Origin of the sequence: Paenibacillus sp. NPDC057934, assembly GCF_042887565.1 — a bacterium.
In the GTDB taxonomy this organism is placed as follows: Bacteria; Bacillota; Bacilli; order Paenibacillales; family Paenibacillaceae; genus Paenibacillus_AQ.
Map to the genome: position 1 here is coordinate 57672 of NZ_JBHVPB010000012.1, position 115343 is coordinate 173014.

Sequence of the window (115343 nt, forward strand, 5' to 3'; positions counted from 1 at the left end):
TGAGAAAATTGCAGCTGATGTGGGAATTGAACTGCATGTGCATTGTACCCCTACGTACTTCCAGTATGGACTAGGGTCCAAGACTGTTTAAAGCAGCACATTTCGCCAACAGAAACAGATATAATAATCAATTTGAATTGGCTGATTGTTGACTAAATAAGTAGCTTTAAATTGGAAAACACCTGTTTTTAAAATAGGTGTTTTTAATATTTTCACTAAGGATATCGGCTATCTGTTCAATCAAAAGCGGATAGTCTAAACTCTCTAGCCAGTCGTAATACTTTCACCATGTTCCTTTAGGTCGAAATGAGCGATTATAGAACTGCAAGACGCATCGGTTCTTATTCGGACGGACGTAACGAGGCGGGGATATCCATATATCCCGCAGTGCCGTACATGGTATGTTACGGTATCCTGTACGATCCGGCTCGGTAAGAATTCACCATTTGGGGTTCGATTCCCCAATCGCCTAGGGAGCGATTCTGGTAGAATACTCGACTTTCAATCGAGCAAAAAAATTGAGCAACAGAAAGACCAGTGGATAGAATCCCTAGCGGCTAGTATGAGCGCACTGTAGGCTGGCTTTGTAATCTGTGGATACCGCTGGAACGAACTCCGGGGAATTCGATTGGATGGAGGAGAAGGAAGGACGACTGAAGTGTAGTCAGCCTTCTTCCCAAAACCCTTGGAAATCACTCGCAGATCGTCCAGCTAAAACGAGATTCCGTCAAAACCACAGTGGGATTTAATCCAATGGTCGAAATATTAAGGGGGAAAAGAATATGTTGAAAAAAGTAATCATTCAAGCGGACCAGCGTGGTTTGCTCTTTCATAAAGGAAGTTATGTTAAAAAACTCATGCCGGGAACGTACAACTATTTCTCGTGGTCGCAAAGCACAGTTGTGGTAATGAATATCGCGAAACCGTTCGATGTAGAGAACAAAGACTTGCAGTTATTCCTTCACGATGAGGATCTCGCGCGAGAACTCAATATTGTACGAGTGCAAGACCACGAGTATGTCCTGCGTTACGAGGACGGGCAATTCGTACAACTGCTTAAGCCGGGTATCTATGCTTTTTGGAACATACTTAGAAAACATACCTTTATACATACAGATACCAGACAAGCTGAGCTATCTGCCGAGGTAGATCGTTCCATTTTATCGAAGCTTACAGCCCATGTGCAGGCCTTCGAAATCGGGAGTAACGAATCTGGATTTTTATTCTATGATCACGTTCAGCAACGAGAGATTTCTCCCGGAAAGTATTACTTCTGGAAAGGCCCAGTGTTGGTTATGGTCAAGAAGATTGATCTGAGACAACAGCAAATGGATCTTATCGGCCAGGAAATCATGACAGAGGACAAAGTTACACTACGGTTGAACTTCGTTTGCCAATACAAGATTGTAAACCCGCTGCACGCTTTGGAAATGAAATCGTTTGACGAGCAAATTCATGTCCAGCTTCAGCTCATGCTGCGGGAGTATGTTGGGACGCTTAAATTAGACGACCTTTTGAAAAGGAAAGAGGATGTTGCGTCGTTCATCTTGTCTCGTATGCATGAGAAGGGTGAAGAGTTCGGCGTACAGTTCCTGGGTGCGGGAGTTAAGGATGTTATTTTGCCAGGAGAAATGAAAGAGATCTTAAACACGGTCCTAATGGCGGAAAAGAAGGCCCAGGCCAATCTAATCACACGCCGGGAAGAGACAGCATCTACTCGTAGCCTGCTGAATACCGCGAAGCTAATGGACGAGAACCAGACGTTGTTCCGGTTGAAAGAGCTGGAGTTTTTAGAGAAAATATGCGAAAAGGTCGGTTCCGTCTCTTTAACGGGCGGTGGAGATCTGCTTGAGCGGCTGAGTTCGCTTATTGGGGAGAGAAAGATGGGGAGCAAATAGGGAACAGCAAATTGCTTTACCGTCTCCAAGAGAGGGCACCTTTTTTACAGAGCTTGGACCAGTTCGAGCGGATTGATATACTCATAATAGTTCATCAATTTGAGGTGATTATATATGCTGTTTGTTCAAGTTAGTAGTTTCATCACACCTGGCCTGTAAGGGATGAAGTTAATTCCCTTGGCTCTTTTGCAGGCTGGGCCTTTTACCAAGGGGCGTGATGGAATGAAAAACAAATCTAGTTATCGGAATCGAGCATATTATCGGCATCATCGAAAAAGAGTGATCCAACGAAAGAGTAAGCTCGCTAAGCGGTTCGGATGGCGTGTGAAGTTTGCAGGGGAGTTTGCTAAGGGGAAGATTCATTGTTCTTGTTTTTATTGCAGAGTAAAGACTAAGGAAATGGGGCTGCCTAAGTCTGATCTTGTAAGGTTTGAACGTATGGATGAATTTTAATGTTGAGGGAAAAATGAATTGATTTTTTAGATATGTATCCATGGCCGTAGAAGCAGTGTCTACGGCCGTTTACATTCACAGAAGTAAAAAGAAGATACGGCAACAAACGAGAGTCTTAAGAGTCGCTGTTTTCACTAATGAATAGTATGGTCGAGGGATTAGTAAGTTTTGCGGATTTTATTCAATGTAACGAAAGATACAACATTGGAAGCGATCAGGACTAGAGCAACTAATAATTTGTACATTTGAAATGAATATTGTATAAAAAAGTCGGAGAAGATTAGGAGACTAATAAGTAAGCAAATGATTGAAAACGAAAGCCTTGCTGAGGAGCCCCGTATCATCTCACCGCGTTCATCCATTCCTTCTTCTTTCGAAAATCTTTTTTCATAATAAAGATTATAGACGGTGACAATGAAAGCAACGACCCAAACGGCTACTTCTAACCATTTCATTCTGATTCCTCCTCATATTCCTCAAACTGAAATACTTCTGTGATTTCAACGTCAAATAATTTGGCGATCTTAAATGCAAGGATTAAGGATGGGTTGTATTTATTTGCTTCGATTGAAGCGATAGTTTGTCTGCTGACACCTAAACGATCAGCAAGCTCTTGTTGTGACCATTTTTGGGTGGCTCTTAAGAGGTATACGTTATTTTGAAGCTCTCCATTAATATCCATATTTCCCCTCCTTGCTAGTATTGTAATGTATTTATATCAATATGTAAATTATTTTTATCATAATGTAATATATTTTATCCATTTATATGTTTCGTATTTGTGATATTCAGGTCCGTTCATTCATGGAAGATGTAAGATTTAAGAATCACCATTAAGCAAAATAAGTAAAGAGGGGTCATCGCCCCTCTTTTTGTTAAATCAAATTACGGATTTATTCTGTCAATCGAACCAATTCCGTGAAGTATTTCAATCCCTCATTATCAATATCACTGCGCCCATAGGCATCCAAAAACAAATCTCTATACTGATCGGTCTTCAGATTATAGTTGAGAGTCCATATTCCCCAATATAAGTCGTAGTGTCTGTCGCCAACCCCGCCATATCCCAGATCTATAAACCCCTTGAGCGAAAAGTGATCCATGATGATATTCGGCAAGCAGTAGTCTCCATGAATGATCACATTGTCTGCGGGAGAGTAATTGAACGTATTCAAGAGACTGCATTCGCTCCCCTTAACATACGCCTCATTTAAAATTTCCTTCGTTCTATGGTTGTAAGGACATCCCTCAGTAGGCAGTGAATGCAGCATTCTTAGATATTCCGCGAACACGGTTACTAATCCGCTGGGGTTCTCTAGGTGATGTGCGGCTGCTCCATCCTCACCTTTTACCGCTTCTGTAAGCAGATAATCATAATCTGAATCCGATTCATAGGCTATGGCAGTAGGTGCGACATGATGGTTATGTAAAAAAGAGGTCATTTTATATTCGCGTTCAAGCGAGTCTCGTTCGCTTATTTTCAGAAAAGCACGTTCATTGCCCGAAACAAACAGTGTTTTTGCATTTTCGGAAGAGCTGCTGTCATAAATGGTTGCTCCTTTTAAATATTGCCTGATGGCTGTGGGGACGGTCTCAATATCAAAGGAAATCTCCGTACGTTTCATATTTTAACGCTCCGTTCTAAACTTATACTTTATCAATCCCATAAATCGCTTGCTCAGCGCCGTATCTCATGACTTTACGATCTAATTTCATGCCTACTCTTTCTAAAAGCTTGCAAGAAGAATGGTTAGCCGTTTGAGTCTCAGCAATAACTCTGCTTAAGTTCAATTCATTGAATGCATAAGCGAGGACTTGGTTAACGGCTTCTTTGGTGTACCCATGTCCCCAGGAATGGGGGAGGAGCTCATAGGAGATCTCAGTATCTTGACCGTCAATATGTTGTTCCAAAGAAACTAAACCTATAAACTCATCATTGTGCTTCAGTCGAATGGTCCAATAATGTGACTCTGTTTCAGAACGTTGTAATGTATCTATAAATTTACTTAATGCATGCTCCTCGGGGATTACTCCACCTAAGTATGTTCTGACTTGTTCGTTCCCATAAAGACTTTTAACAGCTTGATAGTCGCTTTGTTGTAATCTCGTTAAGCTACATCTAGGTGTCTCCAAGTAAGGTCCCCCCTTAAAGTAAACGACGAATGTAAGAGATTAAGCCAATGAATCAATCGGCTCATTAATGATTGTTGATTCCTTCCATATTTAAACGTTAAAGTAATGATACCATAAGATAATTGTGGAGTTAGTGATAAAGAATGGTTATAAAATAAAGATTCATAGGTAGAAATTACAATGTGAGGCGTTGCCAATAGATCTTCGGAGGTACAATTCATTGACACCTATTTCTTCACAAGAAATTCCATATGAAGTGATAAAAGAGTCCAAAAAGAGAGTGAAGGGAAACAACAAACTTGGCTGCTAATGGAGCATCTGCAGGGGGGAACGATAGAGTATAACAAGCCGGATTTTTCAGCTATAATCAAAAATTACCGCCCCCTAAGGTGACAGCAGAGTATAATGCGGTTAATGGAAGTTGAAGTGAAAAAGGAATTTAGGAAGTGAAGGTAAATGTTAAATCAAGCTGCAGAAAAAAGCTTAAGCAAGTTAATGACCAAGATTCTCCGTCATGCTCCTGGGGAGTTTGGTGTAATTCTGGATTCTGGAGATGGATCGTGTCCGCTGAGTGTTTTATTGGAGGCAATTCAAGCCCAGTCTAAGTGGTCGGGGGTTACTTTAGCGGATATTGAGCAGGTGGTTCGTCAATCGGACAAACAGCGTTTTGAAATTAAGGATGACCGGATCAGAGCAAGATATGGTCATAGTCACGATAAAATTCAGTATGCCCCCGGTGAGCCTCCGGTGCTGCTCTATCATGGTACGAATCAGAAGGCTCTGCCTGCAATTCTGCAAGAAGGGCTGAGCCCAATGAGCAGGCAGTATGTTCATTTATCGGAAGGGACTCATTTTGCAACATTGGCCGGGAGTCGCAGGGGCGCGTTAGTTATACTTAAAGTGGATACTAAGCGTGCACAGCAGTTAGGTATCAACTTCTATTATGCAGGAAATGAAGTCTGGTTGGCAGAGTACGTGCCGCCTGTGTGCTGCTCGGCCTTAGAATCTGATGAACAAGAGGTGCGACAATCATGAATCAACCTATCATCGATATCGGCGTCAATCTGATGCATCGTTCGTTTCACCAAGATCGTGAGCAAGTGGTGGAGAGAGCAGTCGCTAAGGGCGTTAGTCCGCTTATTATTACCGGAACAAGTCTTAGGAACAGCGGGGAAGCGGCCCGTTATGCTGGTCGTTACCCGGGGAAGCTCTATGCTACAGCGGGTGTGCATCCGCATGATGCCAAGAGCTGCAATGAGGATACGATTGCGAAGTTAAAGGAATTAGCGGCACTTCCGCAAGTGGCAGCGATAGGTGAATGCGGTCTGGATTATAATCGTGATTTCTCCCCGCGGGATGTGCAGCGAAAATGGTTCAGGGAGCAGGTTAATCTGGCTGTTGAACTGGACATGCCGTTGTTCCTTCACGAACGGGAAGCGGCTGCAGATTTTAAGGACATTCTTAAGGAACAGGCAATCCCCAAAGCTGTTGTCCATTGCTTTACCGGAACCCAAGCAGAGCTTATCGCGTATCTGGAGATGGGTCTCTATATTGGTATAACTGGCTGGATTTGTGACGAACGAAGAGGGAAACATTTGAAGGAACTGGTGAAGCTGATTCCGCTGGACCGGTTGATGATCGAGACGGACGCACCATTTTTGACCCCGCGTGATTTAAAAGAAAAGCCGGTGGATGGGCGGAACGAGCCAGCCTACCTGCCTCATATTTTGGAGGCTGCAGCGCGTTGCATTGGTCAATCGGTGGAAGAGGTTGCCAAGGTAACGACAGAGACAGCCAGAGCGTTTTTTAATTTGAAGAGATAGAGGACGGTCTAATATGGTTTATGCAACGCTAGTGATGCAGTCAATCCAACAAGTAAATCTTGTTGGATTTTTTGTTGGACATAATCTTGTAAACCATATAGTAAGGCAACAAATCCTAACGAATTGTTTGATATACGACGGAAGGGCAATGTTGTTGGTTGATAAACAATAATGCAGACTGATATCATGACAAGTGTATTATAAATAACGGTTGTTGTTTAAGGAGGAGCGAAAATGAGTACGAATTATAAACCCTTAGCTCAAGTCCCTAGCGTTTTTCATAAAAAAATCGGTGGTATTGTCGTTACGGTACTATCAGATGGGAATTTGGAATTTCCATTGGACGCTTTCTTTGAACTAGAAAAAGATGAACCCATTCAAATATTGAGAGAACACCTTCAAGCAGTGCCTCCACACATGAATACAAATGGATTTATTATTAATAACAATGGACATATTACTTTAGTGGACACGGGGTTTGGATCAAGTTTTGGGCCAACGGCAGGCCATCTAATCAATAATCTAATAGCTGCTGGCTACTCAACAAATGATGTCGATACCGTACTTCTGACTCATATGCATCCAGATCATGTGAATGGTTTGTTGTTGGCAGATGGAACCAGAGCTTTTCCTAACGCCAAAGTCATTGTACATGAGAAGGAATACGAATTTTGGATGAGTGAAAATGTTGAGGATCGTTTCCAGGACGATTTAGGAAAAATGAGTGTCCAAATGGCTCGATCAGCGCTCGCTCCGTATAAAGGTGATATTGTGACTTTTTCCGATTCAGTTGGTATTCCTGGGATAACCCCAATAGAGGCCCATGGACACACACCTGGTCATACCGCATATCTAATAGATTCTGAAGGAGATAGATTGCTAATTTGGGGGGATATCATTCAGAATGCAACCATCCAGATGTCACAGCCAGAATTGAAGTTCGCTATGGATATTGATGCTGACCAAGCGTCAAGAACTCGTATTAAATTGCTCGACTTTGCATCAGAGGAAAGAATCCGGGTAACAGGCATGCATATGGATTTCCCTGCATTCGGGTACGTCAAAAAAGAAGGTAATCGTTATATTTATGTATCCGAGCAATGGAGAGCTAATGACCTATGAGAAAACCTACGATTTTGAAATAATATTTCCTCGCTGTTATAAATTAAAACACCTGTCAATACTGGGCATTAAGAGTCCGGTATTAACAGGTGTTTTGAGTTGTTGGAACAATCGAGCAGAATTTACAAGTAAATTAAGCCTCGGGGGAAAACGGTCATGCGGGCGATTTAGCTATGTTGAGGTTTAGTTTCAACCCATGCAACCTTGAGATCTCTTTTCTTGAAGAACCAGGCATTATTGATTTTGACGAACTCATCGAAATATCGGATCGTTGCTACCATCAAATTTTTGTTATCTCCATCAACTGTTAAATGATGAGCGAAACAATAGGTTGTCCCAGTTGCAGTATCGCCAGACAAGGTGATCTTACTTTGACCATTAAAATGCATGGTGGAGGTATAGGTGTTCAGATTGTCAAACACAGGGAACAAATCTTGTCTACTATTAATGACTTGATCTGGTTCTGCCTGACGCTCATCCATAAATACTCTAAACAGCGTATCTTCAGTGAATAGAGCCATTTGACCTTCAGCGTCTCTCGTATCTGCACAGAATGCATAAGCATCTACAAGATCGCGGATTGCATCACGGTCAGCAATTTCTTCAAGGGATAGTTTTTTTACAGTTGTCATTTTTTCCACACCTTTTCCTTCATATTTTTGTATCTGTTCGTTCTACATATATTTTGCTTGTTGCATAACTTCTATCCTCATAGTAACCGAGCTGAAGTTTTAAAGCTTTGTCGTACAGGTCATTTTTGTTGTCAATTCGGCTCAATCGAACGAGCATTGGATTGTCTGGATGTCTTTGTGTTATCTTGTACTCAGATAAGGAGTGAGGTGAATGGGGTCAGTAATTAGAAAGGCTGTGAAGATGCCTCAGAGTATAGCTAGCGTTAGCATGCTGAAGTTGAAAGGATTATCGGTCATGGGGGCATGCGGCTATTCAGATATCAAGACCGGAAGGATGTATCTGCAGGACCATGTTTTATTGGTTGTTCTGGAAGGGGTCTACATCGTCCGATACGGTGAGCAGAAATATATGGTAAGGAAAAATGAAATGTTGCTTTTGCATAAAGGCATCGCCGTTGAGTATGAGAAGTATGGGGAAGCGGATTCAAGGCATGTCTTGGATTATGTGATGTTCTTTCTGAAAGATGAATTGCTTCACGAGTTTATGAAAATATCCAGTTTTCCTTCTTCCGAGTCTGTAGCGCCTGCTTCGACTGCTGTTCATTCGGTGAATGAGCGCCTGTTAAGCTATGTTGCATCAATCAAGCCCTATTTTGAAAAGCCTGAGACCATTCAAGACGAATTAATTAAGCTGAAAATGCTGGAGCTTCTATTTGATATATTAGATGCGGACAAAGGATTATTGAACCAAATTCTGCAGCTGAGACAGCAACGCCCTACAAGCATTGTAGAGGTGGTAGAGAAGAATCTGTTTAACCCCGTATCGCTTCAGGATCTGGCCTATTTGTCCGGAAGGAGCTTATCGACCTTCAAACGGGAATTTCGGAAGATCTATAATGAGCCTGCAATTCAATGGATCCGTAACCGTCGGTTAGAGAAGGCCAAGGAACTATTAACTCATTCGGGAATATCCATAACGGAAGTCTGTTACGCGACAGGATTTGAAAATGTCTCGCATTTCTCAAAAGTCTGGAAGAAGAAGTATGGGATACCCCCATCCGCAATGAGGCAGCGTAACTTTGCCGGAATTTCTTTTGTAGAGGGATAATATTAAGGTGCATTCGAATAGAACAATGCTGTTCAATGATCGGTTGAAGGAAGCTCAGGTTGCGCGAACAATACGATGGGTTTCTTAAAGGCACGGAATTGCCCTTCCGTGTCTTTTTGCTTTTCTATAATGGATTCCAACTCAACTTTGCGCTTATTAATTCCTTGCTGCCTAGGTTGGCGTGAATTGAAGGAATAATGGCGTGAAATGCCGTTAAAATCGCATGTGATAAAGAATATAATTCTTAACACAAGGTTAAGTTGAATCTATAGATGTGATCAAGACAAATTGCATCTGTGGAATAATAGGAGGATTAGACATGAATAGGAAAGTAGCGCTAATTACAGGAGCATCTAGTGGAACAGGAAGAGAATTTGCTCGAATTCACGCAGCAAAAGGCGGGGATCTTGTTATCATTGCGAGAAGAGAAGATAAGTTAAATGAACTCAAGCAAGAATTAGAGAAGAGATATAATATTAAGGTAAAAGTTATTGCTAAGGATTTAAATTTGCTTCAAGCACCTGTTGAGATTTATAACGAGGTAAAAAAGGCAGGAATACAGGTGGATTACCTCATAAATAATGCCGGATTTGGAGGACGTGGTTATTTCCACGAGCGTCCAATGGAATCAGATTTACAGATGATTCAAGTTAATATCGTAGCGCTGACTAGTTTAACGAGATTGTTTTTGCCTGACTTTGTAAAAAGAAATAGTGGGAAAATAATGAATGTATCGTCAACAGCATCACTTATGGCTGGGCCATTGCAAGCAGTTTATTATGCATCGAAAGCTTATGTTACGTCCTTTAGCAATGCAATAGCGCAAGAATTACATGGTACAAACATTACAGTGACAGCATTATTACCTGGAGGAATGGAAACAGAATTTGCTCAAGCAGCTGATTTGGTGAATACACCTTTGTTTGCTAAGACAGTAAGTCCATATGTTGTAGCAAAAAAAGGATATGATTCCATGTTAGAGGGGAAATTAAATGTCATCTCAGGGGTTTCAGCTTCTCAAAGAGTTATGATCGGAATGACACCGTTAATTCCTAAAAAGGTAATGTTGAAACAAATATATCAAATGCAGCAAAAAAAATAGTCTTTCATTTAAGCAGGAACGGATAATTAGGGAGGGGTACATGTCTAATAATAGAGTTTTAATGAACAGGAAATTTGCAGACCTAATAGAAAATGCCGGTATATCAATTACAGAGGCACTGAAAAAATCCGACCTGCCTGAAGATTTATTTAATCGTCAAATATCTTCATTAACAGTTATTGAATATATAAGATTTATGGAAGCCCTCAAAGAGCTGTCAATTGATGAGTGCACACCAATAAAGATTGGTACATTAGAAAGTGTGGAAACATTTTCTCCACCTGTTTTTGCAGCTTATTGCAGTAAGAATATGCTAATTTGTATGAAAAGAATAGCAACATATAAAAAACTTATAGGCCCGTTAGTCTTTGTAATTAACGAAAATATGAATGACATAACATTAGAGATGAGTTTTGAAAATGAAGAATATGAAACACCAGAGTTTTTAATTGCGGCAGAAATGGTGTTTTTAGTACAACTGATGAGAAATGCTACAAAAACTCATATTGTACCAAAAGAAGTGATGACACAGCATAAGCTAGATCATGATCATTATGATAGATTCTTTGGAGTAAGACCTACAACAGGATCAAGAAATATGCTGACGATATCCAAGCAAGATGCACTTCGTCCTTTTATAAGCCAAAATGATGCCATATGGGAATATTTCGAGCCAGAATTAAGAAGACGACTTAATGAATTGGATATAGATGACACTTATGCCGCTAGAGTTAGAAGTGCACTCATAGAGCTTTTACCGGCAGGAGAAGGAAATATAGATGATGTGTCATCAAAATTAGGCTGGAGCAAAAGAACACTGCAAAGAAAATTAAAGGAAGAAAACACATCATTTCAGAAACAGTTAAACCATACAAGAGAACTACTTGCAAGGCATTATTTGAAAAATTCGGATATGATCTCTGATGAGATAGCTTACCTCTTAGGGTATCAAGATTTAAATTCATTCGTAAGAGCATTTCATATATGGACGGGCATGACAATAAGCGAATATAAAAGAAAATAAATAAGGCTAGCCTTTTGGCATGACTTCGGATTGAATCGTCTGCTTATTCATTTCCATTACGTGTAACCCCTGCCTCTGGTAAATTAAGCATAAAATCAGTATAATAATTATACATCTGTCATTCCACAAGTTGGATTGGTTGTACAACCATCTTAGGGAGTGTACAGATATTTTCTATATTCTGGGCCAGTTTCACAATCTATGCTGAATTTAGAGCGCTTGAGGAAGGATGAGGTCTATGTATACATTTGATAGTCAATTACCTAAAACAACAACTTATTGGAAAGAAAATGGGATTTTTTATATTAAACATACAAGCTTTCGTGTAACCATTGAAGAAGCATATGCAATTTCGGAATTATTAAAAGCATCTGCTGGAGATCAAGACACAAAGGCAATTGTGATCGACAATCGTGAAGCTAGCGGAGTTTGGACACCAGAAGTTAATAAAGTTTGGGATGATACTACTGTTGGAATTAGTGATGGAAAACCAAAGAAGTTTGTTACATTAACGAATAGTGTCACAGCTGCAATGCAGATTAATCGGATTTCTAGAAGAACTGGTAATGAAAATATGTCTAAAGCGTTTTACAGTGATTTTAATGACGAGGTGAAGGCATTTATAAACGCAGAGTAGAAATCCCCACCTGAAATCTACGCACCCTTACATACACGTGAAAAATAAACGGTCTTCATCCATCGAGGATGAAGACCGTTTTTAAGTGGAGAATTATTTATAAGTTCCTTCGAAAACGACTTCGCTAAGCAATTTTCGGCCACTCGGGACCTCTCTCTCCTGAATCGGAGCAGGTAAACTACTTTTATCTCCTTGATAGCCAATGGCAATGACGGCATGAAGATCGTACTGCTCAGGCAAATTCAAGGCTGCTTTGGCTTGCTGGCGGTCGAATCCGCCAATGGCGTGCGTAGCAAGTCCTTTCAGCGTTGCTTCAAGTGCCAAATAGCCCCAAGCAGTTCCTGCATCAAATGCATGCGCTCCATTAGGATCGCCGTTCTCACGTTTGGTATCGGAAGCTACGAGAACGAGCACTGGCGCTGTGGACGCCCAAAGCTGGTTGAACTCGCCCAAGAACTGATGAAATACAGCCAATTGTTCCTCCGTCTTAGCCACTACAAACCTCCATGGCTGATCATTATATGAGGAAGGTGCCCAATGAGCGGCCGCCAAAACCGCATTTAAATCTTCTTCGGATACTTTGCGATCCTCAAATGCACGCGGCGACCAGCGGTTCAAAAACAATGACGATACACCGTTCTCATTGCTGCGGTAAGGCTGAACCTCTGCAGAAACCTCTTCTAAAATACGAGTTGAGCTCATTTATAACACACCTTTCCAATGGGTTTTGTTTAATTTGTTTTATTGTAACATGTTAAAATTGGCATGGCAAAAGATTTCTATTCATGGTCTAAAGTCATTCTAAGTTCGTCTTATATAGCGAAGGTTTTTTATATCATTTATACTGATAAGACCAATTTACTTCTTAGGAGTTGTTTAACGAATCATGATAAAGAAAGAAGTCGCGCATATACGTAAGCAATTTAAGCTGGATCACGATTTAATGAGTATTTACGATATTCTCAACGTGTATATTATGAAGGAAAGCAACGAAATCTATCATTGGGAGCGCCAACCGTTTGGACTCGTGGATCGAGAGAAGCAGGAGCTATACATGGGCAATTTTAAAAAGCTGCTGACCGGCGAATTGGATCAGAAGTTGTTCGAATTGAAGTTTCAAGCGGAAGCGGAGGAGCCGACGCAGGTAATGCTTCACCAAGCTTTAGTGACAGGTGATCCGGAAGAATGGCAGGACTTGATGCTGCTGCTGGTGGACAGAATGATGGCGGATACCCATTATGAACGGGATACGGTGGTCACTTTCGTTCGTGGACAATATTACCGGCCGACTAAAGATAGAAACGATGAAGCTGAGGAAAGCGAGAAGAACGAAATGTTCGCGCATCCGTTCATTTTATGTAGCGTGAATTCCACGGAGAAGCAACGGAAAGCTCTCTTATTTGATTATGTGGAGAAGGAATATAAATACAATGTCATTGTAGATCCGATCGTCAAATTAAGTACGCCGGAGCAGGGCTTCTTTTATCCGAGCGTGACGGACAATTATTCCGATGTGAACCGCATTCTGTATTGTACGGGAAAATCGAACTTTCCAGATCCGCATTTCATCGAGCAGGTCTTGAATGCCGAAAGATCTGTGACGGCACTGGAGGAGAGAGCTATTTTCGAAGATATCGTGAAGGAAGTGGCAGGGGAACAAATTGACGCAACCACCCTCGCACAGGTGTATGAGGAAATCTATCAGGTCATCGAGACAAATGAAGACCAGGAAGAACCTCCACGGCTCGATTATAAAGATCTGGAACGCGTCCTAACGGTAAGCGGCGTAGAGAATGTGACTTCGGAGAAAGTGGAACGGGCGTTTGAAACGATCGTCGACAATAAGCATTATGAGATGAAGGCGAGCAGCGTGATGCCGAAATTCACTACCAAATCGATTAAGATTGATACAAAGGTAGCCACGATTTCAATCAGTCCACAGGATTTAAAGTATGTGAAGCAGGTGAATTATCAGGGGAGACGCTGTATCTTGATTGAGGTTGATGAAGATGCCGTGATTGAAGGGTTTACGCTCACTACAGAGACGCTTTAGCCTCAGTTAAAAGGGCTGTTACCGGATCTTGAAGATTCGGTAACAGCCCTTCTTTTATTGAATTCATTTAAGATGACAGGTCTTTAAGCCTTCGCATGAGTGCTAAAACCGGAATTAATGTCATCCGTACCACTCACTTCATCCAGTGAAGCGTCCTTCTGTTTATTGAACATTTCGAGGACAGCAGGCGTTGCCGGGAAGATGAAGCTGAACAATACAATGGTAATGCCCGACAGAACCACACCGGAAATGCCCGGCATCATCCAGAGTTCCGTCACTAGACCAAAGAATCCAGTGGATTCGGTAGTCCATCCAGGTATCCCGGTGAAGGAAGTGATGATGTAGTAAAGCAGGCCGACGGTGATGCTCGCCCACACGGCAATGGTGGAGACTCTCCGCCAGAATGGACCTAGAACGAGCGGCCAGAAGACCGTAACGAAGATGATATCCCACGCGAGGTAAGCCAGATTAATGATCTGTTGAAAGTTAATCGCCAGGATGAAGCCGATAACGGCACTAACTGCAATTCCGATCCGCGAGACGCGAAGCAGCTTCTTTGGTTCAGGGTTTGTATTGATGAAATCCAGATAAATGTTCTTGGTGAACACCCCGGAGGAAGCGACGAAGCAAGCGGCTAGCGTCGACATTCCCATGGCAGCCAGCGCAGTCAGGAAGATCGCGGAGACTAGCGGCGGGAAGTAACCTTGTGCGAATGCCAGCATGAGATTCTCCGGATTCTGGCTACCTGGGTAAATAAATTTAAAGGCTTCGCCTAGCATGCCAGGAATCCAGCTAATTAAAATTACAATGACTCCGGAGATGATCATCCCCCGCTGGGCAATCTTCGGGTTCTTGGCTCCAGCTACCCGCTGTCCTAAGTCAGCCGCAGGAATATCGCCGAAGGCTAGGACTAGATACAAGCTCCAGAATGTAGCGCCGCCTTTATTGAATAGTGTACTCACGTTCCACCAATCAGGATGGAAGATGTTGTCGTGGTACGAGTAAATAACTGCGATGGTAATCCCCAGAATTCCCACGATGGAGAGAAGTCCTTGAATGACTTCCGTATAGGCAACTGCCCATAGTCCGCCAATGATGGAATATAGCGCCGTCAGAAGCACGAACAACAGGGCAGCCGGGATGAAAGGAAGATGGAAGATCGCTTGGATGATGTAGGTTCCTCCGACTGTCAGGGCTCCTGCATTAAAGAAGCCGAAAGCGACGGTCATTACAGTTCCTGAGTAAGCCCCCAGCTTCTTACTGGCATAGCGTAGGCCGTAATAGTCGGCAATGGTCCAGCCCTTCAATCTGCGTAGTGGCCGGGTCCAGATGAAGGCGCCAAGTACCATACATGTTCCAAGTCCGGCCATCGTTGCTGTTCCTTCGAAGCCGCCGGTGGTGTAACCAGAGCCGATAGCGGCGAAAAAGAACGGTGCGGCTAGCATGGCAGCGAGGAGACTGCCGGCTACCACGTAGAGCGGCATGCTCCAGCCTGCGACGAGCAGGTCTTCTGCGGTTTTGATTTTTTGGTACCCTTTGAAGCCGATGTAATAAATAAATATCAAGTAAATGAGAAATACAATAATAGCTGTCATGTTGTGCTCCTCCAGTGATTACCATGAGATGACTTGAGAGAATTAGTTCATTACACTGCCGCCATTGGCACCGAGCACTTGCCCTGTGTAGAAATTGGCATCATCGGAAGCAAGGAACAGAACGGATTTGGCGATTTCCTGTGGTTGTGCCAGACGCTTCAGCGGATATTTGGCCGCTTCTTCCTCTTCATAGCCTTCACCGAAGTCAGCGAGGATGTCGGTCAGTGTTCCACCTGGAGCTACGGAGTTCACGTTAATGTGCGGGGCAAGTTCCCGTGCCAAAGCTTTGGTGAAAGAAGTAATACCGCCTTTAGCTGCAGAATAATGCGTGAATTCTTCACAACCGAGACTCGCTAAGTCAGAGGAGATGTTGATGATTTTGCCGGCCTTATTGTCCCACATGCGGCGTGCAGCTTCCCTAGCATTATAGAAAGTTCCATATAAATGTACTTTAATCATCCGGTCCCACTGCTCATCGGTCATGTCACGGACCGTTACGGCCTGGGCAATCCCCGCATTGTTCACGAGTATATCCAGTGTGCCAAACAACTTGTCGAATGCCTCGAACATCTCATGTACTTGGGTGGAATCACTGACATCAGCGTGATGAATCTCGGCTTTAACGCCATAGGACTCGGCTTCTTTTTTCACTTCAAGTGCTTCCTGGTCATCGCCAATATAATTGATCATCACGTTCGTCCCGGCCTTGGCGAATTCGAGTGCCACCGCCTTTCCAATTCCTTTGCTTGCGCCTGTAATCAGCGCGTGCTTTCCTTTTAGTCCTGCATAACTCATCTGTGATCGCTCCTGTCTATTTAAGTTAAACTTTGAATTGTTGAATTAATTCCTGAAGTGACTGCGAAGTAAGGCTTAAAGATTCGGTAGCTTGGGCTACTTCCTGGATGAATTGCAGCTGGAGCTCGGAGGAGCTGGAGACTTGGTCGGAGCTCTTGGCAATCTCACCCGAGACATTTCTAAGCTCTGTCATCGAAGCGGTAACCTCTTCAGAAGAGGCGGAAATTTGCTGAGAAGACGCGGAGATTTCTTGCATTTGCATAGATACATTCTTGGTGGATTCGAGAATCTGATTGAAGGACTGAGATGCTTCTTTCATCAGTTCAAGACCTCTATGCACTTCCTCTTGTCCCTCTTGGGCTATGACCTGTGACTGCGTGGTACTCTGTGTAATACTTCCCAAATGTTCAGCAATTGTATTTGCAGAGCGGCCTGTTCTTTCAGCGAGCTTCCTGATTTCGGTGGCAACGACTGCAAATCCTCTACCATGTTCACCCGCACGCGCAGCTTCAATGGAAGCATTGAGCGACAGCAGGTTCGTCTGTTCTGCCACATCGGTAATCAGATTTGTCATTTCGTTAATCTCAATAATTTGGGAATTGAGTACTTGAATCACATCGGCAATGCGGGTAACGGATTCTGTAATATTATGCATCTGATTCTGCAGCCTATCTAAGGAGTCATATCCGTTCTGAGCACTAGCGGCCATTTGTTCAGATTCCTCTGAAGCGGAAGACGTGGATTCGGCAATACGCTGGATGCCTATCGCAGTCTCCTCCAGTACAGTTACAGTTTCTTCCGTAATTTTAGAATTCATCAGAGTCTTCTCAGCGATTTCTGTCATATCACTGTTCACTTTTACAGAGTAGGATTCAGTTTCTTGGGAACTAGCGGTGAGCTGCTGAGAGGAGGTAGCTACATGCTCTGAAGAGTCCTGGATATTCAAGATCAGAGTGCGCAGGCTATGTTGCATTTTGACAACTGCCGTATTAAGCTGACCTATCTCATCGTTTGAGTCGTAGCTCAGCGGACTGCTGCTTAGGTCTCCTTCGGCGATACGGTTAGACACATTTACAATAGATTTCAACGGCTTGAGTATCTTATTGATAGCGGCATAGATTACAAGAGCTATAATGATCAGACCAATAATTGTAATGAATAGCTGTTGATTTCGAGCCTGGTTGGATAGCTGATTGATGTAGTCAGCAGAATAGTCTATACCGATTACAGCAATAACTTTTCCATCCTGCTTAATGGGAGAGAATACGGTTCTCCATGTGCCGAACGGATCTTTGAATATATCAGTGACTTCGGATTTTCCGGTGGAGTACACCTTCTTAGCAGCATCTAAGTGGATGGGAGCAAGGTCCGCGAACAAAGCACCGGGCTTGTAGATATCATTCAAATTGGAAGTGTACGCTTGAGTGGTCACTTGATCATCCTTCAAGCTCCAAATATAACTCCAACTCATCACACCTTGATCTTTCTGTATTTGGTCAAGCTGTTTCTGTAGACTTGTGAAGTCAGGATTTCCTTCTCCGTTCTTGCTGAGTAGCTGACTAACCTGATCCGGATTAACCTGCATGCCGGTCAAGGTCCCTACACTAAGAAGCTCACTCTTCAAGTCATTCGATAGGTTGGTTTTAAGAATATTCAAGCTGAAATAGGTGACTCCGGCAAAAATTAAGACAACCATGACAATTACAATCATGGATACCTTATACTTTAAAGATAAATTCCTAACTTTTTCCACGATTTCCTCTCCTTTTAAATGATTCTCTCTCTTATGTATCGTTTCTCTTTTAGTTATCGACATTATTCTTCCTAATAATTAGAAAGGAAGGTCTAAACGTTGAAAATATCCCAGTATTCTTCTTGGAAGGAGAAAACAATAAGTATATTTAAATTCTCCCTTACAATAGACGGCAAACCTTTATGAGGGAGGCGATCTATGCCTACGAAGATTAAATATGATACGATAAGATATATTGAAATTCCCCGTGGGGGTAAGAAAAGGGAGCATCATGAGAATCATTATTTCGCCTGCCAAGAAGATGAAGAGGGACACGGATTTCTTGGATTGCCGCCAGATGCCGCAATTTATAAGCGAGTCACAGACTCTTTTGGCCTTATTACAAAAATTGAATTATGAAGAAGCCAAATCACTATGGAAATGCAATGATGCCATCGCCACACTGAATGTGGAGCGGATTCGGGATATGGATGTAACACGGAATCTTACACCGGCTATCTTTTCTTATGAGGGTATCCAGTACCAGTACATGGCACCTGGGGTACTTCAAATGGAGGAGCTTGATTATCTTCAGCAGCATTTACGGATATTGTCCGGGTTCTACGGAATCGTCCAGCCTTTTGATGGGGTTGTACCATACAGGCTGGAGATGCAGGCTAAGCTTAGCGGACCTGGATTCAGCTCAATCTACGACTTCTGGAACAGGAAGCTGGCGGATCAGCTATTTTCGGAGAGTGACATTATTCTGAATCTGGCCTCTAAGGAATACAGCAAGTGCATCTCCCCGTATGTTGGCGGAAACGTTCAAATGGTTAGCTGTGTCTTCGGACAGGAAATCGGTGGTAAGGTGGTTGAGAGAGCGACCCTGGTCAAGATGGCTAGGGGTGAAATGGTCCGCTTCATGGCGGAGCGGCAAATCACCTGTGTGGAGGATATCAAAGGCTTCGACGGGTTTGACTTTAGCTTTGATGATAAGCTGTCGGATGAGAATACGTATGTGTTTATACAAAAAAAGAATGAATAGAGTAAGGAGTACATTATGGGTAATCTTGGAGGCGGCTCTACAACCAGCTTCAGGGTTACCTTTATTTATAAAGGAAATGTATGGAAGAATAGAGAATAAAGTTTGGATGGAATAAGAACAGGTGTATTAGGAGGACTTATGATTTTCAAAAGAGATCCATTGGACAAACCGAGCTTACTTAAAGAATTGGATTCACTAGGCTATTCTGAAAGACTTAAAAAAGTAGCGGAATTAGGCCGTGATCATCTTGGATCTGCCCAGTACTCTCAATTACTGTCCTCATTGCTGGAGGATGGTGTGTATGAAGCGCGTCTAGCGTTAATCGGTGCCATTGCAACACAGGATACCGCTATTGTTCTATCAGGACTGCGTCATCCCATGGCAAGTATCAGAAATACGGCTGCGGGTCTTTTGGCAAAGGTAGCATCTGATGCTGATATTGTACGTGAGCTTCCCCATTTGTCACATGATTGCCGCCGCAAGCTACTGCACAGTATTTCACAGATTAACCGTCAGGAATTGGCGGAACGCTTATTGCCTGTGGTGTACGCCCGGTGGGGCGCGGAGGAGGCAGCAATTGTCCTGCAGGCCTGTAATACGGCAACGGTTAGACAATGGCTTGCTGATATTGGGTATGCCATCAAAGACTGGAAAAGATTATCCAGCAGGCATCTTGGCGTAGTTGCGGAATACTTTGTAACCACTCTAGAGAGTACGCCGCCGAGGGAAAAGGGAGCTGTCTGGTGGAGGTTCTCATCCGCTATGGAGCTCCTATGCAATCGGAAGGCAGATTTGGTATTGGGTTGTGCGATGAAGCATGGACCCGTGGGCAGTATACATCCTGCGTTAAAAGAACAACTTGGCACGCTCGTACGCCAAAATCCTAACGAGGTGTATCAGTTGCTGACTCAGACGGAGTCGCGGAGTGATCTGACTACTTATGGTGTTCCTGAAGGGGTTCTAAAAAGGAAAAAATATTTATCCATTGATCAATGGATTGACATAGCGAAATTACTCGCAGATCACCCTATACATTTAGCGAAGCTGCTTCGTAATATGGCACCTTCTAACCGCAAAGTCATTTTTGATGCCGTATATGAGGAAGATAAACGCCAAGAACGTATTTTTCCGGAAAGCTTACTCTATGTATTACCGCATGCCTTGCGTGACAAGGAAGCCACCCGAATGCTGGGCCTTCGTGAAATCAAGGATGACCCGGATCGAACCATCAGAATTACGGCTTGCCGATCCATTGTTCATTCAAGAGTGGGGCTTGAACAAGCAACACGGGTATCCAGCGCAGATCAACGCGGCACGGCGCTTATGCAGTTGATCAGAAGTACAGTTCTATCGAGACAGGGTATGAATGAGACTTTGGTGTACCTGGGCCGGATTCGAAATGAGCAGGACCCTGTTCGGGGATATGTGTTTAAAGAGCTTTCGGAAAGTCCTGCGTCTGTGTTCACGGATGACCATGTCCAAGAGCTTACTTTGCTAGTTGATAGTGTTATAGATGCCAGAGATACTTCCTATGGTACGAAGTTTTCCGTTCAACAACTGGCCTTTGCTATTCTGCGGCATAATGTGATGCATCCTCACGGTGAGCTGTTTAAGTTCTCTATGAATACGATCCAGAAACTGGCCAAGCAGGATGGGCAGCTTTCACTCCCATCACTCGAGAAGAATTTCCCCCGGGGAGTAGAAGAGATTATCTTCGAAGAAATGTATACATTAGCTGTACAAGCCAACGGGAGAGAAGACTACAATCTGGTGCTTAGCCTGGCTAGCTCATTCGGTAAAAGAGGTTATGGCATCATAAAACTTCAGAATCTGTTAAAGGAAGCAACGAGAGCAAAGGCAGATTCTACAGCTATACAAGCGGCCAGACATTGGCTCGCGCCACATCCAACGCGTGATGCCAGAGTTAAGGAATTATTGGCTTTGGATAAATCGTATATTACGATCCATGAAGTGTTCCAGCATCTGCATCTGAAGCGTCAAGAATGGCTGGATCCTTTTATTTCGGGGGCTGTTATTAAGGGCAAGTTCCTATCAGGTAAAACGATCTACCCTGTGCCGGCTACGGACGGATTCTATAAGTGGCTGCCGCGTCAGCAACAAGCATTAAGCTCCTTATTAGAAAAAATTGCGTTTGATGCCAAGCGCAACCTTTGGGAACGAGCAAGAGTGATTAAGATCATGGCAAGTATGCCTGATCTTGGCCCGGATAGGTTACTTGAGCTTGTACAGGATAAGGAGATAACTGTAGTAGAGGCTGCGCTGCATGCCCTTTCACTCATGGAAGAACCGGAGAAGGCACTTCCCATTCTAATGGAGAATCTGGATGGGGATCGGGCCCGTGTTGCCATGTACTCGATACCTAGATGCATCCGCAGAGTGAATCCGGTACTGCTGGTTTCTATGCTTAGGGAGCTGTTAGATCGGGATAAGCTCAAAATCACAGTAAGAAAAGAGGCCGTCCGGTTACTGGGAGCATATAGAAGCGAGGATAGCATTCCGCTATTGATGAACGAGTTCGAGAAACCAAACGCACACAAGGATGTAATCATAGCGATAGGGCATGCTGCGAAACAGCTTTTAGATGATGAACGTGCTTGGGATATTTTAAGCGCAATGGCTTCTTCATCAGTAAGTGACATCGCAGGAAGCTTATTATCTCAACAGCCTAATGCTCTTCCACTAGACTATAGAGCGCGCTATCTAGGATTAATCATTGAAATTTCAAGGCACCAGGATGCGTTTATTGGCAGATATGCTTTTATTTCTATGATGCGGTGGACCAATGGTAATGAAGGGGTTATTGCAGCTGCCACCGCTCGGGCTATTACGGAGTTAGAAGATAGCACCCGATGGGAATTTGCTATGAACACGCTGGTAGAAACCTGCCGCGATGGTGAGGTCAATGAGGTTGTAATTGATGTTTGTCAGCGACTGGCAGGTATGGCGATAAATAATGAATGGAATGCAACTACCAGAAGAGATTTGCCTCATCGACAGCGTCTCCTAAAATTGGTCGATCAGTTGGTATCTTATCCAAATATCACACGAATGCACTTAATACCTTTGTACACGGGTCTGATTGACTGTCTAGCAGTTGATGAGACTTTACAGCAAGCTGTGATGAAATTGTATATAGCGGCAATAGACTGGAATGAGGTAGAGGAATCTGCTGCTTATCTGAATTCTATGATTAACTGTATCTCAGATCAGCCCCAGCTATTAAGTGATGCCTATAAGCAGGTCGCGTATAATTTAGAAGAGAGTATAGGATACTGGAGTCCGGAGACTTTATTGGCAATTGTAGATGTGCTAGGGTCTGAAGGTAGGTACGAGTCTCAGTATATTGGACTTTCGCTGCTTGAAGTTGCCGGAAGTGCTCTATTATGGAGTCCAGAGTCTGCAGAGCGTTTGAGGTTGTACAGAAATCACCCGAACATCGCGGTTCGTTCACTTGCGCTAAATGTTTGGACAGCGATAGATTGACCATCGAGAATGGAACTATCTTTTTCCAGGAAAATAGTAAGCACCAAAAAAGCTCAGGCTGCAAATTAAGCCTGAGCTTTTTGGTGCTTGTTCAATTAAGCTCCTATCTTTAAGTTCCCATCTTCAATTATGCTTCTATCTTCTGCGCCGTATAGAGCCGGTGATAGAGTCCCTGCTTTGCGATCAGCTCATCGTGTGAGCCGCTTTCTGCAATGCCTTTGCCCGACACATACATAATGCGGTCGCAGTTTTTTACCGTAGAGAGACGGTGCGCGATAATGAACGAGGTACGTCCCTTGAGCAGTTCGTTCAGGCCCTTCTGAAGCAAGCGCTCCGTCTTCGCGTCGATGGATGAAGTAGCTTCATCCAGAATGAGAATACGCGGATCAGCGAGCAGTGTTCTTGCGAACGAAATGAGCTGCCGCTGTCCCTGAGAGAGCTTGGAGCCGCGCTCGTTAACTTCTGTCATATAGCCTTGCTCAAATTCCCGGATGAATTCATCCGCGCAAACGGCCTTTGCCGCGGCGATCACTTCTTCTTCGGTGGCATCCAGTTTACCGTAACGGATATTGTCTAGAATGGTACCGGAGAATATGAAGCTGTCCTGCAGCATGATCCCCATTTGGCTACGAAGGGACTTCAGTGTGATCTGCGAGATATCCTCGCCATCAATAAGAATCTTGCCACCGGAAAGGTTATAAAAGCGCGAGATCAGATTGACGACCGTTGTTTTGCCTGCACCCGTAGGTCCTACTAGAGCGATGCTTTCTCCCGTTTTGACCGAGAAGGAAATATTCTCAAGGATGTTGAGCCCTGGGTCATAGGCGAAGGTCACATTGTCGAAAGTGACATGACCTGCTACAGGCGGTAGTGTCTTCGCATCCGGGATGTCACTGACGGTAACCGGCTCATCCAGCGTTTCGAAGATACGTTCTAAGTAGGCAACGGCGTTGATGAAGTTATTGTACAGGTTGGAGAGATTCAGAATGGGCTGCCAGAAACGGGCAGCGTAGCTGCTCATCGCCAGAATGACACCAAGCGTCATGTCTTGGGGACTAAGTGTCAACAAACCCACAAGGAAAATCAATGATGTAATAATGGTGGATAAGTTATCGACTGCGAATGGAATCAGCATGTTATAACGCAGAGCCTTCATCCATTCCGTACGGAAATTTCCGGCCAGACGCGTGAAGATTCCCTCATTGCGCTGTTCCCTGGAGAACATCTGAGTTACACCAATACCACTGATACTCTCTTGTAGATAGGCGTTCAGATTGGAGCTTTTATTGGACACTGCCTGCCATGCCCGGCGCTGCCGGGTTTTGATCAGCAGCATGATACCAAAGAACACAGGCAATCCTGCCAAGATGACAAACGATAGCCGTACATCGACGGCGAACATGAAGGCAGCGATAAAGAGCAAGTTCACGATTTCCAGAATGAAGTTGATAATACCGTTCGACAACACATCTGAAACCGAATTGACGTAATTCACGACCCGTATGAGGATCTTGCCCTGCGGCCGATCGTCGTAATATTTGAAGGGTAATTCCTGCAGGTGCTTAAACAAATCGGTACGGATATCGAAAATGATATCCTGCCCGACACTTGTCATGATGCGTGATCGGATGGTAGCCAGATAAACGCTGACCACGATGGTCACAAGCGTCAGGGCAGACCAGCCGAGCAGCGCAAGTTTGTTTTTTGCCGGAATGGTCACGTCGACGACATGCTGCATGATCAGCGGAGCCGAGAGTGAGATGCCTGCTGAAAGAGCGCTGAGTACAAATGCTACAATCATAGGTGTTTTCTTCCGTTTGATATATACCATCGCACGCCGGAAGTGTTTTATGTTGAACGGCGATTCCAAATTTTCATCGACGTCGAATTTATTCCGTACCACTTTCGCTCACCTGCCTTCCAATACCCTCGTTCTGCAGTTTAAATACATCGTAATAGTAGCCTCGTTTTGCCAGCAGTTCGGCGTGGGTACCTTCTTCAATCAGCTTTCCACCATCCACAATGAGGATGCGGTCAGCCTGGGAAGTAGTAGACACTCGCTGCGCGATAATAATCTTCGTACAAGGATAATCGAGTTCGCGCAGACTTTTCTGAATGTGTTCCTCCGTCTCCAGATCGACAGCAGAAGTCGTATCATCCAGAATCAGGATTGGACGGCGAACCGCCAAGGCCCGTGCCAGTGCAATGCGCTGCTTTTGCCCCCCGGACAATCCCACTCCGCGTTCCCCAACAACGGTATCATAACCTTCAGGCATCTTGGTAATGAAGTCGTGTGCGGCTGCGAGTTCGGCATAACCTTTTGCATCTTCTTCCGGAAGATCAGGATCGCCATAGGCAATATTTCCGTCGATGGTATCGGAGAACAAAAGTACATCTTGGGTCGCCATTCCGATATTATCGCGGAGTTCATCCAGCTCCAGCTCTCGAACATCGATGTCGTCTACCAGCACACGTCCTTCGAATACATCGTAGAAGCGAGGGATCAAGTTGATGATTGTTGTTTTGCCTGATCCCGTCGAGCCCATGATCGCAATAGTTTCACCTGGTTCAACGGTAAAGCTAATATCGTCCAGCACGAGAGCGCTATCATATTTGAAGCGGACATGATCGAACATAATGCGGCCTTCATAACGGTGTTTCTCTATAGACGTGTGCTCGTTTACAATATTGGGCTTAGCATAATAGACATCGACGATTTTGGACAAGCTTGCGAAAAAGCGCTGAATATCGTTGATAATAATGCCGATGTTGCGCATAGGGTTAGATACGGCCCATATGAGCGAAGAAAAGGCTGTGAATTCTCCAAAGGTGATCCGGCCATCCATAAGGAAGAATCCACCGGCTAGCATAAGGACTACGTTGAAGCCTTGAGCGAAGGATTCCAGATAAGGAAAATAATCAAGCCATACGAGGGCGGCCTTTTTGTTCGCCGTGGAATAATTGACATTCTTCTCCGTGAATTTTTGGATCTCGAACTCCTCGCGGGCAAAAGCTTTGACTACACGGTTGCCTGAAATATTCTCCTGAGTAGTCGTGTTAAGCTGGGACAGTCGCTCGCGCAGGTCGATATACATGGGACGGACGCGTTTGGCGAATATATAAGCCACGATAAAGATTGGCGGTGACAGGATCAGCATCCACAGCGTCAGCTGCGTATCTATTGTGAAAAAATAGATAACAGCAGCAATGAAGATCGTTAACGATTCGATGATCGTCTTGAAAATCCATGCCATGGAGTGTCTGACCATGTCCAGATCGCCAGTCATCTTGGTCATAAGATCGCCTGTGCGGTTATGGTCGTAATATTCCCTGTCTTGCCCCTGGATCTTGTTGTACAGATAAACACGGATGTTGTACATCATATTTTGCGAGGACTTTTCATACTGCATGGTCGTAAAATAAGCGAGCCCTGTACGCAGTAGAGAAAATCCAATCATGCCCAGGCAGAGCATAATCAATAGTTGCCGTTCTTGTGTAAGATTCTGCAGCGCGTTGTCACCAGCTATAAACGTATCGACAATGCGTTGACTGATGTATGGGTTCACGATCATGAGACTTGAGCCCACCACCGAGAGGCAGAGCGCCATAATATAACGCGTCCGGTTTCCCTTTAAGTTCTGCCATAGCCATTTAAGCTCGAACATCTGATCACCTGTTTCTGATTGTTCTCTCACCCTTACCTGAAAAGAGTGGCTAAATCAAAGTGATTATAACATTATCAAACGCCTAAGTATCGATTGCGGAAATATTTTTCTTGTTACAATCGATGGAACTTTTTCAGAAGATCGTTTGTTCCTTGGTTTATAAGGTGATGCTAAAATGACCGAGTTTTTTTCTATAACGAGCATTGGATAGATGGTGAAGAGACGGGGCTTGGTTCGGCTAGAGATAGGAGGATGAGGAATGGGCTTTGTTACAGTAAAAGGGGAGTACAAACGTTACAAGATGGGCGAGAATATGATTGTCGCCAACGACGGGATTGATTTTGAGATTAATAAGGGGGAATTTGCGGTCATTGTCGGTCCAAGTGGGGCGGGCAAATCGACCGTGCTTAATATTCTTGGCGGGATGGATTCCGCTGACGAGGGCCAGGTCATGGTGGACGGTACGGATATTGCCAAGTATAGTGCCAAGGAGCTGACAGGCTACCGCCGCATAGATGTGGGTTTTGTATTTCAGTTCTACAATTTGGTACCTAATCTTACTACGCTGGAGAATGTCGAGCTTGCGTCCCAGATTTCCCCGCGTGCCTTGGATGCACGCAAGGTACTGGAGGATGTGGGACTGGGGGCGCGGCTTGATAATTTCCCGGCTCAGTTGTCCGGCGGTGAGCAGCAGCGTGTCGCCATTGCCAGAGCGTTGGCCAAACAGCCGAAGCTGCTGCTCTGCGATGAACCCACAGGCGCGCTTGACTACAACACTGGCAAGCAGGTGCTGAAGCTGTTGCAGGATACTTGCCGCAACACGGGGACCACGGTCATCGTAATCACGCATAATCTGGCAATTACACCGATGGCAGACAGGATCATTGAGATCAACAACGCTAAGGTAAGGAAAATGGTTACCAATCCTTCGCCGGTATCCGTTGACGATATCGAATGGTAGGGAGAAGACACTGATGAAAAAACACGCGTTGTGGAGTGATATTTTTCGTGAAATTTGGCGCACCAAGGCCCGTTTTATTTCGATTTTTGCCATCATTATGCTGGGCGTCAGTTTTTTTGCCGGGGTCAAGGCGACCGGGCCGAATATGCTGGATACAGCCGAAACTTTTTACCGGGAGCTGCGACTGATGGATTTGAAGGTGCAGACTACCTACGGCCTGACGAAAGACAACATAAAGCTGCTGAGTCATGTGCCAAGGGTTGAGGTGATCCAGCCAGGTTACAGCGCGGATGTGTTCACTGGCGACAAAGCTTTGGTACTTAAAGTCTACTCATATAGCAGCGAGAAAACATTAAATCAGTACGATATTATTAAAGGACATCTTCCCAAGCATTCGGGAGAAATTGTACTAGATGACCGGCTTGATGGTAAGTATAGGCTAGGGGACAAGATTACGTTCACGGGAAACGGTAAGGATGCCGAACTGTCGAACAGCTTCGGGGTATTGGATTATACCGTAGTGGGTTTTGTCCGAAGCTCCCAGTTTATCGAAAAGAAGAACCGGGGAACCAGCGGGATCGGCAAAGGTAAGGTAGATGCGTTTGCAGCCATCCCGGAGTCAGACTTCAAGCTGCCGGTGTATACAGAAGCGTATCTGTCCTTCACAGATACCTCCGCGGTGAAGGCTTATACGCCGGAGTATAGGGCGTTGATGAAGCAGCATACCAAAGCTGTAGAACAGACGCTATCCGGCGTGCCTAAAGCGCGAGTTGCGGAGATGCGGGTGGAAGGTGAGCGGAAGCTTGCAGAACTGGCGCTGCCCAAGATCTACGTCACTGACCGAAACGATAATCCGGGGTATGCCGAATATAAAGACAATGCTGACCGGTTGTCGGCGATTGCGAGCGCGTTTCCGGTATTCTTTTTCTTGATTGCAGCACTGGTCAGCCTCACAACCATGACGCGTATGGTAGAGGAGCAGCGGTTACAGATTGGCACGCTTAAAGCGATTGGGTATAGCAACCGTGACATTATAGCTAAATTTCTGGTCTATGGCACGCTTGCCAGTCTGGCCGCTTCGGTTGCGGGGCTCGCCTTAGGTTTTACCCTGTTCCCGACCATTATTTATAATGCATATAGTTCGCTCTATAACCTCCCGGATATTATTAAAAGGTTCTACCCTACGTATTCCATCATCTCCATCCTTGTGGCGTTAATATGCACTACTTTGACGGCCTGGATTGCTTCCCGGGTGGTACTACGCAGTAATGCTTCCATATTAATGCGTCCGAAAGCGCCGAAGAACGGGCAGCGGATTGTACTGGAGCGATTATCCTTTATCTGGAAACGACTGAGCTTTGTCCAAAAGGTAACCGCTAGGAATCTGTTCCGCTACAAGCAGCGGATGTTCATGACTGTGTTCGGTGTGGCCGGCTGTACGGCGCTGATCCTGACTGGATTTGGTCTCAAGGACTCGCTCGGCAGCATCTCAGGACGGCAATTCGGGGCGATTATGAAATATGATGTCCTTGTAGCTCTGCATGCAGATGTGTCCCCTGATGTAGTGGATGCCCATAAGAAGCTGATCACTGACGAATCTGCCATAACCGGTACGCTTGAAGTGGCGCAGGAAACGATGACCGCGCGGGCCAAGGGTATAAATGATCAGGATGTGAACCTGTTCATACCTGTATCCGTTGATTCTCTGGCACAATTCGTGGAGCTGAGGGACAGATGGAGTGGAGAAGGACGGAAGCTTACAGACAAGGGTGCTATAGTCTCGGAAAAGCTGGCTAAACTGTATGGACTTGAGCCTGGTGACTACTTGAACGTGTTGGACAAGGAGAACGAAACATTCAAAATACAGGTCGCCGGGATCACAGAGAACTATGTGATGCACTATGTGTATATGACCCCGGCGTATTATTCTTCCGTATTCGGGAAAGAGCCTGTGTTTAACACAGAGCTGCTTAACTACACTTTGAAGGATAAAGCCTCAGAGGATACATTCGGCGAAAAGCTAACGGATAGTGAGCGTGTTGCTGCCGTTAGCTTCTCCAGCAGTTTAGGCAATGCCTTCGACGACATCATGAAAAGTATGAATGTTGTGACCTGGGTGCTCATTGTGTCGGCTGCGGCACTTGCTTTTGTCGTCCTCTACAGTTTGACCAATATCAATGTGTCCGAGCGGTTCCGGGAGCTGTCTACAATCAAGGTGCTGGGTTTTTATGATAAGGAAGTAACGATGTACATTTACCGGGAAAATATTTTGCTAAGTGTAATCGGCATTGTGGCTGGATCAGGACTCGGCATTATGCTACACAGCTTCGTGCTGAAGACGGCCGAGCTAGATGCGACGCTGTTCGTCCCGATCATCAAGTGGCCCAGTTATATTTATGCCGCATTGTTAACGCTGTTGTTCTCGGGCATAATCATGGCTTTCATGCATGTCAAGCTCAAGCGGATTCATATGATTGAGGCGTTGAAGTCGGTGGAATAGAACAGTCCATGCCTTCCGTTCCGGCAATCCATTTTAATCTGAAGAAGAGGAGGAGGCTACTGCGGCAGCCGATGCAGCCGTAGCCCCGGCAATTGCAGCCTGTTGTGCAATCACAATATTGGTAATGCTGGTGGAGAGCATCGTGGTTATAATGCCGTTTCGTACATCATCTACATATTTGAAGGCTAGGAGCGCAGCTGACAGCAGCAGCAATTCCTGTTTGCTGATGGACCAATTGCCGAGGCCTTTTTGAGTACGTAAAAATTCGTAGGTCTCCGAGACGTCGGTAACAATGTCCTCACTGTTGCAGGGAAGCAAAGACAGCACGCCAAGCGAGGAGAGGGTATATTCCTTGTCCAGACGAAGTCCGTGTGCACGGAAGTCATCACGTAAAGTAAGAACACGGGCCGCTGCTTCTGGGGCATCTCCTCCAAGAATCAGCACTTGTGTCAGAGCTTGCACGCTATTTCCCGATCTAAACTCAGGTTTCAGCGCAGCATAGAGCTGCTCCATACGATCGATACCTTTTTCAACGTCGATATCGGAAAGACCGAGCATAGCAGCAAAGATATAATCATCCTGTCCGGTAAGGAAGCGGTGCTTTGCTTTCATACTACCGTAAAATAGTTTTGCACGTTCTACCGTACGGGGATATTGATCCGATGTCGCATGGGCAGCGATTTGATAGGCGGAAATAACGAGATAATCAGAGGCTCTGAATTTGTCTTCCTTCATTAACTCATATACGGTCAGTGTGTTTGTAAGTTGTTTTTCTTGATCAGCAGAAAGAGAGAGCAGAGCAGCTATGCTGATAATTGAGTTACCCCTGAATGCAGAGAACCACCCGGTATTCTCCTTAATAAGTTCATAGCTCGCGCGGATCGCTTCATCATCGGCAATTTTGTTCTCTGCCGTGTATAGTAATGCGGCCAAACGGTTAACCATTACATTTTGCCAGGCAAACGCTTTTTTCAACTTCAGCGCGTTTTCTGCGAACAATTCAAGCTTTGCTGTGTACTGCTCCTTCATTAGATACACTCCTCACCTGTACTATGTTGTATTTCATACACACTTCCAAGATTCGTGGATGTATATTCATTTTACGCTATGAAAGCGAGAGAAATGATTTACAAAAAAATTGCAAGCGACTATGATATTTCTATGCGTACTAATTTCCTTTTTTATCTATTTCATGGGGTCAGAGGGGACAAATGGAGGTTTAAATGAAGATTCATGACAAAGTCATATCCATTATTTTTGTGCTGATTATGGCGGGTATGGCTATATTCTGGGCAGATTCAAACCATAGTTGGACAGTGCTGGGCACCCTTGCCACAGTTGCCTGTTTCGCACTATTCGTATTATTGGGTCTGCGCACGATACCTGTTCTATCAGAATATATGCTGACTAGCAAGCAAGCGGAAGAGATACAAGTCCACAGAATCGAATCCGAGAGAAAACAGACGTGGTTGAAGATTATTGGCTGGATGTTAATTAGCCGTGCGCTTCTCCTGATCATTGGTTATGTTTTTCTGATCATACAGAATGGTTATTCGGGCGGTCTCTTCAGTAAGGTGATGGAGACATGGCATATATCGGGGATCGATGCTGCTTCCTATCTTGGGATTGCGGAGAACGGGTATGTGACAGAGGGAGATGCTAAATTTCACCTCGTGTTTTTCCCCTTTTTACCCAATCTGATAAAAGTGGTCGAGATATTTACTGGGAGTTATCTTGCGGCAGGATTTGTTATCTCTATCCTCAGCTCGATCGTTGCGGCTCTATTTGCTTATGAACTTGCCCGAATAGACATGTCGCGAAGAAATGCTCTACGAGTTGTGAAGTATATTTTTATATTTCCAGCGGCATTCTTTTTCCTCATTCCTATGACGGAATCGCTATTTTTGGCACTCTCCCTGATGTGTATTTATTTTGTGCGAAAAAAGAAGTGGCTTATAGGATGCTTGTGCGGGGCACTGGCCGCGTATACGCGTTCTCCAGGAATACTTCTGGCAGTACCGGTCGCTATTGAATTCACTCGGGAGTTGCTGGGTACATATAAAACCTTGAATAGAAGAGCGTGGATAAGCAGATTTGTTCGTGCGTTTGCAGGCCTCTTCACCATATCACTGGGGTTGCTAGTCTATCTTTATATAAATTATGAGGTTGCGGGAAATGCCTTTCAGTACAGCATCTATCAAAAAGAGCACTGGTTCCAGAAGCTCTATCTATTCTTCGATACCGTAAGATATCAGATGGAATATGCTGTGCGTACTTTTATTGAGGGAGATAGCCGTAATTTTCTTGGATTATGGTTACCCAATTTGCTGACTATATTCTCCACTCTAATCGTAATATATATGGCTGCGAAGAAGCTAAATCCCGCGTATACTGCATATTTTATCGTGTATTTTGCGTTCGTAGTCGCTCCTACTTGGTTGTTGTCCGCCCCGCGTTACTTTATCGTTGTGTTCCCACTGGCTTTTGCAGTCGTGGCGCTCACAGAAGAGAAGGCTAAGGATGCTGCGCTTACGGCCATATCTGTTATCGGTGGTTTGTTATATCTCGCATTATTTGTGGCGGGGTATCCTATATATTAATAGCTTCAAAGCGGCGATCTGCTGCCGGTATTCTACCGGTGACAGGTCTTTAATTTGAATTACTAAGCACTGCAAGTTATACTTTGATGAGAAATAAGTCACACTTATATCATGTAGGTCCGTTCTGCAAAGGTATGGATCTTATTTCTTATAGGTATATTCGGCTATACATTCAGTCAGAGATGGAGGCGCAACATTGCAGCTAATTAATCAGTCCGAAATACAACAAAGACTCGACCGGTTTAAAGATCAAGATCTGTATATCCATCTTGAGTTGACCATGGGGGCATACGCAGCCCATTTAGATAGCTCTAAGCATTCGGCATCTACTTTCATCACTAATGCTGTTATTCAATATTCTCATGGGTCGATTTCAGGAGAAGGACCTTATCGTATCGGTCTGAAAATGTCGCAAGGTTGGGTGTACTCAGAAGGTTTAACTCACTATGAAGAGAGTGAGACAGATAGATTAATCATGGCAGGGCACGACAGCCAAGGCAAGCTTATCGTATCTTTACAATTAAGCCGGGAGCCTTTCTAATGCATGAGGAGATGAAGAATTCAGTGGAAAGACATATTCTTGTTATATTGCCACATCCGGACGACGAGGCCTTCGGTGTAGCAGGAACCCTGGCGAAGCATATTCAGCATGGAACCCAGGTAACTTATGCGTGCCTGACATTAGGTGAGATGGGGCGAAATATGGGGATCCCACCGTTTGCTAATCGGGTAACCCTGCCAAGCATACGCAAAAAAGAGCTTGAAGCATCTTGTGAGGCCATTGGGATACAGGATCTAAGAATGCTTGGTTTCCATGACAAGATGATTGAATTTGAGGATCAAGACTTGTTGGATAAGCAGATTGATGATCTTTTAAAAGAGCTTAACCCTTCGTTAGTCGTTACGTTCTACCCGGGTTATAGCGTTCACCCCGATCATGATGCCACTGGAGCCGCAGTTATTCGTACGATTGAAAGACTACCTAAGGCAGAGAGACCTCCTGTTCACTGTGTGGCCTTTGCCCGGAACACGGAGCAAGAGATTGGCAAACCTAATGTTATCATTGATGTCAAAGATTTTCTGAAGCCTAAAATGGCATCCATTCAAGCGCATAAATCTCAATTCCAAGCCGCTGAGTTAGTAGGCAGCAAAGAATTGAATGATGAAGAGATAGGGGCGCGTTTTGGAACAGAGCATTTCTGGATTTATCCTTTTAAATAAGGAAGTCAAAACATATAGCAAGTTCACTCGACCAATCGCCGGAAGTTCATCGGTGATTGGTTTTTTAATTTCTATTTTCATTATTTTAAATTCTTATTGGAAAAGTAGGTTTTTCATATTGAATATCTGAAATTTGCATGATATTATCTAAATGCAATAATACATTACCTATATTTGATATTATTTAGAAGGAGGAGAGTATACATGTCTAATAAGAAGAAATTGCAGTTTGATTCAAATCCAAGACGAGTAAGAGTGGAGTTTGAAGGGATCACGATTGCGGATAGCAAGAATGTGATCACGGTTCATGAGAGAGGGCATCTTCCGGTTTATTATTTTCCCGAGAGTGATGTTCGTAAGGATCTGTTCGTAGAATCGGAGCATTATTCCCATTGCCCATGGAAAGGTGCGGCATCGTACTGGAGTATTAAGGTTGGGGATCGGATTTCAGAAAATGCAGTGTGGAGCTATCAGAATCCCATTCCCGAGAGTGAGCCGATCAAAGGATATGTTTCCTTCTATTGGAATCAAGTAGATGCCTGGTTCGAAGAAGATGAAGAAATCTTTGTTCATCCGCGTGATCCCTACAAGAGAGTAGATGCGCTGCAGAGCTCTCGGCATATCCAGGTAGTGATTGATGGTGTAACGGTAGCGGATAGCAAACGTCCGATCATTGTGTTTGAGACAGGTGTCCCTGTTCGGTATTATTTGCCGAAGGAAGATGTGAAGCAGGAGTTCCTGCAGGCGACCGACTTGGAAACGAGATGCCCTTATAAAGGAAAGGCTTCTTATTGGTCCGCTGAAGTGAATGGTATCGTTCATGAGAATATTGTGTGGAGTTATCTCCATCCAATTCCTGAAATCCCTAAGATTAAGGAATATCTCTCCTTCTATAATGAACGTGTAGAGATTTATGTTGACGGTGAGAAAGAAGGCGAGACTTCTTGGTATCGTTCCGCATTGGATTTTTTTAATGCCAATGAGATTAAACCTACGCTTGTGGAAAGCAATTAATTTCATAAGGATAACTGCATAGTAGTCTAATATGGCTGACCTGATCACAGGAGGTCTTTTTTTATGCCCTATAACATAAATGATTCCTTGATTTGAAAATTTTAATCCGATGTGTTTACTTGTTTTTAAGGATTGACAAAAAATAATACGTAATATAATATTGCATTAAAGTATTACATTACAGTATTGAATTATCGGATGTTAATAATATAAGAGACTAACCTAACAAATGGAGGTCTCATTTCCCTAGAAGCTATATGAGGGAAATGTGATCTTTTTTTATATTTAAAACCAACTAAATTTATGAATTAAGTTGGTATATTTTTGAAAAAGGAAGAGTGATTGATATGGGTGTTGGCGTAGCCGCAGTACAGTTCAAGCAAGTGACCAAAAATTATGGTTCAGGTAATGTGTTGGAGAATTTTGATCTAACCATACCTAGTGGTCAAATCGTTACTATTATCGGACCGTCAGGTTGCGGAAAGACAACGCTGCTTAAAATGATCAATCGCTTGATAGAACCAGAGTCTGGTTCTGTGTTGGTAGAAGGGCAGGAGGTCAGCACGCTTAATCCAGTGGAGTTGCGACGGAATATTGGTTATGTCATTCAACAGATCGGACTATTTCCCCATATGACTATTGAACAGAATATCTCGATCGTTCCGAGGCTTAAGGGTGAGAAGAAGAAGGACTTGGTTGAGCGTACAGAAGAACTTCTGCAACTGATTGGTCTTGATCCAAAGCAATATCGCAGCCGTTACCCGCATGAGCTAAGTGGTGGACAACAGCAGCGTATCGGTGTAGCTCGTGCACTTGCTTCCAACCCTTCTATTATTCTTATGGATGAACCTTTCAGCGCATTAGACCCCATTAGTAGAGTACAGCTGCAGAAGGAGCTTATTAAGCTGAATGAGAAAGTGCAGAAGACCATCGTGTTCGTAACACATGATATTGATGAGGCACTTAAAATAGCCGACCAGGTAATTTTGCTGAAGGATGGTTTTATTATTCAGACTGGAACGCCTGAGAATTTACTGGAAGCACCGGCTTCTGACTTCGTGCGTGAATTTCTCGGCGCAGAGCGGTTTGAACAATACTCAATTTGATCTTGATTATGAATGAAGGGCGTGGTTATGGGTGAATCAATTTTGGAATACCTTGCAGGCAGATTGGCCTATGATTTTGCAGAAAATGGGGGAGCATATCAATCTGTCACTGATTTCGGTTCTGATTGCTTGCCTAATTGCAGTACCGACCGGAATTATTCTTACTGCCTATAAACGTGTAGCAAATACAGTCATAACAACGGTATCTGTGATTCAGACCATTCCCAGTCTCGCCTTATTCGGATTTATGATTCCGTTTCTGGGTATTGGAACAAAGCCAGCGATTATCGCTTTAACGTTGTATGCGTTACTTCCGATTCTTCAGAACACCTATGTAGGTATTGGCGGGGTGAATCAGGCGTTAATTGAAGCTGGTACGGGAATGGGAATGACCAGATGGCAGATTCTGTGGATGGTTCAACTTCCTATTGCGCGCAGCGTTATTATGGCCGGTGTAAGGCTAGTTGCGGTGCAGACGATCAGTATGGCTACTATTGCTACTTACATTGCTGCCGGAGGACTGGGCGATATTATTACTAGAGGGATAGCGATGATCAATACGGTAACTATTATGGAGGGTGCAATTCCGGTATCGTTACTCGTTATTGTCGTTAATTTATTGTTGCTAGGACTGAATAAGCTGCTTACGCCAAAAGGCCTGCGTCAATATACCAGAAATTAATATTTAATAGCGAAGGAATGGCTGGATAGTCAAGGACTGGTGTAATTAACAGAAGCATAAAGGACGGTGTATAGAGATGAGTAATAACAAACGTCAAATGGCGCTGGGAGCGATGATGTTCTTTCCAGCAGGTGAGCATATCTCCAGTTGGAGACATCCAGAATCGGATGCGGCCGGTCTGCTTGATTTTAATTACTACAAGCATATTGTGCAGACTGCTGAACGCGGGAAATTTGATATGTTCTTCTATGCAGATGAATTATATGTCTGGGACAGATTTCAGTCAGGGATCACTGCGGCAAACAGCATTCGCCCTGAGCCATTCACACTACTTTCTGCGTTATCCGTTGTCACAGAGCGAATTGGTCTTGCGGCAACCATATCAACGACATATAACGAGCCGTATCATATCGCCCGTAAACTAGCCACGCTGGATTACTTAAGCAACGGACGTTCAGGATGGAATATTGTTACTTCGCAGACCGATGAAGAAGCCCGCAACTTTGGCAAAGATAAGCACTTGGAGCATGAGAATCGTTATGGAAGAGCTGGTGAGTTCGTCGATGTCACCCAAGGGCTGTGGGACAGCTGGGAAGATGATGCCATCGTGCTGGATAAGGCGTCAGGTATTTTTGCGGATAAAGATAAGCTCCATAATTTGAATTATAAGACTGATGAATTTCAAGTCCGGGGTCCGTTGAATGTATCCAGGCCTCCGCAAGGTTATCCTGTACTGATTCAAGCAGGGGCTTCGGAAGCGGGTAAGGAACTGGCAGCCGCATCAGCAGAAGTTGTATTTGCACCTGGAACAGCCTTTGGACCGTTTGGAACGGTTGAGGATGGAATTGAGTTATACGAGGATATCAAGTCAAGGCTGACTAAATATGGCAGATCACGTGATGATCTGAAGATTCTGCCGGGCTTTATGCCTGTTATTGGACGGACGGAGGAAGAAGCAGCTCAGCGGTTGGCGATTGTGGAGGATCTCACGCCTGAGAAGCTGGGACTCGATCTGCTCTCTCATTACTTGGGGCATGATGTATCCGTGTATCCACTAGATGAGCCATTGCCGTTCACACCAAAGCTGGAGGGCTTTAATCAGAGTAAGAGCAGTCTGGCCAAAATCATTCAATTGCTGGAGCGGGAGACTCTGACTATTCGTCAGCTCTATAAACGTCTGAACTCGCGCGGAGTAGCCGGAACACCTTCACAGATTGCTGACCAGATGGAAGAATGGTTTGTTCGCGGTGCAGCAGATGGCTTTAATATTATGTTCCCGCATTTGCCTGGCGGACTGGATGACTTTGTGGATCTTGTTGTTCCTGAATTGCAGCGGCGCGGAATCTTCCGCGAAGATTATGAAGGTACGACCCTTCGTGATCATCTGGGACTACGCCGCCCAGCTAATCGTTATAGTGTGATCGCTACACGTTAATCTTATATTGAAGTCAATATTATGCGGATAGATAAGACGAATAAAAAAGATAACAAAGAGCGAGAAGGAACGAAGGGGAAGGTTTGGAACTGTAGGAGCGCAGCGTTCGCCTGAAAGCTTTCCGCAGGAAAGCTCGCATCGGAAGCACAGGCAGTTCCCAGATTTCAACCGCTAAAGGCGGTTTATAAAGAAGAAAACTGGGAACAAGAGCGACCGGAAGTCCAAACATTCCACCGCAGTGACGACCAAGCCTTAAGTTCGGATCTTAAGTTCGTCTTATTATAGAAGACAATATAACGAATAGATGGGAGATGGATTAGATGGCGCATTATGACCCGCAATGGAATCTAAATGATGAATTTGATGGCGATTGGCAGCTTAGAGCCGAAGTGAGTCCGAAATGGATTCGTGTAAAAATAGGCGAGACATTCGTGGCCGATAGCAGACGTGTGCTGATCGTTACGGAGACCGGAAAGCTCCCGGTGTACTATTTTCCCAAGGAGGATGTCCGGACTGAATTCCTTCAAGAATCTGCTCATCGCAGAGAGGATCTTCACAAAGGGGAAGCTGTCTATTGGAATATTGGAGTCGATGATACGCTTGCAGAGAACGCTGTCTGGAGTCATCTGAATCCGCCCGGGTCCAGTGCGGTTATTGCAGGATACATTACTTTTATCTGGAAAAATAAAGAGATTAGATGGTTTGAAGAAGAGGAAGAAGTTATTAACCATGCCAGAGATCCTTATTCGAGACTCGATGCTATTCCGAGTTCCAGACATATAAAAGTAATCGTAGGTGGCAAGGTTGTCGCAGATAGTCAAGATCCGGTGATCCTGTTTGAGACAGGACTGACGCCGCGGTTTTATTTGCCTAAAGAGGATATTAACTTTGATTATCTAGTGCCGTCAGATACAGTAACAACCTGCCCTTATAAAGGCTCTGCTACGTATCATTCATTCAATAGCGATGGAGTGATTGCTGACAATGTGGTGTGGAACTATCAGGAGCCACTGCCTGAGGTTCATGAGATAGCGGGCAGATATAGCTTTTATAATGAAGAAGTTGATGCGATCTACATAGATGGAGAGAAATGGTCCCTACAGGAGAAAGACCGTTTGCCTTACAAATCAATCGCTCATAAGCAATGACATGTCTTCTTCAGTTAATGTAGGGGAGTGCATCTAATGTCGAGTTATAGATCGGCTATTGTTGGGCTTTTCGGGGTATCTCTATGTTGGGGATTAAGCTATATCATGAGTGCGTATTTGATAAATTATTTCTCTTCTTCATTTCTATCCTTTGTACGCATGGCTTTGACCTGGCTGCTTGTCCTGTTGTTGCTGTATCGCCCCGGGAAATTAAGATGGCCAACCCGGCGGGAATGGCTGCTTTTGACGGCTAGTTCGTTGTTTGGCACTTTGATTCAACAGCCACTCTATTTCTCAGGTCTCAAGCTGTCCTCAGCGGCCAATGCTTCCTTGATCTATGCGGTAGCCCCATTGGTAGCCATCTTCATGGAGCGTCTATTGTATAAGGTTTCATTGACAGCGGGAAAATTAGTTGGAGGTCTGCTTGGTGTTGTGGGTGTTGTTATTATTATCAGTTTTGGCGGAGGGAAGTTCAGTCTATCATTAGGTGATTTGTATTTGGTATTGGCGATGCTGGGGATGACGATCAGTATGATGTTCACGCCACTGATCGTGAAGACGATGTCACTGACAGCAACTAATATTATTTCTGGCGGATTAGGCGTTGTTCTAATGTCTCCTATGGTAGCTATAGAGTCGTATAGTGGTGGTTTGATAGCAACAAATGACGGCTACATCTGGTTAATGCTACTTCCGTTAGCCTTGATTACCGCAACCTCGGGGATATGGTGGACAAGGGGTGTAGCAGTCACTGGGCCTGGGACAGCTTCCATGTTCATGAATATCCCACCGTTTATCTCGCTTATCCTGGGGTATTTCTTGTTGGGAGATGAGATCTACGTCACTCAATTGCTGGGTGGAGCGCTGATTCTAATTGGAGTGTTTATCTCTAATCGCAATGCTTCCAAAAATATTGTGGCGGTGAATGAGACAACGAGTGCAACTTAAACTACAACAGAAGTTAACTTATACTACTGCTTAAATGAATCGAAAGCCCTTCCTTAGCGTCTTGGTCAAGATCCCATTTAGTTTTCGTTATAACCGTTCTTCGTTATAAAATGGATGAATGCCTCCATTCTTCTTTGTGCTTCAACGATAATACTTCGTATATCATAAAGATAGAGAGACTCTACCTTGAGATGGTAAAGGAAGTGTCTATAGAGGCATTGTCATTACAATTGCCTTGACGTGACATGCTGATTCGGGTGCCAACCATTGACAGCATGTTGTGCACGCATGGGACGTGTACTGGGATCCTTGGTCGCTGTGAACGATCAACCCGGTCACGTCCTTATGTTTGTTGAACGATTTACAAAAAAAATCCAGAACCAATAAACTGTAATTACTGCGACTCAGATAGTAAGCAACAATGTCGTTACTGTAGAGATCTTTGATAGCAGAGAGATGAATTTTTTCGTTACCTAAGCGGTATTGAATCACCATCCGTTACCTACTTTGGTCTTGTGGATTTGAAATCTTATTTCAATAGATTCTTCGAAATCGGTCCATCGCTTACGGCAACCTCGTGGTTCGTACGATAAGTTCGTTCCCGCGATGATAGACTCATTCTTAGTTGCCGTATGAGGCGTAACACCTACTTGTGATTGACGGTAAACCCGTACCTGCGCCAGAGTTCATCTTGGATACAATGGTAGCCTACGGTCTTGTCGCGCCCCTCATGAATAATCTGGATCTGTAAAATGAGTTCATGATCTGGATACAGTTTCTTGCCCTTAAGGTAGACTTAATATCTACTTCGGCTAAGTTTTAAATTTTCGCATAATTCTTTTATAGGTCTGTGGCTCTGAAGTTATATCTATAATTTGGTGTTTGGTGTGTAATCCTCGTAATTTATGATTTGTAATCACTTTTTAAGACATCTACCTCTAACTGCAACCATCGAATTTGTCGATCTTGCTCCGTACCTTTCCGAGAGGGGGTTCGTCGTCAAAGGCTGCATACCCACCATGTCGATCTTGTCTCACCCATCGTTTAACTCGGTCTTAGTCATGCGCTCCAAAATGCTCTGTAATCTGACAATAACTCCAGTCTTCTGCAAGATGAAGCAACGTGTCCACTTTTAATTATGACAGGTAATACTTAAACATTCATTCCTTTATTGATAGTAAAAGAACTACCTAGAGATTATTAAGATAAACCAAGGGATTATTCCAATGCCTATTCTAAGGGGTGTACTTCACATTTTTTAAAAGATGTTTTGATTTGTTTCACATTGTGGGGGCAATATCTCATAATAGGTGCTTCTTTATTATTTTGGCGAAAAATAGGAAAAAAGTGCTCATACTTGGTATAATAGTCCTATTCATTGATTTTTGAGTGAAAGGGGTGTAGTGGCCATCTCAGATAAATGGGTACAGCATTATGAAGAAGCGTTATTTTATGAGAATCGTGGATACATAGAGAAGGCACAAGAACATTATGATTATCTTTATGCTAATCAATCGTCACTTCAAGTCGATAAGTTAGAGCGAATGTGCTCCTTTTACGTGAAGCGTAATACTTTTGACCGGGCGTACTTGCTTGCGAAACTAGGCATACAGCAAGGAGGGTCTTTGACTACATTACTTCCGCTGTTTTTATCTTCCTTTGAACTAGGAAAGGGTGAAATAGGCGATCTTGATGCGCTCATGTATGTACATGGTATCGAATATTTTGTAGCCGAAATGGCACAAATTGCGACTCTGTATATTAAGAGAGAGGCTAGAGAGAAGGCGTATGCGTATCTCTTACGGTGTTCTCCTGCGATGGATCGTCTATTTATTGAACAGCCGAATGAATCGCCTTCGTATATAATCTTTTATTTGTTATTGACTTCCCTTGAATATGAGCACGAGAACTATAACCAAGCACGCTTTCATTTAAGAAAACTTCTATATTTAGAATCCGGATTTTTATCGTCGCTTGAATCGATCATGTATTGGTCTATTGTACTTGATGAAGTAGAAGAGTGGGTAAAACGAATAGACTTTGAAGAGATCTATGCTCAATTAAAGGGTGAAGGTCTTGAAATCATCCGATTCTTTGCTGATTTGATGAAGGGAGAGTGGAAAGAATCAACTATTGAGGCGATTAAAAATCAAATCTATGCGTCAGAGGCGTTGGAACATAAACGTAGAATGTGTATACGCTTAATCCATAAGGTACAGAAAAGAGAGGATTGGTTAGAAGGCATTCAGGAGGATTTAAGTCAATATCCACATGATCTACTAACGATGATGCTTTATGGATCATTCCTGGAGACACATAAGCCAAATGAAAGCATAGCTTATGCTGAAAAACGCTATGGTTTGCATTCTGATAAAGCTGAGAGCATTCATGCTTATTGGAAGCAAGTCAAAGAAAAACGTATTACACGCTCCACACTTCCGCCAAATACCAAGATTACTTTTTTGGGTGGGGGAGAGAAGATTGGTGGAATGTCTATCTTGGTAACGATTAATGGGAATTCGATTCTCTTAGATGCAGGGATGCACGTGCGAGAGTCTAACTATCATCCGGATTACACGCCAATGTTAGAGCAAGGTATTGGATTTGAGGACATTGATGCTTTATTCATTACACATGCACATCTTGACCATACTGGTGCAGTTCCTTATATGTACAAGCAAAATCCTAATTTGTCTATGTATGCTACAGAAGCTACACGGCGTTTAATGAAAATCTTATTGCTCGATTCGGTAAAAGAGCAAGGCAATCAAACTAATGGATTTAACGAAGACGATGTGAGAATGACGGTCATGGGGATTACAGCAGTAACGGAAAATCAAACTTTCATTGTTCCTTCAAAAGAAGGTCAATGGATAGTCACGTATTATCCTTCTGGTCATATCTTAGGTGCATGTGCAATTCATATTGAACGAGATGGGCTTTGTATCCTATTTACAGGGGATTACTCGATTGACCCGCAACATTCGGTGAGCCCCTTATCTTTTCCGCCTGATTTAATAGTGGATGTGTTAATTACGGAATCTACATACGGATTTCTTCCTACAAATGCAAGTATTAATCGTGCAAAGCAAGAATGTATGTTCATGACTTCCTTAGTTGAAACCTTAAAACAAGGGGGGAATATCTTAATTCCTGCCTTTTCCGTAGGAAGAAGTCAAGAGATTTTAATGATTATTCGCAAATACTTTAAAGATGAACATTTTCTTCCGTTCGATCTCTATATTGATGGTCGAGTAGTTGATGTTTGTGAAGTCTATGAAGATATCTTTGTTTCTCAAGGCGAAGGAAAGATCCTGTTGGGAGAAGAAGTCCTTGTTGCTAATAAGATCTATTCAAATAATAAAGGAAGTACTTTTGACTTCCATGATTTCTATGAAGATTATTTGAGTAAAGGTGGAAACTGCATTATTTCAAGTTCAGGGATGTTGAAAGATTTTAGCTCATCAGCCCGTTATGCTGAAAAAATGATTGATCATCCGCAGAATTCGATTGTCTTTACAGGATATATGGATGAAGAATCACCGGGACATCATATTATAGAGCAAGATCGTAGACAAGATGATGCAATGGTTATGATTAATGGCAAGAGTAAAATACTCAAGGCCAAGGTCGATACCTTCCGTTTATCCGCTCATGCTAGTCGAGAACAAATTCTGAAAGTCATTATAGATACTAAACCCAAGTATGTATTTTTGGTTCATGGTGAACATCAGAAGTCATATAAAGAAATTCATACAATGGTGAACGGCCATGTGATTTATCCGACATTACTTGACTTACTAAGACACTTATCAACAGATATAAACGTAACCCCTGTCTTTAATGGACAAAGTTACCTTATCGAATCTTAGGAGGTATTATGGATACTAAAGAACGTTTAATTGATTTAATATTAAGGTGTTATGGGCAATCAAACGATCGCATTGATGAACAACTGATCATCCAGTTTAAAGAAGAAGAGCGAGAACAGATCAAATATATCGGCGTTCCAATGCAAAAACGAAATGATTTTTACTGGCGGTTATATGCCTTAACGGAGCGCGTCTTTTTTGAACAATCTGATATTACGGATGAAGAACAATTGGCTTTAATTGTTGCCCAAGAGTGGAACAAGCATGAAAGAGAACCTCAATTGACGAGTGAAGTATGTCGATTGTTTATCCAACGAAGCAATTTGAAAATTAGCAGCAAACGTAAAGCACTAGAATCTCTTAGTCGTGGGGACATAGAAAGTTCTAAAGCCTTTCAAAGTCAATCTAAGTTCTTCTCTGAATTGCTGTGTCGTTATGTCATATGTCATGCCAAGCTCAGCAATGAGTTGGAACTATGCGAACTAGTTGACGAGATTACCGCTTGGTTTTTTCCAGAAGGTCAACGAGAAACGGCAAGATCCGCTATGCGTAGCATAGGGTTTCTTACAAGTAAAAAACCTATGGGTCGCATAAGGGCATATCAAAAATTTGTAGGGCCAGAACGTCTTGTGTTCCAAGCGGGGATAACTGAAATCTTGATTGAACATAAGGGCCATCATACAATCTCGAGTCGGTTAGAATCCTTTATTAAACTTTTAGAGAATAAAGATGAAGATACCACCCAAGATCAAAGTATCCAATTGTCTGCAGACGCATGTGTTGCTGTTTCTTCTGTGATTGTAGATAAACGATCGGATACTATTGTTGTGTCTCCAGATTCTCTTAGAGGAGAAGAAAATTCTTTAGATTCTTTAAAGGTATTATTGGCTCAAGCCTTAGGTGTGATTACGGGTTTAGAGCAACTGCAAGTGCAACGGACTGAAGAGGCGAATGACTTAGCAAAAATAACTGTGGAAGATAATCATCAAACGTCTAGCATGACAAATGAACAGGATATCTTACGTGTTGCCGAAGAAGAAATCGAACGATTAAAGCAAGCATTGGAGCAGGAAAAATTAAAAACGCGATATGCAGAAGAAAAGACTCTTGTTCAATTGATTACGGATTTAGGTGGAAAAGGAAAATATCTACTGTCTGATTTATTAGAAGAAAGCTTAGGCATCAAGCCAAGCAATCCGGTAGTTAGTACGGGACGATTAATTAATTTATTTTCTATATTAGATCGAGCGATCGGATTAGAAAGATATAGTGATGGGCGTGAACTAAATGAACCTTTCAGCATCTTTCGAAATGAACTTACAAAAACGTTTGAAGTGAATGCACCAATTCAATCGCAAGAAGATAGAATTACGGTCAAGATTATTAAATACGGATGGATGCTGGACAACAAAGTGGTTGTATCTCCATTAGTATCTGAAATTACAACTGAACAGGAGAGAAGTTGAAATGGAAAGACATATTGGAATTGACTTAGGGACAACAAATTCAACGATTAGTGTAGCCCACCTAACAACCAAAGGGGACGTAGAAACTACAACCCTAGAGGTAATTCAAACGAATGAACAAGGAACTGCACTGGTTACTGACTATACACTTCCCTCCATTTTATATTTTAATGATGAAAATCATCGCTATGTAGGTAAATATGCTAAACGGATGAATGGTTTTTTCCCACAATCGGTGATTAAGAACGTCAAACGCTTCATGGGAAGAGACGAGGGATGGGTAATTGGGGGCAAAAGTATTCGCCCAGAAGAAGTGTCGGCATCCATATTGTCTACACTACGTGCAACTGCAAAGGATCATTATATCAATGAAGAAATTGAAAGTGTAGTTATTACTATTCCAGCCAATTTTGACTTCCAACAACAACAGGCTACGAAAAATGCAGCTATTTTAAGTGGATTCAATGCAGATAAGATTCATATGATTCCTGAGCCTACAGCAGCTTTGATTGATTTCTTGAATGAAGAAGACAAAGTGGACATAGATTCACGACGTATTGATTTCAGATCCGGGAAAAAAAATCTAATGGTCTTTGACTTAGGAGGCGGAACCTGCGACGTTTCTATCTTACAAGTTGAAACGAATAAACTAGGGAAGTTGAACATTCAAGAAGTTTCTATTTCACAATACACCGAGCTTGGGGGTACGGATTTCGACACAGCAGCAGTAGTTTCATTGTTGAGGATGTTTGCTCAACAAACTGGGTTGACGACAAAAAAAATACAGGCGCAATATGGTAAAGAAGTGGTTGCTCAGTTGCTAGCTAATCTGTACGACATTGCGGAAAATGCCAAAATGAAATTCAGCACGACCATTGAATCTCGTTTGCGTACTGAAAGCAAAGATTATTTTGTGGAAAAGGATAGTTATGATTCAATTGTCTTTCTGGAAGCCATTGATTCGAACTTACCTGATGAGTTTGCATCTAATTTTAGTTTTACAAAAAAAGAATACGATGAAATGATTCGTAGTTTACTGTATGCCGACGAAGGTTCAAGCAAAAACATAGAAGCACCAATTTTAAATGCATTGGAAAGTAGTATCATAGGTAAACTATCACTGGAAGATATCGACGCAGTGTTTCTAGTTGGAGGTATGACCTTCTATCCAACGGTACAAGAACGCATCTATGATATTTTTAAGCGTCGAATTAAACCAATTCGTTCCATGAATCCTATGAAATCTGTCAGTCGTGGAGCTGCAATTTATCACTATCGCATCCATGATATTTCGTTAAAGAATAACGATGAATATGTGTCACCAGAAGTCGCCCCCTCTCTTGTTCGTGATCAAGGCTTAATAGGTAATACTGTACCCAGCAATATTTTTGTAGATGTGATTAGTGGCGATCCTGTGATATTGCTACAAAAAGGAACCAAGTTGCCTTTTGAACGCCAAATCGAAGATTCATTCATCGTAATGGGTTCGGAAGAGCACAAAGAAGTATTAGGGATGCAACTAGATTTGTTCTCTGCTCCATTTGCGAAGTCGATTCATACACGAAAGTTAAAATCTGCTAAAATCAATTTCAAACAGCCAGTGAAAACAGGGTCGAAGTTAGTTTTGAAAGTGAGTTGCAATGAAGAACGGGAAGTATCTGTCAAGGCTTGGTTAAAAGACGATGAAACCGAAATGTTAGATGTGAATATTGGATCGCATGAGTTTACACAAGAAGAAATTGAATCTTTCCAAAAAAACCATGTATCTTTAAATACATTACAAGAATAGGAGGAGATACTTATGGCGATTTTTGATCGTATGTCGGGGGATATTCTCGAAAAATTACGCGAAATGAGTTTAGAATCTCAAATTGGAAACAACCATGAAAAATCAGTCCTTAGCAAGCGAGAAGAAGAGGAACTAAAAGCGGAAATTCTTAGGCAAATAGAAAAGGAAGAGGAAGAAGAGGAATTCAACCTAGACGTTTATTCTTCTGCTGTTTTACTTGATGGAAACGAAGGGATAGTGGAAGTTGAATATTACGGTTCTGTTGGTTATGTTGATATTGCTTTTACTTCTTTGGATGAGAATATTAGTGAAGCTGAGTATCAAAGAATGTTGAAGGCAATCGAGTCGATTGCCTTCGATACAAACGAATTGCAATGGAGAGAAGCCGTCAAAGAAATTGAATCTTTTGGTGAACGAGCAGTCATGATTCTTTTTAGTGAATGCCGCAAGTTCAACTTGTCAAATGAGAAACAATCCACCATGATCGTACAACTCCTTAATAGACTGACTAACCGTAGTTTGAAAGGTAGACGAATTATCAAGGGCATCCTAGAATATGCGAATATTCAACAACACGTGAAACTAGCTATTCTAGCAGCAGGAACGATTCGGGATTATGAGGCAGTGCAAGGATTGCTTTCCCGCATGGTTGATCCGGATTATTTCACCTTTGCTTTCCAGGCTCTACTCAATCTTGCACCTAAAGATCAATTAACAGCTGTCTTAGAAGGAATGAACAAACTAGATATGCGACGTGCCGATTTGATTGAATTTGCGTTCATACATGCACGTGAGTTTGTGAAATTTGGTCCACAAGCGGTGAAAACCATTTTTACGATGTATACAACATTGGAGAATAAGCAGCTTGGGCGAGTCTATATTCGCGCGATTCAATCCTTTAAGGAAGATGCAATTCCTTATCTTAGAGAAGTCTTTACGGATGTGAAGGATGAAAACATGTTGTTTGTGGTTTGCAAAACGTTGGGTTCATTACATATGCAAAGTTCTACTCAAATCTTGCTTAATGCACTAGATGAGCATCCGGAACAAGAACGTGCAATTATTCATGGTTTAAGTTTTGCAAGATCACCAGAAGTTGCTCCAAAGTTATTAACTTGGATGAAAGAAACCAAGGATATTGGGATTCGTAATGACTGTATGATGGCGTTGGCATTCACAGGTGATCGCAGTGATCAAACTAAAAACGCGATAAGACTATACTTTTCTGACCGTTCAGGGCCGGATTACCTTGTGGCTATGAATTGTTTAGCGATTATGGGTGACAATCAAATCATGGACCACTATATTAAAAAATTGGTTCATGGAACAGAAAAAGAACAATATACAATTCAAAAACACATAGGGAAACTTCCATCCATCCAACAAGTGAAGTTAGCAGAAGCGATTCTTAACTATCAGGATCAAGAGGCCCTATTAATTGTTATGGGATTACAAAGATTTAATGTATTGGAAACTAAAATCGGAGCTCTTTTAGAGCGAAAGTTAAAGGGGACAACAAATCTTACTTTGCGTATCGAAATTTACAAACTGATTGGTAAACATGTGAACAAGCGGAAAGAACTCAAGTCGCAAGGTTTTCTGTATGAGGCGATGAAAAACGAAACGCATCCACGTATTTTGAGTGAGCTAGAACAGATTATTAGTAACATGAAACGAAATGAAGGACATTTGTCCATTCAGAGAGGGGAATAACTCATGGGAGCAGCCAAAAAATCAATGAAACGCTATGCCTATGTACCAATTGCTATTTATAAAGGTGTAGATGATGAATATTTAGACCAAGTTCTTGTCAGAATGATTGGAGAGCGAAGAGTTCGGACGATACTTGAAAATAATGCCACTGCACTGAAATCGCTCAAAATTACGAAAACAAAGCTTGTTAAGGGACAAGTGGATTTGAAACCAAGGCTTATGGAGATAGGTTCCTTATTAAAGGAGAATTATGCGTTATTTAATTACTGTGCAAACTTCTTAAATGATATCTTTTTAGAGAAAATAAAAGAGGAGATTGAAAAGCATGATCCCAATGAGGGCGCTCTTTTCGACACTTTTGTGAAATTGATTGAAGATTCACACGAAAATTACTATTTGATTCTTCTCTTTTGTAGGCATTATAAGAATGGAATACATAAAGATCTAATCAATAATGTGGTTGATTATTGGGGACATATAGATCGCGAAGATGACGATGAAACTGAAAAAAATAAAAATATTGAACTAATAGAACCACATGAAGAGAAAATAGAGAATGATAAACTTATTCAAGAGAGCAATAATTTGACGAAAGAACAACTTAGAAAGGTAGTTGAACAATTAGAATCCTTCGATTCTTCGCCTAGATATGATCGATTTGAGGATGTGGCTCTTTTAGTCGGTCAGATGTCAAAATGGATGCAGACCCTAAATCTTCGCATTAAAGTGGCAAGTGAAAAAAACATTTCTCGAGAAGTCGATTATGAGGAAAACTTACTAGAATTGAAGCAGTTAGAGGGGGAAATTGAAGCTCAATCAAAAGAATTGTTAGATTTACAAAAACAAAACAAAAGACAATTGGCCTCGTATAGCACCGAAAATAATAAGTTGAAAAAATTGAATATTCAAATCCAAGAAAAATTGGAAAATCAATTACGTGAGCATGGCAAGAGTACGCAGTTGATTGGGGAAATTCGAAAAGAAAAATCTAATATCATTGCAGAAATGAAAATTATTGAATTAAAACTCACTAAATATGAGAAAGAAAAAATTACGTTAGAACAAACATTGAGAACTGAGATGAAAAAAGAGTACGATCAGATTATCTCTTTAAAATTAAATGAGAAAGCACTAGAGTATAATGCGCTACAGCAGACCTTAGATGAACAAATAAATAATAATAGGGATCTGGAGAAAGAGAAAACTGAACTCCTGGTCACTCTTAGCCAAATGGAGAAAGAAAACTGCGAACTCCTTGCAACACTCAAAGAATTGAAACAGATAAAATCTCAAATTAATGTGGAAAAATTAACGCATGTTGTAGAGGAACAAGAAGATAATATTGCATTGGACACCTTAATGGATTTTGTGAATTTCAATAATCAACCGCATAACCAACAAAGCTAGGATAATATCGAGCCGTAGCGACCTCAGTTTAGCAAATAAAGTGTTCGCAGCTCGGTGTAGATCCAATAGATGTAGATTGTGGTTCATTTCTTTAGCTTGATGATAGTGTAAGGACTGTGCTAACAACTAGAATTGAGGCGTATAAAGATCTACTTACACACCAGATTAGTTCAATTGAGACTGTAGGTAGGAGAAACGTATAGGACGGCATATAAAAAGGCAGTATTAATCGCGGGACATATTATGTGTTTTTTTAAAAATTACTTTATTATTCATTACAACAGTGCAATCTTAGTGAGATCCTATCCGAAAACTGTAATTAGTGACTTTCATTCAATAGAAGTTGTGAGTTAAAGTTTTGTGATATTCTGGTGATAAACTTTATTCACAACCACCTGGAAATTTCTTTATATAACCTTATATATGCATTTAAATCCAGTCAAATTAGTGTTTAAACTGATTATACAATCTCTATCCAACTCGCGATGAACCAAGTATACGATGTATCTGGAATATCAAAAGAGCCACAATTACCTTAAAGTCAAAACACTAATAATTCGTTCCTATTTGAATGCGGGCGACCCGCCAGAGCGCACAGGTACACAAGAGCAAAAGAATACTGATTGGATATTCTTCTGTACCAGAGTTTTGAAATTTGCTAGCCGATCATAAACAATTTGCATAACTAGAATAAATGGGAACCATCAGAAACCACAGATTAAATGGGTCGGGAGGTTCTTTTCTATTGTGTGGAATATTCTGAAGATGAACAGTGATAATTATTACTAATGCTATAATAAGTCAGGGTCAACATGATCTAGAGTTGCTGCAGATAGAATGAGAAGTAGCGGCAGGAATGATGATAGATGAAGCGCTATCACGGCGAGTGGATTTGATGTGTTTGATACCCTTGAAATTAAGTTTCGGAAGACAGAGGCTATGATGACTAGGAATTGGCGGTTAAAACTGGTTTGAGTTAGGTCTTTTATGGTAGTGATGGTTATCGATGTCTTGGTAGTTGCTGCTGGACGCCGTTTTGCTACGTTCTAGAACTGCCATGATATATCTACGGTTTAGCTTATGAAGGTATTTGTCCAAATAGAGGGAGATAACGAACTGTACATTCTTCACTTCGATATAACTTTAGAAGCCGAGGCCTTGTCCTCTCGCTCGAGGTTGCAAGTGGAGAGGCAAAATAGTTTGTTTCTTATTCGGGAAGAGGCTAGTCTATGGAAATACTCTGAATTAGCAGGTTTTGCAGCGCTGTATTGAAGATATGGAAATTCGGTAGTGCGCTGGAACGATTGTGGACCTCGGCATTGGTTTAGGTATGACCAGCTACCTGCTCTAGGATGACCTTCCCAACCGCCGGATAATGATGTTGATTTGGTAAACATCGAATAAAAACTTATATGCAGCAGCATATTTACAAAATATAATAATTGACGAACTGTCAGAAATATCAGGGGTCAGCCATTATTATTATATGCGTACTTTCAAGTAGTCTTTTGGCATCAGCGAGATGGATTGTTTATTTCTGATTTGAATCGAGAGGGCCAAGCATGTGCCGATGGATCACTATTGGACCGAGGTTTACCGGAGAAAATACGAGTCCGATGTGATAACCAAGCTCAGACATGATTACGCATCAACAATGAAGCGCTTCACCTTGGTGGATTGGATTACATTATAGGCATTGATCAATTTGTACCTAAATATGAGTAAATAAAATTAGGACTGGTTGCTCCGGCCTTTTGTCTCCTGGGTGACCCATGTCTGACGGGAGCATCTACAGATGCTGAAGGAATTTACGAATATTTCAGCAGAAATGAAGGTATAGCTTGAGGATTATGATCGTAAAGAAGAGATCATTAAAGAGCAATTAGGAAGCGTTGTGCAGAACGACAGCATTGTTATCATCCATATTCATCAGGATAAATATCATGTGATAAGCCATTACAGGTGTGCTTTATCGGGACCTTCAGCTTATACCGCTGCCTGGAGCTGCACATATAGATCTATAAGGCGATAAGCATTAGTCAGTTGGCTGGTCTTAGAGCTGACCGTATCCACTTATGTTCACTCATTTGAACAAATCTCAGGCTCAGTGGAACAGATAAAACAGCTTTAATTGAAATAATCTGAGCAGGAGAGATACCCATTCCAGCTCGACTATTTTTTCCCTCTTTGGGACCAATCCCATTCCTACTATGCTCAAAGGGAAAGTTTAGGGTACAAGCGTTACAGCTTCAAATAATTCGAACTTGTGATTACTATATGTGCAACTCCAAAAATGCCGGATGGAATCAGAACGATATAGTTTTTCATCCAAAGCCCAACAAAAAAGAAGTACAACGGCGGCATGGCTGCAATCCCGATGATGAGTAGCCACGGAGTCACCACTCCATTGAAGTAGAAAATCCATGCGATATAATAGCCGATCAAGAACAGAAGGGCCAATCCGATATAGAGGGTGCTGTTTCTCCCGCCGCTTTTGTTCATCAGCAAGATCAATAAAGCAACTGTCATAATTCCAAAGACTTGCTCTGTTACATTCAATATTGGATAGGCAGAGCTGTTCTTCGTCAGCACATTATTAGCGGGCGGTGACAGCATCCATACAATATTGGGGAGTAGCTGCAATGCGTATAATAAGAGGCCTGTTAGAGAAAATCCGAGGACATAATTTTTCATCTTTTTCCCACCTTCATGTTTTATAAAAGCCCTGGAAGTAGGAGTCGATTGTTGATGAGATTTTAACATGGGAGAAGCCAAGAAGACGTCCTTAAATCGCACACTGGGGCGTTTTTTGTGTTTTAGTTGTATGGAAGTTTGAAGGTTTGAAGGTTAGCTGCGGAGTAGAGTTATTTCGTATACGGCGATATGCTGGTTCTGGAAAGTAGCAGCACCTTTGATGAATAGAATTTTTAATTAGTTTGGAGTTTACATATAATTATATATGTGTATTTTTACTTTAAAGGGCGATCTATGGTATATTGGAGGTACAAAATACGTACAATGCAAAGAGAGCCGTGCTTCAACACGACTCCCAATGCAATAGCCGCTTTTAAGGGCGGTGGGCTTTTAACAAACAGGACACGACAAGTAGACCGCATACCTTTGTTGGGGGGCGGTCTACTTGCGTTTATCGGACAGTAGCGCTACGATAAGCGAACCGAAGGTTAGCATAAGCATCATTGCTTCAAACACTGTCACAAGGCATCCCTCCCTTCTATGGAGAGGTAGCGGACCGACCCTTTAAGCCTATTCTATTACTCAAACAGTATAGCCTATATTTATTGTATAAAAGTGAATTTTTGAATAAATATGGATATTGTTACTTGATAGGTAGGCTTTATCCATTTCGAAGTTTTTCCACATCATTTCCCCAAGCATATTTCCTATGATTTTTTTCCGCCATTACTATTCCTCCCTATATTTATCCTGCTTTCCTACCGATACAGTTTATATCAAGATTAGTATTAAATTTGTTCATATTATTATTTTGTGTTAATTAATGGAAATTTATAATGTGGATTTATACTACAAATTTAAAATGATTTAACTGGGGGGAAATAGCGATGAGTGTTGATCAAGGAATCATGTTTACAGCTATGGAACAATCACTTGCGATGATTGCTTTTGATACCTACGGGAAAGTGCTATGGGCGAACCCTATTTTCGCAGAAGTGATGGAACACACAGTGGATGCTTTGCCGGGAATGCAGCATAGTAATTTTTGTCCTACTGAATTTGCAAAGAGCCGGGAATATGCAGACTTTTGGGATAATCTACGTAATGGAGTAGCCTTTCATGATAAGGTACAGCGGGTGACACGAAGTGGAAGAGTACTCTGGCTGGAGGCTTTCTATACACCGGTATTAGATGAAGAAGGACGCGTGCAAAATGTGGTCAAAATCGCTACAGATATCACGGCCCGCCAACAGGTGCTGGTGGATAGTTCAAGTGAATTTATGTCGGTTGTTACGGCGATGACTGCACGGACGAACGAAGTGCATCATGCTTCAAGAGGCATCGTTAATGATATTGAAATCCTTAATAAAGAGTCGCAGGTTGTGAAAAACAACGTGGAAACGATAAGTTCTGTAGCTTCTTTAGTCAAAGAGATTGCCACTCAATCTCATATGCTTGGACTGAATGCGGCAATTGAGGCGGCCCGGGCGAACGAATATGGCCGTGGTTTTGCTGTAATTGCTGAGGAAGTTCGCAAGATGGCGAATACCAGTAAGAATTCAGCGAACGAAATTTCTAATCAGCTCGATGAGATTCTGAAATCATTATCTGTTATGATGAATATGGTAAATAATGTGACTGAGAAGATAGAGAATAACTCAGACTCTATTAACCAACTTAAAGATTCCTATGACCATATTGTTCAGACTGCTGAGAAGCTCTCAGCTATCGTCTGATGATTAATAATACATAAGTAAGAGTGCTAGGAGGTAATTCTATGAAACCAAAAGTAGTCCTCATTGAAGGTTTACCCGGCTCCGGCAAAACAACAACGGCCAGACTCGTTCATGAAATTGTTACGGAGATGAATGTGAAGTCTCAGCTTTTTTTGGAGGGGAATTTGGATCATCCGGCAGATTATGATGGTGTGGCCTTCTTTGAGAATCACCAATGGGATGAATTATTAAGCACCAATGAAGAGTATAGAGCGTTACTGAGCCGTCATAGGATTCAGCAGGGTGACGATGGCGTTTTCCTGGAATATCGCAAGTTAAAGAATACATACGGATCTGACTTTCCAGACGTGTTATTGAACACCGTGTTCCGAAATGATGTGTACGAATTGCCACTGGAATCACATAAGCAGCTGATTGCAAAGCGATGGGAGTCTTTTGCGGAAAATGTTCTGGCTGGATCGGATACCTTTGTGTTTGATTGCTGTTTTATTCAAAACCCTGTGACGATGGGGATGATTAAGTATGGTGCCGAGAAAGAAGATGTTATAAGTTATGTTACGGAACTAAGTGCCATTGTAGAGTGTCTGAATCCATTGCTGATTTACGTGGAGCAGGATGACCTGGAGCATTCGTTCCGTAAAGCTGTTCAGGAAAGACCGATAGAATGGTCGGAAGGATTTATTGAATATTATACAAACCAAGGTTTTGGGCTGAAGAACGGATATAAGGAATTGGAAGGAACGCTACAGGTTCTAACGGCAAGGCGTGAATGGGAAGAAGAAATATTTAATAGATTACCTATCGCCAAGTACAAGGTGAACAACTCTGCGTATGTAATAGATGAATACAAGCAAGTGCTGACGGGGATTATATCGGAATATTTTAGATAATGGACACAGATTGAATTTTTTCGCGGTCGCGCAAGAGAGCTCTTCCCTGCATTTAAGGTGTGGGGGAAGGGCTATTTTAGTGTCAGCTACGTCCCTGACCTTCACGATTTGAGGGATTGCTGCCTAGGCAACAACCCCTGCCAATCAGTTTTATCTGACTGCCTTAAGGACCCCAAAGCATGGAATTACTTCCCCTTGGACTTGCCCAAGAACAGACTCCAAATTACACCACACAAAGCTAAAGCGAAGGCAACCAGAAAGGTATCGTGAAATCCGTTCATCTGGGCGGAGGTTGGATCTTGCCCCAGGCTGATGTTTTTGGAAATATTGGAGCTTAGCAGACTGGTCATAATGGCTACGGCAAAAGAAACGAATACTTGCTGACCGGTTGAGGTTAGTGGTGTTACCCGGCTAATTAATTCCTTCGGAGCCGATTGAAGAATATGATTGTTGAGCGTCATGGTACCTAGGCCTTGTCCCAGTCCCAGTACAGCAAAATAACTCATCATCACATAAATACTTGTATCTGTGCGCAGTCCTGACAAGAGGTACAGGGCTGTGGACAAGATCAATAAACCGGAGAAGACCACAGGTCGGGCCCCGTATTTATCGAAGGCTTTTCCCCCGATGATCATCGCGGTAAACGACATGACAGCTTGGGGAATGACCATAAGACCGGACTCGAAAGAGGAGAAACCCCTAACTTGCTGTAAAAATAGCGGAATCATCAGAATGGAACCGAATAAGGCAATCTGGTTGACCCAACTCAGTACGATCCCCTTTGTAAACTCGATAGAACGAAACGAACGCAATTCCAGCAAGGGTTCTTGTTGCTTCAACTCCACAATAATAAACAATGCAAGGGCGATAAGGCTTCCCAGCAGAGCAACAATGGTGTACATGTCGTTCCAGCCCTCTGTCCCTCCTCTATGAATGGTATAAATAAGCCCGGCAAAAGCCAGTGGCGATAATAGTAGCCCCCCGATATCCAGCTTCGCGTTTTCTTTTTTCTCGGAAGCGGGAAGATATTTCACTCCAAGGATCAGCGCAATAATGCCTAGCGGTAGATTAATCAGGAAAATCCAGTGCCAATTCATAAATTCAATCAGCCAGCCGGAGAGTACAGGTCCAAGAATAGGGGCAACGAACATCGGCAGACCGAGAAGGCCCATGATCGAGCCTCTTTTGTCAGGGGGAGCGATTTTGAAAGACATAGCCATACCAATGGGGAAGACCATGCCGCCGCCTAAGCCTTGAATGATACGGAAAAGGATCAATTGAGCAGGGGATTGCGCAATGGCGCACAAGACAGAGCCTAACGTAAATAAGGAGAGACAGATTAGAAAAGTCCGTTTGGCCGTGAATTTATCGGATGACCAGCCAGCGAGCGGAATCACAACCGATAAAGCCAAAGTATATCCTGTGATGGCCCACTGAATGGTTTTGAGACTCGTGTCAAAATAGTTCTGTAGCTGAGGAATAGCTACGTTCATAATCGTGGTGTCCAGCATAAGCAGTAGCATTCCGGCGATCAGCGCAAAGATGACTGGAAGTACAGCCTTTACTGAAAATTCCGATTCCACTGGAGAGGCAGTACCTTTTTGAAGCGGAGCATTCATGGTGAATACACATCCTTTTTGATTTTATTTAACACTGTTAGTTTAATCTAACGATGTTAAATAAAATAGCATATAAAATTGTGATTGTAAACATTAATCTAACCGTGTTAGACATCCATTTTGTTTTTTCGTATGATGAAAGCAAGAGAGTGAGAGGAGTGGGACCATTATGAGAGTGAAGAGAGAACAGCGACCGCAGATTACGGAAGAAAGCATCATTACAGCGGCATGGGCGTTACTGGGTAGTATTGGTATTGAGGAATTCAGCATGCGGAAATTGGCGGATGAGCTGAATATTCAGGCTCCTTCTCTATATTGGTATTTCAAAAACAAGCAGAGCATCTTTCAAGCGCTTGCCAACGAAGTTGCCAAGGAAGCGTTGGTTTCGGCGACGCTAGAAGGCCCGTGGCAGGAACAGCTTACACATTTTGCAACGTGTATCAAGAACACTTTAAATAAATATCCTTGTTCCGCCCAGCTATGGATGAGGACCGTTCCTATGGACCCGGATTACTTGGCCGTAATCAACACATTGCTGAAAATCATTGACCCTCTGCTTATTGAGGAGAGTGATAAATTTGCTTTGGCGGCCTGTTTACTCAATTACGTGATTTCTTTTGAACTAGACAAGTATGAGCAGCGGAAGGTGGATCTGTCGATGCTGGGAGAGGGTCAGGAAGGGGCGCAAGTCTTATTCAGACAATCGCTGGAGCAGCTTCCGGAGGAGAAGACTCAGGTGATCAAGCGGATGTATGAGAACGGTCTTTTCAAGGAATTGGGCTCGGATCGTATGTTTAACACTGGACTTCGACTAATTGTTTCGGGTATTGAACGGTTAGCACATGAGGGATAATGAGCAAGATAGAATGGACCATGTCGTTCAATATATCAAGGAGAACAGCCATAAAAAGCTCAATCTGGAGCTATTAGCGGGTGTGTCACATTTGTCGAAGTATCATTTTACAAGAATCTTTACAGCCAGAGTCGGTATGACTCCGGTGGCATTTGTGAATAGAGAACGCTTACATAAAGCTGTTCAGTTGCTGGCTGAGGGCAGCCGTAAGACGATTCTGGAAATCTCAATTCAGTGTGGGTTTGAGTCGGTATCGGCGTTCAATGCACTCTTCAAGAAGCATTATGGACTGACGCCAAGCGAAGTTCAGAGCCGTGCCAGGAAAAATAGCAATTTTTCAGCAATCCTTAGCAATAAGCAAGAAGAATTACCTCCTGTGGGATTATACAATAACTGTAACACTAGTAATCCACTCCTCAGAAGGGTTTGGGATAACATGATCACTACTCGAGAATTGCCGGGATATGAGGTGGCGTATGTTAGACATAGCGGGAGCTACCTGGATACGCGGGATGCATGGGATAAGCTGGCGCATTGGGCAAGTCAGCAAGGACTGACACCCAGGCAGCACTCTTTTATCGGCATATCTAGGGATGATTTGAATTTCACAGATGAAATGGCCTGCCGGTACGATGCCTGTGTCACATTGCCCAGCGGATTTCAGCAGCACGGGCATGCCCCGCACATCCAATTCCAGACATTGTCGGGTGGACTGTATGCTGTGTATCCCTACCACGATACTGTAGAAAGGTTCGTGCTGGCTTATCAAAATGTGTTCAGCCTTTGGCTGCCCAACAGTCAGTATGAGGCCGACGATCGTCCCTGTCTGGAACTCTGTCTGAATGATCCTGCGCAGGACCCGGAAGGGAAAGTGAAGGTTGATTTATATGTTCCGATTAAACATAGATGAAATAAAAAGGTGAATAAAAGAAAGTAACAAAAGCGAAAAGGAACGAAGGGGGAGGTTTGGAACTGTAGGAGCGCAGCGTTCGTCTAAAAGCTTTCCATAGGAAAGCTCGCATCGGAAGCATAGGCTGTTCTCAGATTTCAACCGCTAGAAGTGGTTATTAAAGAAGAAATCTGGGAACAACAACGACCAAAAGTCCAAATATTCCACCGTAGTGACGATGGAGCCTTACGTCCATATCTTAAATTCGTCTAACACAGAAAAACATTGAAAAGGGTGACGGAATGAACCTTGAGGCGGTTTTTGGGGAGTTTCCCGTGCTGAAGTCCGATGGATTGACATTAAAAAAGATAGAAGAACTCCACGTGGACGATGTTTTTGGAATCTACAGCAATGATAAGGTGTTTGAATACTGCGGCATCCTCCCCAAGCATAACAAAAACACGGTGAGCAACATGATCGGGCATTTTGCCAGAGATTTTCACAAGCGATCAAAGATCAAGTGGGGGATCTTCGCTAATGCGGAGCCTGAGCGCTTGCTGGGAATTATTGAAGCCTTCGATTTTAATCAGAAGGTGAATAGGGTGACGATTGGTTACTTTTTGGATGAGGCCCATTGGGGCAAGGGTATTGCCAGTGCTGCTGTGAAAATATTGCTTCATTTCCTGTTTGTCGATGTCAACGTGAACAGAATTCAGGCAGAAGTGATGCCCCGAAATGATTCATCCAAGAAGGTCTTGGTGAAGAGAGGCTTCGTGAAAGAGGGTAAGCTTAGACAGGCGAGTCTTTGGGCGGGTAAAGGGATTGTGGATTTGGAGATTTATAGTATTTTAAAAGAAGATTATGTTGCAATATAAATCTTAACAAAAAGCGAGGAGGAATGAAGGGAAGTGTCTGAGGAGAATATAGGATAATTTACCTAGTATAGCTCACTAGTATTTTAGGTAAAGATAAAGAGCAATGCCTAATTATTATTTCAATGAAATTTGGACACCTTTAAATTTAGTTGGCATTCGGTTGTTTCGGGATGACGAAATGCGTTTATGGATCAAGGTATGGAACAAGAAAAGACGCCGGTTCCGAACAGACTAGTTCACGATAATAATAATAGAACAAGAAAAGCAGTCCTAATCTACTTAGGGCTGCTTTTTGCTGTCTTCGCTAAGCGACAATTACATCCATTATATGAGAGGGAGTTCCTATATCAAGAGCTCTAGTTTATGTTTAAACACTATTTGATCTGTTATAATATGATATATTACGTTGACTTTAGGCGATTAGGTATTACGTACCAGCGTCGATTCCTTATCTATATATTCGCAACAAGAGCCGGAGGAATTTATATTGATTGTAAGTACAAAAATTCATATCCCTCAAGGGCGTAACACTTTGGTGTCTCGTTCAAGGCTGATAAGTAAGCTTAATGAAGGAATGAACGCCAAGTTAACGCATATTTCAGCACAGGCGGGTTACGGAAAAACGACAGCTTTAAGTGAGTGGGTAAAACAAAGCAGCAACAGGGTTGCATGGGTTTCACTGGATAAGCAGGATAATGACTGGATTCGGTTCTGGAGATATTTTCTGGCCTCCATTCAGGAGAATATTCCTGGTTTTGGGCAAGCGATCGGGAATGTGATTAACAACGGACCTGCGGGGACACTGGAGCCGGCAATGTCAGTGTTATTAAATGAGCTAGATCACCTTTCCCATGAGCTTGTGATTATTTTAGATGATTATCATGTTATTGAGCTGCCTTCGATTCACCAGTCCTTGACCTATCTAATAGAGCATTTGCCTTCACATATTCATCTCTTTATAGCCAGTCGGACCGATCTGATGATTTCTACCGCCAGGCTACTGGCCAAAGGGGAGCTGCACCAGGTGCTCATGCAGGATTTGCGGTTTCAACTGGAGGAGGGACTTGCTTTTTTTCGGGAAACAACCGAACTAATGCTGACCAAAGAGCAGGTAACGGAGTTGCACGATCAGACGGAGGGATGGATCAGCGGCTTACAACTCGCAGCGATCTCTCTCAAGTGTAGTGATAATATTGCTAAGACCATTCAGCAATTTAGCGGTCAACAGCATCATATTTCTGATTATTTGCTGGAAGAGGTCTTTCACCATCTTGCTGAGCCTATTCAGTCTTTTCTATTGGAAACTTCGATCTTGAGTCGGATGAATGCTTCTTTGTGCCAGGCCGTAACGGGCCACCTGAATGGTCAAAAGCAACTGGAGAGACTGGAGCAGCTGAATTTATTCGTAATCGCGTTAGACGATCAACGAAATTGGTACAGGTATCATCATTTGCTTTCTGATTTTCTGCAGCAAATATTATTCAACACCCAGCCGGACAAATGGATTGAAGTGCACACTCGCGCGGCGAAGTGGCTCGAAGATCACGGATTTGAAGAAGAGGCCGTCGAGCATTACATAGAGGGTAAGCAAGCCAAGGATGCCGTGAGATTGATTGAGAAGAACCTGTATACGCTGGTACAGTCGAAGAGTGTATTCTTGATTCGCTGGGTATCTGTGTTGCCAGAGGACTCTTTTGCAGATAAACCGATGATCGAACTCTTCTATATATCCGTATTATTGGGTGTTGGAGAATGGCAAGCAGCGTTCAAAAGAGTAGAGGTAGCCACGAGCCGCTTTCAAGCCCTGCGGGACAGCATGGATGAGAGTGAATGGAAGCAGATCATGGGCAATATCTACTTTTGGTGCTCGGTGACCGCTTATCTGCGCAAGGATCTGGAGCGAACCTCGGCGTACTTCGAGTTGGTAGAACAATATATACCGGAGGGCAGCTTTTTTCAAACGATGGGCCGTAATCGCTATCAAGGGTATGAATTGTTCGATGATCATTTGAGCTTTATCAACGATCTTCATGCAGCGGATGCCTTCCTATTAAAATGGATTTCAATCTGGGGCCATAAAAAAGAGTACCCCTTTGTAGGTTACTTATATGCTTCGTACAGTAAATTACTGTATGAATGGAATCGCTTGGATGAGGCGGAAGAGTACATAAATCAGGTTCTAGGCCGTAAGGATATGGAGCCGTTCGCCCGTAAGTTGATTCAGATTGCCATTAGTGCTTCCAGGATTCAACAAGCCAAAGGAAATTCCCAGCGGGCCGCTGAACTGCTCATCCAGTTGAAGCGGCAGATCAGTTCCCCTGACTATGATTTATTTATGTTAAGAATTGAAGCAGAGCAAGCCGGTTTATCTCTTCAGCGAGGCTCGCTGGAAGAGGCACTGGACTGGGAACAGAGATGTGGGTTAACGCCTACGGATGAGGTCTCCATGAATCGGATCGCAGAATATCTTACTTTGGCCAGGGTCATTGCAATGGATGGACGGACGGATGAAGCGCTGCAGCTCTTGGAGGCATTGCAACATTTACTAGTTAGAGAAGATAGGCTCCGCGATCAGATCAAGGTAATTATTATGAAGAGTGTCATGCTTCAAAGCTCGGATCAAACGGAGGCAGCTCTCTTTCAACTGGAGACTGCATTGCACCTGGCTGAACCAGAGGGATACATCCGTAGCTTTGTGGATGAAGGACCGCTCATGGCAGAAATGCTAACTACTTATTTGAAGATACAGCAAGGGAATTCACTTGAAAGCGACAGTCTCGTTTCCTTGTCTTACGTTAAGAAGTTGCTGCAATCCATGAATGTCAATCTGGAAGAGGAACTACCCTCTAAAGACCTCCTGACAGAGCAGGAAACGAAGGTACTGCAATTGATAGCCAAAGGATTGTCGAATAAGCAAATCGCCGGCAGCCTGAGTGTCACCGTGGAAACGATAAAGTTTCATATTAAAAATATATACAGAAAACTTGGCGTCAACAATCGGGTACAAGCGCTGCATCAAATTAAAGAACTCGTGTGAATGATATGAAACCATAGTTTTTAAGGCTATCAGTAAAAGGAATCTGTCTCCGAATGAGGAGGCGGGTTCCTTTTTTTGTTGGAATAAACCGACAGAGATGAAGCTTTATCGTAAAATCCCCCCCAAACGGGTAGTTATTTTGCAGGAAGAATAAAGATATAGTAGGGATAGCGTTGTTGAATAAAGTCGAAATTGTGTCTTTTATTGACAAAGAGCAATGAACACATAGTAGGGGAGAGATCAGATTGAAAAGATTCAGTAATTATATGAGATTATTCATTTGCTTCACCATTGTCGTATCCATGATGCCACTACAGTGGGCTGGAGCGGCTTCGGCTGCGGGATTGCCGTACGCTGTGGATATTGCAAGATCAGATGGGCACAGCTTGGTCTTAAAGAGCGACGGGACAGTATGGTCGTGGGGATACAATGGGGATGGTCAGCTAGGAGACGGAACATATGAAAATAGAACTACACCCGTACAGGTTCAAGACAGCCGTGGAGAAGCCCTAAGCGGCATTATTAAGATTGCTACAGGTAATAGTTATAGTCTGGCGCTTAAAAGTGATGGAACGGTATGGTCATGGGGGGATAACGAGGGGGACTTAGACTTTTCGTTTAGCGTAACCACAGAGAATGATAAGAATTCCGCCGTACAGGTCCAAGACAGCGAAGGAATACCTTTAAGAGACATTACGATGATCTCAGCGGGACAGAGCCACAGCCTGGCGTTAAAAAGTGACGGAACGGTATGGTCGTGGGGAGCCAATTGGAATGGTCAACTAGGGGACGGTACATCAGAGGAGTATAGAAACAACCCGGTAGAGGTTGTAGATGGCGAAGGTATACCTTTAAGTGGCATTACGATGATCTCAGCGGGAGAAAGCCACAGCCTTGCACTGAAAAGTGACGGAACGGTATGGTCGTGGGGAGCCAATTGGAATGGTCAGCTAGGAGATGGAACAGTTATTAGCAAGAACACCCCTGTTGAAGTTCAAGGCAACAACGGGACAGATTTTAACGATATCACGATGATTTCAGCAGGAGCGAACCACAGCTTGGCGTTGAAAAGTGACGGAACGGTCTGGGCGTGGGGAGCCAATTGGAGTGGTCAGCTAGGAGACGGAACACAGGGAAATAACAAGAGCAACCCCGTTCAGGTTCAAGACAGCGAGGGAATAGCTTTGAGCGGCATCACCAAGATTTCAGCGGGCTATAATCACAGCTTGGCGCTTAGTGAAAATGATGGTGCAGTTTGGGCATGGGGATCCAATAATGAGGCAGAACTAGGAAATGGTACAAGAACATCAAGTAACGTTGCAGTACTAACGGGATTGACAGGGGCGACTTCGATTGCGGCAGGAAATACAAGCAGCCTGGCATTGAAGCAAGATGGTTCGGTCTGGACGTGGGGGACAAGTGAATATCATGGTGACGGCATGACATTTAGCAAAAACCTCCCAGTACAAGCGACAGTGACCGACTCTGTCTACACGGTAGCAGGCGGGTCTGAGCACAGTCTTGCAGTCACAAAGGATGGCACGGTCTGGTCGTGGGGCGATAATGCTATCGGTCAATTAGGAGATGGCACGAATGAGATGCGCGACACAGCGGTACAGACATCTGTGACGGGGGCTGTCTATGAAGTTGCAGCCGGTGACAATTACAGTCTGGCACTGATGAATGACGGAACAATATGGGGATGGGGAACCAATTGGGCTGGCCAGTTAGGTAATAGTACGACAGTGAATAGCGCAGTACCCATGCAAGTGAAAGACACTCAGGGGATTGCTGTTGGCGGGTTCACAAAGATCTCAGCAGGCAGTAATTACAGTCTGGCAGTCAAGAACGATGGAACCGTATGGTCGTGGGGATATAATGGGAATGGTCAGTTAGGAGACGGTACGTATATTAACAAGATTAGTCCGGTACAGTTACAAGGTCTGGACAATGTTATTGCGGTTGCGGCCGGAGCGAGTCATAGTTTGGCGTTAAAGAGAGATGGTACAGTTTGGGCTTGGGGATACAATTGGTACGGCCAATTAGGCGATGGTACGGCGTTTTCAAATAGAAATTTCCCAGTACAAGTGAAAGACAACCAGGGGGGACTTTTACGCGGTATCACAAAGATCTCAGTAGGTACGCTTTCCAGCTCGGCATTGAAAAATGACGGAACGGTCTGGACATGGGGATACAATGGGAATGGTGAGCTTGGCAATGGGACTCAGAGTAATACAAGTGTTCCGGTTCAAGTAAGAGATCATGAAGGCACAGATTATTTAAGGGATATTGTGTCGATAAAGTCTGATAAAGCGCGTCATACGCTGGCACTAACAAGTGATGGAAGCGTTTGGTCGTGGGGAGGCAATTGGAACGGTCAACTAGGCGACGGTGCTGTGGAAAATATGAACCTCCCGGTGCAGGTTAAGGATAGCACGGGTACAAGCTATTTAAGCGATATTAGTGCGATTGCTGTAGGGAACGAAGACAGCTTTGCGGTATCCAGCAATGGCAAGCTATGGGCATGGGGAGCTGCCGATAATAACCGATTAGGCGACGGTACGAGCAGAACAAAAGGGGTAGCGACTCCATTACCGGCCTTCCCGTCGGTTTCTGCCAACAATGATTTGTCAGGATTAAGCTTGTCCCAGGGTACACTCAGCCCGGAATTCGAAGCAAGTACAACCAGCTACAATGCGACAGTGGGTTATGACGTATCTAGCTTGAAGGTCACACCAGCTGTAGTGGATGGAAACGCAGCGATTTCTGTCAGTGTCAATGGCGAATCGGCTGGCGTGGTTAAGAGTGGTGAAGCCAGTGAAGCGCTGGCGTTGAACGTTGGAGCGAATATGATCACGGTGGTTGTTAACGCTCAGAATGGTGCAACGAAGACGTATACCGTCATCGTAGCGAGAGAAGCAGCATCCAGTCAGGCAGATCTAAGCGGATTAACGCTGTCTGAGGGCACGCTGAATCCTTCATTTGCAGCAGACAAAGTAAGCTACAGTGCAGAAGTAGGTCAATCTGTATCGAACTTGAAGCTTACACCAACTGTTGCAGCAGCAAATGCATCCGTATCGGTTAGTGTGAATAACGGTCCGGTAGCTATTGTTACGAGTGGTGAAGCGAGCGAAGCCCTTGTACTTCATGAAGGGACGAATACGATCACCGTGCTGGTTACTGCACAAGATGGCACGACCAAGACCTATCTTGTTACGGTGACGCGTGCAACCAGTTCAACTACACCGCCAGATGGTGGTAATGGCGGCGGCGACAACGGAAACGGTGGCGATAAAGGGAACGGCGGCGGTGGCGGAAGCGGTGGTGACAAAGGGAACGGTGGCGATAACGGAAGCGGTAGCAACAATGGAACCGGCGGCGGGAACGAAAACGCTGGCAATATTGCGGCACCTCCAGCCAACGTAAAATACACTGACGGTAAGCTCACATTGCCTTCCGGAGCAGCAGGCGAGGTTAGCTTGAACAATGAGGTTCTGCTCTCGATCCCTGCTGGGGCTTCTTTAAGAGAACTTAACGTTACGATCAGTAAATTAACGAATACACAAGGTCTTCTAACCTCGCAGCAGGTTCTGGTCAGTCCTGTATTCGAAATCTTGAAGAATTTCTCGGAGAACTTCAGTAAGAAAGTCAGTCTGTCGTTTGCTTTCGATTCTACAAGTCTGAAGAACAATCAGACCGTGGCCGTATTCTACTATGATGAAGTTAAGAAAGAATGGGTCAAAGTCGAGGGTGGTAAGATTGTCAACAATCGCATCGTGGTAGACGTAGATCACTTCACGAAGTATGCAGTATTCGCAGTGGATGCAGTTGCGGATACTACACCAACGCCTGTACCAACACCAGCAGAGATCATTCTTAAAGATATCTCCGGGCACTGGGCTGAGGCGAAGATCAAGCAGGCCGTAGGTTTGGGAATTGTCAACGGTTATACGGATGGAACGTTCAAACCAGGGAATACGGTGACACGCGTAGAATTCTCCGTGATGCTGATGAATGCGTTGAAGCCGCAAGAAGCAGGAGCGAAGCTGACGTTCACGGATGCGGCGAAGATCGGAACCTGGGCTCAAAGTGCTGTTGCTCAAGCGGTACAAGCGGGTATTATTAATGGCTATGAGGATGGTTCTTTCCGTCCGAATGACAAGGTTACACGCGCTGAGGTGGCAGTAATGGTTGCGAAGGCACTCCAATTGTCGACTACAGGGAATGGGGCGACATCTTTCGCAGATGACAAAACCATTCCAGCTTGGTCGAAAGCTGCAGTGGAAGCACTGAAGGAACTCGGGATCGTTAAGGGTACGGGTACTAATGCTTTCAACCCACAGGTGCCAACTACAAGAGCAGAGGCAGTAATCATCCTGCTGAACATGTTAGATCAGTCTAAATAAGACAGACAATTAGAGAGAAATAGTGTCATTATAAGCCAACAACTGGAGCGCTGCACGCTTCGTTGTTGGCTTTTTTTAGAGCAACAGGCATTGAACTTACGAACAGGATTTGGTAGCGTTATCATAACAACGACCAACCCTACCAAACCGCCAACCGGCTGAATAAGGAGATCAGGAAATCCTATGAAAAAGGTTTTTATCATTGGAATTGTAGCGAGTGGTAAAACAACATTAGCCAAGCGATTATCTGAAAAAATGAATATTCCTTGGTATGAGCTGGATTCTATTGTTCATCACCAGACGTCAGCGGGACGATTTAAACGTACAACAGATCAGCAGCTTGAAGTGATTATGGATATTGATCAAGACGGACAGTGGATATTCGAAGGGACGGATCGCGAATCCTATCAATGTCTATATGAGATGGCAGACACCATTATATTTCTGGATACCCCGCTATGGAAACGCAGAATCAGGATATTCGTTCGGTTCGTTAAGCAAAATCTCGGTATAGAAAAATGTCATTATAAATCGGATTTTACGATGTTAAAAAAGATGTATCAATGGACGAGGGATTTTGAGCGTAATAGGGATAGCTTTGAAGCCAAGCTACAGCTATTTCAAGATAAAGTTATCAGAATATATGATAATAAGAAGTTGAACTTTAGATGAAGACAGTGCAGACAAAGGGAGGATATCTTATGCTCACGCCGATAGGCGGAGGCTATTTTGATTTTCATTAAGAAGATAACCAATGAGCAGGAACGTTTAAATAATGAGGTAGTCGGGTATCTGGATTCCCTTTTGCCGAGTTAACTTGAGCTTGTGTCAGAAAAATACTTCCCGTAAGATTGGCGCCTGATAATTCCGCATCTCTTAAGTCTGCACCAATGAAGTCTACCTTCCGCAGGTCAGCGTCCCGCAAATTAGCTGCGATTAGCAATGCCCCTCTAAAATTCGACCCTCGTAGGTTAGCCCCTCTTAAATTTGCACCTAAAAAATCCCTGCGCAGCTTGTTTTTCTTATGATTTTGAATGTAATCTTTTCGAACGAATTCACTGGTTGCAAGTAATAACTGATTTATGGTTTCTCGATGGGCTGTCACATCTACTTTGAGAATATCTTGGGGACCCAGATTAGATAGAGATACAAGGGTATCAAAAGCGCCTTGCAATTCATTGCGGATAGAGTGAGTTTCTTCTAGTTCTAGCGCTTGATTTAAGTAGAAAAGCATCTCATGCAATTGTTGGACGATAGGAAATACTGCAAACATTGTCTTCGATAACTCCGGGTTCTCTCTCCAATTCCTTCCTTTAAAGATTTCTTGAGAGACCTGTTGTCCTGCGCCAAAGCATTCATATGCAACACACCCATTAAACCCTTTATCTCTCAGATGTTCATGTATGCTGCAATGGTGATCTGAAGACATGTTGCGACAAGGCACTCCGCTATCTTTATCAAAAGCAAAATCTGCTGATTTGGCATACGGCAAAGCGACACAACATAACCCAAAACAATGTTCACAGTCAGACTGTAGTCTACTATTCATACAACACTTCCTAAGATGAATTGATATACTTTACAAACAATGAAATATACATGATTTTGTAATTAATAATAAACTAAGAGGGATCATTTTGAAAGTTAGACCTTAATCATTATTCCTGAAAATAATTATCCCATTCGACAAAAAACGTGAAAGCTTGATGCTACGCGGTTTTTGTCTCTTTTTTATCTAAATTTTTCATTATTCTTTTATTCACCCTCTATAGACTTATATATGGAAGCTATGAATTCCATCTATGAACAAGAAAACCGGGCAAGCCCAATACATGCAGTAGGGCAAGGATCGTTTTATGAAGGGGGAAATCATTTTGGGACAGCATTTTGCGAGAAAATGGAAGATCATTGTGTTCAATTGGCTTTTGATTGTAAGTATGCTCACGGGGATGCTGGAGCCTGTCCTTGGCCTCGGCAACAAAGCTGAGGCGGCAGGAACCGTGGCTTCAATCCCGACGGATATCGCGGGCCATTGGGCGCAGCAGCCACTCAGTGAATGGGTGGATCAAGGACTCATTAAAGGCTTTGAGGATGGCACCTTTCGTCCGAATGGGATCATCACACGTGTAGAATTCGTCACACTGGTGAATCGCTTGTTTGCTTATAAAGGAACAAGCGATGTGACCTTCAAGGATGTGCCAGCCGATGCCTGGTTTGCATCTCAGGTCAGCGCAGCTGTGCAGGCTGGCTATTTGAAGGGGTTCCCTGACGGGACCTTTCAGCCGGGTAAATCTCTGTCCCGCGTGGAAGCCGCGGTGATGGTCGCGAAGCTTGTTCCTCTCCTCCTCAAGGAGGGAGAGAACCCGCTGGAGGCGTTCAAGGACAAAGGCAGTGTGCCTGCCTATGGCCGCGATCCGCTAGCCGCCCTGCTGGCGGCGGGCTACATCAAGGGCTTCCCGGATCAAACCGTTGGTCCGGGCAAGCCGCTTACGCGGGCCGAAGCTGTAGTGCTGCTGGACCGCGTGATGAAACCATCGGCGACTAGTGCCGATGGGGGTGTGATTCCAGCGGCCAAGACGCTGGAATCAGGAGGTACTTATGGGCCGGCTACAGGCACATTTACGGTCGCCGGGGATCTTACCGTCAACGCGCCGGGCACTACATTGCGTAATTTGGTGGTCAAAGGAAACCTGGTGATCGGTCAAAAAGTCGGGGAAGGCGATGTCTACCTTGATCATGTGACCGTGTTGGGGAAGACCTCAATCAATGGCGGCGGGGAACATAGCGTACATATTGATGATTCTCAGCTCCAGACCGTTGTGGTTAATAGGGTGGATGGCCGGATTCGGGTGGTTGTCGGCGGAACGACAGTTATCTCGCAGATGGATGTTCAGTCGGATGCCAGTGTCGAGTCGAACGTGGCACCGTCCAGCAGCGGTATAGAGGGCATTACGATTTCTGCCACCGGAGAAGTTACGCTATCCGGGAATTTCACTCTAGTTGAGGTCAAGAGCAATGTGAAGCTGACCATCAACTCAGGAACGACTAGTCGCATCATCGTTAACGAGGGTGTACAATCCTCAACGATTATCTTGAACAAAGGCGTAAGGGTAGACCACATCGAATTCCACGGCACAGCCAGTGTTAAAGGTGAGGGAGAGATTCTCAAAGCGCTGGTGGATGCGCCGAATGTTACCTTCGAGACCAAGCCGGGCAGCGTGGAAACAACGGAGCGTGGAAAATCCTCCTCTACACCTTTGCCGGGTGCCGTTGCTGGTGGTAACGGTGGTGGAAGTGGCGGCGGCGGTGGAGGTGGAGGTGGAGGAACAACTCCGCCAACCCCGACTCCGCCATCCAACACAACGGTGGAAGTAACGGTGACTGTTCCAGCCACAACAGGTTTCCGGCTTAATTTCAGCACTCCCATTACGAATCTTACAGCTGCGGATTTCTCGCTTAAAGATCCTAAGGGCCGTGTCCTGGAAGTCGGGTTCGTGGGTTCGTTAACCGGAGGAAGCTCCTACCGGGTGACCGCTAACTTAAACGAAGGCGAGATTTATTCCGTTGCACTGGCTAAGCCAGGGTACGACTTCGGGGCTCCGGTAACCTTCAGTGTACCGGTCACACCGCCACAAGATATTGCAGTCACGAAGATGGTACAGAATATTAGCACCACAGGCTTTAGGGTATTGTTCGACAAGCCCGTTATCGGCTTGCAGAACTCTAATTTCTCACTCATACGTACTGGCAACGGCGGGAGAGTCACGATTGGAGAAGTCACGCCGAACAGCGAAGGTATCTCTTATGACGTCACTGTCTCCTTGGAAGAGGGCGTTACGTATTCATTGATGGTTACGAAGCCAGGTTATAGCTTTGGCCCAGCGGCAACGATTTTCGTGCCAGTTACAGATCCCGGAATGATTTCTGTAACTGCCGAGGTATACGGAATCAGTGAAGATGGCTTTAAAGTATCGTTCAGCCCAGCGGTGGCTGGATTGGACGGTTCGAGCTTTATCCTTTTGAATAAGGCCAATCAACCCGTTGCAATCAGCGGAGCGACAAGTTCCGACGACGGCATTTCCTATACGGTGGCTGCCGCATTGACGAAGGGAGAAACTTACGGACTTCTCATCGAGAAGAGCGGCTACAGCTTCGGAGCGGCGTTGGCGTTTGCCGTGCCTGGCGAGGAGACGACGACGGTAACGCCTTTGGCGAAGAACGTCAGACCCTATGGCTTTCTCCTGACGATGGACAAGACGTTGCCGGAATTGGATGCATTGAACTTCGTTCTGAAGAACGGGCGCAAAGAGAGTGTAAGCATAGATATGCTCAGCGCGGTGGTTGTCGGTAAGGAATACGAGGTGTGGTCCACGCTGGATAAGGCCGACACGTATACCCTCTCACTGGACAAGGAAGGATACGCCTTTACAGAGCCTGTTGTCCTGAAAGTGGAGGCGGAGAAATTGCCGTCTTCGGTTGGCTGGGTTACGCACAGCGGCTTTGAGATTGTGTTTCAGAACCCTATTTCCGGTCTTACTGCCGGTGACCTTAAGCTGGAGGATAACAGTGGCCGGTCTGTCCAGGTTGACGGTATTCAGTTCAGTGCTGACGGCAAGTCGGCGGTCGTATCGGGAGATCTGTCCACAGAAGGGGTGTATCACTACCGCCTGGATACAGAAGATGCGTGGTACTTCGAAGGAACAGTCAGTGTGCCTGCGATCGTGGAGATCAACAAGCACACCACCTATGAGGGGTTTCCCGGCAGCTATATCGGACTTAAGGTTCATTTCGCCTTGCCGGTGCCGGGTTTAACCGTTGCTGCTTTTAAGCTGAAGGACGGAAGCGGCAATCCCATCGCTCTAGACTCGGTTACAAGCGACGATCATGGCAAAAGTTATTTGTTGCAAACGTCACGGCTCAACTCGGGTGGCCCTTTTGTACTTGCAGTTACCGCTGCGGGGTACAGCTTCGGTGAACCGGCGACACTAGTCAGTGCTACCCTGAACGTCTGGAACGCCGGACGGCAGCCGACTCAGTTCATGGCGGGTCTTAACCCGGCTGTGCCAGGCCTGACCAAGGATAATTTCTTTGCGAAAGATGCCGCAGGCAATGAGGTAGCCATTACCAATGTGGCGTGGGACAGCGGTCAACGGATGTACATTGTTACTTTTGCCGGATCAGGGGGGCAGAGCTATACCGTCTCGGTAAAAGTAAGCGGATATGACTTCGGGGCTCCGAAAACGATTTGGGTATTCGCCCAGAATAAGATTATTGAGCCTTCTTATACAGGGTTTAGATTAGTACTGGTTCCTCCTGTTGTGATCAATAAGGAGTTTGGATTTAAGCTGACGAAGTCGGACGGCACTCCGGTGGCTATCCAATCAGTCGTTATGGAAGACGAAGGCTCCAGCTACCGGATATCTGCTAATTTGCAGCCGGACACCTATCAATTGACAGTGGATGCGGAGATGGACAGCAATATTTTCACAGTCAAGGTTCCCGTGCTTGCGACAGTCTCGGTGAACCAGATTGCTAGTAGCGGAGTTAACGTGAAGCTGAATTATGCGCTGGATGGTCTGAGTGCGAGCAACTTTGTGCTTGTCAATACGGTTACGGGTGATCCTGTAGCCATCCAGTCTGCATTGACAGCGGACCAAGGCAGCAATTATCAGCTGGCGGCCAATTTGCCGGGTGGAAAATATAATCTGAAGCTAACCGGCCATTTGCCGGCAGCCGGGGTTGATTTTCAGGTAGCGGAAACGATTCACGCGGGGGCAACGAAGGTATCCAATATCACGAATGCGGGCTTTGATCTCTCATTTGAGAATCCCGTGCCCGGCCTGCTTCCGTCCCATATCAGCATCAAAGACGCGCAGAATAACAAGGTTAGCGGACTAACCCTATCGACAGCCGATAACGGTGCAACCTATCATGTGCGTGTAGCTCTCGCTAACAACGCGGACTATACGATGACGCTGAACAAGGATTTTATCGTCTTTGATTCACCCGTCACGTTCCACGTCAACCGATTCATCTCGGCCAGTGTGGCAGACGTAACGAGTGACGGACATCTGACCTTGAAGTTCACACCAGCTTTCCCGGAGATCGAGAATTACTTGGGCTTGTCGATCACGGATGAAGCCGGCACTGTATATTATCCTAACCTGTTCGAATCGGCTGACGGCGGCGCGACCTATCAGCTCTATGTGCCGAGCCGGATTCAACCGGGTACAGCCTATCAGATCAAGCTGAACAAGGATGAATTCTCGATGAACCCGGTGACGTTTATCACTCCGCCGGTACTTACCGTTAGCGAGGCGAATGTTTCGGGATTGAAGCTCAGACTGGATACACCTATTCCAGGGCTGGACAAGAAACATTTTATCGTGAAAAGCGATGCTGGTGAGACTCTGGCACTGACTTCGGCAGCTACAGACGACGCAGGAGCTACCTACCTGCTTCAGGGTACGCTGGAGAGCGGCAGGCATTATACCGTTCAGTACAAGTCGGATCTACTGTACCAAATCAATGACCCAGTGCCATTTACGATTGTCAGAACGGTCAAGGCAACCATTAGCAGCGTAACAGCCTCCGGCTTCAAGCTTCAGTTCAGCTCCAGCGTCCCTGGCTTGACGCCGCAGCAGGTCATTCTGCGTGATCCGCAGGGGAATGTGATCCAGGTATTGTCTTCTTTGAAGACTACGGATCAAGGCTTAAGCTATCTGGCTGCGCTGGATACTGTTTTGCCAGGCAAAGGCTACACCCTCGATTTGGCCAGAGATGAGTTTAAACTGGAGGCTCCTGTAGCCTTTGATATACCGGTCACTGCCAAGGTCGGTCTTGTGAGCACAGCAGTGAATAAAATCATTGTGTCTGTCACTCCAAGCCTGCCAGGTCTGACCACAGATCATTTCTCGCTGTTTGACAGCAAAGGGAAAAAGATTGCCATAAGAGTAAGCAATCCCGGCAGCGGATTCTACAGCATCGAAGGCGAATTTAATCCGGCAGAACTGTACACGCTCCAGACGGTTTATCCAGGTTATGTATTCGGAGCACCGCTGTCTATCGGGTTCAAGCTGTGGGTCGATGGCATCATTCATGCTGCTTCCACAAAGGGCTTCAGACTGGCATTGGTCCCGTTCGTGCCGAATCTCAGTGCGACTGACATTACAGTCACCGACGAGGCAGGAAATACGGTGACGGTGCAATCCCTCCAGCCTGTGAGTGCGGCTGTGGACTACTACAATGTCAGTGTACCGCTCTCCGGCGGCAAAACTTATCAAGTGACCATTGCCGACAAAGCTCCGTATGCTTTTGGCAAGCTAGACAAGATTAAGTTGAACTCCCGCACGGCCACCGTTGATGGACTGTCCTTGAAGGGGTTCAAGCTGCACATGTCCTCAGCACTCAATCTGGGAGGACCCGAAGTTGTTCTGGTTGACGATCAGGGCGGGGAAGTCACTATAGATTCTATCGTCAGCCGCAATGCCGGACTGACTTATGAGATTGGGGCGACTCTCAAGGCAGGCGTGCACTATTCACTGGGGCTGAACAAGCCGGAATATGATTTCGGAGCCAGCATTCCATTACTGGTGCAGCCAGTCGCGGCCACGTTTGAGGGAATGGAAAGAGGGAACAACCATGCCTTTATGCTCCGGTTCGATCATGCGGTGCCGGATATGCTGCCAAGCGAATTCAAGCTGCAGCGGGATGGTATTCCAGTTGCCACTGCCTCGAAGGTGTCCACAGAGGACGGGGGCAACACGTATAAAGTGGAGTATGACTTCCGCGGCACGGCGCAATATACGGTTCTTCCGGTCAAGGACGGTTACGACTTCGGCAAGCCGGTCGTCGTTGAGGTGCCGGTGATCGTAAGCTCCACCGTGCTGAACACGGGAGCTTCGTATGTCGACATCGGTCTGAATCCGGCGGTGCCGGGCTTGACAGCAAGTGACTTCACGTTGAAGGACAGCACCGGGCAAGCCTTGACTGCCGCGTCCGTAGTAACGGAGGATGGCGGCGCTACTTACCGCGTCAAGTCCTCCTTCATTGGGGGCAAGACGTATACGATTGCGCTAGCCAAGAATGGTTATGATTTTGGTGATGCGGTTTCTGCTGTGCTTCCGAGCGTCATCAAGGGTGAGGTTGGAGACATCGGGGACAAAGAATTTACGATTCTGCTCACCCCTGCTGTCGGAGGCCTCCAGGCCAGCAGCTTCATCCTTCAGAATGCCGGTGGTCAGACCGTACCGCTTACGTCCGTCAAAGCGTTAAACGGTGGATCAGGTTACACCTTGTCTGCGGCGCTGATGGCAGGAGACAGCTATTCGGTGAAGCTGGCAGCGGGTTATACACTGGACGCTCCGCTTGTCTTGACGATGCCGGTACCGATCGAACTAACGACCGAGAATATCCATAGTGAGGGACTGACGGTCAGGCTCAACCGGGCGGTTCCCGGCCTCAGCGGAGGGAATTTCCGATTGGCCGATGCAGAGGGGCAGACCGTCTCTGTCATTACTGCGACAACGATGGATGGAGGCCTGACCTATACCGTTCGTGCGGCCCTGCAATATGGCGGCACGTACAGTGTGAAGATGACGAAGAACGGCTATGATTTCGGAATAGGATTGCCGTTTACCGTGCTGAAACGTGTTACGAAATCGGTGACGGCGCTGTCCGGGAACGGATTTGTGTTAAGTTTGCAGACGGCCGTTCCAGATCTGAAGACAAGCAATGTAATGTTGAAGGACAGCACAGGAGAGTCTGTGATCATTGATTCTCTGGTAACCACGGACGGAGGCTTGACCTATGAGGCAGTAGCCAAGCTGACAGAAGGAACGGTGTACACGTTGTCCGTTACCGCGCAAGGCTATGATTTTGGTCCGCCAGTTCAACTGGATGTCAGGGAAATGCCGGTCTTGTCCGCTTCGGATATTACGACCGCAGGATTCAATTTGAATCTTAGCGTGGCGGTTCCGAATCTGAGTTACACGAAGGTGTATTTGACCGGGGCGGATCACCAGCTGATCAAGCTGGATAGCAGCAGGTTCTATGATCCGAACCAAAACACCGCGAAGGCAGGCAGGACGTATACCGTACGCGTGCCGCTAGTGGTTGGACAGACTTACATCCTGTCCATTAACGATCCAGCGCACCCGACGAAAGGTCCGGTTGAAGTTATTGTGCCGGTTGCGGTCAGCGCTAAAGTGACGAAATCGGCCGCAAGCGGAATCACGTTATTGCTGGGTCAGGGAAAACTTGATCTCCAGGCAGCGGATGTTGAAATCCTGTCCGCAGGGGGTGATCCCGTAGCTGTAACAGGTGTCGCTGCCGGCGAAACGGCGGGAACCTATACCGTTCAAGCGGCACTTGCGGAAGGCAATACGTACTCCCTGCGCTTGAAGAAACAAGGCTACGACTTCGGGCCAGCGATCAGTGTCTACGTCGCCTATCAGGTGACAGCCAAGTTGATCGGCGTCAACGAGAATGGTTTTACCCTTAGCTTGAATATTCCGGTACCGGAGCTTGGCCTGACCCTGCTCGACGCCGGGACCAAGGTTACGATTAGCTCGGCAAGTACGGCAGATTACGGTCAAACCTATCAGGTGAAGGCCAACCTGGCCTACAATAAAGAATTCAAGCTCAAGCTTAGCAAAGCCGGTTATGAATTTGAAAATGAGCTAGTGGTGAACAACATCAGCTCACCGCCACAACTGCTCAATGCCGTGTCTAACGAAAGCGGTACTCAGGTTATCCTTACCTTCGATAAGCTGCTGGAAAGCGTCATTGCCAGTTCGTCCTTCTCCGTAAAGATTGACGGGCAGTGGCAAAGCCTGGTGAATGCTGCGCTTGGGAATGACAAGACGCAGATTATTTTAACCTGGAATGCTTCGGGCCGTGGAATAGGCTCTACTTCAACCGCCTGGGTGGCATATACCGGCGTGAATAGAGTAAAAGCGGTCAATCAGACGTATTTGCCGACGTTTAACGACATGCCGGTGACGAATGTAGCGACCATTCAAGGCTTGGTTACCAGCTATGCGTATAAGAATGATGCGGCCTATCCGGCGAGGGTACTGCATGAGCAATACGGTAAGACCGCGCTGGAGACTGCACAGCTGCTTAGTAACGGGGGCTTTAAGACTGCGAATATTTACAAAACGCTTGTTACGGAATATATGCTGAGTCGCAGTGATCTTGCTCCGATTCTCTATAAGCTGGATGCTGACGCCATAACCATATTCGAAGCCTATGATTCGATAAGAAGATCCGATAGCGCTTTTGGTTCCGAACTCATTGGCGAATTAATTGCAGCGGGCTATACAACAGATACACTTGGCCCTGCGCTGCGGAAATTTGGTTATTCCAGCAAGGATCTGACCGGCTACCTGAAGTATTACAAGGTGCCGGCAGCGCAAACCGCAAGTATTCTTCGGACGCATTATAGCGAGACAAGCGGCGGGACTGCTGCATTGCTGCAATTGGCCCGTTATGACAAGAAGGAGATCGCTGGTGCCGTTCAAGCGGCCTACGGGTTAAGCTCATTTGATACGGTGCAAGCCCTTCAAGAAGGTCAGCAAACGGCAAGAGATACGGCTTCTCTTATTAAAGACCTGTATGGTGCGGATGCCATTACGGCGGCCACATGGCTGTCCCAAAGCGGATATCCCGATCATGAGGTCGCGGGTGCGATTGCGGAATTCTACAATTTTGCAAGTGCAGAAGAAGCGATTCAGGCCTTCCTGGGCGCAGGCTTCTCCGTGCCGTATCTGTATTCGATGCTTAGAAAAAAATATCCGCAGCCAGAGGGCGCAGTTGCGCTGCTGAATGCGAAGATCGCTCCAAGAACGGTTGCGGAGGCGGTTCAATCGACCGGTGACGGGGCCGGGGTCATGATCAGCGCACTGGTACGCAAGAATTATGGTGTAAAAGAAATTGCAGGCATCGTCAACGACCTGTGGGTAGCCGCAGGTGTAAGTCTGAATGACGTTATGGCTCAGTTCGCTTCCAGCGGCTTTGATCTCTCGGCAAGAGCCGCTCTGCTGCGGGAAGAGTTCGGAGCAGACATCGGTACTGCGCTGGGCATTTTATACCCAAATGCGCGCAATGCAACGATGAAATATTTGCTCGCGGCAGGCTACGATCACGTTAGTCTGACTGATTATTATCTCAGACATGTGTATTCGGGCAATCGTTATGAAGTGTTCCGGCAGCTCCGGCTTGCCGGGCAGACAGCGACCAAATCACTGCAAAGCATTCATGATGCCCTGATCCAGGCAGGAGAAGCGTTCACCCTGGACGATGCCATGAAGCTTTTCTTCAATGATTATACAAGCCGTTATGAGGCAGCCGATGTCTTGGCGGCCATCCGGTCGGTATTCGCCGGGGATTTACAGGTCAAGCTGGATGTGGAGACCGTCGCCACAGCGATGAGTAACGTACAAATGTGGGACAAGTACGCGATCGGCAAAGCTCTAATCAGTCAGATGGGTGTAACCCTGGAACAATGGGTGGAGCTGGAGCGGACTAGCGCGTTCGCCAGATTTGGCTGTGCATGCTCCGTTGCTACTGTAGTCAAGGACGTTCAGTATTTGTTCTCCAAAGCTACGCTGCCCGATATCACTGTAGCCATGAGTATGTCCAAGCTGTACACGCTGGACCTTATCATCGAAGGCACGATTAATTTCTACTCCACGCAAGGGATTAGAGCTAAAGGGATGCCGTATCTGCTATCGGCATTGAAGAATGCGGGGTACGCCTTCGAAGAAGTGGCAGCTGCCTTCGACAGCAAGGGCTGGAGTGAGTGGATTATGGCTTTCAGCAGTTATGGTATTGCTGCAAGCGACGTCACCGCTTATCTGAAGAGTACGGGACTACCGATGGAGCAGGTTGTGGAGCGGCTGGCTCCTTATCCTCTGAAGGACAGAGCGCTTGTTCTGCGTGAGGCCTATGGTCTGGATTCCAGCGCAGCCATGTCGGTGTTGCTTCAGCATACACAAGAAGACCAGGAGATCATCGGCTGGGCGTTGGCCTGGGCATACGGGAGTGATCCCATCACGTTATGGATTCAGACACTCCGGTCGCAAGGGGCAACGGCCACATCCGTGATTAATACCCTGGCTGCACGCTACCGCACGTATTGGGATTCCGAGATGGTGGGTCCCGCCCTTGTCCAGGGCGGCTTTAGCCAGGAGGAGGTCATGAAGGGGCTGATTGTTCATTCTTCTAACCGCAACAACCTGCAAGCGACGATTGCTTTGCTGCAAAAGCTGTATGGACAGCAGCAGGTTACCATCGCACAGATTCTTAAAGCTTCCGCGATTGAATCGCCTGCTGAAGGAATTAGTTTCTTGCAAAAAGGCGGATACAAGCTGGGTGACATTGCCCGCGCCTTGAAGGACTATTACGGACTGGAGGCTGGAAAAGCGACACAACTGCTCGTTGCAGCTTATCCTAACAGCCAGAACATTATCCTGACAGGTATGGCCAGTGTCTATGGTCAAACCCTGGAGACGACAGTATTTGAAACCTTGCAGGCGCAAGGCATCAGCAATGCCGACGAAGCGATAGATTATTTGCGCAACGCAGGCTTTGGCATCAAAGAAATCTCCGTCGTGGTCAAAGAGAAATTCGGACTAACCGCGGGCCAAACGGCGGCAGGTTTTCTGAAAAAGCCGGTAGGCGATAAGAATGCCCTGATCACAGCGGTTGCTACTGCCTATAATCTGCCTGTGGAGACGGCCCTTTATAGTCTGCTTCAAGAGCAGGGAGTTACTTCTTTTGCAGAAGCCATCTCCTTCGTATTCCAGAACCATTTCAGTCTGGCTACCAGCATCAAGCTGGCTAAGGCGTATGGTTTATCGGCAGGCGGAGCCTTGCAGGCCCATCTGAATTCTATGCTGTACCGTCAAGGCGATGTAGTGGCGGGTGTATCCGATATTTATGGAAGCACACAGCAGTCTAACATCGCGGATTCACTGAAGGCAGGCGGTATGAACACACTTGACGCTGCGGTGCCGTTCTTGCAGAAGATGCGCTATGACCTGGAGGGCATTGTCCGTGTGGGCAAGGAGCATTATAACCTGACGCCAGGAGAGACCATCGCTGCATTGATGACAGAGGGCTCGTATGACCGGCCTGAAATTGAGGGGGCTGTAGCTAAGATATACAATCAGTCACTGGAGCAGACGAAGCTGGAGTCACTAAGCTCACTGGGAATTAGCGTATTCCCTGATGCCCTGCCGAAATTGCAGCAAGCCGGATTCACGTTGACCGATCTCGTCCTGGCAGCCAAAACCTACTATAAGTTAATGGCTGGCGAAACGACGTATACGTTAATGCAAACACAGCATTATCCGGCAGCGGACATTCTATCTATAGTTGCGCAGGAATACGGCAAGCCGGTTCAGCAAAGTCTGGATGAGCTGCTGAAAGCGAGCGGTATTCCCTCGATTGCTGAGGCTGCACCTTACCTGCGTACCATGGGTTACACTCTGCAGGATGTAATCGAAGTGTCCAAAAATTATTACGGGAACACGTCCAAGGCTACGATAGAAGCACTGATGGCTCTTCATTTTGAAGATGGGAATGTTATAGAATGGACGGTTCTTCATGTCTACGGGGAGGATTCGCAGGAAGCTGTAGGCCGTTCACCGCAAAAGGTACTGCAGGAAGCTGAGATTACGGAGGAGAAGGCGGCGGTTACTTATCTGTGGGCAGCTGGCTTTTCCCTGGTTGAGATTGCAGACATGTTCAAGAAGCACTATGGAAAATCGTCTGTGGAAACGGCCGGATTGCTCATTACGAATGGATCGTTCTCAGCGACAGCGATCCTGAACAGTCTAAATACCGTCTATGGTTCAACGTATGATGCAGGCTTAATGAACGCTTTTAAGACAGCGGGGCTGTTCACGAGTGCGGATGCTGCCGCTCTCGAGCTGAGTAATGGCGGCTATCGGTTGACGTATATTACCGAGATGCTGAAGAAGAGTTACAGCAAGACGCGATCAGAGGCAAAGACTATTCTGACGGCACTGGGTCTGTATTCGGCAACGGCGGTCCAATCGGCGGTAGAGCAGGTCTATGACGCAGTTAACACATCGTCAGGTACCCTGCAGGATGTGCTTGATCTCTATGGGATCACGACGGCCGAGGGTGCCACAGCTTTCTTGATCAAGCAGAACGCTCCAGTTCAGGATATCCTTCAATATTTGAAGGATGCCTACAACATGGGGGCTGATCAGGCGACGGAAATGCTTGCTCCATCCTACAAAGGTCCGGAACTGGGGCTTGCCGTATTCAAGGTTTACTATAATGATGCAAATGTCGGGTATCTGGCGAAGATTCTTCCGGCAGGCAGCGCCTCGTCTCCGGGCAGTGTCGCCAGCTTTATGAAAGGCAAGTTCAAGGATACGGATATTGTGCTGGCGTTGAAGGTGCTCTTCAACCTGGATGAGCTGGGGGTAACGGACACAGTGTCTACGACAGTGATGTCAGCAGAACGTCTCCGTGCAGCCGTCCGTGAGGTGTTCGGAAGAGATCCTTTATTCGCTTATCTGAAACGGATGAAGGAGCGGGGAGCTAACGCGAACGACGTTGCCGCAGAGCTGGATATCCGGGGACTGCTGGAGCCAGCCCCATCGAGCTACTTGGTCAATACACTGTTGGCGCTGGGCTATGACAACGCCAGCGTGCTGAAGATGCGGTACAATTATTACAACGATTCCCGCAAGAATGCAGGTACTGAGGAAGAACAAGGTAAGCAATTGGTTCAGCTTGGTGTGGATACCCCGGCGGCCATTGTGCAGTACCTAAGAAAGTGGAATCTGCTGCCATACAAGGTCATTAACATTGTAAAAGCAGGATTGCCTAATGCTGCCATGACGGATATTGCACTCGCCATGCGTGAACAAGGATATGGCACCCAGGCTGTCATGGGCGGCCTAGATGCGGTAGGCCAACGAGGCGATGATATTGCTGCGATTCTGAGAAAACTGGGATTGTCGGCGGTGGAAGCCTTAAGCTTCCTGAGTAACCGCTCGTCGGATGATCAGCTTCACTGGCTGATCCGCAACGGCTATACACCTGTTGAATATATTAGGTACAGAAATGTCGGGTCCGATAATACCATTGCCATCCTGAAGGCAACGGGCATGTCGGCAGACGATCTGGCAAAGCTGCTCTCCAAGAACCTGAATATGGGCTACTATAAGATTGCCAAATCGCTATACGATGGCGGATTTAAGACCATCAAGGAGGTGGCAGCTGCGCTGCTTGCCGCAGGCTGCCGTCCTGGCTGGGTTCCAATGTATCTTCAGGAGATCGCAGGCTGGACGCTCAAGGAAATTGCCAAGGCTATGCTGGAATCGAATCTGATCACGCTCACGGATTTGGTGACGGCGCTTCAGATAGCGAATGGCAACAACTTGAAGTATACGTTCCAGATTATCAAAGAAGTCTCGACCCGTGAGAGACAAGCCTATTATGATGGGCTGAACTCCGCGGAACGCAAGCTGCTGAACAACAATGAGATCGCACTGATTGTTACCGCTTCAGCCTTGCGCCATGCCAACATCAGTCTTTCCAAAATCACGGACCAGCTAAAAAATGACGGTGTATATGAACCGGAGATCGCGCTGAAAGTATTGTTCTTATCCGGATTCAATGTGCTGGATGCTACGGATACTGTGTGGGATGCCTATCGTGGTGTGATCGGTGCGATGATTATTCTGGCTATGCTCAAAAAAGCCGGAGGCGCGTATATCGCCGATTTCAGCAGATATTACACGCTGATCTCCAAGGTTACCAAAATCGTATATGAACTGAGTAAATAACGTTTGTTGCAAAAGTTTTCAGGGAGGCCGATCCGGTTACGGGTCGGTCTTTTGAAAATAAAAGAGGGATTACGCGGCTCTTCTCCTTGCGTTTATAATGGAACAAACGGGGAGGATAATGCTCCTGTTCTATGTGTAGATTGCAATTATTTGATATAAGGGAGACGCAGCTGTGGACACAAGATTATGGATGTCGGTCACACTTTTTTTCGCAACAGGACTTATGCTGTTCGTCTCTTTCCTGTCTTACCAGAAACGCCATCTACCTGTTGCCAAAACGATGATTCTGATTATGTTGTCGGCGGCGTTCTATTCGCTGGGGTACGGATTTGAGGTGTTGAGCCGAACTTTGGAGCAAGTGAAGCTGTCGCTTCAAATCGAATATTTAGGTATTCCGTTCATTTCGACGCTCTGGTTCTTTCTAGCTCTCCAATTCACAGGGACGGGATTTCGTTATCGCAAAGTACTTGCACTGATCCTGTTCGCTATCCCCATGACAGTCTTTATCCTTCATCTCACCAATGATTGGCATCACCTGGTGTATGAGCGTTATATTCTGAATACAGAGTCTTCCATCCCCCTCTACACTACGGTCAAGGGACCCTGGTATAAGGTGCATACTGTCTATAATTATTCCGTTGTACTATGCGGTATTTCGCTGTTTATCCCCATGTACTGGAAGGCTTTGCCGATGGTACGGAAGCAGATTGTTGTTCTGCTGCTTGGCGCTGTGGCTCCATTTCTGCTTAATACGTTCTTTTGGTATGGCACGAATGTTGACCTGACACCCTTCGGATTTGCTATTTCGGGTGTGGCTTTCGTGTGGGGTATCCTGCGGTTCAATTTACTGCGATTAACGCCGCTTGCCCTCGCCAAGGTGTTCGAGACGATCAGGGACGGGGTAGTACTGCTGGATTATGATGATCGAATTGTCAGTTACAACAGTGCTGCGATAGAAGTACTCCCGGAGCTGGGATCGACGAAGCATTATCCGGTCGAGATGGAGAAAGTGTTGGGGAATAGCCCTGAACTGCTTGAACGTATTCGGGCGGCAGGGGAGGGGGAAGAGCGGTTCCCTTTTCAGCGATTTCAAGACAACCGCAACATGTACTATAACTGCAGCGTGTCGCTCATCTACGATTCGGGCCGGATTCTAATTGGCCGGATTCTAATGTTCAATGATATTACGGAGATCAAGGAAAGTGAGGCCCGGCTGCGCGAGAATGCCCGGCAGTTGTCCGAGCTTAATGCATTCAAAGACAAGCTGTTCACGATTATGGCGCATGATATCCGTGATCCGATTGCCCTTCTCGTCAGTCTGACTGAGCTGCTGGATGATGAATTGACGGCTGCCGATTTCGAGAATGCCGAGTTGGTGCGTGAGCTTAAGGGCCAAGTCCAGAGCACCTTTCATCTGGTTGATAATTTACTGGATTGGTATCGCAGTCAAAAAGGCAAGGTGGCCTTTCGTCCATTAGGCTGGAATCTGCAGCAGGTCGTACGGCAGGCTTTGCTGCTGGCTGGCCCAAAGGCCGCTATGAAGCAGATTGAGCTGACAGAGGATATTAGCGAGAAGCTGGTGGTGAGGGCAGATAAAGAGATGTTGGATCTCATTTTGCGGAATTTGCTGTCCAACGCAATCAAGTTTACGGGGGTCGGCGGTAAGATTGATATCAGAGCTGTGCTGGAGGGTGAGCGGATCATCATCTCTGTCACCGACAACGGAGCCGGAATCGATGAAGAGACCTCGGAACTGCTCCGGCTGGAGGAGCCTTTCCTGAAGGCGATGGCTACCGGAAATGATTCGGGAGATGCGAGATTTGGACTGGCGCTCACCCGTGAATTTGTCCGCATTCATGGCGGAAACCTTTGGTTCGAGAGCGAATCTGGCAGCGGAACGACCTTCTCATTCTCCTTGTCAGGCTCGCAGGGTGTGCCGGAGAGATTCGATAATAGTGATATGGAGGAGGAAGCCTATGAAAGTTATTTTGGTAGACGATGAGCCTACTATGCATTTGATTTTGCGAAAAATGCTGGTCAAATTGCCTGGCGTTCAGGTCGCAGGCGCTTTTACAGACACACGTGCTGCGACTTCTTTTCTACAGGACAATACCGATGTTGGGCTGGCTTTTGTAGACCTTTCCATGCCGGGCGAGAGTGGAATGAAATTTGCCGCCAGGATGGAAGCCGCAGCTTCTCCTGTACAAGTGGTATTTGTGACGTCGCACAAGGAATTTGCCCTGGAGGCTTACGAATTGTCTGTGGTCGATTATTTGGTGAAGCCAGTCTCCCAGGAGAGACTGGAACGGACGGTAAATCGCGTGCTGGCCAACCAACGGAGCATTCAATCCCCTGCGCAGCTCACTCCTGCTGCATCTGCTGCTGTTGCCCGCAGGAATATCCTTACGGCGCTGGGGGACGTCTCCGTGAGCAATGAGGCTGGACGGGTCAAATGGACCTCACGGAAGTGCGCGGAGCTGTTCGCTTATCTACTACTTTATCGGGGTAAGCGAATCCCCCGTTCTAGGCTGGTGAAGGATATCTTCGGCGGAATGCACCAGACGAATGCTGAGAGTTATTTGAATACCACTGTCTATCAATTGCGCAAATCGCTGGAACCACTAGGGATGCGAGAGTCAGTCCGTTCGGAGAATGATGGCTATGCACTCGAATTAAAAGATGCAGTGATTGACTACGTAGAATTTGAAAATCAAGTCAAGGCTCTGCAAAGCATGGATTCGGAAAATGTAGAGCGAGCGCTGAGCATTGAACGAACATATACAGGGGATTTGTTCGGTGACAAAGCCTATGTATGGGCCATCCATGAGACAGAGCGGTATGCGGAAATGTATACAGCGTTCGTAAAACAGCTTGCCAGGGTGCTAATTACGGCGGGAGATACCGCTGCTGCGTCGAAGCTGCTGCTTAAGCTGAACGAGCGTAATCCGCTGGACGAAGCGGTGGTTGGAGAGCTCATGACGATCCGGCAGATGACCGGAGATAAAAAAGGGCTGAACGCCCTTTACACGGACTATGTCCGGCTGCTCAGCAGGGAGCTGGGTATTCGCCCGTCTCAGGAGTTGATTCATTTGTATGATTCATTGATTAGTCAATTGGCGGATCGAAAATAAGCTGGCTGCAAAGCAGAAAGTGAGGAAGACAGAAAATGAACCCGGCAGTGAAAATCATCAATTTCTACGAAACGGATAAAGCTTATGGCTGTTTCTCCAATTTTGCCAAATATCCGATTGAATTGGAGGGTAAGACCTGGCCGACATCGGAGCATTATTTTCAGGCGAAGAAGTTTGCAGGAACGGAACACGAAGAACAAGTGCGACTGGCACCGACTCCGATGGGGGCAGCCAGAATGGGGAGGGAACGCTCCAGGCCCTTAAGAACGGATTGGGAACAAGTTAAAGTTGAGATTATGTTAGAGGCGCTGACGGCCAAAATCGGACAGCACCCTGAGATCAGGAACATTCTTGTATCCACCGGGGACTGTATATTGATTGAACACACGAAGAACGATGCTTATTGGGGAGACAATGGTGATGGAACCGGACAGAACATGTTGGGCCAACTGTTGATGCAGATCCGCAATGACCTGGGTTAAGTCCAAAGGCGAAGCGGGAGTATAACTCTTATTTTCCGCCTCCCAGATGCCTGAACCGAGGGAGAGGCAGACTAATTCTGCTCCCTCCAGCCGCAAGAATCAGGTGTCATTACGACGATAATTCCTCATCCGAAGGAAGCACGCCGTAGAGCTTCAGCGCTTTGATCGCCGATTCCTGCATCCGCTTCTTAAGGTAATTGCCCTTCACGACCCGGACCCGCTTGCCGAGAAAACGGAGCTTGGAGAGCAGATAATCGCTGTCATTCCCGGTTAGAATGATGCTGACACTGTAGGTGTCTTTATCCGCATCGTATGCAACGTCCTTTTCAAAGCTGGAGAAGGCGTAAAGAATGCGGGACAGCTCCCGGTTATATTCAGGGACGATTTCAATGCCGGCCTCAAATTTACGTGTGTCGCGCCTCAGGCTGATCTCATGAAGAATACTATCATACTCGGAAGCAGCTATAGCTTGATGTGAGACGCTGACGATTTTGCTTAGCTTGGTACTCATGAGCGAGCGCCGCCGCAAATGGTACCAGAGCAGATACCATTCCCGTTTGACCATGGAATACTCTAGTTTGTAAGGCACCCCCGCATGCCCCTCTTGTACGCTGCCACGTTTGGTTCCGTACGTCAGTTGGACCGCTTCTTTAGCCGTGATATGGCGGCGTAAGGTACGGAGAAGCGGGTGATACACTTGTTTTTCCCTGCTGCGGGCTTTTTGGATTAAGTGCTCAGCCGTATCCATCAGGGGATCAGATTCCAGCAGGGAGACCAGCTTCTCCAGCGTCCCGGCAGTGAATGCATCTGCTGCTGCGGGGTGCTCAAGCATGGTCTTCAGCCAGGCTCTTTCGTGGGAAGTGACCATGAAGGTGCCGTTGTCGTCCAGACGGGAGATGATCTGATAGTTAAAAATTTTCTCGAAAAGGTTCATAATAGGCCAATATCTCCTTCCATTCGGCGATCATTTCGCGGCGCAGCCTCACGGGTTCAAGCACTTCACAGCTGGACCCGAAGCTCCGCAGCCAGGGCTTGATCTCGGTCGTCCCATTCACGGTGATTTCGTAGATAAAAGAATACGGATCTTCGTCCACGATCTGTCCCCACTGTCCTTGCAGCAGTACCCGTTCTCTTACAAAATTCGGTTCAGAATCTCCGGGACTGTAGAATCTCACCCGCACCGTGACCGGTAGTCCAGTATCAATCAGCCAGCTATATTTCATTTTCTCGTCAAGCTTGTAGCGCTTAGTCTGGAACGCTTCCTCACTCACAGGCTGATCGTCTGTCTCCATCTGCGTGATCCCTTCCATGCGGTACTTGCGAAGGCCTTCCCGGCCGCTCGCGAGCAGATACCACCGTCCGTACTGATGGTCGTAGACGACCTTCAGCGGCAGTGTCTTTATCGAGGAGCCTTCGGTTTCGCGTTCGAACAATGGGTTGGTATTTTTGGAGCCATAGCTTTTCTCAGACTTTGGCGAGAAGTAGAGAAAGGTGACTCTACGGCGCTGGCGAATGGCACCAAGCAAGGTGAACAAATGGGCTTCGTCCAAGATCCGTGAGTAATAATGATACTTATATAAAAAAGCTTCGATGGCTGGTTGTTCGATCTGATTGCGCAAGAGATGCTTTTTCAGCCCGTCACGCAGCAGATAGCCTTGCACAGAAGGGACCTGGGTGTTCGCCATGACATCTACAAAATCATATAAGTCGATAAGCTCTTCATGGCTTAACTGCTGCACCAAATCGTTATGTACGCGGTAGCGGAAAGGACGGGTGGCCCCTTCTTTGCGGATAACCCCCACCTCTTCCAGGTACTTCAGATCCGAACGGATCGTCTTCTCATCGGGCTGGGGAACACCTGCGAGCAAGCTGCCACAGCACATGTCCAGAAGCTCCATCGCTGTCATTGCGTTTGTATTCATGGCACCCAGCAAGAGAGACAGGCGCTGGCTTTCGCTTTCTTTTACCGACTTGGCACGGAATAGAAATAACAGCATGGGATCGGTAGAGTCATAGTAGCTGTACTTTAGGGTCTCAGCGAATTCTTTACCCTGTTCCTCCGGGAGGTGCTGATAGGTAGAACTCACGATATCCTTGAGCCGGCGGATGGTCTTGTCAAAGGTATGTACGGAAATACCCAGCCGGTCAGCGAATTGCTGTCTATTGAACGCGCCGCTTGTGAGCGCAAGCATACGCAGGAATTGGATTTCTTTATCAAAGCTTTCCTTGGCCACCTGAATTCCCCGTTTCATGAATGTCTTCCTTTCATTGTAACAGGGCAGCGCTGGGGGCGGAATGGCTAACTGCTCTGTGATCGTAATACTTCTGCCATGTTCGAACTTCCGATAATAAGTAAAATATAAAGTAGTAACCACGCGCGGGGCTGAACAGGAGGAGAGCGTTATGACCGAAGCTAGAGCAATCATTATAGAAGAGTTGAAGAAGATCGAAAGGGAAGAGAATGTCCATATTCTGTATGCTTGCGAATCAGGCAGCCGGGCCTGGGGATTTCCTTCCAAGGACAGTGACTATGACGTAAGATTTCTATATATCCGGCCGCTGGAATGGTATCTGTCTATTTTTGAGAAGCGGGATGTCATTGAACGGCCAATCAGCAATATGCTGGACATTAACGGCTGGGATTTGAAAAAGGCCTTGAATTTATTCCGCAAATCCAATCCGCCGCTGCTGGAGTGGCTACAATCCCCGATTGTCTATATGGAGAATGAAGTGGTCGTCCGGCAAATCCGCGATATCTCTTCCTTCACGTTCTCCCCAAGATCCTGCATGCACCACTATCTACATATGGCCAAGGGGAACTATCGTGATTACTTGAAGGGCGATCATGTGAAAATAAAGAAGTATTTCTATGTGCTTCGTCCAATGCTGGCCTGCGAATGGATCGAGCGTTTCCACACGATGCCGCCTATCGAATTTCCAGTATTGATGGAGGCCCTGCTGCCGGAGAAGGGCTTGCTTAGAGCGGCCGTCGATGGTTTACTGGTCCGTAAAAGAGCAGGAGACGAGATGGATTACGAGCCGAGAATTCAGCCCATTAATGAATTTTTGGAGGAAAGAATCAGCTACTACGAGCAGATCGTATCCGAACTAGAGACAGCCGAAGGTGGTCAGGATCAGCGGCTCGATGAATTGTTTAGAAACATAGTAACGTTACAGGAGTGAATGCAAGATGGCATATCAGAATATTGACGGTGTACGTGTTTGGGGAAAGCCTGACGAGGGAGCGCTTGCTCAGGCGAGAACCTGTTCCAAGACGGGCAACGTGGTTCAGACGCTGCTTATGGCAGATCATCATAAAGGGTACAGCCAGCCTATTGGTGGTGTCGTTGTCTATGACGGGCAAATCTCGCCATCCGGTGTGGGCTATGATATTGGGTGCGGCAATAAAGCGGTGCGGACGCAGCTATCTGCGGCTGATGTAAAATCCGGGCTGGCCCGGATTATGAATGATATCGCCCGTCAAATCTCTTTTGGCGTAGGTCGTATCAATAACGAGAGATTAGATCATGAGCTGTTCGACGATCCGGACTGGGATGTGTACCGGGCTGTAGGAAAAGCAGAGCATGACAAGCTGAAGACGCTGGCCCGTGATCAACTTGGAACCGTTGGGAGCGGGAATCATTACGTGGATCTCTTTGAAGACACCGAGACAGGACGGCTGTGGATCGGCAATCATTTTGGCAGTCGGGGCTTCGGGCATAAGACTGCGAGCGGTTTTATCAACCTGGCAGCAGGACGTGAATTCTTAGCCAACGCGCCGGGTGAAAAGATGGATCAGCCGCCGCTCCTGCTGGATTTGAACAGTGAGCTGGGGGATATGTATTATCGTGCGATGAAGCTGGCGGGGCGTTATGCGTACGCTGGACGGGATTATGTAATGCGCAAAGTGCTGTCGATCCTGGGGGCAGAAGCTGATTTTGAAGTGCATAACCATCATAATTATGCCTGGAAGGAAACTCATGACGGGAAAGAGACGGTGGTGGTCCGCAAAGGTGCTACACCGTCCGCACCGGGTCAGATGGGCTTTATAGGTGGGAGCATGGGCGACATTTCTGTGATCGTTAAGGGGAAAGATACCGCAGAGAATCGGGAGGCTTATTACAGCACCGTTCACGGGGCTGGACGGATCATGAGCCGGACACAGGCCGCAGGCAAAATGAACTGGAAGACCCGCACCCGCAGCGGCGGACAAATCTCGAAGGCGCAAATGCTGGACGCGGTGCAGGCATTTAATGTGGAGCTGCGCGGAGCTGGGACGGACGAAAGTCCGTTTGTATACCGGAAGCTCCAGGAAGTATTGGACGCTCACGCGGAGACGATTGAGGTCATACATGTCTTGAAACCGATCGGAGTGTGTATGGCAGGGGCGGATGAATTCGATCCGTATAAGGATTGAGTATGGGCTTGTAGGGATTGCTGTGAGTAAATGAGGATTAACTATGTGCGTATAGTGATTAAGCATGGACTTACGAAGATGAAGCATATTGTCCTATAAGGAAGGACCTCAGCTCCCACGGTTTTATGGGGCTTGAGGTCCTCTTTTACAAACGGATCATCATTCCCGAGGGAACTTTAGAGACTGTAGAATAACAGAGATCAATTAATGGCAGAAATGCTCCTTATTTAGACTGAGGAGAGCGAAAAAAAGGAGTTTAGTGGCAAAAACGCACATTAAAATCCACCCATGAACCACCCAAAGGCCTTTTCTAGGGAATTAAGGGACAAAAATGCACTTAATCACCCCATAATGGAAATATTGAGAAAAATAAGGTGCAATTTTGCCTTTAGTAGCTGAGTCTTTGTAAACTGTTGTCCAGCTTACTAGCTCAGCACCAGCACCTAGTCGACTAGCTCACTAGTTCAGTGACCTACCAGCTTTTTTCACTCCACTAACGTCCTATTCAGCAGCATATCAGCACCCGACCAGTTCACCAAAACAGCGGCCCACCACTCAGTCAACCACCCACCTTTTCAGCAACCAGCCCAGCATCCCACTAGCCCTAGAGCAGGCCAATGATCATAAACCGCGCTGAATTTGTCATTATGCCTTGTTCTCTTTGATTCTCTGCAATAAATTGCTGTAGAATCTGAAAATCCCCTTCGTTCTGACCGAAGCCAGGAATGATCGGCGTATGCTTCAACAGAAATATAAGATCTTCAGCGGTCTGGTAATACTCGGTGATGTTATATTCGAAGGACTTAATCTCCCTGAAGCCTGCTTCACGGAGTTCAGCGATGTACCGTTTTTGCAAGGTTCCTCCTGATATACCAGAAGCTTGCCCTCTCCCAAACGCTTCTTTAAGGTTCAGCTTATCGTTCTCAGCCACTTGCTGGGTCAGGAATACCCCATTCTTGGACAAGACTCGTGCGATTTCCTTGGCGGCAAACGGAGAATGCCTGCATGAAATAACGTTAAAGAAGTGTGCAGGAAACTCCAACCGATCACCATTCATCTCCAGAAAACGGACATTTGTTCTGCCGGATTCAGCAAGATTCCTGCTTGCCGTCTCCATCATGCCATTAGACTGGTCAATGCCGACCAGCAGCAATGTTGAATCAGCTATGGATAAAATGGCTTCTCCGCCGCCTGTTCCGATATCCAGCAGGAGGTCTGAAGGGTGACATCTCTTCGTGACTTCACGGTAGAAGTCCCAGGGAGCTTCTTCGGACATGCATTTCACATGGCTGAAATCCCAACCGTTTAATACACCGACTCTATCATAAAATTCCTCGTAATTTATTGTTTTCATTCTTAAATTCCACCTTCCAATGAGAATAAAATAATACGGAGTCTCCGTTGACTGTCCCTCAAGATTGCACTGGGTCAAAAGGGCAGATTTCCCCTTGACGACTGGTACGCGTTTTATCCAGCCCGGCAGCTACATACCTCGAACGATACGGAAAGACATCTATTTCACCCCAAATTAGAAGATTTTTCAATTATATAGCTCGGCGAATGGGAGATCAAGAAGTACAATTACTTGAGTGGTTTCAGGCGAAGCCGAATAGACCCAAATTTAATCTCAGGGGAGTGATACATCAAAGTGATACGAGCTGTGCTGTTTGATCTGGACGGAACGCTGCTGGATCGGGATTCATCCTTGAAACGATTTGTTGATATGCAGCATCAACGCTGGGGTCATTGCCTTGGGCATATTCCAAAGAAAGCTTTTATCAATCGATTCGTTGAGCTGGATGCACGGGGCTATGTGTGGAAGGATGCAGTCTACCAGCAATTGATGGATGAGTTTGGGATTCAGGGAGCGACGTGGGAAGAATTGCTCGAAGATTATGTGTCACAGTTTCATCAGGCCTGTGTGCCATTTCCTAATTTGATTGAGTTGTTAAAAGAGTTACAGCAGCGGGAAATAGAGTTGGGACTAATAACCAATGGCTTTACAGCACTGCAAATGAGCAATATCCAAGCCTTGGGTATTGAACGATATTTCTCATCGATTCTGGTATCAGAACAGGAGGGGCTAAGAAAGCCGGATCATCGAATATTTAAGGTGGCAGCAGAGCGTCTGGGCGTAGCACCTGAAGAGAGTATATACGTAGGCGACCACCCAATGAACGATGTACAGGCGTCCAGAGAAGCAGGAATGAGAGCGATTTGGAAAAAGCACGAGTACTGGGAGTCCGCAATACATGCTGATGCGGTTATTGACGATCTGTCCGAACTGATAGGAGTTCTGGAGAATTTTATCGATATCGAATCATCGAAATGAGCTTCAAAGAGCTTGAAATAGCGTGAAAGATAGGATGAGTCAGGAAATATATAAGCATACTAACCATGCTGTGAAAGGAGAATAAAATGGATACAGACAAACCTGCTTTTGCGACGATAGATGAGTACATTTCGTTGTTCCCTGCGGAAGTTCAGCAGACACTTCAGAAGTTAAGAGATGTTATCCGCGAAGCTGCGCCGGAGGCGGTGGAGAAGATCAGTTATCAGATGCCGACCTTTGCTCTGCAAGGTAATCTGGTGCATTTTTCCGCATACAAGAAACATATCGGATTCTACCCAGGAGCCAGTGGAATTGTGGCTTTTAAGGAAGAGTTGTCAGGGTATAAGGGAGCCAAAGGGTCAGTACAATTCCCCATCGGCCAACTGCTGCCTTATGAATTGATAAGCAGGATTGTAAAATTTAGGGTTGCGGATAATGCTAAACGAGGAGAGAATAAAGGGAGGAAGAAAAAGTAATTATGTTGCATGTTAAGGAAGGGAGGGGCCACCCCATGGCAAGATTAGATCAGCGCTCTATGCAAAGTTTATTCTATAAACAACAAGCGGTTGTTTGCATAGAGCCAAATGTAAATAAGTAACCGCTTTTAATGACAGTGTTGATGTTTATAGCATAGACTTTGCTACCTTTAAGATTTCAACATTTAAAGGAGCGGAGCTATTATGAAATATGTAAATGCTGACCTGATCTTCCCGGAAGCCTTGCTGAAGGAAGTACAGAAATATGTTCATGGCGGGATGGTGTACATCCCCAAGCCGGACGGAGTGCGTAAGAAATGGGGCGAGAAATCCGGCAGCCGACAATATCTGGATCATAGAAATGAGAACATTCGTTTAGAATTTTCAACCGGGGTCACGATGGACCAGTTGGCCGACCGGTTTTGCCTATCCAGAGACAGTATTAAGAAGATTGTATATGCAAAAAAGTAGTCCGAAATAGTCGCATTGGATCTTATTCTGATGTGGCTTTTTGCTGTGTAGAATACAGTTTTTAATCATTTATTGTATATTTCCGGGTGACCCGTCATTGCTATAATGACCACAGAACAGGGACGGCGTTAACCATCCCCGACATACCACACAGGGAGGACATGGATGGATAACTTTTTCAAGTATGACACAGCGCAACATAGACGTTCTTTGCTGAACAGAGCCAGGACGATAGTTCTGTCGGCACTTATGCACTACGATATCGAATGGGAGCGTATCGAGTTTATTCAGCTATCGGACACCATCACGTATAAAATAGAGACGGAATCCACGGGCCATTATTTACTGCGTATACATTCGGACCTTCTGAGCAAAGAGCAAATTCAATCCGAGCTAACGCTGCTACAGGCCCTTCATTCAGGCGGTGATCTGACGGTCCCGGAAGGGATCGCAAGTCGTGATGGCTCGTATGTATTGGATATTGAGGTGGCTGGTGATCACCGTCGTCCCTATTATGTGACCATGATGCGTTGGGTAGAGGGTAGCCACGTAGAAGGTGATTTTACAGACAGCTTGGTTTATAAAATGGGGGTGCTCATGGGCAGGCTTCATGAAGCCACTGTGAAGTTTGACCCGCCAGCAGATTTTACGCGTCCTGTGTGGGGTGCTGATAGTTTCCGTTCTGAATTGGCTAAGCTGGAACAGCATTATTCCGTGTTTTTGTCGGAGGAGAATTGGAAGTCCTATCAGGCGGCGGCTGAAAAAGTGTGCTTACAACTCGAAAGAATGCCCTGCAACGATCGTAACCACGGTCTTATTCATGGTGATTTGCACAGCGGTAATATCGTTATTCTGGAGGATGAGCCCTACCCCATTGATTTTGGCAGATGTGGCTATGGCTATTATCTTTACGATATGGCAGGGGCGATGTTGGGGCTTTGGCCGAAACACCGCTGGATGTTCATCCAGGGATATGAGGGCGTAAGGAAGCTGGAGGGGGACCATGTCCGCGAGCTGGAATGCTTTTTCATCATGGTTATGATCGGAAATTATGCTCATCATGCCTCTAATCCACTGGAGACAGCAAGTCTGATTGAGGAGCAACCCTATGCCCAAGCATATATTAGGGAATACTTGAGCGGCCGATCCTTTCTGTTCGAGGTGGTCGATCTTATTAGCTGAACCGCTTGATATCGCTCACCGGAGAGAAGCCGAACAGGCGCGCATATTCCCGGCTGAATTGGGAAGGGCTCTCATAGCCTACCTCGAACGCAATATCTGCCACATGGGGAGATTCGGTTAACAGGCGGCGGCGTGCTTCCTGCAGTCGAATCTGCTTCTGATACTGGACTGGAGTCATGGCGGTCACTTCTTTGAAGTGGCGATATAACGAGGCGGAGCTCATGTTCGCTAGCGTAGCTAATTCTTCGATGCGCAGCGGCTGGTTGTAATCCCTCTTGATCCGTTCGACCACCTCTGCGATGGTGGCGTAATTGCTTCCCGCCATGGCAATCTGCTTGAGCACATCCCCTTGCTCATCGCTAAGAAGTCTGTATATCATCTCCCGTATGACAAGGGGCGCCAGTGCCGGAATGTCCTGCGGAGTTTCTAACAGGCCTACCAGTCTGACGGCTGCATCGAGGAGAGCATTATTCATTTTGCCTACGAATAGCCCCCTATGGTATCTATTGGTGCTCTCGGGAAGCAGGTCCGTTTCCTTCATGATCTGAAAGAGTTGGCTGGCCTCTAAATCCAGACGAATCGCTAAGTAAGGGGATTCAGGAGAGGGCTGAGTAGCCCGGCCGGTTATCGGCACATCCAGAGAGACCGCGAGGTAGTCAGATACCCCGTATCGGTAGCGCTCATCGGCGAGCATGATGACCTTCTCACCTTGGGCAACGATGCACAGCGATGGTTTTTGAATTCTGCAGATCGGAACCTCGGAGTGGGAATCGCGAACCAGATGCAGTGAGGGAATAAGGGTAGCATGGTCGCCATCTGCACCGGAGAACTTCTCGACGAGCCCCGCCAGCTCGAGCTGTTTATAGTATATTTTTTGAGCATCATCCAGCATGTGCATCCCTCCCGTTACTGTGTTTCATTATAGATTCTTGAGCTGTGTTTGTTAAGCAGGGTGAGAATAATAGGCAAGAACGTGAGATTAATATTCTAACCGAATTTAGCCTGGCAGGAGCATAATAAGGATGTTCCAACAGACCTGCGGCAATCGCCTATTACACAGTAGTGATTATCCATTGGAGGGGAAAATATGCAACATGCTAAAGTATGGTACGTGACCGGTGCTTCGAAAGGACTGGGACTGTCCTTGGTGAAAAAATTGATTGGTAGCGGGTATAGAGTTGCTGCAACCTCACGTAATATAGAAGATTTAAAGCAAGCCGTGGGTGAGGCGCCAGAAGGCCAGTTCTTGCCGCTCGCGGTTGATCTGACCCAGGCCGAGTCAATTCAGGCATCCGTGAACAAGACGTATGAGCAGTTCGGGCAAATAGATGTGGTCGTTAACAATGCAGGATATGGCATCGGCGGTGCAACCGAGGAGCTGTCGCAGAAGGAGATCATGGCCAACTTTGAAGTGAATGTGTTTGGCCCGATCCATGTCATTCAAAGTGTGCTGCCGTATATGCGGAAACAGCGTTCAGGCCACATTTTCAATATCGCATCTATCGCGGGCTTCGCTCCGCATATGGGCTGGAGTGTGTATGCGGCGACGAAGTTCTCGCTAATGGGATTGACGGAAGTGCTTGCCCAGGATATGCAATCTCTGGGGATCAAAGTGACGGCAGTAGCCCCCGGAGGCTTCAGAACGGAATTCAATAAGGCGGATTCCCTGGTTCTGTCTGCCAATAAAATTGAGGATTACAGCGAGCTTCATGCTGGGCACAATCAGTTCGTAGCGGCAGATGGCAAGCAGCTTGGTGATCCTGACAAAGCGGCAGAGGTGTTCATTGATCTGGCGGAATCGTCGAACCCTCCGGCTCAATTGTTCCTGGGCAGTGATGCTTACCGGAGAGCATCCGAGAAGCTGGATCAACTGCGTGAAGAACTGGAAGCGAACAAGAACATCAGCTTCCGAACTGATTTTGAATAAGTGGAGAACACTACCCTATGAAGCAGGATGGAAGTTAGTGTTCTAATCAGTTAGTTCATGATTGGCTGAAGCTAGCTGAAAATCCATAAAACCAAAAAGACAGCGAGTCCCGATAACGGAGACCTGCTGTCTTTTTATATTTGGCTAAAGACCAGTTCAATGTATAATCCTGTTCCCGAATTCTTGATCGTAAGGAGGAATGAGTTTACAAATGTTTTACAACTCATTGACGCGGCGCGCATATATGGCTGATAGATTGGGGGGACAAGGGGTGATGGCTATGAAAAATTTTACAGAAACGGTCTCCACGACATCTCAGCCTGTTCTGGCAAGTGACAACCTAGGTTGGGATAAGCTCAAGGTCTCACAATGGTACAGTCCACAGCAAGCGTTTAGTCCCTCGCCGGAGCCCAAGTATTTGGTAGGAATCCATTGTACAGCGTATTACGAAAATTATTATACGATTCACATTACCCCATGCAACGAAAGTCTCCTCTGCCCTTGGGGCAAGACGTCGTTATACTTCCTGAATATTGAGATTACTCCTTCTGTGATTGAAGAGGTCGCCCGCGAATCCGGATTTTTGACGGAAGGCCACATTCAATTAGACCGTAAATTCCATGTCAAAGATTCCAAGCTCCTACAGTTAGGGCTCTGGATGCTGGAAGAATTGCAGAATGGCGGAGCGAAGGGGAAAATATACAGCGATTCATTGTCGAATATGTTAATCATTCATTTACTACAGCACTACTCCTCTGTCATTCCCCAACATTCTAGCGGCAAAACGCTTGCGAACCAGGAGATTTTCCGCGTAATCCAATACATGCGAGAGAACCTGGAAGAAGATGCTCCGCTGACTGAACTAGCCGCGAAGGCCAATATGAGTCAGTCCCACTTTATCCGTGTCTTCAAACAGCAGACTGGCTTTACTCCCCATCACTATTTAATCCGCCTCCGTATTGAACGCTCTAAATTCCTGATCCGATCAGGCAAGGTAGGTTTGAAGGAAATTGCTGCTCAAGTCGGATTTGCCGACCAAGGGCATTTTACGAGAGTCTTTAAACGGGAGACTGGATTAACTCCGAAGCTGTATGCGTATCAAATTTCAGCTAAACCCGGTTCTATGTCGGAATAAATATGCAAATGAGAGTTTTATTCAAGGAAAGAAGTATTTTGTTCAATAGGAGGGGGATAGATCAGCCCTAGAATGAGATTAAGGTCAGGCGTAAGGACATGCTGGGCCAAGATAACACTAGGAGGAGAGAAGAACATGAAAGTTGCGAGGTTTTGGGGTCTGGTTGTTGCGGGAGTAGTGGTGTCCAGTTCAGTGTCTATGTCTTCAGTACTTGCAGATCCAGTAGAAACGGAAACTCTGGGAAGTGATTTTGCAATTACGGCAGCTGCTGAACCCTGGCATGAAGTGTCCAAGCAAACTTTCTGGCTGCTAGATGCCCTGGAACGGGGGCAAGGGGTAACGACGGATGGGAACGCATGGATTTTCAGCTCACCTTATGGCCTGCTTCGTACAGCACTGGACGGCAAGACGGTAATCGCACGAAATCCTTTGGCGATTCCACCCCACCTGACCGCACTTGGCGGTGATCACATCGGGGATATTTCCTACTACAACGGGAAGCTCTACGTTCCCATTGAAGATGGGAAAAAATACGAACATCCGTATATCGCCCTTTTTGATGCCAATACCTTGCAGTATACCGGAACTTCTTACGCGCTGCCGCTAGATCTCCATCCTGGAGGTGTTCCATGGGTTGCTGTGGATGCTGCCCGCGGGCAGGTATATACGGCGAAATGGAACAATGCTGATGTGTTAAATGTGTTCAGTCTTGATGACATGCACCTGATTAAGACGGTTCCGCTTAGTCAAAGCATTGACCGGGTTCAAGGTGCTGCGATGTATAACGGATATCTCTATGCTTCTTCAGATAATAAGACTCAAACCCTCTATCGAGTCGATGTGGATAACGGCAATGTGTCAGTTGCACTAGATCGCAATTTGCCTAGTGGTACCGAAGCCCAGGGCATTGCAGTGCTGCCGACGGCCGATGGAGCCCAGCTTCACATTCTCGATGTAGGTTCCAACCGTGTTACCGTAAACTTCCGTCACTATTCTTTCTAAATCCAAACGAAGCTTAACAAAGGAGCCTACAGAAATGATGAAGCAATCGAAACTGATGTTGTTCTTGATGGGATGTACTCTACTGGCCACAGGCTGTGGTCAATCTAATAATAATAGTGTTACAGAAGCTGCTGCAGACCCTACTGCGAAGCCTGCTGCAAGTGCAGAGGCCACTGAAGCACCAAGCACACAGAACGTAGAAATTACCTTCTATTATCCGGTTAACGTCGGTGGTCCACTGACCAAAGTCATTGATACTATGGCCAAATCTTTCATGGAGACGCACCCTGGGATTAAAGTGAATCCTGTATATACCGGCAATTATGGTGATAATACAGTGAAAATTCAAGCCGGTGTTCAGGCCAAGCAGCCGCCAGATGTAGCCGTGATGATGTCTACGGAATTGTACAGTATGCTCGATATGAATGCTATTGTTCCACTGGATGAATGGATCGCCAAGGATACAGACGTTAATATGGATGATTTCTACCCTGCCTTTATGGAAGATACGCAAACTGAAGGTAAAACCTACAGTCTTCCGTTTCAAAGAAGCACAATTGTCATGTACTACAACAAAGAGATGTTCAAGGAAGCAGGCTTAGATCCTGAAAAGCCGCCGACAACCTGGGCTGAACTTGTATCCTATGCCGGAAAGCTGAACAAAGACGGTCATGCTGGCCTGGAAATCCCGGGTAATGACGACTCCTACTGGATGTTCCAAATGCTCGCCCGGCAAAATGCCACAGATCCTAAGCAAAACATCATGTCCGATGACGGTAAAAAAGCGATGTTCAACACCCCTGAGAATGTGGAAGCCCTGCAGTTCTGGCTGGATCTGTCCCACAAAGACAAAGTAATGCCAGAAGGTGTGATTGACTGGGCTACCGTGCCTACTGACTTTATTCAAGGCAAGACGGCAATGATGATGCACACAAGTGGCAACCTGACGAATGTCAGAACAAATGCTAAATTCGATTTCGGTGTGGCTTTCCCGCCTGCACAGAAACAATTCGGATCACCTACGGGCGGCGGAAACCTGTACATCTTTAAAGACACTTCGCCTGAGAAGCAAGCAGCAGCTTGGGAATTTGCTAAGTATATGACTGCTCCAGAACAGGCTGCACTGTTCAGCAGCTCCTCCGGCTATGTAGGCGTACGCAAATCAGCTTATGATACAGAAGCCATGAAGAAATATACAACGGATTTCCCGCAAGCACTTGTTGCACGCGATCAACTGGAGTATGCGTTTAGAGAATTGTCTACGCATAACCACGGTAAAGTGTCGACGGCGATCACGAATCAGATTCAAGCCGCTTTAGCTGGACAAGTGGATGCTGCTGGTGCACTGCAGAAAGCGCAGGAAGAAGCCGATCAGGCGCTTGCCCCGTTCAATAAGTAACAAAGGCAACGGATAAGAAAGAGTTATTTTGGAGTACGCCGGGAGGGTCTCTGTCCCCAGCGTACTCCATTCTATACCGTGAAATGGAACGATCCAGAGCCCGTGGCAGAAAGGACGGAAAGGCATGCTTGCCGGATGGAGTGAAAAGCTTAAACGAAATAGTTTTGGCTGGGGGCTAGTGTTGCCCTCACTACTGTTTCTCTGTTTGTTTACCTATTACCCGATGTTGAAATCCGTGTGGCTTAGTTTATATGAAAAGAATCTGGCGACCCCTGAACCTGTGTTCGTCGGATTGGGGAATTATATTAACTTGCTTCAAGATCAGGTGTTTCGAAAAGTGGTGGCAAATAATATTTGGTTTGCTGTCGGAACGGTTCCCGTTTCAGTAGGACTCGCTTTTGTTATGGCGCTCTTTGCCGACAAGGCGATTAAGGGACGCGGGGTTGCCCGCCTTGCTTTTTTTTATCCGAATATGATTCCAATGATCGCCGTGGCGAACATTTGGTTGTTTCTGTATACGCCGCATTTCGGGTTGTTCGCCAGGTTTGCCGCTTGGATCACGGATCAGCCGGTCAATCTGCTGGGGAACCCCGATACCGTAATGGGGGCGCTTATTGTCATGATGGTCTGGAAGGAAGCTGGCTACTTCATGATTTTCTACTTGGCGGGGATGCAGCAGATTCCTAAAGATCTGTATGAAGCCGCAGCGGTCAGCGGTGTCGGTACATTCACCTCTATACGGAGGATTACCATCCCGCTTACGATGCCAACCACGTTGTTCGTCATGGTGGTCGCGATCACCAATTCCTTCAAGCTGGTCGATCATCTATGGATTATGACCAAGGGTGGTCCTAACAATTCCAGTAACTTGCTATTGTACTATATCTACGAGAACACCTTTAACTTCTACGATCAGGGAATGGCTGCTGCGATGACCGTTGTGATGATCGGTCTGCTGCTCATTATATCTTCCATCCAGTTCTTTGGGTGGGATCGTAAAATTCATTACGAATAGGACGGGGCTCATGGACAATCCATTAAAGCTGTCGCTTCTGCCAGGGCAGAAGAAAAGCAGGTTTGCAGAAGAAGAGCGGGCTACGCACCGGAATCGACGGATCGGTCGAAGACTTCTTCAAGTGCTGTGGCATGGGATCGGCTTCGGTGTAGTGGCGCTCTGGATCATCCCTTTTTTATGGGTGGCCAGAACTGCCTTTTTGCCCAAAGCCTCTGCTGTGGATACAGGTTGGTCATGGGGATGGACGCTCGATAACCTCACCCGTGTGTGGCAGGCGGCACCCTTTGGGCAATTCTTTTTAAATACGTTATTAGTATGTACTGGCGTTCTCGCTGTTCAGCTTGTTACGCTCACGATGGCTGCCTACGCATTCGCGCGGGTGCGCTTCGTGGGGAGAGAGTTAGTGTTTATGTTATTTTTGGTGCAAATCATGGTACCGCCCGATGTTCTAATCTTCTCTAACTACCAGATTTTAAGTGACATGGGTTTGCTGGATACCAAGATCGGTATTATGCTACCTTACTTCGCATCGGCCTTCGGAGTCTTTCTGCTTCGGCAATCTTTCAAGCAATTGCCGTATGAACTGGAAGAAGCTGCGCGAGTAGAAGGGGCTTCCCGTCTGCGCATCCTGGCGCAAATTTATGTTCCGTTATCCCGGCCGGTCTATGTATCGTTCGCAATCGTCTCTTTCAGCTTCCACTGGAATGATTTCTTATGGCCGCTGATCGTGACCAATTCCGAAGAGAACCGGCTGTTGACCGTAGGTCTGGCGATGTTCGCGAAGTCTACGGAGTCAGGGGCACAATGGAGTGATGTCAGCGCGGCGACGCTAATTGTTTCGGCACCTCTTATGATAGGGTTCTTATTGTTCCAGCGTAAGGTGATCGGCAGTTTTATGCACTCAGGTATCAAAGGCTAAGGGGGACTACAATTGAAGTTAGCTATAATTGGAGATTTGCATTACCCGGATGTACTGACCAGCGATGAACCTTCGATAGCCGCTGCCCGTGATGCTTATTATGAACGTTTCATGGACTTATTCTTATCCCTGGACGCTGATTATTATATTTCGATTGGTGATTTAACACATGCGGGAGAAGCCGCCGAATTCACGTATGTCATGCAGCACATTGAGAAGCGTGGACTCCGCGGCCGTTTTCTTCATGTGCTGGGCAATCATGATACGTATACTCATCCGAAGAGCGATATTCTTGCGCTAACCGAGCTGAAGCGATATGAAGTGATCGAGGAGCATGACGCACGAATTATATTGCTGGATACTGCTCGTGAGATCCGTGAGGATTGGAGCGGCACCATTGACGAGGAACAGTTGGACTGGTTGCACAACCAATTGAGACAGGACCCGGACAAGCCGCTGATCGTGATCGGTCATCATCCGCTTTATGCCACAACTGCGAGATCTACCGAAAGCATGATGTCCCTGGACCCTGACCTCACGATCTGGCCGCTACTTGAACAGTGGCAGGGAGCCGGATTTTATTTTAACGGACATAATCATGTGAATTCCATCGTCCACCGAGAACACTGGCACTTCATTCAGACGGCAGCTGTGCCGGATGTACCCTCGGTTCGAATGGTGAGCATTCTTGACCAGGAAGTCAGCGTGGAAACGATCAGCTTCGCCAGCGATGCCTTTTCCAACTGGGCGTCAGTCTTTACCCCGCACATGTACGATTATGAGAGACATCCCAGCTGTGAAGGTGATCCGCCAGCGCTGGAACTTTTCATCAATGCCCAAACAGCCCGTAAAGGAGTTGCGCCGAAATGAGCCGTAAGCCTGTAAAATTAGCAATTGTTGGTGGAAATCGGGGGGCTAGTTTTATGAACGCCCTATACGCCCTCTCAGACCGAATTCAATTGACCGCTACCTGTGATTTGAATGAATGGGTGCTTCTTCAGTGGAAGGAGAAATTCCCTGAAATCCGTACCTATCGTGATTATCATGAAATGCTGAAAGACCCATCCGTGGATGCTGTTTTTATATTAAGTCCTATGCATCTCCATGCCAGACAATCCATTGACGCACTGAATGCTGGCAAGCATGTACTCAGTGAAGTCATTGCTACCCGAACGTTAGAGGAAGCTTGGGAGCTGATCGAGACCGTAGAGCGAACAGGACTTAAATATATGATGTCCGAGAATTATTGCTTCTCGCGTTCCAATCTGACGATCAAGCATATGGCGGATCAGGGGATGTTCGGTGAGATTACATACCTGGAGGGCGGGTATATTCATGACCTGCGCCACTTGATCCACCATCCGGATGGATCGCTGACTTGGCGGGGCCAACTGCATCAACAATTTAATGGCATTAACTATCCGACACACTCCATTGGGCCGATTGCGCAGTGGATCAACCTGAACAAGGAGGGCGGAGACCGCTTGAAGCAGGTATCCACCTTTGTATCTAAATCGAGATCGCTCCAGCGCTATTTTAGCGAGCATTTTGGCAAGGATCATCCGGCTGCGGGGAACGGATTTTGGCAGCAGGGTGATAGTGCAGTAGCCATTTTGCAGACCGAGAAGGGTGTGCTGATCGAACTGCGTGTGGACTGGACCTCGGTAAGGCCTCACAATAAAACCCATTATTTGCTGCAAGGTACCGAAGGCGCCTTTATTACAGGCCGCCATCAGCAGGAGGATGATTTGATCTGGTTCAAGAATCGTTCGCCTCAGCATGTAGAGGACGGCTCGGAGATGTGGGAACCTCTGCAAAACTATCAACCTCAGTACGATCACCCAACATGGAAACAATGGGGAGCATTCGCAGCAGGGACGAAGCATGGCGGGGGTGATTTTCTAGTATTGGAGGAATTTATTTCGGCCATCCAGGAGGACCGGGAGCCTTCGGTTGATGTGTATGATGCGGTCACCTGGAGTTCGATCTTCTCCTTATCCATGGAGTCGGTGAAGGCCGGCGGACAAGCCATTCCCTTTCCTGATTTTAAGGCGAAGAGGGGGGAGTAACGATGGGACAAGGACTGTCGAAGCTTATTATGAAGAAGGAGACGTTGGACGATTTGCCGCCATTTCTATGTCCAACGGGCTTTCGAATGATGCACTACCAGCATGGAGATGAACGTAATTGGGAGGATCTCATCCGTCATTCTTTTACAAGAGACGTGAAGTTTGCGGATAAAATCGGCGATGTAGTTCCGCTCTACTCCGATCGCTTATTATTTCTCTGTAAGGGAGACCAGCCTGTCGCTACAGCTACTGCCTGGGAGACAGCAAGCCACAGCTGGTATTTGCATATGGTGGGTGTGCTGCCCGAGTATTCCGGAAAAGGCTTGGGATTTGCGGCAAGCCTTGCCGCCCTGCATAAGATGCAAGAAGAGGGCGGGGGAACTGCCTATTTGGAAACAGATGATTTCAGATTGCCAGCCATTCAAATCTATCGAAAATTAGGATTCACGCCAGTCCATATGGACGAGAGTCATCCTGGAAGATGGGAACGGATTCTCCAGCAGCTTGGCCCTTCCGTTTAACTATAATGCCAAGCCTCCCTTCTCAGGGAGGCTTTTCTTCTTATAAGTATGAACGTTAAGCGTTGCGAGTCTTCTCTACAAGTTGCCCCCATAGCGTAACGAATAGCCCCAGCAATGTTACCAAAGCGGCTACCCAGGTCAAGGATCGAAGTCCCAGCGGACTGTCCAGTACGATTCCTCCGAGCCAAGCGCCGCCTGCGCCGCCAAGATTAAAAGCACCGATATTGAGCGCGGAGGCCAGGTTAGGTGCAGCACTGGCTTTATCGAGAACGCGGATCTGGAACCCGGGTACTGTACCAAAGGCGGCGAATCCCCAGATGAAGATCGTGATCACTGTAGCGATTTTGTTATGGCTTGTGAAAGTGAACAGGGTCATCACAACAGCAAGAAGGGTCAGCATCCCGATCAGGGACGGCATCAGCTTCCAATCTGCTAATTTTCCACCTGTTATATTCCCAAGGGTTAAGCCTACGCCGAACAGGAGCAGCAGAACCGTCACGGTGTTTTCCTGAAAGCCGGCAATTTCCGTCAGGAAGGGGGAGATGTAAGTGAAAATAACAAACACGCCTCCGAATCCTAAAACCGTCATCAGCAGGGTGAGTAGAACCTGAGGATTACGCAGAACACGTATTTCTTTTCGAAAACTTGGTGTCTCCGAGCTCTTCAGCTTCGGAACGAATATGGCTAAGGTGATCAACGAGAACAGACCCAGCAGAGACACGACCCCGAATGTCGAACGCCAGCCATGACTTTGCCCGATCCAGGTCCCTAAGGGAACGCCGAGGATGTTCGCTAGAGTGACGCCGATGAACATCATGGCGATCGCAGTAGCTTTTTTATCAGGACTGACGATACTGGCAGCAACGATAGAACCGATCCCAAATACCGTGCCATGAACCACAGCCGACAGAATACGTGCAATCATCAGAATTGTATAATCGCTGGCGACCATACTGATCAAGTTGGCTCCTACGAATAGGACCATTAGTGACAGGAGTAGTGTCTTCCGGGGTAGACGGACTGTTAATGCGGTCAGTAACGGCCCGCCAATGGCCACTCCTAATGCATACCCTGACACTAGTAGCCCTGCTTTGCTGATGGAGATATGGAGATCATTGGCTACGTCAGGCAGAAGCCCCATAATTACAAACTCAGTTGTACCGATAGCAAACGCACTGATCATCAAAATATAGATGGCAATGGGATACGGTGCTTGGGCATTTTTAGTCGTAGTTGCTTGCATATGCTGTACTCCTCTCTTGCTGTTGATTATAAGAACGTATTTGATTATGCTTGAATGGTAGAGTTCTGAGAAGTACGCACTTTATTTCGCGTTAGTTTCTTTGAAGTAAGTGTAGTGAAGGAGGTAATGCCGAATGTGGCCTACTGCATGTGATTATGCTGCGAACGTAACGCTTGGAATCATTGAGGGAAAATGGAAGCTATTGCTTCTCTGTCATCTGCGCAATGGCACCAAACGATTCAGTGAATTTGCTCAACTGATACCTGGGATCACACAGAAAGTGCTGACCTACCAGCTAAGAGAGTTAGAGGCACACGGGCTGATTAAGCGCGAGGTGTATCCGGTCATTCCGCCCAAAGTGGAATATTCATTAACCGATTATGGGGAAAGTCTAGTTCCGCTGATGGATTTGATGAATCTGTGGGGAGAGAATCACAGGGAACGAATTAAACCCACGGAACGGATCTGTTAATGATAGATAGAAGAATAGGCAGGAGGGCTCTGGGGTCGGGAGAATGACTTCCGGAGCTTTTTTTGCAACTAACAATAGAGGTGACTGATGATTGAGACGATTGTAGACAGTATGGGAGTCAGTGGAGAAGGTGCCGCCATACAGAGGATTCAAACGGCGCACCGCCTGAAGCTTATTCAATTCTGGGAGATTCCACAAGGTGCCAAGGTGCTTGAGATTGGCTGCGGCCAAGGCGATACGACTGCGTCGCTGGCATATACCGTTGGCGCTTCTGGGCGTGTTCACGGGATAGATATTGCTTCCCCCGATTATGGATCGCCGGTCACCTTGGGTGAAGCTTGTAGCAGGCTCATGGCGTCTGAGATTGGTAAACAGATCCAGATCCAATTTGACACGGATATTCTGTCGCCGGAGGTGGATTTTGCGGAAGGGGCTTTCGATTATATCGTGTTCGCCCATTGTGCATGGTACTTTCAATCCGCTGAGCAGTTAAGGAAGACACTGTCCAAAATCAGACCATGGGGTAAAAAGCTATGTCTGGCCGAGTGGGATATTCGTGTATCCATTCCTGAACAGCTCGCCCATTACAATGCGGTCATGATTCAGGCCCAGTGTGAAGCCTTCAAGCAGAGCAGCCTGTCCAATGTGAGAACGCTGTTCTCGCCGCTGGACCTGAAGGAGATCGCCCGATCCGCTGGCTGGCATGTTGAACAGGAGACTTCGGTGTATTCCCCTGACCTGCAGGATGGAGAGTGGGAAGTGGCAATGACCTTGGAGATGTACCCGGAGGAAATTTCAGCCATTACAGAGATTCCGGGTAAGTTCAAGGAACTGATGCTGTCACAAATCGGATCGTTGAAGGAACGGGCTGGAGCGGGAGAAGTTAAACCGTTGTCTGTATTTACTTTTATGGCAGAATAATGCCTCGAAACAAGCAGTTCTACTGAAAACAAGCGATTCACTAGGATTTAATGTGGCATATTTAATCTTTCATCAAAATTAGAGGCTGTTCATACAGCTTAAGTACAAAAGGATCATCAGACTGCTGCTCATAGTCGGGTGATCTTTTTGTTAAGTTGCATTACGTTATTTCAAAAGTATTCCACCATAATTCCCTATATTTCCATCCTCTGGAATAGTACTATAGAGATGTGTCTTTATACTTAAGGCCAAGAAATTATACATATTCTGTCTTAGAAAGGTGAGTGGATCGTGGCTAACCCAACTACGTGGAAGATGGTCAAGGAAGCAGTCGAACAGTTAGGTGGTAAAGGAACGAATGGCGAGATAAAGAGATACATTAATCAAAAGTATGGGGCTGTTAACGACAATACAATCAATTGCACAATATTACTCTGCTGCGTTAACAAACAGTCCAGAGTGAATTGGCCTGAGAATTCCAGACCTCGTCTGGCAGAATCGCAGTATGATTTTCTATATAGTTCGGGCCGTGGGCAGGTTGAACTTTACAATCCCGAGATTCATGGGAACTGGGAGATCAGACAAGAAGAGGACGGGAAACTAGTAGTGGAGCAGTTAGTTATTGAGCATGTGCCGGGAGATGGGCTACATCTTGTCCCTGATATCATCTCAACCCTTGGAAATACCGGGATGTCTCAAAGTGTGGATATGCTGTTTCCTTTAGAGGCTCACCTACGTGACTTTATTGCCAAGAATTTATCCACGGTTAACGTGTCTGGTTCCAATCTTAGGTTATATGTTGACGATCAAGGTAACGATGGGATCGAATACCAGACTGGGGTGGGACGGATTGATATTCTGGCAGTTGATGAGCAGAATGGTGATTTTGTTGTGCTTGAATTGAAGCTTAGTAGAGGTGTCGATAGCGCAATGGGACAACTTCTGAGATATATGGGTTGGGTTAAAGTTAATCTATCTCCTAAAAGAACGGTAAGAGGAATTATTGTTGCTGGCACGATCGACGATAAGTTGAAATATGCAGCTTCCATTGTAGACAATGTGAGCCTCTTTAAATACCAAATCGACTTTTCATTGGAAGAAGAAGCTTTAAATCCGGTGTTGCTAAACAACAATTCTATCAATAGAGGTGGCATATGAGCAAGAGAATGTGGCTAGTCCGAGCCGGTCAGGGAGCTTATTTGTTAAATGAGTTCAAAGAAAAGCAGGCGGTGGCTATTGGTTGGGGAGAACTTGGTGATTTGTCCAACCTATCCTCTCTTCAAGAATTGAAAACATTGTTAAGATCTGGTTATTCGGACTATAAAGAAGGAACTGTTAATATTAATGCTGGTCAAATTTATAGATTCGCCTCTGAGTTTCAAGTGAACGATGAAGTCATTACTTATGATCCTGAAAAACGTCTTTACTACATAGGCAGTATTTTGTCTGAATATGTTTATAATCCTGATTTCATTACCGATAGTCCGCACTTCCGCAAGGTCAACTGGAAGGGGAGTGTTTTACGGGATCATTTATCCGCAGGAGCAAGAAATACACTAGGGTCAATCATGACAATCATTTTGATTCCTGATGAAGTGCGCTCCGAAGTATATAGCCATATGGGGCAGCAATCTGAACCAGCAGGAACTGAAGTGGAAGAGGGAATTGATGAACTGGAAATTATCAAAGCAGATGTAATCGCCAAATCGAATGAGTTCATAAAGGATAGAATATCTAATTTGGATTGGAAACAAATGCAGGAACTGGTGGCTGGCATTCTGAGAGGAATGGGCTATAAAACACGGATATCTCCAGAAGGACCAGATCGGGGACGAGATATCCAAGCTTCTCCAGATGGTCTGGGGCTTGAAGAACCTAGAATCATAGTTGAGGTGAAACATCGTAAAGGCCAAATGGGATCTAATGAAATACGAAGCTTCACCGGAGGATTACGGACGGGAGACCGAGGAATTTATGTATCCACAGGAGGATTCTCAAAAGAGGCAAAATATGAAGCGGAAAGGTCGAACATTCCCATGTCTTTGGTGGATTCTAATCTATTAATGGAATTAGTAATCCAATACTATGATCAATTTGACTCAGATACAAGGGCGCTGGTACCGCTTAAAAAAATATATTGGCCTGTCTAATTTCCTCTATAGAGTCGACACCATTGGCATCAGCCATATTACATATGTGGTATCTGGTCAGGTATTTAGAAGATCATAAGGAGGTTTTAGTAATGACCCAGTTCCATTACATCGGCTCACCGGTGGAGCTGCCGCCCGGTGAGAGGGGAAGTGTCCTGTCTTCCAAAACGCGCAGCGAAATGTTATCCTCCCCGGAATACCAAACGAAGCGCGAAGAGCTTAAGCAACAGGGCATGGTTCCACTGGAGGAAATTGTTGATCTGGCCCATCTGCGGGATGAGGATTGTCTCATATATGATACGGAAGAAGATGCTGCGGGTATTTATATTGAAGAGCTGGGCTACTGGAATGAGGAGATTCGTAAGCATTTTCAGAGCCCCTATGTATACAAAATCTCTCCCAATTGGGGTGGATTCATGATACCTCCAGCAGATCAGGAGACCCGTCCGGACTCCGAAAACGCCTCGCTCAAATGTTGCCGGGAATTGTTCAAGCTGATGCAGGATTTCGGCGTGTCTGGTTCTGTATTCGAGCTGTACAGCTGCTGGGCGGATGAGGAGGGTTACCCGCGCAATAAGAAGTATGACCGCGCAATCGATCTCTCCACATTTAGTTTGGAGCAGGGCTTTGACTTACTGGAAAAAGAATATATAGTGGTGAGTCTTCCTACGTAGATTACAGGAGGGATGCAGGTGGATCGGTTATTGGACATCCCCGGCGCGAGCGCCTGGACGAAGATAGAGCCTGTCCTCAAGGGCTGGTCTAATCGGGGCGATTCCGTTCGGAACGGCTGATATTGACGGGATGCAGGGTCGCTGCCGAATGGTGTTCACAGACTATGATCACTTTCGAAGACTGGTCCCGCATTGGTATGCGGAAGGAAGAGCCGGGGGACGATAAGATAGGATTATTATTTGTTTGTCCAAAAGATTGATATTGGGGACAGCGGTACGGTAGAATTGGTACAGATTGATTATAGAAGGGAATTGTGACTTTTGAACAACGAAGAAGTGCAGCAAGAGCTGCCGGAAAATTATGAGCAGTTAAAAAAGGAAGCGGGTCGTTCCGCGGATTGGAAAGCCCGCCTGGCGGCAGTGGAGGAACTTGGTCGTACACCGCATAAGCAGGTTATTGATATTTTGAAGCGTCTGGTGGAGAGCGATCCTGTATATACTGTACAAGAGGCGGCATACCGCACGCTGGTGGCTTTTGGCGAAGAGGTGCAGGAACCGTCCAGAAACAAACCTGAACTGGTGAAGGGCGTATCCAAGATTCTGCTGAGAATCAAGAAGAGCCTGCCGAAAGACCATTCCTATGAGGACTTCAAAGAGAAGTTCAAGAAGATGAGAATTGATGTCTACGACGCTTACGAAGGTGAAAAAGGCGCCGAATTTGACCAATGGCTGGAGAGCAAATGGCAATCGGCTAAATAGTTTTATGCAGGAACTAGCCCTCTCTGACAGGAGAGGGTTTTTGGCGTTATCCGTCTGATACTTGCTGTCTGCTCTCAACACATAAAGCTAGAGCAGCATAATAAGATGCTGTCGGCGTAAGGTGCCAAACTGCGCATCTTGCTCTAACTTTAGTGGTTTTGGCGCAGGGAGTTGCATCGGCAGGCACATTGGGGATAATAAAGAGTAGATAATACTATTTTACAGATGCAAAGGATGAAGACATGTCAGTTCAAAATTTAACGCAATTGTTTCAAGAGTACCTTCAATTGTCGGATAGTTTGCGGCCTGGATACTCTGCCAGTCTGGGATCGGGACATGAGGGAAGAGAAGACCAATTGGCGGCAATTTTGCCGGAAATGCCGGAGTTGTTAAAGGCTATATACAATACGGTGTCAGGTACAAACCGTGAGGAAGAAGAACCAAGTCTGATTGAGTTTGTACCGGGGTACCGCCTGATTCATAAGGATGAATATGAGCAGGAGATGAAGGTGCTAGCGGAGATTTTGGCGGAGAAAGATCAACCGGCTGAAGGACTGATCCTACCCATCTTGACCAACTATGGCAGTGATTTCATCTGCTACTATCGGTCTGCGGACGGTACGGAGCGAATTTGCGATCTACTCCATGACTTCGGCGATGTAGTGGTGATGTACGATTCTCCTGTGAAGTTCCTGGAGACGCTTAGCGAGTTCTACCGTCAAGAAGTATATTTCCTGGACGAAGACGGTTATCTGGACTGCGATTTGATCAAGGAAGGCGAGGTAGGCGCCGAAATGAACCCGGAAGCCTCCTATTGGTCGGAGTAGCGGAAAATTAATAGTTTTCCTGTGTTTACAGGGAACAAGCAGCCCTATAGGGCTGCTTGTCTTTATAATAATTCATGTTTGCTCTATGGTTTGTAACCACACCAAATAGAATATTTTGTCTTTATCGACGTATTCTTCATCTGCAAAAACCTTCCGATCCCCAAAGCCGGCCGTATTAGCCCGAACTAATTCAAATAGTAGAGCATAGGCCAGTTTGGGGTCGGTCGTTCTATATCCGTCATAGTCGTATCCGATTTTATTATACGCGTCACTTGATACCCATTCGTAGGCCTCACGGATCGTCTCGAATTCCATTTCTTCGTTGTACCAGCGGATAGCCGGGTCCATTCGAAGAGGGGCTTTAGTCTCCCGGGTTTTCAAGAAAAAAACTTCTCGATAAGTACCCTCATTGTGATCGTTGTTTGTCCCCATTCCAAGCCACCTCTCTTTCCATAGTTCATGGTATAGAAAGAAAATAAAGAATAGACATCAAACCGACATGCTCACTTACTCCGCAGCATGCTGCTCCTGCTGGCGCAGCTCCACCCGGCGGATTTTGCCGGAGGCTGTCTTGGGCAGGTCGGTGACAAATTCGAGTTTGCGCGGATATTTGTAAGGGGCGGTGATCTCCTTGACATGGGTCTGGAGTTCCTTAACCAATTCGGCTGTGCCCTCATATTCATCTTTGAGCACGACAAAGGCTTTGACAACATGACCACGAATCTCATCGGGACTAGCTACAACGGCGCATTCTTTGACAGCGGCATGCTTCATGAGCGCATCCTCTACTTCAAAAGGGCCAATCGTATAGCCCGAGCTGATGATGATGTCGTCGCCCCGGCCTTCAAACCAGAAATATCCGTCCTCGTCCTTGCGCGCCCGGTCTCCGGTGACGAAGTACTCGCCCTGCGAGGCGTTAGCCTTGCGCTCAGGGTCCTTGTAGTAGGATTTGAACAAGGCTGGCATGCTGAGATGCACAGCAATATCTCCAACTGTGCCGGGTGGCAGTGGGATACCATCCTCGTCAATGACCTCTACGAGACCCGGTGCGATGGATTGGCCCATGGAGCCAATTCGGATAGGCTTGTCTTTGAGCGCGGCAATAATCAGCGTGCTTTCGGTCTGGCCGTAGCCGTCACGGATGGTGATATCGAAGTGCCGCTGGAAGGTATGAATGACTTCCTGGTTCAGCGGTTCACCGGCGGAGACGGCGCAGCGAAGTTGAGACAGATCGTAATGCTCCAGTCCTTCAGTCTTGGCCATCAAGCGGTATTCCGTCGGCGTACAGCACAAGACCTGAATGGCATGATCCTGTAGCAGTTGCAAATAACGTTTCGGCTGAAAAGCGCCATTATACACAAAGCCGGTCGCCCCGTTGCCCAGCACAGACAGGAAGGGACTCCAGATCCACTTTTGCCAGCCTGGCGCAGCGGTTGCCCAGACGGTATCCGACTCGCGAATGTCGAGCCAGAGTGAGGAGGTAATACGCAAGTGGGCATAACCCCAGCCGTGGCTGTGCACCACGGCCTTGGGATTGCCGGTTGTGCCGGAGGTGTAAGCCAGTATAGCGATATCGTCCCGATGGCTGGCCGCTGCTGGATAGACATCTGGCTGACTGACCATGAGACCCTCCAGATGTACCCAGCCAGTGGCCTCTTCCTGATACTCGCTCGTTCCGGTTACGGCCAGGCGGTAATCAAGGGCAGGCAGATCGTCGGCGATGAGATCTACTTCATTGGTAGTGTCAGACCAAGCGATCACTGCTCTGGCTTCCGAGTGCCGCAACCGGTAAGACAGATCCTTGGCGCGCAGCATCTCTGATGAAGGAATGACAGCCAGTCCGAGCTTCAGACAGGCCAAATAGATTACATAAGCGATGATTCGTCTTGGAACCATAACTAGCACGCGGTCTCCCTGGCGAAGCCCTAGACTCGATAGGCCCCCAGCGAGACGATTGGCTTGCTTGCGCAGCTCTCCGTAAGTGATTTCCTCGTAGTCTCCATTATCACTAAGCCATTTCAGTGCTATTTTTTCCGGGGGATGGTGTTCCATTTCCGAAGTCAAATTATACGTTTCCGGTGCGATCCAATGTGGATTGTTCAAGTTGAACCCTCTCCTAATGAATAAAATGTTTGCAGCAGATTCACTAAGTATATCACGATACCTATATGCTCCACGGTGAAATACTTCTTTACATCCTGGATACAGTTTAGAAACAACTCATTGGTTTAATAAGACTAAGAAATGCAGCACAACAAATCAATCTTCAAGGAGACGATATCAGATGAAAAGCAAAAAAATGATCATAGCAACAATGGTGTTCGGGATGGCAGTGACAGGTTCAGCAGGGGTTTATGCAGGAACCAATTTAGAAAAGATCAGCGCGTACCTCAATCACGGCCTTGGCTTCAAAGTCAATGGTTCCGCGTATACACCGGTCGATGGCAACGGCAACAAACTGGCACCAATTACGTACAAGGATACGACTTACCTGCCGGTTCGGGCGCTGGCGGATGCACTGAAGGTCCCAGTTACTTTTGACGGAAAAACCAATCAGGTTATCATCGGAAAAAATGATGGCGGTTCTGCACCAAGCAATGGAGGATCGACCATCGAGCTGTCTGTTATCCAATACACCGCTGCGCAAAAGCAAGCCATCCAGAAGGCCTTTGCCCAGTTCAAAGGTTTTGAAACAGCGTATGCCCCAACACAAATGACCAAAGGCGATGCTTTTGATAAAGTAGCTGCTTCTGATGACGGTGTGAGCTTCCTGTTCAAACATATGAGAATTGTGATTTCGGCCA

87 protein-coding genes and 1 pseudogene (2 of these 88 cut by a window edge) are annotated in these 115343 nt (G+C 45.8%); 64 read left to right on the top strand and 24 right to left on the bottom strand.

Annotated elements, in window-relative coordinates:
* Together ACFVRY_RS24935 and ACFVRY_RS24940 are read left to right on the top strand one after the other, a co-directional pair.
* Positions 1-91 carry the end of a class I SAM-dependent methyltransferase gene (locus ACFVRY_RS24935; protein WP_387502975.1) on the top strand. Its footprint begins 632 nt before the window's first position, so only the last 91 of its 723 coding nucleotides appear in the window; its start codon lies beyond the left edge, outside the window; its stop codon occupies positions 89-91.
* 691 nt (positions 92-782) lie between these two features.
* Positions 783-1898 carry a slipin family protein gene (locus ACFVRY_RS24940; protein WP_387502976.1) on the top strand — a complete coding sequence of 372 codons (1116 nt, stop codon included), beginning with the start codon at positions 783-785 and terminating at the stop codon, positions 1896-1898.
* A gap of 611 nt (positions 1899-2509) precedes the next feature.
* Here the strand turns inward: ACFVRY_RS24940 and ACFVRY_RS24945 are convergent.
* From ACFVRY_RS24945 to ACFVRY_RS24960, 4 genes are all read right to left on the bottom strand, one after another.
* On the bottom strand, positions 2510-2806 hold the full coding sequence (locus tag ACFVRY_RS24945; RefSeq protein WP_387502977.1) for a hypothetical protein: 297 nt from the start codon (positions 2804-2806) through the stop codon (positions 2510-2512).
* Entirely contained in the window at positions 2803-3033 is a 231-nt protein-coding gene (locus ACFVRY_RS24950) for a helix-turn-helix transcriptional regulator (protein WP_387502978.1), read from the bottom strand. Before ACFVRY_RS24950 ends, ACFVRY_RS24945 begins: the two co-directional genes overlap by 4 nt.
* Positions 3034-3244: 211 nt before the next feature.
* Positions 3245-3976, bottom strand: coding sequence for an aminoglycoside 3'-phosphotransferase (locus ACFVRY_RS24955; protein ID WP_387502979.1), 732 nt, complete (start codon positions 3974-3976; stop codon positions 3245-3247).
* Positions 3977-3998: 22 nt separating this feature from the next.
* The gene (locus ACFVRY_RS24960) at positions 3999-4484 is read right to left on the bottom strand and encodes a GNAT family N-acetyltransferase (RefSeq protein WP_387502980.1); all 486 of its coding nucleotides are present in this window, start codon (positions 4482-4484) and stop codon (positions 3999-4001) included.
* Between the two features lie 456 nt (positions 4485-4940).
* On the opposite strand from ACFVRY_RS24960, the gene ACFVRY_RS24965 reads away from it, so the two are divergent.
* The 3 genes from ACFVRY_RS24965 to ACFVRY_RS24975 all read left to right on the top strand — a co-directional run bounded on the left by ACFVRY_RS24965 (position 4941) and on the right by ACFVRY_RS24975 (position 7429).
* Positions 4941-5519: an RNA 2'-phosphotransferase gene (locus ACFVRY_RS24965; protein WP_387502981.1), complete on the top strand. Its 579-nt coding sequence runs from the start codon at positions 4941-4943 to the stop codon at positions 5517-5519.
* A complete protein-coding gene (locus ACFVRY_RS24970; protein ID WP_387502982.1) occupies positions 5516-6307 on the top strand; it encodes a TatD family hydrolase in 792 nt (263 codons plus the stop codon). Before ACFVRY_RS24965 ends, ACFVRY_RS24970 begins: the two co-directional genes overlap by 4 nt.
* 234 nt (positions 6308-6541) lie before the next feature.
* On the top strand, positions 6542-7429 hold the full coding sequence (locus ACFVRY_RS24975) for an MBL fold metallo-hydrolase (protein ID WP_387502983.1): 888 nt from the start codon (positions 6542-6544) through the stop codon (positions 7427-7429).
* Between the two features lie 167 nt (positions 7430-7596).
* Here ACFVRY_RS24975 and ACFVRY_RS24980 read toward each other — a convergent pair whose 3' ends face one another.
* Positions 7597-8061, bottom strand: a complete 465-nt coding sequence (locus ACFVRY_RS24980) for a nuclear transport factor 2 family protein (RefSeq protein ID WP_387502984.1) — start codon at positions 8059-8061, stop codon at positions 7597-7599.
* A gap of 268 nt (positions 8062-8329) precedes the next feature.
* On the opposite strand from ACFVRY_RS24980, the gene ACFVRY_RS24985 reads away from it, so the two are divergent.
* The 4 genes from ACFVRY_RS24985 to ACFVRY_RS25000 all read left to right on the top strand — a co-directional run bounded on the left by ACFVRY_RS24985 (position 8330) and on the right by ACFVRY_RS25000 (position 11932).
* Positions 8330-9169 carry an AraC family transcriptional regulator gene (locus ACFVRY_RS24985; protein ID WP_387502985.1) on the top strand — a complete coding sequence of 280 codons (840 nt, stop codon included), beginning with the start codon at positions 8330-8332 and terminating at the stop codon, positions 9167-9169.
* A 319-nt stretch (positions 9170-9488) separates the two neighbouring features.
* Positions 9489-10271: an SDR family NAD(P)-dependent oxidoreductase gene (locus ACFVRY_RS24990; RefSeq protein WP_387502986.1), complete on the top strand. Its 783-nt coding sequence runs from the start codon at positions 9489-9491 to the stop codon at positions 10269-10271.
* A 40-nt stretch (positions 10272-10311) separates the two neighbouring features.
* Entirely contained in the window at positions 10312-11295 is a 984-nt protein-coding gene (locus ACFVRY_RS24995; protein WP_387502987.1) for an AraC family transcriptional regulator, read from the top strand.
* Positions 11296-11533: 238 nt separating this feature from the next.
* Positions 11534-11932, top strand: a complete 399-nt coding sequence (locus ACFVRY_RS25000) for a hypothetical protein (RefSeq protein ID WP_387502988.1) — start codon at positions 11534-11536, stop codon at positions 11930-11932.
* A gap of 93 nt (positions 11933-12025) precedes the next feature.
* Here ACFVRY_RS25000 and ACFVRY_RS25005 read toward each other — a convergent pair whose 3' ends face one another.
* Positions 12026-12634, bottom strand: a complete 609-nt coding sequence (locus ACFVRY_RS25005) for a nitroreductase family protein (protein WP_387502989.1) — start codon at positions 12632-12634, stop codon at positions 12026-12028.
* A 184-nt stretch (positions 12635-12818) separates the two neighbouring features.
* On the opposite strand from ACFVRY_RS25005, the gene ACFVRY_RS25010 reads away from it, so the two are divergent.
* Positions 12819-13985, top strand: coding sequence for a DUF4317 domain-containing protein (locus ACFVRY_RS25010; RefSeq protein WP_387502990.1), 1167 nt, complete (start codon positions 12819-12821; stop codon positions 13983-13985).
* An 83-nt stretch (positions 13986-14068) separates the two neighbouring features.
* Here the strand turns inward: ACFVRY_RS25010 and ACFVRY_RS25015 are convergent, their stop codons facing one another.
* Genes ACFVRY_RS25015 through ACFVRY_RS25025 form a run of 3 tightly spaced genes read right to left on the bottom strand, consistent with a single transcriptional unit; the run spans position 14069 to position 18128 of the window.
* Positions 14069-15580, bottom strand: a complete 1512-nt coding sequence (locus ACFVRY_RS25015) for a sodium:solute symporter family protein (RefSeq protein ID WP_387502991.1) — start codon at positions 15578-15580, stop codon at positions 14069-14071.
* Between the two features lie 42 nt (positions 15581-15622).
* Positions 15623-16375 (bottom strand): SDR family NAD(P)-dependent oxidoreductase, encoded by a 753-nt coding sequence (locus ACFVRY_RS25020; RefSeq protein ID WP_387502992.1) that lies wholly within the window; start codon positions 16373-16375, stop codon positions 15623-15625.
* A 25-nt stretch (positions 16376-16400) separates the two neighbouring features.
* Positions 16401-18128 (bottom strand): methyl-accepting chemotaxis protein, encoded by a 1728-nt coding sequence (locus ACFVRY_RS25025; protein ID WP_387502993.1) that lies wholly within the window; start codon positions 18126-18128, stop codon positions 16401-16403.
* A 198-nt stretch (positions 18129-18326) separates the two neighbouring features.
* Here ACFVRY_RS25025 and ACFVRY_RS25030 point away from each other — a divergent pair, with 198 nt between their 5' ends.
* The 3 genes from ACFVRY_RS25030 to ACFVRY_RS25040 all read left to right on the top strand — a co-directional run bounded on the left by ACFVRY_RS25030 (position 18327) and on the right by ACFVRY_RS25040 (position 22656).
* Entirely contained in the window at positions 18327-18527 is a 201-nt protein-coding gene (locus ACFVRY_RS25030; RefSeq protein WP_387503070.1) for a hypothetical protein, read from the top strand.
* Positions 18430-19152: a peroxide stress protein YaaA gene (gene yaaA / locus ACFVRY_RS25035; RefSeq protein WP_387503067.1), complete on the top strand. Its 723-nt coding sequence runs from the start codon at positions 18430-18432 to the stop codon at positions 19150-19152. The genes ACFVRY_RS25030 and yaaA overlap by 98 nt, the downstream gene beginning before the upstream one ends.
* Positions 19153-19290: 138 nt before the next feature.
* Complete coding sequence (locus ACFVRY_RS25040) at positions 19291-22656, top strand: HEAT repeat domain-containing protein (protein WP_387502994.1); 3366 nt, start codon at positions 19291-19293, stop codon at positions 22654-22656.
* 127 nt (positions 22657-22783) lie between these two features.
* On the opposite strand, the gene ACFVRY_RS25045 is transcribed toward ACFVRY_RS25040, so the two are convergent.
* Both ACFVRY_RS25045 and ACFVRY_RS25050 read right to left on the bottom strand, forming a co-directional pair.
* Entirely contained in the window at positions 22784-24559 is a 1776-nt protein-coding gene (locus ACFVRY_RS25045; protein WP_387502995.1) for an ABC transporter ATP-binding protein, read from the bottom strand.
* Positions 24546-26321, bottom strand: a complete 1776-nt coding sequence (locus ACFVRY_RS25050) for an ABC transporter ATP-binding protein (RefSeq protein ID WP_387502996.1) — start codon at positions 26319-26321, stop codon at positions 24546-24548. Before ACFVRY_RS25050 ends, ACFVRY_RS25045 begins: the two co-directional genes overlap by 14 nt.
* Before the next feature lie 259 nt (positions 26322-26580).
* On the opposite strand from ACFVRY_RS25050, the gene ACFVRY_RS25055 reads away from it, so the two are divergent.
* Positions 26581-27282: an ABC transporter ATP-binding protein gene (locus tag ACFVRY_RS25055; protein ID WP_387502997.1), complete on the top strand. Its 702-nt coding sequence runs from the start codon at positions 26581-26583 to the stop codon at positions 27280-27282.
* 13 nt (positions 27283-27295) lie between these two features.
* Entirely contained in the window at positions 27296-29782 is a 2487-nt protein-coding gene (locus ACFVRY_RS25060; RefSeq protein ID WP_387502998.1) for an ABC transporter permease, read from the top strand.
* 33 nt (positions 29783-29815) lie between these two features.
* On the opposite strand, the gene ACFVRY_RS25065 is transcribed toward ACFVRY_RS25060, so the two are convergent.
* Positions 29816-30811, bottom strand: a complete 996-nt coding sequence (locus tag ACFVRY_RS25065) for a DUF4003 family protein (protein ID WP_387502999.1) — start codon at positions 30809-30811, stop codon at positions 29816-29818.
* Positions 30812-31005: 194 nt separating this feature from the next.
* On the opposite strand from ACFVRY_RS25065, the gene ACFVRY_RS25070 reads away from it, so the two are divergent.
* From ACFVRY_RS25070 to ACFVRY_RS25110, 9 genes and pseudogenes are all read left to right on the top strand, one after another.
* Positions 31006-32382 carry a hypothetical protein gene (locus ACFVRY_RS25070; RefSeq protein ID WP_387503000.1) on the top strand — a complete coding sequence of 459 codons (1377 nt, stop codon included), beginning with the start codon at positions 31006-31008 and terminating at the stop codon, positions 32380-32382.
* 196 nt (positions 32383-32578) lie between these two features.
* On the top strand, positions 32579-32923 hold the full coding sequence (locus ACFVRY_RS25075) for a YojF family protein (protein ID WP_387503001.1): 345 nt from the start codon (positions 32579-32581) through the stop codon (positions 32921-32923).
* 23 nt (positions 32924-32946) lie between these two features.
* Positions 32947-33603 carry a bacillithiol biosynthesis deacetylase BshB2 gene (gene bshB2 / locus ACFVRY_RS25080; protein ID WP_387503002.1) on the top strand — a complete coding sequence of 219 codons (657 nt, stop codon included), beginning with the start codon at positions 32947-32949 and terminating at the stop codon, positions 33601-33603.
* 204 nt (positions 33604-33807) lie between these two features.
* Positions 33808-34617, top strand: coding sequence for a DUF427 domain-containing protein (locus ACFVRY_RS25085; protein WP_387503003.1), 810 nt, complete (start codon positions 33808-33810; stop codon positions 34615-34617).
* Between the two features lie 347 nt (positions 34618-34964).
* A pseudogene (locus tag ACFVRY_RS25090) lies at positions 34965-35702 on the top strand (ABC transporter ATP-binding protein); the annotation flags it as partial.
* A 91-nt stretch (positions 35703-35793) separates the two neighbouring features.
* Complete coding sequence (locus ACFVRY_RS25095; RefSeq protein WP_066379920.1) at positions 35794-36405, top strand: ABC transporter permease; 612 nt, start codon at positions 35794-35796, stop codon at positions 36403-36405.
* Between the two features lie 76 nt (positions 36406-36481).
* Positions 36482-37840, top strand: coding sequence for an LLM class flavin-dependent oxidoreductase (locus ACFVRY_RS25100; protein ID WP_387503004.1), 1359 nt, complete (start codon positions 36482-36484; stop codon positions 37838-37840).
* 320 nt (positions 37841-38160) lie between these two features.
* Positions 38161-38988, top strand: coding sequence for a DUF427 domain-containing protein (locus ACFVRY_RS25105; RefSeq protein WP_387503005.1), 828 nt, complete (start codon positions 38161-38163; stop codon positions 38986-38988).
* A gap of 36 nt (positions 38989-39024) precedes the next feature.
* A complete protein-coding gene (locus ACFVRY_RS25110; RefSeq protein ID WP_387503006.1) occupies positions 39025-39936 on the top strand; it encodes a DMT family transporter in 912 nt (303 codons plus the stop codon).
* A 207-nt stretch (positions 39937-40143) separates the two neighbouring features.
* Here the strand turns inward: ACFVRY_RS25110 and ACFVRY_RS25115 are convergent, their stop codons facing one another.
* The gene (locus ACFVRY_RS25115) at positions 40144-40431 is read right to left on the bottom strand and encodes a DDE-type integrase/transposase/recombinase (RefSeq protein ID WP_387503007.1); all 288 of its coding nucleotides are present in this window, start codon (positions 40429-40431) and stop codon (positions 40144-40146) included.
* An 890-nt stretch (positions 40432-41321) separates the two neighbouring features.
* On the opposite strand from ACFVRY_RS25115, the gene ACFVRY_RS25120 reads away from it, so the two are divergent.
* The 5 genes from ACFVRY_RS25120 to ACFVRY_RS25140 are packed head-to-tail and all read left to right on the top strand — an operon-like array spanning position 41322 to position 50183.
* Complete coding sequence (locus ACFVRY_RS25120) at positions 41322-43808, top strand: MBL fold metallo-hydrolase (RefSeq protein WP_387503008.1); 2487 nt, start codon at positions 41322-41324, stop codon at positions 43806-43808.
* 8 nt (positions 43809-43816) lie between these two features.
* Complete coding sequence (locus tag ACFVRY_RS25125) at positions 43817-45274, top strand: hypothetical protein (protein WP_387503009.1); 1458 nt, start codon at positions 43817-43819, stop codon at positions 45272-45274.
* Between the two features lies 1 nt (position 45275).
* Entirely contained in the window at positions 45276-47063 is a 1788-nt protein-coding gene (locus tag ACFVRY_RS25130; protein ID WP_387503010.1) for an Hsp70 family protein, read from the top strand.
* A gap of 12 nt (positions 47064-47075) precedes the next feature.
* Positions 47076-48776 carry a HEAT repeat domain-containing protein gene (locus tag ACFVRY_RS25135; RefSeq protein ID WP_387503011.1) on the top strand — a complete coding sequence of 567 codons (1701 nt, stop codon included), beginning with the start codon at positions 47076-47078 and terminating at the stop codon, positions 48774-48776.
* A 3-nt stretch (positions 48777-48779) separates the two neighbouring features.
* The gene (locus ACFVRY_RS25140) at positions 48780-50183 is read left to right on the top strand and encodes a coiled-coil domain-containing protein (RefSeq protein WP_387503012.1); all 1404 of its coding nucleotides are present in this window, start codon (positions 48780-48782) and stop codon (positions 50181-50183) included.
* Between the two features lie 2241 nt (positions 50184-52424).
* On the opposite strand, the gene ACFVRY_RS25145 is transcribed toward ACFVRY_RS25140, so the two are convergent.
* Positions 52425-52877: a hypothetical protein gene (locus ACFVRY_RS25145; RefSeq protein WP_387503013.1), complete on the bottom strand. Its 453-nt coding sequence runs from the start codon at positions 52875-52877 to the stop codon at positions 52425-52427.
* 441 nt (positions 52878-53318) lie between these two features.
* Positions 53319-53399 carry a putative holin-like toxin gene (locus ACFVRY_RS25150; protein WP_353615597.1) on the bottom strand — a complete coding sequence of 27 codons (81 nt, stop codon included), beginning with the start codon at positions 53397-53399 and terminating at the stop codon, positions 53319-53321.
* A gap of 365 nt (positions 53400-53764) precedes the next feature.
* Here ACFVRY_RS25150 and ACFVRY_RS25155 point away from each other — a divergent pair, with 365 nt between their 5' ends.
* Complete coding sequence (locus tag ACFVRY_RS25155) at positions 53765-54613, top strand: methyl-accepting chemotaxis protein (protein ID WP_387503014.1); 849 nt, start codon at positions 53765-53767, stop codon at positions 54611-54613.
* A 41-nt stretch (positions 54614-54654) separates the two neighbouring features.
* Positions 54655-55503 carry a P-loop NTPase family protein gene (locus ACFVRY_RS25160; protein WP_387503015.1) on the top strand — a complete coding sequence of 283 codons (849 nt, stop codon included), beginning with the start codon at positions 54655-54657 and terminating at the stop codon, positions 55501-55503.
* Positions 55504-55688: 185 nt separating this feature from the next.
* Here ACFVRY_RS25160 and ACFVRY_RS25165 read toward each other — a convergent pair whose 3' ends face one another.
* Positions 55689-57122: an MDR family MFS transporter gene (locus ACFVRY_RS25165; RefSeq protein WP_387503016.1), complete on the bottom strand. Its 1434-nt coding sequence runs from the start codon at positions 57120-57122 to the stop codon at positions 55689-55691.
* Positions 57123-57291: 169 nt separating this feature from the next.
* Here ACFVRY_RS25165 and ACFVRY_RS25170 point away from each other — a divergent pair, with 169 nt between their 5' ends.
* From ACFVRY_RS25170 to ACFVRY_RS25195, 6 genes are all read left to right on the top strand, one after another.
* The gene (locus tag ACFVRY_RS25170; protein ID WP_387503017.1) at positions 57292-57975 is read left to right on the top strand and encodes a TetR/AcrR family transcriptional regulator; all 684 of its coding nucleotides are present in this window, start codon (positions 57292-57294) and stop codon (positions 57973-57975) included.
* On the top strand, positions 57965-58885 hold the full coding sequence (locus tag ACFVRY_RS25175) for an AraC family transcriptional regulator (RefSeq protein ID WP_387503018.1): 921 nt from the start codon (positions 57965-57967) through the stop codon (positions 58883-58885). The genes ACFVRY_RS25170 and ACFVRY_RS25175 overlap by 11 nt, the downstream gene beginning before the upstream one ends.
* A 281-nt stretch (positions 58886-59166) precedes the next feature.
* Complete coding sequence (locus tag ACFVRY_RS25180) at positions 59167-59739, top strand: GNAT family N-acetyltransferase (RefSeq protein ID WP_387503019.1); 573 nt, start codon at positions 59167-59169, stop codon at positions 59737-59739.
* A gap of 487 nt (positions 59740-60226) precedes the next feature.
* Positions 60227-62776, top strand: a complete 2550-nt coding sequence (locus ACFVRY_RS25185; RefSeq protein ID WP_387503020.1) for a winged helix-turn-helix domain-containing protein — start codon at positions 60227-60229, stop codon at positions 62774-62776.
* A gap of 245 nt (positions 62777-63021) precedes the next feature.
* The gene (locus ACFVRY_RS25190) at positions 63022-67182 is read left to right on the top strand and encodes an RCC1 domain-containing protein (RefSeq protein ID WP_387503021.1); all 4161 of its coding nucleotides are present in this window, start codon (positions 63022-63024) and stop codon (positions 67180-67182) included.
* A gap of 183 nt (positions 67183-67365) precedes the next feature.
* On the top strand, positions 67366-67854 hold the full coding sequence (locus ACFVRY_RS25195) for a P-loop NTPase family protein (RefSeq protein ID WP_387503022.1): 489 nt from the start codon (positions 67366-67368) through the stop codon (positions 67852-67854).
* Positions 67855-67921: 67 nt separating this feature from the next.
* On the opposite strand, the gene ACFVRY_RS25200 is transcribed toward ACFVRY_RS25195, so the two are convergent.
* Complete coding sequence (locus ACFVRY_RS25200) at positions 67922-68731, bottom strand: pentapeptide repeat-containing protein (RefSeq protein ID WP_387503023.1); 810 nt, start codon at positions 68729-68731, stop codon at positions 67922-67924.
* 325 nt (positions 68732-69056) lie between these two features.
* Here ACFVRY_RS25200 and ACFVRY_RS25205 point away from each other — a divergent pair, with 325 nt between their 5' ends.
* From ACFVRY_RS25205 to ACFVRY_RS25220, 4 genes are all read left to right on the top strand, one after another.
* Positions 69057-83015 (top strand): S-layer homology domain-containing protein, encoded by a 13959-nt coding sequence (locus ACFVRY_RS25205; RefSeq protein ID WP_387503024.1) that lies wholly within the window; start codon positions 69057-69059, stop codon positions 83013-83015.
* Positions 83016-83187: 172 nt separating this feature from the next.
* Positions 83188-85017 carry a sensor histidine kinase gene (locus tag ACFVRY_RS25210; RefSeq protein WP_387503025.1) on the top strand — a complete coding sequence of 610 codons (1830 nt, stop codon included), beginning with the start codon at positions 83188-83190 and terminating at the stop codon, positions 85015-85017.
* Positions 84992-86146, top strand: a complete 1155-nt coding sequence (locus tag ACFVRY_RS25215) for a response regulator (protein ID WP_387503026.1) — start codon at positions 84992-84994, stop codon at positions 86144-86146. The genes ACFVRY_RS25210 and ACFVRY_RS25215 overlap by 26 nt, the downstream gene beginning before the upstream one ends.
* A gap of 35 nt (positions 86147-86181) precedes the next feature.
* Entirely contained in the window at positions 86182-86628 is a 447-nt protein-coding gene (locus ACFVRY_RS25220; RefSeq protein ID WP_387503027.1) for a riboflavin biosynthesis intermediates N-glycosidase, read from the top strand.
* A 109-nt stretch (positions 86629-86737) separates the two neighbouring features.
* Here the strand turns inward: ACFVRY_RS25220 and ACFVRY_RS25225 are convergent, their stop codons facing one another.
* Together ACFVRY_RS25225 and ACFVRY_RS25230 are read right to left on the bottom strand one after the other, a co-directional pair.
* The gene (locus ACFVRY_RS25225; RefSeq protein WP_387503028.1) at positions 86738-87562 is read right to left on the bottom strand and encodes a WYL domain-containing protein; all 825 of its coding nucleotides are present in this window, start codon (positions 87560-87562) and stop codon (positions 86738-86740) included.
* Positions 87537-88862 carry a helix-turn-helix transcriptional regulator gene (locus tag ACFVRY_RS25230; RefSeq protein WP_387503068.1) on the bottom strand — a complete coding sequence of 442 codons (1326 nt, stop codon included), beginning with the start codon at positions 88860-88862 and terminating at the stop codon, positions 87537-87539. Before ACFVRY_RS25230 ends, ACFVRY_RS25225 begins: the two co-directional genes overlap by 26 nt.
* Positions 88863-89031: 169 nt before the next feature.
* Here ACFVRY_RS25230 and ACFVRY_RS25235 point away from each other — a divergent pair, with 169 nt between their 5' ends.
* Positions 89032-89811 carry a nucleotidyltransferase domain-containing protein gene (locus ACFVRY_RS25235; RefSeq protein ID WP_387503029.1) on the top strand — a complete coding sequence of 260 codons (780 nt, stop codon included), beginning with the start codon at positions 89032-89034 and terminating at the stop codon, positions 89809-89811.
* 7 nt (positions 89812-89818) lie between these two features.
* Entirely contained in the window at positions 89819-91045 is a 1227-nt protein-coding gene (locus ACFVRY_RS25240; protein ID WP_387503030.1) for an RtcB family protein, read from the top strand.
* A 604-nt stretch (positions 91046-91649) separates the two neighbouring features.
* Here ACFVRY_RS25240 and ACFVRY_RS25245 read toward each other — a convergent pair.
* Positions 91650-92399: a class I SAM-dependent methyltransferase gene (locus ACFVRY_RS25245; protein WP_387503031.1), complete on the bottom strand. Its 750-nt coding sequence runs from the start codon at positions 92397-92399 to the stop codon at positions 91650-91652.
* 294 nt (positions 92400-92693) lie between these two features.
* Between ACFVRY_RS25245 and ACFVRY_RS25250 the strand changes: the two genes are divergently transcribed.
* From ACFVRY_RS25250 to ACFVRY_RS25265, 4 genes are all read left to right on the top strand, one after another.
* Positions 92694-93377, top strand: a complete 684-nt coding sequence (locus tag ACFVRY_RS25250; protein WP_387503032.1) for an HAD family hydrolase — start codon at positions 92694-92696, stop codon at positions 93375-93377.
* A gap of 86 nt (positions 93378-93463) precedes the next feature.
* On the top strand, positions 93464-93853 hold the full coding sequence (locus tag ACFVRY_RS25255; protein WP_387503033.1) for an iron chaperone: 390 nt from the start codon (positions 93464-93466) through the stop codon (positions 93851-93853).
* Positions 93854-94057: 204 nt separating this feature from the next.
* Positions 94058-94324 carry a CD3324 family protein gene (locus ACFVRY_RS25260; protein ID WP_066379779.1) on the top strand — a complete coding sequence of 89 codons (267 nt, stop codon included), beginning with the start codon at positions 94058-94060 and terminating at the stop codon, positions 94322-94324.
* Positions 94325-94489: 165 nt separating this feature from the next.
* Positions 94490-95506, top strand: a complete 1017-nt coding sequence (locus ACFVRY_RS25265) for a phosphotransferase enzyme family protein (RefSeq protein WP_387503034.1) — start codon at positions 94490-94492, stop codon at positions 95504-95506.
* On the opposite strand, the gene ACFVRY_RS25270 is transcribed toward ACFVRY_RS25265, so the two are convergent.
* Positions 95499-96398: an AraC family transcriptional regulator gene (locus tag ACFVRY_RS25270; protein ID WP_387503035.1), complete on the bottom strand. Its 900-nt coding sequence runs from the start codon at positions 96396-96398 to the stop codon at positions 95499-95501. The genes ACFVRY_RS25265 and ACFVRY_RS25270 overlap by 8 nt on opposite strands.
* Before the next feature lie 195 nt (positions 96399-96593).
* Between ACFVRY_RS25270 and ACFVRY_RS25275 the strand changes: the two genes are divergently transcribed.
* From ACFVRY_RS25275 to ACFVRY_RS25315, 9 genes are all read left to right on the top strand, one after another.
* Positions 96594-97433, top strand: a complete 840-nt coding sequence (locus tag ACFVRY_RS25275; protein ID WP_387503036.1) for an SDR family NAD(P)-dependent oxidoreductase — start codon at positions 96594-96596, stop codon at positions 97431-97433.
* A 280-nt stretch (positions 97434-97713) separates the two neighbouring features.
* A complete protein-coding gene (locus ACFVRY_RS25280) occupies positions 97714-98568 on the top strand; it encodes an AraC family transcriptional regulator (RefSeq protein ID WP_379467684.1) in 855 nt (284 codons plus the stop codon).
* Positions 98569-98703: 135 nt separating this feature from the next.
* Positions 98704-99570 (top strand): DUF6923 family protein, encoded by an 867-nt coding sequence (locus ACFVRY_RS25285; protein ID WP_387503037.1) that lies wholly within the window; start codon positions 98704-98706, stop codon positions 99568-99570.
* A 34-nt stretch (positions 99571-99604) separates the two neighbouring features.
* A complete protein-coding gene (locus tag ACFVRY_RS25290; protein ID WP_387503038.1) occupies positions 99605-100969 on the top strand; it encodes an ABC transporter substrate-binding protein in 1365 nt (454 codons plus the stop codon).
* Positions 100970-101093: 124 nt separating this feature from the next.
* Positions 101094-101984 carry a carbohydrate ABC transporter permease gene (locus tag ACFVRY_RS25295; RefSeq protein WP_387503039.1) on the top strand — a complete coding sequence of 297 codons (891 nt, stop codon included), beginning with the start codon at positions 101094-101096 and terminating at the stop codon, positions 101982-101984.
* 10 nt (positions 101985-101994) lie between these two features.
* Positions 101995-102903 carry a carbohydrate ABC transporter permease gene (locus ACFVRY_RS25300; protein WP_387503040.1) on the top strand — a complete coding sequence of 303 codons (909 nt, stop codon included), beginning with the start codon at positions 101995-101997 and terminating at the stop codon, positions 102901-102903.
* A 12-nt stretch (positions 102904-102915) separates the two neighbouring features.
* Positions 102916-103773, top strand: coding sequence for a metallophosphoesterase family protein (locus tag ACFVRY_RS25305; RefSeq protein ID WP_387503041.1), 858 nt, complete (start codon positions 102916-102918; stop codon positions 103771-103773).
* A complete protein-coding gene (locus ACFVRY_RS25310; protein WP_387503042.1) occupies positions 103770-104972 on the top strand; it encodes a Gfo/Idh/MocA family protein in 1203 nt (400 codons plus the stop codon). The genes ACFVRY_RS25305 and ACFVRY_RS25310 overlap by 4 nt, the downstream gene beginning before the upstream one ends.
* A 2-nt stretch (positions 104973-104974) precedes the next feature.
* Positions 104975-105493: a GNAT family N-acetyltransferase gene (locus ACFVRY_RS25315; RefSeq protein WP_387503043.1), complete on the top strand. Its 519-nt coding sequence runs from the start codon at positions 104975-104977 to the stop codon at positions 105491-105493.
* Between the two features lie 55 nt (positions 105494-105548).
* Here the strand turns inward: ACFVRY_RS25315 and ACFVRY_RS25320 are convergent, their stop codons facing one another.
* Positions 105549-106736: an MFS transporter gene (locus ACFVRY_RS25320; RefSeq protein ID WP_387503044.1), complete on the bottom strand. Its 1188-nt coding sequence runs from the start codon at positions 106734-106736 to the stop codon at positions 105549-105551.
* Positions 106737-106869: 133 nt separating this feature from the next.
* Between ACFVRY_RS25320 and ACFVRY_RS25325 the strand changes: the two genes are divergently transcribed.
* From ACFVRY_RS25325 to ACFVRY_RS25355, 7 genes are all read left to right on the top strand, one after another.
* Positions 106870-107208, top strand: coding sequence for a winged helix-turn-helix transcriptional regulator (locus tag ACFVRY_RS25325; protein ID WP_387503045.1), 339 nt, complete (start codon positions 106870-106872; stop codon positions 107206-107208).
* 87 nt (positions 107209-107295) lie between these two features.
* On the top strand, positions 107296-108129 hold the full coding sequence (locus tag ACFVRY_RS25330; RefSeq protein ID WP_387503046.1) for a class I SAM-dependent methyltransferase: 834 nt from the start codon (positions 107296-107298) through the stop codon (positions 108127-108129).
* Positions 108130-108420: 291 nt separating this feature from the next.
* The gene (locus ACFVRY_RS25335) at positions 108421-109287 is read left to right on the top strand and encodes an endonuclease NucS domain-containing protein (protein WP_387503047.1); all 867 of its coding nucleotides are present in this window, start codon (positions 108421-108423) and stop codon (positions 109285-109287) included.
* On the top strand, positions 109284-110279 hold the full coding sequence (locus tag ACFVRY_RS25340) for a restriction endonuclease (protein WP_387503048.1): 996 nt from the start codon (positions 109284-109286) through the stop codon (positions 110277-110279). Before ACFVRY_RS25335 ends, ACFVRY_RS25340 begins: the two co-directional genes overlap by 4 nt.
* A gap of 92 nt (positions 110280-110371) precedes the next feature.
* The gene (locus tag ACFVRY_RS25345; protein ID WP_387503049.1) at positions 110372-110953 is read left to right on the top strand and encodes a hypothetical protein; all 582 of its coding nucleotides are present in this window, start codon (positions 110372-110374) and stop codon (positions 110951-110953) included.
* Between the two features lie 321 nt (positions 110954-111274).
* On the top strand, positions 111275-111712 hold the full coding sequence (locus tag ACFVRY_RS25350) for a HEAT repeat domain-containing protein (RefSeq protein WP_387503050.1): 438 nt from the start codon (positions 111275-111277) through the stop codon (positions 111710-111712).
* A 242-nt stretch (positions 111713-111954) separates the two neighbouring features.
* A complete protein-coding gene (locus ACFVRY_RS25355) occupies positions 111955-112539 on the top strand; it encodes an SMI1/KNR4 family protein (protein ID WP_387503051.1) in 585 nt (194 codons plus the stop codon).
* Positions 112540-112611: 72 nt separating this feature from the next.
* Here ACFVRY_RS25355 and ACFVRY_RS25360 read toward each other — a convergent pair whose 3' ends face one another.
* Together ACFVRY_RS25360 and ACFVRY_RS25365 are read right to left on the bottom strand one after the other, a co-directional pair.
* A complete protein-coding gene (locus tag ACFVRY_RS25360) occupies positions 112612-112971 on the bottom strand; it encodes a hypothetical protein (RefSeq protein ID WP_387503052.1) in 360 nt (119 codons plus the stop codon).
* 75 nt (positions 112972-113046) lie between these two features.
* A complete protein-coding gene (locus ACFVRY_RS25365; protein WP_387503069.1) occupies positions 113047-114591 on the bottom strand; it encodes an acetate--CoA ligase in 1545 nt (514 codons plus the stop codon).
* A gap of 232 nt (positions 114592-114823) precedes the next feature.
* On the opposite strand from ACFVRY_RS25365, the gene ACFVRY_RS25370 reads away from it, so the two are divergent.
* Positions 114824-115343, top strand: the 5' portion of a protein-coding gene (locus ACFVRY_RS25370; protein WP_387503053.1) for a stalk domain-containing protein. 203 nt of this gene lie beyond the right edge of the window; only the first 520 of its 723 coding nucleotides appear in the window; it begins with the start codon at positions 114824-114826; its stop codon lies beyond the right edge, outside the window.

Coding starts and splice junctions, on each gene's coding strand:
- ACFVRY_RS24970 (WP_387502982.1), top strand. CDS start 5,516: ATGAATCAACCTATCATCGATATCGGCGTCAATCTGATGCATCGTTCG.
- ACFVRY_RS25295 (WP_387503039.1), top strand. CDS start 101,094: ATGCTTGCCGGATGGAGTGAAAAGCTTAAACGAAATAGTTTTGGCTGG.
- ACFVRY_RS25110 (WP_387503006.1), top strand. CDS start 39,025: ATGTCGAGTTATAGATCGGCTATTGTTGGGCTTTTCGGGGTATCTCTA.
- ACFVRY_RS25315 (WP_387503043.1), top strand. CDS start 104,975: ATGGGACAAGGACTGTCGAAGCTTATTATGAAGAAGGAGACGTTGGAC.
- ACFVRY_RS25020 (WP_387502992.1), bottom strand. CDS start 16,375: ATGAGTTATGCAGGACTAAAAGGAAAGCACGCGCTGATTACAGGCGCA.
- ACFVRY_RS25225 (WP_387503028.1), bottom strand. CDS start 87,562: ATGAACCTTTTCGAGAAAATTTTTAACTATCAGATCATCTCCCGTCTG.
- ACFVRY_RS25070 (WP_387503000.1), top strand. CDS start 31,006: ATGAAGATTCATGACAAAGTCATATCCATTATTTTTGTGCTGATTATG.
- ACFVRY_RS25345 (WP_387503049.1), top strand. CDS start 110,372: ATGACCCAGTTCCATTACATCGGCTCACCGGTGGAGCTGCCGCCCGGT.
- ACFVRY_RS25030 (WP_387503070.1), top strand. CDS start 18,327: ATGCCTACGAAGATTAAATATGATACGATAAGATATATTGAAATTCCC.
- ACFVRY_RS25360 (WP_387503052.1), bottom strand. CDS start 112,971: ATGGGGACAAACAACGATCACAATGAGGGTACTTATCGAGAAGTTTTT.
- ACFVRY_RS25260 (WP_066379779.1), top strand. CDS start 94,058: ATGAAATATGTAAATGCTGACCTGATCTTCCCGGAAGCCTTGCTGAAG.
- ACFVRY_RS25015 (WP_387502991.1), bottom strand. CDS start 15,580: ATGACAGCTATTATTGTATTTCTCATTTACTTGATATTTATTTATTAC.
- ACFVRY_RS25280 (WP_379467684.1), top strand. CDS start 97,714: ATGAAAAATTTTACAGAAACGGTCTCCACGACATCTCAGCCTGTTCTG.
- ACFVRY_RS25240 (WP_387503030.1), top strand. CDS start 89,819: ATGGCATATCAGAATATTGACGGTGTACGTGTTTGGGGAAAGCCTGAC.
- ACFVRY_RS25140 (WP_387503012.1), top strand. CDS start 48,780: ATGGGAGCAGCCAAAAAATCAATGAAACGCTATGCCTATGTACCAATT.
- ACFVRY_RS25145 (WP_387503013.1), bottom strand. CDS start 52,877: ATGAAAAATTATGTCCTCGGATTTTCTCTAACAGGCCTCTTATTATAC.
- ACFVRY_RS24955 (WP_387502979.1), bottom strand. CDS start 3,976: ATGAAACGTACGGAGATTTCCTTTGATATTGAGACCGTCCCCACAGCC.
- ACFVRY_RS24945 (WP_387502977.1), bottom strand. CDS start 2,806: ATGAAATGGTTAGAAGTAGCCGTTTGGGTCGTTGCTTTCATTGTCACC.
- yaaA (WP_387503067.1), top strand. CDS start 18,430: ATGAAGAGGGACACGGATTTCTTGGATTGCCGCCAGATGCCGCAATTT.
- ACFVRY_RS25065 (WP_387502999.1), bottom strand. CDS start 30,811: ATGAAGGAGCAGTACACAGCAAAGCTTGAATTGTTCGCAGAAAACGCG.
- ACFVRY_RS25290 (WP_387503038.1), top strand. CDS start 99,605: ATGATGAAGCAATCGAAACTGATGTTGTTCTTGATGGGATGTACTCTA.
- ACFVRY_RS25215 (WP_387503026.1), top strand. CDS start 84,992: ATGAAAGTTATTTTGGTAGACGATGAGCCTACTATGCATTTGATTTTG.
- ACFVRY_RS25355 (WP_387503051.1), top strand. CDS start 111,955: ATGTCAGTTCAAAATTTAACGCAATTGTTTCAAGAGTACCTTCAATTG.
- ACFVRY_RS24965 (WP_387502981.1), top strand. CDS start 4,941: ATGTTAAATCAAGCTGCAGAAAAAAGCTTAAGCAAGTTAATGACCAAG.
- ACFVRY_RS25165 (WP_387503016.1), bottom strand. CDS start 57,122: ATGAATGCTCCGCTTCAAAAAGGTACTGCCTCTCCAGTGGAATCGGAA.
- ACFVRY_RS24985 (WP_387502985.1), top strand. CDS start 8,330: ATGCTGAAGTTGAAAGGATTATCGGTCATGGGGGCATGCGGCTATTCA.
- ACFVRY_RS25010 (WP_387502990.1), top strand. CDS start 12,819: ATGATAAAGAAAGAAGTCGCGCATATACGTAAGCAATTTAAGCTGGAT.
- ACFVRY_RS25285 (WP_387503037.1), top strand. CDS start 98,704: ATGAAAGTTGCGAGGTTTTGGGGTCTGGTTGTTGCGGGAGTAGTGGTG.
- ACFVRY_RS24940 (WP_387502976.1), top strand. CDS start 783: ATGTTGAAAAAAGTAATCATTCAAGCGGACCAGCGTGGTTTGCTCTTT.
- ACFVRY_RS25095 (WP_066379920.1), top strand. CDS start 35,794: ATGATTTTGCAGAAAATGGGGGAGCATATCAATCTGTCACTGATTTCG.
- ACFVRY_RS25000 (WP_387502988.1), top strand. CDS start 11,534: ATGTATACATTTGATAGTCAATTACCTAAAACAACAACTTATTGGAAA.
- ACFVRY_RS25330 (WP_387503046.1), top strand. CDS start 107,296: ATGATTGAGACGATTGTAGACAGTATGGGAGTCAGTGGAGAAGGTGCC.
- ACFVRY_RS25170 (WP_387503017.1), top strand. CDS start 57,292: ATGAGAGTGAAGAGAGAACAGCGACCGCAGATTACGGAAGAAAGCATC.
- ACFVRY_RS25255 (WP_387503033.1), top strand. CDS start 93,464: ATGGATACAGACAAACCTGCTTTTGCGACGATAGATGAGTACATTTCG.
- ACFVRY_RS25160 (WP_387503015.1), top strand. CDS start 54,655: ATGAAACCAAAAGTAGTCCTCATTGAAGGTTTACCCGGCTCCGGCAAA.
- ACFVRY_RS25005 (WP_387502989.1), bottom strand. CDS start 12,634: ATGAGCTCAACTCGTATTTTAGAAGAGGTTTCTGCAGAGGTTCAGCCT.
- ACFVRY_RS25265 (WP_387503034.1), top strand. CDS start 94,490: ATGGATAACTTTTTCAAGTATGACACAGCGCAACATAGACGTTCTTTG.
- ACFVRY_RS25300 (WP_387503040.1), top strand. CDS start 101,995: ATGGACAATCCATTAAAGCTGTCGCTTCTGCCAGGGCAGAAGAAAAGC.
- ACFVRY_RS25135 (WP_387503011.1), top strand. CDS start 47,076: ATGGCGATTTTTGATCGTATGTCGGGGGATATTCTCGAAAAATTACGC.
- ACFVRY_RS25085 (WP_387503003.1), top strand. CDS start 33,808: ATGTCTAATAAGAAGAAATTGCAGTTTGATTCAAATCCAAGACGAGTA.
- ACFVRY_RS25050 (WP_387502996.1), bottom strand. CDS start 26,321: ATGTTCGAGCTTAAATGGCTATGGCAGAACTTAAAGGGAAACCGGACG.
- ACFVRY_RS25105 (WP_387503005.1), top strand. CDS start 38,161: ATGGCGCATTATGACCCGCAATGGAATCTAAATGATGAATTTGATGGC.
- ACFVRY_RS24995 (WP_387502987.1), top strand. CDS start 10,312: ATGTCTAATAATAGAGTTTTAATGAACAGGAAATTTGCAGACCTAATA.
- ACFVRY_RS25115 (WP_387503007.1), bottom strand. CDS start 40,431: ATGGTGATTCAATACCGCTTAGGTAACGAAAAAATTCATCTCTCTGCT.
- ACFVRY_RS25175 (WP_387503018.1), top strand. CDS start 57,965: ATGAGGGATAATGAGCAAGATAGAATGGACCATGTCGTTCAATATATC.
- ACFVRY_RS25275 (WP_387503036.1), top strand. CDS start 96,594: ATGCAACATGCTAAAGTATGGTACGTGACCGGTGCTTCGAAAGGACTG.
- ACFVRY_RS25125 (WP_387503009.1), top strand. CDS start 43,817: ATGGATACTAAAGAACGTTTAATTGATTTAATATTAAGGTGTTATGGG.
- ACFVRY_RS25055 (WP_387502997.1), top strand. CDS start 26,581: ATGGGCTTTGTTACAGTAAAAGGGGAGTACAAACGTTACAAGATGGGC.
- ACFVRY_RS25155 (WP_387503014.1), top strand. CDS start 53,765: ATGAGTGTTGATCAAGGAATCATGTTTACAGCTATGGAACAATCACTT.
- ACFVRY_RS24950 (WP_387502978.1), bottom strand. CDS start 3,033: ATGGATATTAATGGAGAGCTTCAAAATAACGTATACCTCTTAAGAGCC.
- ACFVRY_RS24990 (WP_387502986.1), top strand. CDS start 9,489: ATGAATAGGAAAGTAGCGCTAATTACAGGAGCATCTAGTGGAACAGGA.
- ACFVRY_RS25195 (WP_387503022.1), top strand. CDS start 67,366: ATGAAAAAGGTTTTTATCATTGGAATTGTAGCGAGTGGTAAAACAACA.
- ACFVRY_RS25100 (WP_387503004.1), top strand. CDS start 36,482: ATGAGTAATAACAAACGTCAAATGGCGCTGGGAGCGATGATGTTCTTT.
- ACFVRY_RS24980 (WP_387502984.1), bottom strand. CDS start 8,061: ATGACAACTGTAAAAAAACTATCCCTTGAAGAAATTGCTGACCGTGAT.
- ACFVRY_RS25310 (WP_387503042.1), top strand. CDS start 103,770: ATGAGCCGTAAGCCTGTAAAATTAGCAATTGTTGGTGGAAATCGGGGG.
- ACFVRY_RS25245 (WP_387503031.1), bottom strand. CDS start 92,399: ATGAAAACAATAAATTACGAGGAATTTTATGATAGAGTCGGTGTATTA.
- ACFVRY_RS25340 (WP_387503048.1), top strand. CDS start 109,284: ATGAGCAAGAGAATGTGGCTAGTCCGAGCCGGTCAGGGAGCTTATTTG.
- ACFVRY_RS25220 (WP_387503027.1), top strand. CDS start 86,182: ATGAACCCGGCAGTGAAAATCATCAATTTCTACGAAACGGATAAAGCT.
- ACFVRY_RS25320 (WP_387503044.1), bottom strand. CDS start 106,736: ATGCAAGCAACTACGACTAAAAATGCCCAAGCACCGTATCCCATTGCC.
- ACFVRY_RS25180 (WP_387503019.1), top strand. CDS start 59,167: ATGAACCTTGAGGCGGTTTTTGGGGAGTTTCCCGTGCTGAAGTCCGAT.
- ACFVRY_RS25365 (WP_387503069.1), bottom strand. CDS start 114,591: ATGGAACACCATCCCCCGGAAAAAATAGCACTGAAATGGCTTAGTGAT.
- ACFVRY_RS24975 (WP_387502983.1), top strand. CDS start 6,542: ATGAGTACGAATTATAAACCCTTAGCTCAAGTCCCTAGCGTTTTTCAT.
- ACFVRY_RS25200 (WP_387503023.1), bottom strand. CDS start 68,731: ATGAATAGTAGACTACAGTCTGACTGTGAACATTGTTTTGGGTTATGT.
- ACFVRY_RS25270 (WP_387503035.1), bottom strand. CDS start 96,398: ATGCTGGATGATGCTCAAAAAATATACTATAAACAGCTCGAGCTGGCG.
- ACFVRY_RS25325 (WP_387503045.1), top strand. CDS start 106,870: ATGTGGCCTACTGCATGTGATTATGCTGCGAACGTAACGCTTGGAATC.
- ACFVRY_RS25130 (WP_387503010.1), top strand. CDS start 45,276: ATGGAAAGACATATTGGAATTGACTTAGGGACAACAAATTCAACGATT.
- ACFVRY_RS25060 (WP_387502998.1), top strand. CDS start 27,296: ATGAAAAAACACGCGTTGTGGAGTGATATTTTTCGTGAAATTTGGCGC.
- ACFVRY_RS25235 (WP_387503029.1), top strand. CDS start 89,032: ATGACCGAAGCTAGAGCAATCATTATAGAAGAGTTGAAGAAGATCGAA.
- ACFVRY_RS25040 (WP_387502994.1), top strand. CDS start 19,291: ATGATTTTCAAAAGAGATCCATTGGACAAACCGAGCTTACTTAAAGAA.